The sequence below is a fragment of the Streptomyces sp. NPDC046335 genome, from assembly GCF_055587985.1.
In genome coordinates this window covers 111949-227291 of sequence record NZ_JBVJFF010000006.1, presented here as the reverse complement: position 1 = coordinate 227291, position 115343 = coordinate 111949, and the positions used below count along the sequence as shown (strand labels likewise).

Genomic DNA, 115343 nt, shown 5'->3' with positions numbered 1-115343 from the left:
ACGGCGATGGCCATCTCCGTCAGGGCCCGCACCGCGGGGCGGTGCATCTCCGCTGCCTCCACCTGGGCACCGGTGGCCAACTCCAGCATGGCGAAAGTCGGTTCACCGCCGGAGGACAGCAGTCTCATGGCGAGGTATTCGTCCAACTGCGGCATGTGCCCATGGGCGTAATTCCCGACCTGCCAGCACACGCCCGACAGCCATGCCCGGTGTGCCGCGGCGAAACGCTGGAACTGCGTCGCGGTGCCCAGGGAACGGAAGCGGGTGGCGATGTCCTGCAACGGCGGTATGAAGCGCTCGCCGTCGTCGCGGGCCGTCGGCGCCTCCAGCGCTCGTTGCACACGTCCGGCCACCGCGTTGAACGCGGACGGCCGCCTGCTCAGTGGTCCGTTGTCACATCGGGCGTCGTCGAAGGCGAAGCCCCAGTACACCCACAGCGACGTGGCCAGGAGGCGGTCGTCGTCCGCTCCGGGAGCGAACCGGCCGTAGAAATCGACACTCCGTGAAGCGGCGATCCGCCGATACTCGTCTTCGGTCGCGCACATACCGCATGCGCGGACCCATTCCAGGGCCCGCCGCTCGATCGACGGGGCGTGGGGGTGGGCGCGGGATTCCAGCGGGCAGAAGTAGGGGGGTAATTCGGCAGCGACCAGAGAATCGACCACGGATGACCCTTCCCGTAGAGCGCAGGTACTGCCACTCCAGGCTGGCACCCGGCACGCTCCATGGACAGGTCTCTGAATGAAAACCTACCTAACAGGTGAAAAGGCTCTCCGGCTCATCCGACAATAAGTTATCCGATGGTGTGTAAATCTAAGTCCTCTTGTCCAAGTCACCTTATCGGAGTGGGCTGGCAGCGGGAAGCTGGCCGACCTTTCAAGAGGTCACCTGAGCGGCTGAATTGAACGCATTGAGGCATTCGCGCTCGACAGCGCACTACCGCTCGCAGTCTGTACCCCCTTGGCGCGCCGTCCGGCCAAATGTCGAAATGGTTGGTGCCTTGTGAGTTCTGTCCCAGGGCGTGGCGGTGAGCGGGCCAGAACCCGGCTGCCTCCCAGCTTCCTCGTGATGAAGGACGGACCGCCCATGCATGCGCATCCCGGCATCGAACAGTCCGGCGTCGAACAGTCCGGCATCGAACAGCCCGGCGCCGGCCAGGACGAGCCGATCGCGATCGTCGGGGCCGCGTGCCGGTTCCCGGGCGGGGTCAGTTCCCTCACCTCGCTGTGGCGTCTGCTGATGGCGCGCAGAGAAACGGTGCGGGAGGTGCCGGGAGAGCGGTGGGGTCAGGCGGAACTGGCCGGTCTCCCCGCTCAGGTCGCGGACCGGCTTCGCTACGGCTGCTTCCTGGACGACGACGTCTACGCCTACGAGCCGGAGTTCTTCGGAATCAACCCACAGGAAGCACCATGGGTGGATCCGGAGCACCGGTTGCTGTCCGAAGTGACCTGGGAGGCCATCGAGCACGCCGGAATCCCGGCCCAACGGCTCTCCGGCACGCCCACGGGCATGTTCTTCGGCATTTATCAGAAGGACTACATGCTGCGCGTGCAGCGGCCTCTGGAAGAGGTCAACGCCTATGCGATGTACACCGGTTTCGACAGCATCGGACCCGGACGCGTGGGGTTCATGCTGGACCTGAAGGGGCCCCAGGTCGTCGTGGAGAGCGCCTGCGCGTCCGGCCTGGTCGCGGTGCACACCGCCTGCCAGAGCCTGCGGACCGGCGAGACGGACGTCGCCCTGGCCGGGGCGGCCATGCTGTCCCTCGGGCCCGAGGGGGTCATCGCCCCCGCGCTGTGGGGCGTGTTCTCCCCGACCGGGCGTTGCCACGCCTTCGACGCCGACGCCGACGGGTACGTCCGCGGAGAGGGCTGCGGCGTGGTCGTGCTCAAGCGCCTGTCGGACGCGGTACGGGACGAGGACCGGGTGCTCGCGGTGGTGCGCGGCACGGCGGTCAACCAGAACGGCCGGGGTACGCGGCTGAGCGCGCCCTCGGAGCCGGCGCAAATCGATCTGTACCGCATGGCGCTGGAGCGCGCGGGCGTCGAGGCCGGTGACATCGGGATGGTGGAGGCGCACGGCCCGGGCACGGCGGTGGGTGACCCCATCGAGTTCGGCGCGGTGGCCGCGGTCTACGGCAAGGGCCGCGACCGGTGCGCGCTGGGCTCGGTGAAGACGAACATCGGCCACACCGAACCGGTGTCGGGCGTGGCGGGTCTGCTGAAGGCCGTCGCGTCCCTGCGGCACGGCATGGTGCCGGCCAGCCTGCACTTCAACAGCTGGAATCCGCAGATCGACCCCAGCGGTACCCGGCTGTTCGTGCCCACCGACTCGACCGAGTGGCCGGTGCGGAACGGCGCCCGACTGGCCGCGGTGTCCTCCTTCGGCATCAGCGGCACCAATGCGCATGTCGTACTGGAGCAGCCTCCTGCCCGCTCCCCGGCCCGGCGCGTGCCCCGCCCGTCTCCGTCCGGCGATTCAGGCCCGGCCCAGGACGGCGCAGCGGAGCGCGGCCCGGCCCAGGACGGCGAAGCCCTGCGGGTGTTCCCGCTCTCCGCGGGCACGCCCGCGGCCCTTCGGAGTACGGCCGGTCGGCTGGCCGAGTGGCTGCGGGGTGAGGGGGCGCAGGTCCCGCTGGGCGATGTGGCGCACACGCTGGCCGTGCGGCGCTCACCCGCCCGGGAACGAGCCGCCGTGGTCGCCGCCGGCCGGCCGGAACTGGTGGCGCGACTGGAGGAACTGGCGGCCGGGGGCGCGCTCTCCGCAGGCACGGCGACCGGCAGGGCGGTGCCGGGCGCCGGAGAGGGCGTGGTGTGGGTCTTCTCGGGACACGGATCGCAGTGGGCGGGCATGTGCCGCCAACTCCTGGACCGTGACGCGGAGTTCACCCGGGTCATCGACGAAATCGAACCGCTCGTGGCCGAGGAGTCAGGCCTCTCTCTGCGGCAGATCCTGAACCACCCCGAAGTGGTGCGGGGCTTCGACCGGGTGCAACCAGTGATCTTCGCCATCCAGTTGGCTCTGGCGGCCATGTGGCGCTCCCACGGTGTCCGACCTGCCGCCGTGATCGGCCACTCCATGGGTGAGGTCGCCGCCGCGGTCACCTCGGGAGCGCTGAGCGTCCGGGACGGGACACGGGTCATCTGCCGCCGCTCCCGCCTGATCCTGCGGACCGCGGGGCAGGGCCTGATGGCGTCGGTCGCCCTGGGACACGCCGAGGTCGAACGTCTCCTGGCGGAACAGGACGTACGGGGGGTGACCGTCGCCGTCGTCGCGTCGCCGGAGAACACCGTCGTCGGCGGCGACGCCGACCGCATCCGCAGCCTCGCCGAGGAGTGGGACGCTCGCGGCGTGGGCGTCCGCGTGATCGAGGTGGACGTCGCCTCCCACACCGCCCACATGGACCCCATCCTGCCCGACCTCGCCGACGCGCTCGCCGACGTCGTCGGCCGGTCGCCGGAAACGGCCTTCTACAGCACGGTGACCGACGACCCGCGCGAGCATGGAGCCTTCGACGCCCGCTACTGGTCGGACAACCTCCGCCGGGTGGTGCGCTTCACGGACGCGGTGCGGGCCGCGGCCGAGGACGGGCACCGGCTGTTCGTCGAGATCGGCCCTCACCCGGTGCTGATCCACCCGGTGCAGGCCACGCTCACCGCGCACGGCCACACCGGCACCGCGGTCGTGCCCTCGCTGGTGCGCGACACCGACGACGCGCTGGCGTTCCATACCCATGTGGGGGCGCTGCACTGCGCGGGCCATCCGCTGGACTGGGCGGAACGCTACGGTGACGGCGCCCTCGTCGACGTACCGACGACCACCTGGGAACGCACGCGGTACGTCGTCGACCCCTCCCCACTGCGGCAGTCGGCCGGGGCCCGCTCCGGCCCCTCCGCGCACCCGCTCACCGGGCCGCACACCACGGATCCCGACGGCGAGGGCCGCCACTTGTGGCAGACCCGTGTCACCCCCACGACCCTGCCCTGGCTCGACGCGCACCGCGTCAACGACGTGGCCGTGGTGCCCGGTGCCGCGCTGTGCGAGATGGCCGTCGCCGCCGCCACTGACCTGTACACCGCCGGTCCGCAGCGCCTGCGCGTCACGGACATCGACCTCCAGCGGCTGCTGCTGCCGTCGACCGACGGCACGTCCGTCACCGCCACCGCCGAGACGTCCCGTCCGGACGCCGCCCGCTGGCGGGTGGTCAGCACGGCTGCCGACGGCACTTCCGTCCAGCACGCCCAGGCAGTCCTGCACCTCACGCCCGGAGGCGAACCCGTCCCCGAGGGCTGCGACTTGCAGCAACTGCTCGCGGAGTTCCCGTACGCCGTGGACACCGCGGACGTCTACCGGCAGATGCGCGAGGAACGCGGCGTGCACCACGGCCCGCCGTTCCTCGGCCTGCAAGCCCTGTACACCGACGGGGCACCGGCCGACCGTGCGGGCGCCCGCCTCCTGGCGCGCCTTCAGGTGCCCGACGAGGGCCGGGCCGGCGCACAGGCACTCCACTGCCACCCCGTCGCGCTCGACACGTGCCTTCAGACGGTCGCGGGCGCCGTACTGCGCACCGGCAGTGTGCCTGCGGGTGGCATCCTGCCCCGGGGGGTGGAGGAGCTGCGGCTGTACGGGACGGTTCCGCTCAGCGGATACTGCCTGGTCACCCTCCGGTCGGTGGACGGCGACCGGTACACGGCCGACTTCCGGTTGTGGGCCGACGACGGGGCCGTGGCCGCGGACGCCACCGGAGTGGAGTTCCGCCATGTGCCCGCCGAGAGCACGGAGGAACGCTTCGCCAACCGGCTGCTCCGGACGTCATGGGAGCCCGCTGAACGCCCGTCGCGGGACACGGAGCCCGGGAGCTGGACCCTCCTGGCGGAAGACGGACGCGAGGCGTACGCGGCCGAACTGGGGGAGGCCCTGAAGGAGCGCGGCGCCACCGTGGACATCCGGACGCTCGCTGCGGACGGCACCCCGGGGGACGACTTCGCGGGCGGCATCCCGGGGGACGACTTCGCGGGCGGCATCCCGGGGAACGACACCGCGGACAGCACCCCGGAGCACGACACCGCGGCCGTGCAGCCGTCCGTGCCCGACGTAGCGGCGCCGCGGGCCGTGGTGTACCTGCCCGCGTCCGGCACCCGACCCGGCGGCGTGTCACCCGACCGCCGGGCGCGGGAACAGGTGGCCCGCCTGGCGGAAACGGCCCGCGCACTCACGCGGAGCGCGAACAGCGGGGCGCCTGCGCGCCTGTGGACCCTCACCCACGCCGCGCAACAGGTCACCCCCGAGGACCGGCCGGACCTGGCGCAGGCCGGTCTGCGCGGGCTCGTGCGGGTCCTGAGCTACGAGCACCCCGAACTGCGCCCCAGCGTCCTGGACCTCGATTCGCAGACGCCCGTCACGGAAGTGGCCGCGGAGCTGCTGTCCTGCCCCGACGAACAGGACGAGGTCGCCTACCGGCACGGGACCCGGCACCTGGCACGGCTGCGCAACGCCCCGCTGGACGAACGGGAGCGCCGCCACATCACGGCCGCCCATGGGCGCGACCGGGTGGCGCTGCGGCTCGCCCGGCCCGGCGACCTGGATTCCTTCGAGTTCGTGGCCCAGCCGCGCCGCCTGCCCGGACCGGGCGAGGTCGAGATCCGGGCCGACGCCACCAGCGTCAACTTCATCAACGTCCTCCAGGCCATGGGCGTCTACCAGCGCTTCAGCGCGGGCGAGGAGCGCCCCGACGTCTGTGCCTTCGACGGTGCGGGCGTCGTCACCGCCGTCGGGGACGGCGTCCGCGACGTACGGGAGGGCGACCGTGTGGCCGCCATGTTCGTGGAGGGGGCCCAGTCCGCGGTCATGTCCTCCTTCGCCACCGTCCGCGCCGACTGCCTCCTGCCGGTGCCGGACGCGATGACCACACCGGACGCCGCCGCCCTGCCGTGCGCGTACCTGACCGCCTGGTATGCCCTGCGGCACCTGGCCCGGGTCCGGCCGGGGGAGAGGGTGCTCATCCACTCGGCGAGCGGCGGCACCGGTCTGGCCGCGCTGAACCTCGCGCGGGCCTGTGGCGCGGAGGTCCTGGCCACCGCGGGCAGCGAGGCCAAGCGGGCGTACCTGCGGGGCCTCGGCGTCCCGCACGTCATGGACTCCCGCTCCCTGGACTTCGCCGACCGGGTGCGCGACGTCACCGAGGGACGAGGCGTCGACGTCGTACTCAACTCCCTCACAGGCCCGGCGCAGTCCGCGAGCCTCGATCTGCTCGCGCACCGGGGCCGGTTCATCGAACTCGGCAAGCGGGACATCTACGCCAACACCCGGCTGGGGCTGCTGGCCTTCCGCCACAACGTCACCTTCACCGGCGTCGACGTGCTGATGATGATGCAACAGGACCCGGACCTGCTCGCCGAGGGCTACCGCGAACTCACCGGCATGCTCGTGGAAGGCACCCTGCCGCCGCTGCCCGTCACCGCACATCCCGTCGCCGAGGCGGCGTCGGTGTTCCACACCATGGCCTCCGCCCGGCACACGGGCAAACTCGTCCTCACCTGGCCCGCCTCGGGCACCGACACCTTGCCCGTACGTCCCGAGGACGTCCCCGTCGTCCGGTCCGACGGCAGCTACCTGGTCACGGGCGGGCTCGGCGGACTGGGACTCCTGGTCGCCCGGTGGCTGGGCGAACGCGGGGCCGCCGCCGTGGTGCTCACCTCTCGCAGCACCCCTACGGCGGCCACCCGCACCACCCTCGACACCATCACCGAGGACTTCGGCACCCGAGTCGAGGTCGTGAGCGGGGACCTCGCCGAACCGGGCGTCGCCGACTCACTCGTGACGGCCGCCCTGGCCACGGGTCACCCCCTGCGCGGCGTCGTCCACGCCGCGGCCGTCGTCGAGGACGCCACCGTCGCCAATCTCTCCTCCGCACTCCTGAAGAAGGTCTGGCGCCCCAAGGCGACGGGAGCCTGGCTGCTCCACCACGCCGTGGACGGCCAGGATGTGGACTGGTGGGTCACCTTCTCGTCCGCCGCCTCCCTGCTGGGCAACCCCGGGCAGGGCGCCTACGCGGCCGCCAACGCCTGGCTGGACGAGTTCACCTCCTGGCGCCGGGCCCATGGGCTGCCGGCCGTCTGCGTCAACTGGGGGCCGTGGGCGGAGGTCGGCCGCGGCGCCGGGATGGAGGAGCGCGGCTACGCCATGATCACGCCTGCGGAGGGCATCGCCGCGCTGGAACGGATCCTCTCCCACGACCGCGACCGCACCGCCTACACACCTGTCGACCTGCCCCGGTGGCTGGATTCCTACCCCGCCACCGCCCGCACCGCCTTCTTCGCCGAGCTGGCCGCCCCGGTGGCGGGTCCGAATCACGCCGGTGCCCGCAGCGCCCTGCTGGAGGCCCTGCGGGAGGCGGACGATCCCCAGCAGCGACAGCGGACGCTGCTGCCCGAGGTCGTCGGCCACATCGCCGCGGTCCTGCGCCTGGGCACGGACCGGTTCGACGCCAACACGTCCCTGGTCACGCTCGGCCTCGACTCCCTCATGGCCATCGCCCTGCGCAACCGCCTACAGCGCGAACTGTCCCTGGACATCCCCACCACGGTGATGTGGACCCACCCAACGGCATCCGCCCTCACCCGCTACCTCTTGGGGCGCCTCCATCCCGAGCGGGGGGCGGATGATGCTGCCGGGCGGGGATCGGGCGATGCCGCCGAGCAGGGGCCGGATGATGTTGCCGGGCGGGAGCTGGATGATGCTGTCGAGCCTGGACCGGGCGACGGCGCCGGGCGGGGGCCGGATGATGCCGCCGGGCGGGGATCGGGTCACGGCGCCGGGCAGGGGCCGAACGATGCTGCCGGGCAGGGGCCGGGCGATGGCGCCGAGCCGGGACCCGACGACGCCCCCGAGCAAGGACCGGACGACACCCCGCCCGGGACAGAACCCACCGCCACCTAGACCGGCTTCCCTCGGGGCCCGCCCGTCCCGGAGCGCTGTCCGACGCGTGCTTCTCGGTGCCCCGGGCACCGCGACGGCCCGGGCACCGCGACGGCCCGGGCACCGCGCCAGGCCAGCACCGCGCCAGGCCGGACCCGGGCCAGGCCGGACCCGGGCCAGGCCGGACCCGGGCCAGGCCGGACCCGGGCCAGGCCAGACCCGCGCCAGGCCAGACCCGCGCCAGGCCAGACCCTGCGACGGCCCGGACCCTGACCCGAACCCGACACGGCACCGCCCAGCCGCCCCCGGCTGGCAGCAATCATCCGTCCGCCTTCCCAACCCCTAGGTGAGCACCGCATGCTTCCTCCTTCCACCCCCGCCCCCGCCCCTGCCCGCGCACCTGCCATCTGGGACGTGATCGTCGTAGGAGCCGGTCCGGCCGGCGCCACCGCCGCGCGCGTCGCCGCCGAGAACGGCCGCGAGACACTGCTGCTGGAGCGCGCCGCCATCCCCCGCTACAAGACCTGCGGCGGCGGCCTCATCGGAGCGTCCCTCGCCGCCCTTCCTCCCGGCCTGCCCCTGAACATCCACGACACGGCCGGCCAGTTCACCTTCACCCTCAACGGCCGCAGAGAACGCACCCTCGACTCCACGTCCCCGACGTGCGCCATGGTCTACCGCAGCGAACTCGACGCGGCACTGACCGAGGCTGCCGCCGCCGCAGGAGCGGAGGTCCGCGACAGCACCACGCTGACCAGCCTGGAACAACAGGGCGCGACCGTGACGGTGAGAACCAACCGCGGCGACACCCTCCGCGCCCGAGCCGTCGTCGGCGCCGACGGCAGCGCCGGCAGAGTCTCCCGGTACGTAGGCGTGGAGTGCGCACAGGTCGACCTCGCCCTGGAGGCAGAGGTACCGGTCGACGACAGGACGGCCGAACGCTGGCGAGGCCGTGCCCTCATGGAGTGGGGGCCGCTGCCGGGTTCCTTCGGCTGGGTCTTCCCCAAGGGCGACGTCTGCACCGCCGGAGTGGTGGCCGCCCGTGGCAACCCCGCCGCCCTGCGCGCCTACAAGGAGGACTTCCTCGAACGCCAGGGACTTCTCGGCCCCCGCCCCCTGCACGACACCGGCCACCTCACCCGCTGCCGCCGCCCCGACTCCCCACTCGCCCGCGGCCGCGTACTGGTCGCCGGTGACGCCGCGGCCCTCGTCGACCACTGGTCACGAGAAGGCATCTCCTACGCCCTGCGCTCAGGAGACCTCGCGGGTCACGCCGCCGCCCGCCTCGTCACCGCCGCCGAAGAGGAAACGAGCGCGGTCACGGACCACTACGGACAGCAGGTCGACGTCATCCTCGGTGCCGAGATGCGCGCCAGCAGCTCCCTGATGAACCTCTTCGTCCGCAACCCCGGTCTCGTCCACACAGCACTGACCCGCCTGCCTCCGGCGTGGCGCCACCTCGACGCCTACCTCGCCGGTCACACCAGCGTCGCCGGGATCATGTCCACCCCCTTCGCACGGGCAGCCGCCGCACTGGCCACCCGGCTGCCGCTGGGGTCCCCGAGACCGCGCTGATCACGCCGCCGCCGTACAGAGCGTGACCGACGAGCCCTTCCAACGCGGCGCGACGCGTGGACAATGACGGTCTTGCCGGGCAACCGGCCCTCGGCGGCCGCGGCGTGGACCGCGGACAGGTCGGCCGGCGGGCGCCGGTCGGAGACGTGAATGTGCAGGTCAACCGCCCGCGGCCGACGCGCCGCTCCGAAACACTCCCGGGACACGGTCCCGTCCGAGTAACCCGCCCTCCGGGTCGAGCGACCCGACCGACTCGACCGGCCCGGCCGCCCGAGCAGAGCGCTCACGCCGAGCGGTTACCGCTCCGGTCTTCGGTGAGGCGAGCGCCGCTGTCGCCGGCCGCCCCAGCCGCGCCCCCCTGTCGGGAACCCCGCTACGCGACGCTGCTCGGCGTCAGCCGCCGCGTGACCCGGTCGAGCAGATCCGTCAGCGGCTCGCCGATTTCCTGGCCGAACTCAGTCAGCCCGTACGTGACTTGAGGCGGTGTCGTCGGCTCGACCTCCCGCCAGATCAGGCCGTCCTCGACCAGCGCGCGCAGGGTCTGGGAAAGCATCTTCTCGCTGACCCCCTGAATGCTCTCGCGCAGCTCGTAGAACCGAAGGCTGTTGCCCCGCAAGGAGATCAGCACCCAGACGCCCCACTTGCTGGTCACATGGTCGACCATATTGCGCGCGGGACAGTCGGTGTGAAACACGTCATACCGCTGCCCCTCCTCGGCCCCTGTGCGCTGCACGCCTTCCACCATGTCATGAGCTTACCTCGGGGTATGTCCTTACGGCGGATGGCCCGCGTCCCTAAGTTGAAGCCCGCAAAGGACAATTGACAAGGAGCTGACCATGATCGTGGTGACCGGGGCTACCGGAAATATCGGACGACCGTTGACGCAGGCGCTGGCCGAGGCCGGCCAAGAGGTGACGGCCGTGTCGCGGCACACGGCGGAGGTGCCGAACGGCGTCCGCCACGTGGTGGCCGACCTGGCCGATCCGGCCGGCCTCAAGCCCGCGCTCGCCGGGGCGAAGGCGCTGTTCCTGCTGCTCTCCGGCGACCTGCACGCCGCTGGGGCCAGCCCCGCCGACATCATCCGCGAAGCCGCGGACAGCGGGGTCCGCCGGGTCGTCCTGCTCTCCACGCTGGGCGTGGTGACCAGGCCCTTCGGTTCCACGCGGATCGCGATGCGCGCGCTGGAGGACACGCTGCGGGAATCGGGCCTGGAGTGGACCATCCTGCGGCCGGGCGGCTTCGCCTCCAACGCCCTGTGGTGGGCCGAGTCCGTCCGTACGCAGCAGGTCGTCGCCGCGCCCTTCGGCGACGTCGGCGTGCCGATCATCGACCCGGCGGACATCGGCGCGGTCGCGGCGGCCTCCCTGCTGGACGACCGGCACATCGGCGGAGTGTACGAACTGACCGGTCCTGAGGTGATCACTCCGCGCCAGCAGGCGGAGGCCATCGCCACCGCGCTGGGCTCGCCGGTGAGGTTCCACGAACTCACCCGCGACGAGGCCAAGGCCGCCATGTCCCAGAGCATGCCGGCGGAACTCGCCGACGACACCCTGGAAATCCTCGGTTCCCCGAACCCGGCCGAGCTGCGCGTCAGCCCGGACGTCCAGCAGGTCATCGGCCGCGCTCCGCGCTCCTTCGCCGACTGGGCCGCCCGCAATGTCGCCGCGTTCCGCTGACATCGACAAGTCGGCGCCGTCCCGCTCCTTCCGTCCGGAGGGGACGTCCAAGGACCGCCCCGCGTAGCTGACTTCGCGGGTCGCGGGGCAGTGCTCCTCCGGTTGCAGGCGGCCAGGTCGGATGCATGGGTGGAAGGGCGGACACCCGGCACGAAGGTCTGGCCGCAGACGGAGTGGGGGAGGTCCGCCGCCTCGGCGGGGCCGCCGCCGGCAAGCGCGGAACCGCAGGACATCGGCCGATGCGGAGCAGGTCATACTCGGCGGGGTACGGGTTCCAGCACGGCGGATGTCAGGAGACAGTATGCGGATCGGGGAGCTGGCGGCACGCACCGGAGTCAGTGTGCGGTCCCTGCGCTACTACGAGGAGCAAGGACTGCTCAGCAGCACGCGCAGTCCGAGCGGGCAGCGGCACTACACAGAGAACGACGCGGAGCGGGTCCGCTACGTCCAGGACCTCTACGCGGCGAACCTGTCGAGCCGCACCATCGCCGAACTCATGCCCTGCGCCTACTCCCCGAGCGAGCGGAACTCGGACGCCGCCCTGGAGCGGTTGGCGCAGGAGCGAGAGCGGCTCACGGCCCAGATCGACGACCTGCTCAGGGCCCGGGACACCCTCGACACCATGACGGCCGTGGCGCGCGCACACCGCGAAACCCTGGCGAGCTGAGCCAGGGATTCTCATCCGCACGCCACGGACCGCCGGACGGCGCCCGTCGGCCCAGGGCTTCGGGGTGCCGTCCACGTCCGCGCGACGTCTCCCGCCTTCGCTCAGCCGCGGTGCACGACCGCCTCAGCTCAGCCGCGGTGCACGACCGTGCCCCCGGTCATCGTCAGCGTGACGGGTGCTTCGCCCAGTTCGTCGGCGGGCGCGGTGACGGGGTCGACGGCGAACGCCGTGAGGTCGGCCCGGTACCCGGGGGCGATCCGTCCCGCCACGTCCTGCTCGCCCACCGAGCGCGCGGAGTGCGACGTATAGCCCTCAAGGGCCATCAGACCGGTCAGGGCCTGACCGGCGGTGACCGGCGCCGTCTCCGGCTGCCCCGGCAGCCGGCGCAGCCGGGCGGCGGCGAGCACCTCACGCGGGTCGTAGTGGGCGATGGGCCAGTCCGAACCGAGGACCAGGACCGCGCCCGCGTCCCGCAGGTCACGGCAGCGCCAGGCACGGCCGGCGCGCTCCTCGCCGACCCGCCTGGACCACTCGTCGCAGTGGTCCGCACGGGTGTACGCGAGGTGGGTCGGCTGCATGGACGCGGCCACCCCGAGCCGGGCGAAGCGCGGAATCTGGCTGTCCGGCACCGTCTCGATGTGCTCGATCCGGTGCAGCGCCCGCTGCGCGGGGGCGTCGAGCAGTTCCACGGTGTCCAGGACGTGCCGTACGGCCGCGTCACCGATGGCGTGGGTGACCGTGCGCACCCCGGCGCGGGCGAGACGGTGGACGGCCCGGGTGTACGCGGCCGGGTCGGGCCAGAACGCCTCCGTGCCCTGGCCGTGGCAGTCGGGGTGTTCCAGCCAGGCCGTACCGCCCTCGACGGTGCCGTCCATGAAGAACTTCACGCCGCCGACCCGCCAGCGCCGCCCGCGCACGCGTTGCAGCTCGACGAGGTGGTCCAGGCCCTCCTCGTCCGTGCCGGGCATGCACCAGGGGGCGATGCGCAGCCGCACCGGCAGTTCGCCGTTCTCCTCCAGGCCGGCCAGGAGGCCGAGGACGCCGGGGTCCTGGAGGTCCATGACGTGGGCGCCGGTGAGCCCGGTCGCGGCCATGTCGCGCAGCAGCCCGAGAAGCCGTTCACCGCGCACGGCCGCGCTCTCACGCGGGAGTACGGGATCCATCAGGCTCATGGCGGCGAACTCGACGAGATGCCCGGTGGGCAGCCCCTCCGGGTCGCAGACGACGTGGGCCCGCTGCGTGAAGACCCGCGGCCCGTCGATGCCCGCGGCGGCCAGGGCGGGGCCGCTGGCCAGGGCGGAGTGTCCGTCGTAGAGCCGGATGAGGGCGGGCACTCCGGCGAGGGCCGGGTCGATCAGGTCGTGGTGGACGGGCCGGCCGCCGAAGGCGTTGTGGTCCAGGCCGTACGCCAGGACCCAGTCACCGGGGCGCGTCGTCCGGGCCGCCGCGGCCAGCGCTGCCCGCAGTCCTTCCAGGTCGCGGCAGTCGGAGAGGTCGAGCCCTGCGGCCATCTCCATGCCCATGTATGGGTGGCTGTGGCCGTCGACCAGGCCGGGCGTGAGGGTGGCGCCGGCCAGGTCCACGATCTCGGTGTCCGTACCGCGCCAGTCCCGTACGTCGCTCTCGTCACCGACGGCGATGATGTGCCCGTCCTTGACCGCGACGGCACCCGCCGACGGCCGTCCGGGATCGAGGGTGCGGACGCGCGCGCCGGTCAGGATCGTGTCGGCGACGGCGGACAGGGGCTGAGCGGGGTGTGACACGGGAGGAGTCTTCCTTGCTGTGGGTGGGAGTGGGATCGGGAGTGGTAGTGGGTGTGGGTGCTCGTCGTCCGGCTCCTGTGCGAAGTTCGCGTACACCTCGGGTCGGCTGCGGCGCATGCGCAGTGAGACCAGGAGACCGACGACGAAGGCGACGGGCACCATCAGCACAAGAACGGTGTTGGTGGTGAACGACGCTCCGGTCATCAGCCCGATCTTGCTGATGATCAGCCACATCGCGCCGGCCATCAGGACGGTGGAGGCCAGCGGTGCGACCAGGGTGCGCCAACGGCCCTCCTCGTGCTGGATGTGCCGGAAGTAGCGGAGCACGGCGACGGCCGTGAGCGCCTGGAGGGCCATCAGGCCGATGCTGCCCGGGGTGTTCATCCACAGCAGGAGTTGCCGGTACGGATCGGCGCCGGCGAGGGCGAAGCCCGTGACGCAGATCGCCGCGAGGACGCTCTGCGCGACGCCCGCCACGTACGGCGAACGGTGTTTGGGGTGGACCGTGCCGAGCGCCCTGGGCAGGACGCCCTCCCGGGCGAGCGAGAAGCCGTAGCGGTTGATCGCGTTGTGGAAGGCCAGTTGCGAGGCGATGATGCTGGTGACGATGAAGACGTGCATGAGGTCGGCGGCCCAGCCGCCGACGTACTGCGTTGTCGCGGTGAAGAAGAGCCCCATCGGGTCGGTGGTGACGGCCCGCATGATGTGCGAGCTGCCGTAGGCCTGGATGACGATCCAGACGCTGAACGCGTAGAAGAGGCCGAGGAATCCGACGGCGATGTAGGTGGCCCGCGGGATGGTGCGGTTCGGGTCGCGTGCCTCGCGGCGGTAGATGGCGGTGGACTCGAAGCCGGTGAAGGCGGCGAAGGCGAAGGCGAGCACCGCGCCGGTGCCGGGCACCAGGACGTTGCCGGGCGTGAAGGAGTCCAGGGCGAGCCCCTCGGCCCCGCCGTCGAGGAGCACTCCGCCCGCGAGCAGTACGAGGATGCCGGTCTCCGCGACCAGCAGGACGCCGAGGACCTTCGCGCCGAACTCGATGCTGCGGTAGCCGAGGAACCAGATCACGAAGACGCCCGCGAACGCGATGGCCGGCCAGGGCACATGGATGCCCCACAGCGCGTCGAGCGCGTCCTGGGTGCCGGTGGCGAGCAGCCCGTACACACCGATCTGCATGCCGTTGTACGCGAGAAGGGCGACCGTCGCGGCGCCGAATCCGGCGGGGCGGCCCAGCCCGAGGGTGATGAAGGCGTAGAAGCCGCCGCTGCTGCGGACGTGCCGGGTCATCGCGGTGAAGCCGACCGCGAAAAGGGCGAGTGTGATCCCGGCCAGGAGGTAGCCGACGGGGGCGCCGATGCCGCCGGTGCCGAGGGCCAGGGGTGCCACACCGGCCATGACGGTCAGGGGCGCGGCGGCGGAGATGACGAAGAACACGATGTCGGCGACGCCGAGACTGCCCCGGCGCAGTCCGGGGGAGTCGTCACCCCCGGCTGAACCCGGAGGTCGCGGCTCGGCGCCCTTTGGTGCTCCCTCACGGGATGCGGACTCAACGGCCATGAAGCTCGGGCCCTTCTTCGACGGAGGAGAGGGAGGGAGGACGACGGCCAGGAGCCTCCGGCATACGGGGATGCGGCGGGCCGCCGATTAACCTAAACCGTTTCGGTTTAGGTAATGTGTCAGGCAATGTAGAGGGCAGCCGTACGATTCGGGAAGACCCCGGATGAGGAGAGTGGACATGGGCCGCCCGCGGAAGGCGCTGCTCGACCGGACGCGCATCGGCCGTACGGCACTCGAACTCGTCGACGAGACAGGTGACTTCACGCTTCCCGAGGTCGCGAGGCGGCTCGGCGTGCAGACGGCATCGGTGTACCACCATGTGGACGGCCGGGCGGGGGTGATCGAGCTGCTGCGCGATCGGGTGGCCGACGGGTTCGACGACGGCGTCCTCGACCAGCGCCCCTGGGACGTGGCCCTGGAGGCGTGGGCCGGCTCCTACCGCGCCGCTTTCGCGGCCCACCCCCGGGCGATCCCCATGCTGATGACCTCGCCGGTACGGGCGACACGGGTCCTGGAGCAGTACGAGCGGGTGGCCGGCCTGCTGCTGGACACGGGATTCGCGCCGGAGGCCGTGCTGCCGATCATCACCGGCCTGGACAACATCGTCCTCGGCTCGGCCCTGGACATGTCGGCGCCCGAGGACATGTGGGTGATCGGGGAGCAGGACGAGGCTCCGCGACTGGCCCTCGCCCAGGCGGCCGCGGGGCCCACCTGCGCGGACCAAGCCTTCGGCCTGACGCTCACGGGCTTCCTGACCCGCTGCCGAGCGCTGCTCGAAGAGTCCCCGGCACGCCCCATGCGCCCCTGACCGAGACCCATGGCCGAGCCCCCTGACCGAGGCCCCCGACCGAGGCCTCTGGCCGGGGTCGGCCGACTGCGTCGTCCATTCGGGTGGGGGTGTGCCGAGCCGGCCGGTTCACCCGGGGGAGCCCGCGTCGCCCGGCCTCCTGGCGGGGAGGGCGCATTACGGTGAACGCCACTTGACGTCGTTGAAGGGGAGTTGACGCCTGATGCGGGACACCGGGCTGCGAGCCAAGTACATCCACCGATTCCACGTGGAGGATGCCGACGCGAACGGCGTCGTCGACCGGTCCGACATCCTCCTGCGCGCCGAACGGCTGATCGACGGGATGGACGAGCCACTCGGCTCCCCGCGGGCCGCCGCAGTCCTGGCGGGAGCCGAGGCGTACTGGCAGCGGCTGGCCGAGCTCGCCGGTGTCGACGAGGACGGCGAGCTGACGGAGGACGTCTACGTCCAGACGCTGGAGGAAGCGGTACAGGTCGGCGCGATCGCGGGCCTCGTCGCCCCGTCCGTGGAGGCACATGTCCAACTCGCCGACAGCGAAGGCACCGGCACGGTGGCTCTCGACGACTTCATCCGCGCGCAGGTCGCGTCCGGCATGTCCACGGCCATGGCCAGCGAGGCATTCGAAGCCTTGGACCGCGACGGGGACGGCCGGATCACGGTGGAGGAGTGGCAGCGGGCGGTACTGGACTACTACACGAACGCGGACGCGGATGTCCGGGCCCCGGGGAGCCTGGTGATGGGCCTCCGCGCGGAGGGCTGACGCCCCACGCCATGCCGCACCACGCGAGCGGGCCGTACTCGCACCGTCCCTGCCTCGCCGCACCGCGGAGTGCCCGGGGCGAGCCCGTACGGGTCACTCCAACGCGCCGACGCCCGCGGCCCGGCCTTGAATGGTCGGGTGACCGGGCCACCCGACGACTGCCTCGCGCGCAACGAATGGATCTGCGGTGAGTACCTGAGCACCCGCCGCCAGATCCTCGTCGACGCGGTCGTGCAGCATCTTCAGCTGACGTCCGTCTCCGTGCTGATCGCCCTCGTCGTCGCCGTGCCCCTCGCCGTGCTCGCCCGCCGCTGGGGCTGGGCCGCGGGCCCGGCCCTCGCGCTCACCACCGTCCTCTACACGATCCCCTCGCTCGCGATGTTCTCGCTGCTGCTCCCGGTGTACGGGCTCTCCGCGCCGCTCGTCGTCGCGGGCCTCGTCCTGTACTCCCTCACCCTGCTCGTGCGGAACATCCTCGCCGGGCTGCGCTCCGTCCCCGGGGAGACCCGGCAGGCCGCGCGCGGCATGGGGTACGGGCCGATCCGGCTCCTGCTCACCGTCGAACTGCCGCTTGCGCTGCCCGCCGCGATGGCCGGGCTCCGCATCGCCATGGTCTCCGCCGTCTCCCTCGTCACCGTCGGCGCGATCGTCGGCTTCGGCGGACTCGGCAACCTCATCTACTCCGGCATGAACACCTACTTCAAGGCACAGGTGCTCACCGCCTCCGTGCTCTGCGTCGTCATCGCCGTCGCCGCCGACCTGCTGCTTCTCGGCGTACAGCGGGCCCTGACGCCATGGACCAGGGCGGTGCGTACGTGAAGGCGCTCGGCGACGCCTGGGACTGGCTCGGCGACCCGGCGCACTGGGCCGGCGAAGACGGCATCTGGCACCGGCTCACCGAGCATCTCGTCCTGACCGTCGTCTGCCTGCTGGTCAGCTGTCTGATCGCCCTGCCCGTCGCACTCGTCCTCGGCCACCTCGGCAGAGGCGGCGCGCTCGCCGTGAACATCTCCAACGTCGGGCGCGCGGTGCCCACCTTCGCCGTACTCGTCCTGCTCCTCCTGACCCCGCTCGGCACCTGGGGCGACGGCCCGACCGTCGTCGCCCTCGTGCTGTTCGCCGTGCCGCCGCTGCTCACCAACGCCTACGTCGGCATGCGCGGCGTCGACCGCGGCGTGGTCCAGGCGGCGCGGGGCATGGGCATGACCGGGCGGCAGATGCTGTGGCGGGTCGAACTCCCGCTCGCGCTGCCGCTGGTGCTCAGCGGGGTCCGGATCGCCGCCGTCCAGCTCGTCGCCACCGCCACCATCGCCGCGCTCGCGGGCGGCGGAGGGCTGGGCCGGATCATCACGGCGGGGTTCAACCTGGCGAGCACTCCGCAGGTCGTGGCGGGTGCCGTGCTCGTGGCCGGGTTCGCGCTGATCGTCGAGGGGATCTTCGAGGCCGCCGAGCGGCTCGCGCCCGGGTGGACGCGGAGGAGGGCCGGATGAGGGGCCGCGCCGCGGCGGCAGCGGCGGCCTCGCTCGCCCTTCTCGCGGGCTGCGCGTCCGGGCCCTCCCTGGAGAACCGGGGCGAGGTCACCGGGCCGCCCGGCGACAGCAAGAACCTCACGGTCGGCTCCGCGGGCTTCACGGAGTCCGACCTGCTGGCCCAGATGTACGCGCTGCTCCTGAACAAGGCCGGCTACGGCACCAAGATCCTCTCCGTGGCCAACCGCGAGCTGTACGAGCCCGCGCTGGAATCCGGGCAGATCGACGTCGTCCCCGAGTACGCGGCGACCTTCGCGGACTGGCTGAACGCCAAGGAGAACGGCGCCGACGCGGAGCCCGTGGGCTCGCCCGACGTGCATACGACGATCAAGGCTCTGCGCCGCCTCGCGGCACCGCGCGGCCTCACCGTGCTCGACCCCGGCAAGGCGGTCGACCAGAACGCCTTCGCCGTCGCCGCCCCCTACGCCCGCGAGCACCGCCTGAAGACCCTGTCCGACCTGGGCAGATCCGGCCTGAAGGTACGGCTCGCCGCGGGCGACGAGTGCGTGCGGCGGCCCTACTGCGCGCCGGGTCTGCGCAAGGTCTACGGCATCGATCTCACCGGGGTGGACCCCAAGGGCGTCGGCACGACCCAGGCCAAGAAGGCGGTCCAGAGCGGGCAGGACCAGATGGTCCTCACCACCTCGACGGACGCGACCCTCGACGACTTCGGCCTGGTGCTCCTGGAGGACGACAAGCACCTCCAGAACGCCGACTACCTGGTCCCCGTCGTCAACCGCTCCCGAGCGGGCAGCAAGGGCGTCGCCAAGGCGCTCGACCGCCTGGCCCCGGTCCTGACGACACAGGACCTGGCCTCCATGAACGAACAGGTCGACAGCTGGCGCCGCCTACCGCAGGACGTAGCGAGAACGTACCTGCGGAACAAGAACCTCCTATAGCACCAGCAACGGTGCCGGCGAAGCGCCCCGTCAGGGGCGCGGGGAACGGCGCGAGCAACCACGACGAACCCGCGGCGACAAGAACCGCCCACCCAGCGGAGCGTTCACGCGTCGGCGACCGAGTCGAACCGCACCTGGGCCCGCGCCAACCCCCGCGCATCCGCGTCGACCGACCGCCGCAGCGCCTCATGCAGCTTCGCCGGGGTCAGGACGCCCAGGAAACGCGCCCCGTCGAGCACCGCGACCCAGCCCGCGTCGTGCTGAAGCATGACGCCGAAGGCCTGCTTGAGCGGGGCACCCACCGGCACCCAGGAGTTCATGCGGTGGGCGAGGTCGCCGACCGTGCCGTCGGAGCCGGCGAGCGCGACCTCGTCGACGCCGACCCAGCCGTGCAGATCGCCGCCCGCGTCCAGGACGACGGCCCAGCGCGCCTCCTCCTCGCGCAGCCGGGCCGCGGCCTGCGCCGCGGGCTCGTCGAGGCGGGCGATCGGCGGCTGCTCCAGGTCGTCCGACTGAATCTCCGTCACCGAGAGCCGCTTCAGGCCCCGGTCGGCGCCGACGAACTCGGCGACATACGGCGTAGCGGGCGCCCCGAGCACCGCCCCCGGCGTGTCGAACTGCTCGATGCGCCCCTGCCCGTACACGGCGATGCGGTCACCGAGGCGGACCGCCTCCTCGATGTCGTGCGTGACCAGCAGAACCGTCTTGCGCACCGCCGACTGCATCCGCAGGAACTCGTCCTGCAACTGCTCGCGCACCACCGGGTCCACCGCCCCGAACGGCTCGTCCATCAGGAGTACCGGCGGGTCGGCGGCCAGCGCGCGGGCGACCCCGACCCGCTGGCGCTGGCCCCCGGAGAGCTGCTCGGGATAGCGGGACCCGAACGTCGCCGGGTCCAGACCCACCAGCTCGAGCAACTCCGCCGCCCTGGCCCTCGCCCTGGCCTTCTTCCAGCCGATGAGCGCGGGCACGGTCGCCGTGTTGTCCAGGACCGTGCGGTGCGGGAAGAGACCGACCTGCTGGATGACGTAACCGATCCGGCGGCGCAGGCGCACCGGGTCCACATCGGCGATGTTCTCGCCGTCCAGGAAGATGCTGCCCGACGTGGGTTCGATGAGCCGGTTGACCATCATCATGGTGGTGGTCTTGCCGCAGCCGGACGGGCCGACGAGCGTGACCAGTTCGCCCCGGCCCACCTCGAAGGAGAGATCGTCCACGGCCGTCGTACCGTCCGGGTAGCGCTTGGTCACCTGCTCGAACCGGATCATGCCCACACGCTAGCCGCGCCGGTCATCCACCGCTCATCAACACCACCTCCAGGGTGCGCGGCCCGTGCACTCCCTCGACCCGGTCCAACTCGATGTCGCTGGTCGCGGAGGGCCCCGAGATCCAGGTCAGCGGTCGCACCGGATCGAGCCGCCCGAGTGCCAGCGGTACGGACGACACCACCTGGTCCGGCACCCGTACGACACAGATGTGGTGGTCCGGCACGAGCGTGACGCGGCGGCGGCCCTGGTCCGCCGAACCGTCGAGAACCAGCGTGCCGGTCTCGGCGACAGCGACCGCGCAGCCGGTGACGACGCTGTCGACCCGGTCCAGTTCATACGGGGTGCCGGCCGCGCGGTCCCGCACGTGTGTCGCGTCGACGGACTCCAGCCAGCGCGGGGGCAGCCCCGGCGGCACCAGGACGGTCCCCGCGCCGCGCGCCGCGAGCAGACGCGTCAGGAGCTCCGGAAGCTCCTCGTCCGTGCACCGGTGCACGATCGCCCGATAGTCCGCGAGGTTCTCCGCGAGCAGGTCGACGGTCTCATCGACGGTACGCTCGCCGTGCTCGCGCGCGTACCCACGGTCCACCGCCGCCTCGTACGCGGTGCCGTCGCCGTCCGGCCCGTCCGCCGCGTCCGGCACGCTCGGCACGTCCGCGAGCGCCCGACGCACCCGGCCCAGGATCACGTCCCTGCTGCTCACTTCCCGCTCCCTTCCGTCGTGCCGCCCCGCGTACGCTCCCACCAGTCACGGAACGGTTCCGCCGGGACCTTCGGCAGATCCCGGGTCGCGCTCCACGCCCGGCCGGGTCCGGGAAGCGTGCGTGGATGGAACCGCCGGGTGCGCGAGGCCATGCGCTGGCCCATGCGCAGTACTCCGGGGCGGGCGAAGGCGAACCCTGCCGCGCGCATCGCCGCCCGCTCCGCCGCGTGCCCCTTGGCCGGCTTCAGCGTCACCCTCGTGCCCCGCCGCGTGGCCTCGCCGCCCTGCACCACCCGCTCGCGCAGGTGCACGAGGACCTCGGGGATGTCGATGGCCACCGGACACACCTCATAGCACGCGCCGCAGAGCGAGGAGGCGTACGGCAGGGAGGCGTCGATCTCGCTCTGCGTGCCCCGGAGCTGCGGGCTGAGGATCGCGCCGATCGGCCCCGGGTACACCGAGCCGTACGCGTGCCCGCCCGCCCGCTCGTACACCGGGCAGACGTTGAGACACGCCGAGCAGCGGATGCAGCGCAGGGCCTGGCGGCCCACCTCGTCGGCGAGGGTGTCGGTGCGGCCGTTGTCGAGCAGGACCAGGTGGAAGGCGCTGGGCCCGTCATCCGGGGACGTGCCCGTCCACATGGACGTGTACGGGTTCATCCGCTCGGCCGTGGAGGAGCGGGGCAGGGTCTGGAGGAACACCTCCAGGTCACGCCAGGTCGGAACCACCTTCTCGATGCCCACCACGGAGATCAGCGTCTCGGGCAGGGTGAGGCACATCCGGCCGTTGCCCTCCGACTCCACGACGACCATGGTGCCGGTCTCCGCGACCATGAAGTTCGCCCCGGAGACGCCCACCTTGGCCCGGAGGAACTTCTCGCGCAGGTGCAGCCGCGCCGCCTCGGCGAGCTCGGCGGGGGTGTCGGTGAGCCCGTCGGGGGCCGGCCGTCCCCACGCGCCCATCTCCGCGCGGAAGATGTCGCGGATCTCGCCGCGGTTGCGGTGGATGGCGGGGACGAGGATGTGCGAGGGCCGGTCCTTGCCGAGCTGCACGATCAGCTCGGCGAGGTCGGTCTCGTAGGCGTGGATGCCCTCGGCCTCCAGCGCTTCGTTGAGCCCGATCTCCTGCGTGGCCATCGACTTGACCTTGACGACCTCCGTCTCGCCGGTCGCCCTGACGAGACCTGCGACGATGCGGTTCGCCTCCTCGGCGTCGGTCGCCCAGTGCACGGTGCCGCCCGCCCGCACGACGGACTCCTCCAACTGGACGAGATACCGGTCGAGGTGGCGCAGCGTCTCGTCCTTGATGCGCTTGCCCGCCTCGCGCAGCTCCGCCCAGTCGTCCAGCTCGGCGACGGCCTTGGCCCGTTTGTCGCGGATGGTGTGGGTGGCGTGCCGGAGGTTGGCCCGCAGCGTCGTGTTCCGCACCGCCTCGTGCGCGGCCCGCGGAAACGGCGGGAACGCGGGCATGCCGACGAATGTGCCGCCGCTCATGACAGGGGCTCCTCTTCCGTGCTCGCCAGGATCTCCGCGAGGTGGACCGGGCGTACGGCCGTGCGCAGCCGGGTCATCGTGCCGCCGATGTGCATCAGGCAGGAGTTGTCCGCCGCGCAGAGGACGTCGGCTCCGGTCGACTCGGCGTGCCGGACCTTGTCCGCGCCCATGGCCGCCGAGACGTCGGCGTTCTTCACGGCGAAGGTGCCGCCGAAGCCGCAGCACTCCTCGGCGCCGGGCATCTCCACGAGTTCGAGCCCCTTGACCGCACGCAGCAATCGCGTGGGCCGCTCGCCGAGGCCGAGGGCGCGCAGGCCGTGACAGGTGGGGTGGTAGGTGACCTTGTGCGGGTAGTACGCGCCGACGTCCGTGACCCCGAGGACGTCCACCAGGAACTCGGTCAGCTCATACGTCTTGGGGACCACCGGCGCCAGCGTCCGCGCGAGGCCGTCACCGCGGCCCTCGGCCCGCGCCCGCTCGCCCATGCGCGGATACAGTTCACGCACCATCGCCCCGCAGGACCCGGACGGCGTCACGATCGCGTCGTAGGTGTCGCCCCCGAATACATCGGAGAAGTGTCGGGCGAGCGGCTCCGCCTGGTGGCGGTAACCGGTGTTGTAGTGCGCCTGCCCGCAGCAGGTCTGCGCCGTCGGGAAGTCGACGTCGACGCCCAGTCTGGTCAGCAGTTTCACCACCGCTCGGCCCGTATCCGGATAGAGCGTGTCGTTGACACACGTCAGGAACAGGGCGACACGCATCGCTGGTTCCTCCTCGTCGATCATCGGATGGGTGCAGCGTACGCGGGCACGATGCGTTGCGGGAGGCATGGACGGCCACCGGTGCGGGCGCCGCTCATCGCGTGCCGAGCCGCTGCTGTGCCGCCGCCCACGCGGCGGTGTCACCCCGCGGCCCATAGTGCGTGGGCGGCTGGGCCCTCGCCACCAGGGCCCGCGCCTCGGCACGGTCGGCGAGCACGCCGTGCGCACGCGCCTGTACGAGGACGTTGCCCAGCGCGGCCGCTTCCGCCGGGCCCGCGAGGACGGGCAGCCCGCAGGCGTCCGCCGTCAGCTGGCACAGCAGGGCGTTGCGGGCACCGCCGCCGACCAGGTGGACGACCTCTGTGCGGCGCCCGGTCAGGCGTTGGGCGTCCACCAGGGCCTTGCGGTGGGCGAGCGCGAGGGAGTCGAGGACGCAGCGGGTCGTCTCCGCGGGCCCGGCGGGCACCGGCTGCCCCGACGCCCGGCACGCCTGCGCTATACGGTCCGGCATCCGGCCGGGCGAGAGGAACCCGGGCGCGCCGGCGTCCACGACCGAACGCAGCGGCTCGGCCTCGGCTGCCGCGGCGAGCAGGGCCGTGAGGTCGGGGTTCCGCCAGGCGCGCAGGCACTCCTGGAGGAGCCAGAGCCCCATGATGTTGCGCAGATAGCGGACCGTCCCGTCGGTCCCCAGCTCATTGGTGAAGTTGGCCTCGCGGCTCGCCTCCGTGAGGACGGGGGCGTCCAGTTCGAGCCCGGCGAGGGACCAGGTGCCGGTGCAGAGGTACGCGAAGGCCGTGCCGTCCGCCGCGGGCACCGCCGCCACGGCGGAGGCGGTGTCGTGCGAGGCCACCGTTGTCACGGGGACGGGGCCCGTGAGGCCGGTCTCCTCCAGGACATGGGGGAGCAGTTCACCCGCGGGCTCCCCGGGCCGCCGCAGCGGCGGGAACAGGGCGAGGTCGATGCCGAGCCGGTCGGCCACCTCCCGCGACCAGAGTCTGGTGCGGGGGTCGATGAGCTGGGTGGTCGAAGCGTTCGTCAACTCGGTGCCGAGGTCACCGGTCAGCCAGTACGTGAGCAGATCCGGAATGAGCAACAACCGGTCGGCCGAGTCGAGCTGCTGTGCCCGCCGGGCGGCGATGAGCTGGTACAGGGTGTTGAAGGGTGCGTACTGAAGCCCCGTCGCCGCGTACAGCTCGGCGGCCGGCATGCGCTCCCACACCTGTTCGGCGATGCCTTCGGTGCGGCGGTCGCGGTAGTGCACCGGGTTGCCGACGAGCGCGCCGTCGGCGTCGAGCAGTCCATAGTCCACGGCCCAGCTGTCCACGCCCACGGAGGCCACAGGACCGGCCGCCCGCAGCCCGTCGAGCACGCCCGCGTACAGCGCGAGGATGTCCCAGTGCAGGGTGCCGCCGATACGCACGGGCCTGTTGGGAAACCGGTGGAACTCCTCCAGCTCAAGGCTGCCGTGACCGACCCGGCCCACCATGACGCGCCCACTGGACGCGCCCAGATCGACCGCGGCGAAACGGGGGGTGGAGGAGCGGCGGGTGAGGGACATGGGGCGGCTCTCTTGGGGTGCGGAGTGAACACGGCGGAGGAGCTGGCAGGGTGCGGGGCGGGCTGTCGGCGTGAACGACGTGAAGGGGTACGGGTCGCTGTCGGGAGAGGCCGCCGGGTCCGCGGGCAGTACCCGCGCTCCAGGCGCCCCCGCCCGTCACCGCAGAAACGCCCCCGCCACCCCCGCGTCCACCGGTATGTGCAACCCCGTCGTGTGCGACAGGTCCCCGCCCGTCAGGGCGAACACCGCGTTGGCCACATGCTCCGGCAGGACCTCCCGCTTGAGCAGGGTCCGCTGGGCGTAGAACTCGCCCAGTTTCTCCTCGGGGACGCCGTAGACCGCCGCGCGCTTCGCTCCCCAGCCGCCGGCGAAGATGCCGGAGCCGCGGACCACGCCGTCCGGGTTGACGCCGTTGACGCGGATGGCGTCCTCGCCCAGTTCCGCCGCGAGCAATCGCACCTGGTGGGCCTGGTCCGCCTTGGTCGCGGAGTAGGCGATGTTGTTCGGGCCGGCGAAGACCGCGTTCTTCGAAGCGATGTAGACGATGTCGCCGCCCATGCCCTGCGCCCGCATCACCCGGGCCGCCTCGCGGGAGACCAGGAACGAGCCGCGCGCCATGACGGCGTGCTGCACGTCCCAGTCGCGGGCCGTGGTCTCCAGGAGGGGCTTGGAGAGGGAGATGCCCGCGTTGTTGACGACCAGGTCCACTCCGCCGAAGGCCAGGACCGCGGCCTCGAACGCCTCGGAGATCTGCTCCTCGCTCGTCACGTCCACGGTCACGGCGACCGCCTTGTCGGGACCGCCCAACTCCTCGGCGACGGCCGCCGCCCCCGCCGCGTTCAGGTCCGCGACGACCACGCAGGCGCCCTCGGCGGCCAGCCGGTGCGCGATGGCCCTGCCGATACCGCTGCCCGCGCCCGTCACGAGAGCCACCCGTGTCGCCAGCGGCTTCGGCGCGGGCATGCGCCGCAGCTTCGCCTCCTCCAGCTCCCAGTACTCGATGCGGAACTTCTCGGACTCCTCGATCGGCGCGTACGACGACACGGCCTCCGCGCCTCGCATGACATTGATCGCGTTGACGTAGAACTCGCCGGCCACGCGCGCCGTCTGTTTGTTCTTGCCGAAGGTGAACATGCCCACCCCGGGGACCAGCACGACCGCCGGGTCCGCGCCGCGCATCGCGGGGGAGCCGGGCTCGGCGTGCCGGGCGTAGTACGCCGCGTACTCCTCGCGGTACGCGGCATGCAGCTCACCGAGGCGGGCGATCGTCTCGTCCAGCGGAGCCGTCGGCGGCAGGTCGAGGAGCAGCGGCCGGACCTTCGTGCGCAGGAAGTGGTCCGGGCAGGAGGTGCCGAGGGCGGCCAGGCGCGGATGCTCGGCCCTGTCGAGGAAGTCGAGGACCGCCTCCGTGTCGGTGAAGTGGCCGACCTGCGGGTGGTCCCGCGAGGCGAGGCCCCGGATGACGGGAGCCAGCGCCGCCGCCCGCGCGCGGCGTTCCGGAGCGGGGAGCGGCCCGAACCCGTCGAGCTCCCCGCCGAACGGCTCCGCCCTGCCGCGCTCCGCGAGGAACCGCTCCGCCGTGCGGATCATGTGCAGGGAGTTCCTGGCGCACTCCTCGGAGGTCTCCCCCCAGGCGGTGATGCCGTGCCCGCCCAGTACACAGCCGATCGCCCGCGGGTGCTCCGCGCGCACGGCCGCGATGTCCAAACCGAGCTGGAAGCCGGGGCGGCGCCACGGCACCCACGCCACCGTGTCGCCGAAGCACTCGGCGGTCAGCTTCTCGCCGTCGGCCGCGCACGCCAGCGCGATCCCGGAGTCGGGGTGGAGGTGGTCGACGTGCGCCGCGTCGACCAGGCCGTGCATCGCCGTGTCGATGGACGGCGCGGCACCGCCCCTGCCGTGCAGGCAGTAGTCGAAGGCCGCGACCATCTCGTCCTCGCGCTCCACGCCCGCATACACCTTCTTCAGCGCGTGCAGTCGGTCTAGGCGCAGCACCGCGAGGCCCGACTCCTTGAGCGTGCCGAGGTCGCCGCCGGAGCCCTTGACCCACATGAGGCCGATGTCGTCGCCGGTCACGGGGTCGGGCGCGGTGCCCTTCGCGGAGGCGTTCCCGCCCGCGTAATTGGTGTTGCGCGGGTCGGCGCCCAGAGCGTGGGCGCGCTCCAGCAGTTCGGCCACCGGGTCGTGCCCCTGCCGCCGCCCCGCCATGCGGTCCCCACCCACGTCGTCCCCACCCACGTCGTCCCCGCCCATGTCTTCCCCGCTTACGTCGTGCCCGTTCATGTCGCTCATGCCCCCCAACCCGCCTGCTCGCCGCCGACCCGCTCCTCGGCGATCAACTCCTGCCATCCTGACCGCTCATAGGCCCTGAGCGGATCGGGGTCGATCCCCAACTCCTCCCTGACTTCCGCCAGTAGGGGACGCACATCCGTGCTGAACGCATCCATCAGCGCGCCGTTCGCCGCGAGCACGTCGCCCGTGCGCTGCGCCTCGGCCAGCACCTCGGCGTCCACCAGCAGCGCCTTTGCCGTGGCCTCCTGCACGTTCATCACCGAGCGGATGATCGCTGGGATCTTCGCCTCGATGTTGTGGCACTGGTCGAGCATGAACGCGACCCCCGGCGCGCCCGGTGTGCCCGCCGCGAGGCTGCCGCCGCGCACCACCTCGTACATGATCCGGAAGAGCTGGAAGGGGTCGGCCGCGCCGACCATCAGGTCGTCGTCGGCGTAGAAGCGGGAGTTGAAGTCGAAGCCGCCGAGCCTGCCCTCGCGCAGCAGCGTCGCCACGATGAACTCGATGTTCGTGCCCGGCGCGTGGTGCCCGGTGTCGACGACCACCTGCGCCTTGGGGCCGAGCTTGAGGCAGTGCGCGTACGCCGTCCCCCAGTCGGGGACGTCGGTGGCGTAGAAGGCCGGCTCGAAGAGCTTGTACTCCAGGAGCATCCGCTGGTCGTCGCCGAGCCGGTCGTAGACCGTGCGCAGCGCCTCCTCCAGTCGGTCCTGCCGGCTGCGCAGGTCGTCCTGGCCGGGATAGTTGGTGCCGTCCGAGAACCAGAGCTTGAGGTCCTTCGACCCGGTCGCGTCCATGATGTCGACGCACTCCAGGAGGTGTCCGACGGCCTTGCGGCGGATGGCGGGATCGGGGTTGGTGACCGAACCGAGCCGGTAGTCGTCGTCCTGGAAGACGTTGGAGTTGATGGCGCCGAGGCGCAGGCCGCGCTCCTCCGCGTAGGCGGTGAGCGCGCCGTAGTCGTCGACGCGGTCCCAGGGGATGTGCAGGGCGACGGTCGGCGCGATGCCCGTGTGCGCGTGGACGCGGGCGGCGTCGTCCAGCTTCTCGCGTGTCGTCCTGGGGACGCCGGGCTGCGCGAAGACCTTGAAACGCGTGCCGGAGTTGCCGTACGCCCAGGACGGTGTCTCCAGTGCCTGGGTGCTGAGTGCCGCTTTCACGGCGTCCTTGCTGGTTCCGGCGGTCATCACGCAGCCCTTCAGAATGTTCGTACGTAGTCGGTCAGTTGGAGAAGTGGTGGGTGCCCGAGGCCGCGGCGAACACGGCGCAGCCGTCGGCCATCCGCAGGAACTCGGCCGAGCCGTGCCGCACCTGGGAGGCCTTCTCGGCCGGTATCCACACCTCGGCCGTGGTGTGGGCGGGCAGGGTGAGCGTGAGGCTGAATCCGTCGGAGTCTGCCTGCCAGCGCGTGGTGATCGGCCCGCGCACCGAGTCGAAACGCCCCTGCGCCCTGGTGACGCCGCCGCCGGGCCGCGGCCGCACGCGCACCTTCTTGAAGCCCGGTTCCGCGGGGGCGATGCCCGCGATGTTCGCGTACATCCACTCGCCCACGGAGCCGTACGCGTAGTGGTTGAAGGAGTTCATGCCGGCGTCCTGGAAGCTGCCGTCCGGCTTGATGGAGTCCCAGCGCTCCCACATGGTGGTCGCGCCCCGGTCGATCTGGTAGCCCCAGCTCGGGAAGGAGCGCTGGACGAGGAGCCGGTAGGCGACGTCGTTGTGGCCGGTCTCGGTGAGCACCGGCAGCAGGCGGGGAGTGCCGAGGAAGCCGGTGGACAGATGCCACTCCTTGGACCTGATGAGTTCGACCAGGCGGTCGGCGGCCGGCTTCCTGTCACCCTCGGCGAGCAGGTCCATGGACAGGGCGAGGACGTACGCGGTCTGCGTGTCGCCCTTCACCCGGCCGCCGTCCGTGACGTAGGCCGCGCGGAACGCGTCGCGCACGCTGCGGAACAGCGCGGTGTACGGTGCCGCGTCCTTGCCCAGCGCCTCGGCGGATTTCGCCACCAGGGCGGCGCTGTGCGCGAAGTAGGCGGTGCCGATGACGTCCTTGGGGGTCTCGTCCTGGATGTTGAGCCAGTCGCCGTAACCCTCCGCCGGGCGGAGGTAGCCGCTGCTGTGCTTCTCCAGGTAGTCGAGCCACTTCAGCATCGACGACCAGGCCTGCTCCAGTACGCGGGTGTCCCCGTAGGCCTCGTACAGCGCCCAGGGAACGGTGACTCCCGCGTCGCCCCAGCCGGCGACGCCCTTGCCGACGGGACCGATGTACGGCGCGACGTCGGTGAACGCGCCGTCGTCCGACTGGCCGTCGCGCAGGTCGTCGAGCCACTTCGTGAGGAAGCGGGCGGATTCCATGGTGTAGGCGGCGGTCGGGGCGAAGACGTTGATGTCGCCGGTCCAGCCGAGCCGCTCGTCACGCGCGGGGGTGTCGGTGGGGATGGACACGAAGTTGCCGCGCAGCCCCCACGTGATGTTGCTGTGCAGCTGGTCGAGCATCGGGACGTCGGTCTTGAAGTCCATGGTGAACGGGGCCGACGTGTGGATCACCCGCCCGAGGACCGCGTCCAGCGGCGGCTTGCCGGGGTGGCCGGTGACCTCTACGTAGCGGAAGCCGTGGAAGGTGAAGCGCGGTTCGTACGTCTCCTCGCCGCCGCCCTTGAGGGTGTAGGTGTCGGTGGCGCGGGCCGTACGGAGGTTGGCGGTGTAGATCGTGCCGTCCGGGTTGAGCACCTCCGCGTGCCGCAACGTGATCGTCGTGCCGGCCTTGCCGGAGACCGTCAGGCGCACCACGCCGACCATGTTCTGGCCGAGGTCGTAGACGAAGACGCCGGGCTTCGGCTCGGTCATCCTCTCGGCGCGTATGTCGTGCTCCACGCGCGTGGGCCCGTCCACCGCGGCGACGAGCGCGGCGGACACCTTCTCCACGGCGTCGGCGGCGAGCCACGTGGAGTCGTCGAAACCGGCGCGCGTCCAGCCCTTGGTCTCGCGCCGGGCGTCGTACTCCTCGCCCGACATGAGGTCCGCCTGGATGACCGGGCCGAGGGCGGCGCGCCACGTGGTCCCGGAGAGGACGCGCTCGGTCGAGCCGTCGGTGTACGTGATCTCCAGTTGGCCGAGGAAGGCGGGGCGCTCGCCGTACTGGTGGGGGCCGAACCAGCCGATGTTGCCCGCGTACCAGCCGGTCGCGAGCGTCACGCCCAGCGCGTTGACCCCGGAAGAGACCAGCTCCGTCACGTCGTACGTCTGGTACTGGACGCGCTTGTCGTAGTCCGTCCAGCCGGGCGCGAGGCGGTCATCGCCGACCCGCTCGCCGTTGAGGAACGCCTCGTAGAGGCCGAGGGCGGACGAGTACAGCCTGGCCCGGGCCACCTTGCGGTTCCGCAGCCGGAACTCGTGGCGGAGCTGCGCGGCGGGGGAGTGGCTGGGCACGACCTTGCCCCAGGGGCCCGCGCCCCACGCGGCGAGGAGCTTGGCGGCGGGCCAGGAACCGTCGTCGTAACCGGTGGCCCGCCAGTCGCCGGAGGGCTCCTTGTCGGCGGCCTTCCACTTGGCGTCGGTGACCAGGACGCGTTCGCCGTCCCCGGTGGTCAGTTCGAGGATACCGAGGAGGCCCGCGGGCCCTTCCACGGCGTTGGTCGCGGAGACGGCGATGGCCGCGGCGCCGGGGCGGAGCTGGTCGCTCACGTCGACGACGACGGGGCGCCGCCAGTTGTCGGCCGCGTTGTCGGCCTCGGCGTGGGCCACGCGCGTGCCGTTCACGTACGCCGTGAAGCCGTTGTCGGCGGTGAGGACCAGGCGCGCCCGCGTCACGCCGTCGGGAACGTCGAAGCGGTGGCGGAACCAGCGGGTGGCGGCCGGTGCGCTGGTGGCGGGGTCACCCTCCGGGAACCAGATCCAGGAGGCCTTGTCGAGGGCGGGGGCGTCCACGAGCGCGGCCGGGGCGCCGATCCACCGCGCCGACCAGTCGGAGTCCGAGGTGAGGCCGGTCTCCCACCAGGACGGCTCGCTCCACGCGGAGGGCCGGCCGGAGGCGTCCCAGACGCGGACCGACCAGAAGTACCGGGTGCGTGACTTCAGTTCGGGGCCGCCGTAGGGGACCAGGACGGAGGCGGTGGAGGTGACCTTGCCGCTGTCCCACACATCGGGGCGGTCGAGGCGGCCAGGGGCGGTGGCGACCCGGATGCGGTAGGCGCTCTGGGCCTTGCCCTGCGCGTCGGAGGCCAGGGGCCAACTCAGCCTCGGGCGCGGGGTGTCGAGGCCGAGCGGATGCCGGACGTACTCGACGGTGGGGGCGGTCACGCGCAGCGGCGGGGCGGGGGCCTTGCCCGGCGGGGTCGCGGAGGCGGCGGGGGCGGTTCCTGCGACGGCCGTGCCGATGGCGGCCGTGGCGGTGGTGCCGAGCAGTCGTCTTCTGCTGATCACAAGGAACTCCGTAACGACTCGGGGATGAATCGTTTCACAGAGGCCGAAGTTAGGGAGCGCTGCTCGTGACTGTCAAGGGATCTCGCGTGCCTGTCGCCGTTTCTCGGCGGCTGCAACGCTGTTTCGTGCGGAAGTCAGGATTCTCGGGTCCGACCCATTGACGGTGAAGTCGGCGCGGGTCTAGCTTCCGTGGAACTTCGTTGAATCCTTTCACCCCATCTCACCTCACCCCATCTCACCCCGTCTCACCTCACCTCATCTCACCTCCCGCCTCCTTCGCGCAGTCAGGGGCGGACGTCACCGATCGGTGCTATCCATGAGAGAGCCCCCCGTCCTGGCCGCGCACGGCCTGAGCAAGTCCTTCGGCGCCGTACGCGCCCTCCAGGACGTCTCCCTGCAACTGCACGCCGGAGAGGCGCACGCCCTCGCGGGCGAGAACGGTGCCGGGAAGTCCACCCTCATCAAGACGCTCGCCGGCGTGCACCGGCCCGACGCCGGAGGGCTGCTCATCGACGGTGAGCCGGTCGTCCTGCACGGACCCGCCGACGCCCGTGACGCGGGGATCGCCGTCATCTACCAGGAGCCGACGCTCTTCCCCGACCTGTCCGTCGCCGAGAACATCTTCATGGGGCGCCAGCCGCGCCGCTCACTCGGCCGTGTCGACCACAAGGCGGTCGACGCGGCGGCCGGGGCGCTCTTCGCGCGCCTCGCCGTGGACCTCGCCCCCGAGCAGCCGGCGCGCGGCCTGTCCATCGCCGACCAGCAGATCGTGGAGATCGCCAAGGCGCTCTCCTTCGACGCCCGCGTGCTCATCATGGACGAGCCGACCGCCGCGCTCACCGGCAGCGAGGTGGCACGCCTCTTCGGCGTGGTGCGCACCCTGCGGGAACAGGGTGCCGCGGTGCTCTTCATCTCCCACCGCATCGAGGAGATCTTCGAGCTCTGCCAGCGCGTCACGACCCTGCGGGACGGCGCCCTCATCGCGAGCGAGCCCCTGGCGGGCCTCACCGAGGACGACCTGGTGCGCCGCATGGTCGGCCGCGACCTCGGCGAGCTCTACCCCAAGCAGGACACCGAGACCGGTGACGTCGCGCTCAGCGTGCGGCGGCTGACCCGCGAAGGGGTCTTCACCGACGTGTCGTTCGACGTCAGGTGCGGGGAGATCGTCGGGCTCGCCGGCCTCGTCGGGGCGGGGCGCAGCGAGGTCGCCCGCGCGGTGTTCGGCGTCGACCGGTGGGACGCGGGAACCGTCGAGGTCCAGGGCAAGGCCCTGACCAACGGCGCCCCGAGCACCGCCATGGCGGCCGGACTGGCCCTCGTACCCGAGGACCGGCGCGCCCAGGGCCTGGTGATGGACATGTCCATCGAGCGCAACATCGGTCTCACGGGGCTGCGTACGACGGTCCGCGCGGGGCTGATGGACCGTGGGGCCGAGCGCAGCCGTTCCCTGGACTGGGCGCTCAGGCTCCAGGTCAAGTACGCGCGCATCGCCGACGCCGTGGGGACGCTCTCCGGCGGCAACCAGCAGAAGGTCGTCCTGGCCAAGTGGCTGGCCACCGGCCCACGCGTACTGATCGTCGACGAGCCGACCCGCGGCATCGACGTCGGCACCAAGGCCGAGGTGCACCGGCTGCTCTCCGCGCTCGCCGCGGACGGCGTCGCGGTGCTGATGATCTCCTCCGACCTGCCGGAGATCCTCGGCATGGCCGACCGGGTGCTCGTCATGCACGAGGGGCGGCTCACCGCGGAGATCGCGCGGGACGACGCCACGGAGGAATCGGTGATGGCGGCGGCCACGGGGAGGGCGGCATGACAGGGCGCACCATGGACGCGGGCGGGGACGGCGACTCGGCCCGGCTTCCTGAGCCGGGGGCGGGAACGTGGCGCGGGCTTGCCCACGCCTCGGTCATGCACCAGAAACCCCGCCCCAAGGCGGGCCGGCGGGGGCCGGTCGCCGGTGAGGTCGGCGGGAGGCTCGGGTGAGTGTGGATACGCGGAGTTCCGCGACCGCCGTCGACCCGGGGAAGGCCGGCGCCGGGCGGCTCGTCGACCGGGTGTTCAAGGTGCGCGAGCTCGCCATACTCCTGGTCTTCCTGGTGATGATCGTCCTCACCCAGGCGGGCAACAGCGAGTTCCTCTCCGAGCAGGGCATCAAGGACCTGCTCCTGAACGCGACCATCCTCGTCCTCGTCGCCACCGGACAGGCCCTGGTCGTCATCACCCGCAACGTCGACCTGTCCGTCGGTTCCACACTCGGCATCAGCGCCTTCGCCGCGGGCAACCACCTCCAGGGCGGCGGCGGCGCCGTCACCGCCATCGTCCTCGCCGTGGCGCTCGGCATCGGCTGCGGGCTCCTCAACGGCGCCCTCGTCAGCCTGGGCCAGGTACCGGCGCTCGTCGTGACCCTCGGCACGCTGTACGTCATCCGCGGCATCGACTCCATCTGGGTCGGCTCGCGGCAGATCACCGCGTCCGACCTGTCCGGCGGCTTCGTCGATTTCGGCTCCGGGGGCATCTCGGCGGTCCCCTGGCTCGCCCTGATCGCCCTCGCCGTCCTGGTCACCGTCGCGTACTACCTGCGGCACTTCCGCGGCGGCCGCGAGCTGTACGCGCTCGGGTCGAGCCCGGAGGCCGCACGGCTCGCGGGCATCTCCGTACGCAAGCGGATCCTCATCGCGTACACCGTGTGCGGGGCGCTCGCCGGACTCGCCGGCGCCCTGTACCTCGCCCGCTTCGGCAACGTCGACTCCGCGACCGGCAACGGCTACGAACTCACCGTCGTCAGCGCCGTCGTGGTCGGCGGCGTGGCCTTCACCGGCGGCTCGGGCAGCGTCTACGGAGCGGCGCTCGGCGCGCTCCTGCTGACGTCCATCAACAGTGTGCTGCCCGCGCTCGGCGTCAGCTCCGTGTGGGTGCTCGCCATCAACGGCGTACTGCTCGTCCTCGCCATCGCCGTCGACCGGATCGTCGCCCTGCGCGTCGCCGACGCGCTGAAGAAGAGGGGCGCATCCAACAGGAAGAGGGCCGCATCGAACAGAAGGAACGCCCGCCATGGCTGACTCCCCGCTCACGCGCGCCGTCCGCTGGGACACGGTCGTCGGCGCCCTCCTAGTCGTGCTTCTGCTGATGTCGTTCTCCTTTGTCGACGGTTTCGGGAACGCGCTCAACCTCTCCTTCCTCATCGGCAACACACTGCCCATCGCGCTGATCGCGCTGCCGATGACACTCCTCGTGGTCTCCGGCGAGATCGACCTGTCGGTGGCGTCCACTGCGGGGCTCTCCGGAGCGGTGATGGGCGCCCTGTGGAACGCGGGGCTCGCCATCGAGACGATCATTCCGCTCTGCCTGCTGCTCGGCGTGGTCTGCGGGCTCGTCAACGGCCTCCTGGTGACCCGGCTCGGGCTGCCCTCGCTCGCCGTCACCATCGGCACGATGGCCGCCTACAGAGGCATCGCCCAGATCGTCCTGGGGTCGGACGCCGTCACCGACTTCCCCTCCCAGTACCTCGACTTCGCGGCCGGACGGATCGGCGACACCTTCGTCCCGTACGCCTTCCTGCCCTTCCTCGTGCTGCTCGCCATCGCCGTCGTCGTGCTGCACGCCATGCCCTTCGGGCGCGCCCTGTTCGCGATCGGCGCGAACGAGGAGGCCGCGCGGTTCACCGGGGTGCGCGTCAAGCGGCACAAGCTGTGGCTGTTCGTCCTCACGGGCCTCATGGCCTCGCTCACGGGCGTCTTCTGGGCACTGCACTACGCGAGCGCCCGCTACGACAACGCCACCGGCCTGGAGCTCTCCGTCGTCGCCGCGGTGCTGCTCGGCGGCATCGACTTCGACGGAGGCAAGGGCACCCTCGGCGGAGCCGTCGCCGGGGTCTTCCTGCTCGGCGCGCTCCAGAACGCCATGAGCCTTCTCAACGTCTCCGCGCAGTCCCAGATCGTCGTCACGGGTGTGCTCCTCGTGGTGTCGGTCCTCGGGCCGCGCGTGGCACGGCAAGTGGCCACCGCGCGCGCGGGCCGCAGAGCGGCGGCGCCCCCGCCCGACGTCACGAAGCAGCTGACGTCGCCCTCCCGCTGACGTCGCCCTCCCCCTGACGTCGCATGCCCCCTGACATCACGAAGCACCGTACGACTCTCCGAAGAAGCACCGTACGACTTTCCGAAAGGGACCGACGATGTTCTCTCGCCTGCCCAGCTCCCGCACGCCCGCCGGGGTGGCCCTGCGCCGCGCCTGCGCCGCTCTCGCCGCGGTCACCTCCCTCGCCCTCACCGCCACGGCCTGCGGGGGCACCACCAAGGACTCCGCCAAGGACGACGACTCGGCCAAGGCCTCGAACGCCAAGGCCGATCCGGACGCGGAGACGAAGAAGGGCCTCACCGTCGGCTTCCTGCCCAAGCAGGTCAACAACCCCTACTTCACGGTCGCCGACAAGGGCGGCGAGAAGGCCCTGAAGGAACTCGGATCGAACTACAAGGAGACGGGTCCCAACAGCGCCACCGACACCAGCGGCCAGGTGAGCTACGTCAACACGCTCACCCAGCAGCAGGTCGACGCCATGGCCGTCTCCGCGCAGGACCCCGGAGCGCTGTGCACCGCGCTCAAGCAGGCCATGAAGAACGGCGTCAAGGTGGTCACCTACGACTCCGACACCAAGCCCGCCTGCCGGCACGTCTTCGTCTCCCAGGCGAGCGCCGAGGCGCTCGGCCGCACCCAGGTCGAGCTCATGGGCGAGCAGCTCGGCTACAAGGGCGAGATCGCGATCCTCTCCGCCGCCCAGACCGCGACGAACCAGAACACCTGGATCGGCTACATGAAGGACGAGCTGAAGAAGCCCAAGTACAAGAACATGAAGCTGGTGAAGACCGCCTACGGCAACGACGACGCCCAGCAGTCCTTCCAGCAGACCCAGGGCCTCCTCCAAGAGCATCCGAAGCTCGCGGGGATCATCTCGCCGACCACCGTCGGCATCAAGGCGGCCGCCCAGTACCTCTCGGGCTCCAAGTACAAGGGCAAGGTCCTGCTCACCGGCCTCGGCACCCCCAACGACATGCGCCAGTACGTGAAGAACGGCACCGTCAAGGGCTTCGAGCTCTGGGACCCCGCCGAGCTCGGCGCGCTCGCGGCGCACACCGCCGTCGCGCTCTCCTCCGGGCAGATCACCGGCAAGAAGGGCGAGACGTTCAAGGCGGGCGACCTGGGGACCTTCACGATCGGCGACGACGGCGTGGTCGACCTGGGCGAGCCGACCGTCTTCGACAAGAAGAACATCGACGAGTACAGGTTCTGAGGCCGGTACAGGACTGAGTCCGGTACAGGTTCTGAGTCCTCAGTAGGCTGGTCCGTACGGCCGGGGACGGCCGCACAGCAGGATGGAGCACCTGGAACGCATGGTCGGCATCAAAGACGTGGCGAAGCACGCCGGAGTGTCCGTGGGCACGGTGTCGAACGTGATCAACCGCCCCGACATGGTCTCCGAGGAGACCCGCCTCCGGGTGCGCGCGGTCATCGACCGGCTCGGCTACGTACGCAGCGAGTCGGCCCGGCAGCTCCGCGCGGGGCGCAGCCGCATCATGGCGCTGCTCGTCCTCGACATGGGCAACCCGTTCTTCGTGGACGTCGCGCGCGGCGCGGAGCGGGCCGCGCACGACGCCGGGCTGCGCGTCATGGTGTGCAACAGCGGACAGAGCCCCTCCGAAGAGGCCGAGTACCTCGCGCTCTTCGCCGAGCAGCGCGTGCGCGGCGTCCTGCTCACCCCCGCCGACGCCACCGGACGGAACATCGCGGCCTTCCGCAGGCACGGCATCCCGTTCGTCCTCGTCGACCGGGTCGCGCAGGGCGCCACGGAGTGCTCGGTCTCCGTCGACGACGTGATGGGCGGCGCGCTCGCCGCCCGCCACCTGGTGGACGCCGGGCACCGCAGCATCGCCTACGTGAGCGGCCCGCCCGGGCTCAACCAGGTCAAGGACCGCCGCGTGGGGGCGCTCCAGGCGCTCGCCGAGGCGGGCCTGGACGCCTCCGCGCTGCGCGAGCTGCCCACCGAGCGGCTCGACGTGGCCGCGGGCCGCGACGCCGGGGCCCGCATCCTGGGCCTCGCGGACCGGCCCACGGCCGTCTTCTGCGCCAACGACCTGCTCGCGCTCGGGGTGCTCCAGGCGATGTACGCGGCCGGGGTGCGCGTCCCCGAGGACGTGGCGATCGTCGGCTACGACGACATCGAGTTCGCGGCGGCCGCCGTCGTACCGCTCACCTCCGTGCGCCAGCCCGCCGTGACCATGGGGGCGATGGCGGCGGAACTGCTCATGGAGGAGACGGAGTCCGAGCCCCGGCCGCACGGTGAGAACGGACACGAGCACCGGCGCGTGGTGCTCATGCCGGAGCTGGTCGTACGACGGTCCAGCCTGGCGCCTCGCTGACGACCGCCGCAAAGGGCTGCCGCAAAGGGGTGCCGCCCGGCGGTCCGGCGCCGCGGTGGGTGTGCTGGACTGGGGCGGCAGTTCCGTACACCGTGACGTCGCCGCGCCGCCGGCCGCCGTCACCCCGGCCCACCCCGTTCAGGAGCAGTTGTGACCGTCAGCTACCGACAGCCAGGAGTCGTCCTCACCGACCGCCGCTTCGGCGTGCCGCTGGACCACGACGATCCGGCGGGGGAGCGGATCGAACTCTTCGCCAGGGAGGTCGTCCCGGCGACCCGCGGCGGCGACGACCTGCCCTGGCTCGTCTACCTCCAGGGCGGCCCGGGCTTCGGGGCCACCCGCTTCCACGGCAGGGAGTCCTGGCTCGACCGGGCCCTGGAGGACTTCCGCGTCCTCCTCCTCGACCAGCGGGGCACCGGCAGCTCCACGCCCGCCAACCGCCAGACGCTCCCGCTGCGCGGCGGCCCCCGGGAACAGGCCGACTACCTCGCGCACTTCCGGGCCGACTCCATCGTCCGCGACTGCGAGGCGATCCGCCCCGAGGTGACGGGCGGCGCCCCCTGGACCGTACTCGGGCAGAGCTTCGGCGGCTTCTGCGCCACGCACTACCTCTCGGCGGCTCCCGAGGGCCTCTCGGCCGCGCTGATCACCGGCGGCCTGCCCACGCTCGACGGCCACGCCGACGACGTCTACCGCGCGGCCTACCCGCGCATGGCCCGCAAGACCGCCGCGCACTACGCCCGCTACCCGCAGGACGTGGAGCGCGCCCGGCGCATCGCCGCGTACCTCGCCGAGCACGAGCCTGTCCTGAACGGCGGATACCGGCTCACCGTCAAGGCCTTCCAGTCCCTCGGCATGCTGCTCGGCATGGGCGACGGCAGCCACCGTCTGCACTACCTCATCGAGGACGCCTTCGTGCGCACGCCGTCGGGCCCGGCGCTCTCCGACGCGTTCCAGGAGAACGTGCAGGCCGCCCTCAGTTACGCGGGCAACCCGCTCTTCGCCGTCCTGCACGAGGCGATCTACGGGCAGGGTGAGCGGCCCATCGCCTGGGCGGCCGAGCGGGTGCGCGCCGAGTTCCCGGAGTTCGACGCGGAGAAGGCCCTGGCGGGCGACGAACCGCTGCTGTTCACCGGCGAGGCCGTGCAGCGCTGGATGTTCGACACCGACCCCGCGCTCCGTCCGCTGCGCGAGACGGCCGACCTGCTCGCCGCGCGCACCGACTGGCCGCGGCTGTACGACCTCTCGCGGCTCGCGGCGAACGAGGTGCCGGCCGCCGCGTCGGTCTACCACGACGACATGTACGTCGACACGGACCACTCGCTGCGCACCGCCGGGGCGATCCGGGGGCTGCGCACCTGGGTCACCAACGAGTTCGAGCACGACGGGCTGCGGGTCGGCGGCCCGAAGGTCCTCGACCGGCTGCTCGCGATGGTCCGCGGGGAGGCGTGACCGGCGGGCCGGACCGGTGAGTGCCGGGCCGATGATTGCCGGACCGGTGAGTGCCGGTCGATTGTCGTACCCGCCGATTAGGCTGCCGACATGACGGAGTCACAGACCGCGGCCGAGGCCGCAGCGCCCGCGCAGCTCGACCCCATGCCCGAGGACTGGCGGCGGGCGCTGGCCGTCGTCGCCCACCCCGACGACCTGGAGTACGGCTGCGCCGCCGCGATCGCCGGCTGGACGGACGGCGGGCGCGAGGTCGCGTACGTCCTGGCGACCCGGGGGGAAGCGGGCATCGACACGCTCGACCCGGCGGCCTGCGCGCCGCTGCGCGAGCGGGAGCAGCGGGCGAGCGCGGCCGTCGTCGGCGTCGAGACGGTGGAGTTCCTCGACCACAGGGACGGCGTCATCGAGTACGGCACGGCGCTGCGCAAGGACATCGCCGCCGCCATCCGCAGACACCGGCCCGAGCTGGTCATCACGCTCAACTACCGGGACACCTGGGGCGGCGTCGCCTGGAACACGCCCGACCACGTGGCGGTGGGCCGGGCCACGCTGGACGCCGCGGCGGACGCGGGCAACCGCTGGATCTTCCCCGAGCTGAGGGAGGAGCAGGGCCTCGAACCGTGGGACGGCGTGCGCTGGGTCGCCGTCGCGGGTTCGTCGACGCCCACGCACGCGGCGGACGCCACGGCCGGGCTCGACCGGTCCGTGGCCTCCCTCCTCGAACACCGCACGTACATCGAGGCGTTGACGGAGGAAGACCCCGAGAAGTACTGCCGTACGTTCCTCACGGGCAGCGCCCGGGCGCTCGCGCCGCGCTTCGGCGGGCGGCCCGCGGTGGGCTTCGAGGTCTTCAGCCGCTGACCCGGGCACCGCTCGTTGACCCGAGGCCTCGTTCGGAGCCGCCGCCGTCGACGCGGACGGGGGGCCTCTCCGGCCTAGCCGGCAAGCCCGTGCACCTCGTCCCCCGCCACGGCCCGAGCCGCCGCCGCCTCGCCCTCCGGGGAGAAGACCCCCGCCCGGCGGCGGGCGGCCTCCGCTTCGACGTCGGTCATGACGAGTTCGGCGTTGATCATGAGGCCGGCCCGGTAGCCCGCGCTCGCCGCGTTGATCACCTGTTCCGCGGCCGTCGCCGCGTTGCCCACCGCCCAGACGCCGGGGACGCTGGTCCTGCCCACCTCGTCGAGCGCCGGGTAGGGGCCGAACGGGGTGTCCTTCGTCCGCGCGCCGAGCGCGTCCAGGAGACCGGATCGGGGCACCGGCTTCGCGGCGACGAAGAGCACCGAGCGGGGAATGACCCGCCCGTCGGCGAGCCGCACCCCGGTGAGGCGGTCGTCCTCGACCACCGGACCCGCGACCTCGCCCTCGACCACCGAGACCCCGGCGGCCGCGAGGCGCTCCCACTCCGCGTCCGGCAGCTCCCGCACCTTGTCCAGGAAAAGGGTCACGTCCTTGGACCACTGGGTGACGAGGAGCGCCTGGTGGCTGTTGAACGGCTCCGAGGCGAGTACGCCGAAGGCCTCGTCCCGCACCTCCCAGCCGTGGCAGTACGGGCAGTGCAGCACGTCCCGCCCCCAGCGCTCGGCGAGGCCCGGCACGTCCGGCAGCTCGTCCACGAGCCCGGTGGCAAGGACCACCTGCCGGGCGTGCACGGCCCCGCCCTCGGCGAGGGTGAGCCCGAACTCCCCGCTGCCGTCCGGGGTCACCGCGCTCACGCGGTCCCGCAGGACCTCCACCCCGTACCGCTGAAGCTCCTTGCGCCCCTCGGCGAGGAACTCGGCGGGCGGCATCCCGTCCCGTGACAGGTAGCCCTGCATGTGGGTGGCGGGCGCGTTGCGCGGTTCGCCCGCGTCGACGACGAGCACCCGGCGCCGGGAGCGGCCGAGCACGAGCGCCGCGCTCAGGCCCGCCGCGCCGCCGCCTACGACCACCACGTCATAGCCCGGCCGGTCCAGTTCTCCGTGGTGCGAAATATTGCGGGTCATGGTGACCACCTCCACGGAGACCATCGCCCCGATGCTGCGAAATTGACAAGTGCCTTTGCTGATACCGCAAGAAGTGCCATGATGGCCGCATGAGTGAAAAGGACGACGGCATGAGTGAGAAGACGGAACGGGCCGCGGGAAAGCCGGCGGGCGAGCCCGAGGAGATGGACGAGGTCCTCACCGAGGTCGGCCCCCGCCTGCGCCGCATCCGCAAGGAGCGCGGCGCCACCCTCGCCGGGCTCTCCGAGGCCACCGGCATCTCGGTCAGCACCCTGTCCCGCCTGGAGTCGGGCCACCGCAAGCCCAGCCTTGAACTGCTGCTGCCCATCGCCCGCGCCCACCAGGTCCCCCTCGACGAGCTCGTGGGCGCCCCGCCCGTGGGCGACCCGCGCGTGCGGGCCAAGCCGATCATCCGGCACGGCCGCACGATGCTGCCGCTCACCCGCCAGCCGGGCGGGCTCCAGGCGTACAAGGTGATCGAGCCCGCCCGCACGGCACCCGCGCCGGAGCCGCAGACCCACGAGGGCTACGAATGGCTCTATGTCCTCTCCGGAAAGCTGCGGCTCGTCCTCGGCGATCACGACGTGCTGCTCGGCCCCGGTGAGGCCGCGGAGTTCGACACCCGGGTCCCGCACTGGTTCGGGGCGACGAGCGAAGGGGGAGCCGAGTTCCTCAGCCTCTTCGGGCCGCAGGGTGAGCGCATGCACGTACGGGCGCGGCCCACGCGCAAGGAGAAGGGTCACTGACGGTTCCCCTAGCGGCAAGCGACCGCTTAGTATGCGCAGGAGCCCGGTCTACGACAGCCCCGTGGAGGCCCCGCATGCAGGCATGGCAAGTGCACGAGAACGGTGAGCCGGGCGAGGTGATGCGCCTCGTGGAGGCGGACCGCCCGCGGCCCGGCGAGGGGCAGGTGCTCCTGAAGGTCCGCGCGGCCAACATCAACTTCCCGGACGCGCTGCTCTGCCGGGGCCAGTACCAGGTCAGGCCCGAGCTGCCCTTCACGCCCGGCGTCGAGATCTGCGGCGAGACCGAGGACGGGCGGCGCGTGATCGCCAACCCGGCGCTGCCGCACGGCGGCTTCGCCGAGTACGCCGTCGCGGACTCCCGGGCGCTGCTGCCCGCGCCCGACGCGCTGGACGACGCCGAGGCCGCCGCGCTGCACATCGGCTACCAGACGGGCTGGTTCGGCCTGCACCGCCGCGCACGCCTCCAGGCGGGCGAGACGCTCCTGGTGCACGCGGCTGCGGGCGGCGTCGGCAGCGCCGCCGTGCAGCTCGGCAAGGCGGCGGGCGCCAAGGTCATCGGCGTCGTCGGCGGCGCCGAGAAGGCACGGGTCGCGCACGGCCTCGGCTGTGACCTGGTCATCGACCGGCGTGCGGAAGACGTCGTCGGCGCCGTGAAGGAGGCCACCGGCGGCCGGGGCGCGGACGTGATCTACGACCCCGTGGGCGGCGACGCCTACGCCAAGTCGACGAAGTGCGTGGCCTTTGAGGGCCGCATCGTCGTGGTGGGCTTCGCGAGCGGGGCGATCCCCTCGCCCTCGCTTAACCACGCCCTGGTGAAGAACTACGCGATCATGGGCCTGCACTGGGGCCTGTACAACACCAAGGACCCGGGGTCGATCGCGCGCTGCCACGAGGCGCTGACCGAGCTGGCCGCCAAGGGCGTCATCAAGCCGCTGGTCAGTGAACGCGTACCGATGGACGGCGCTGCCGCCGCCGTGCAGCGCGTCGCCGACGGCGTCACCACCGGGCGCGTGACCGTCACTCCGCACGGGGGTGCCGCATGACCGACGCGACCCAACTGCGCGGGATCACACGGGAGTTCCTCGCCGCGCACCCGCCCGCGAGCACCGACCGCGCCGACTTCCTGCGGGCCCGCTTCGACGCCGGGCTCGCCTGGGTGCACTACCCCGAGGGCCTCGGCGGGCTCGGCGCCCCGCGCTCGCTCCAGGCCGTGGTCGACACCGAGCTGGAGGCCGCGGGCGCGCCCGACAACGACCCCCGGCGCATCGGCATCGGCCTCGGCATGGCCGCCCCGACCGTCCTCGGCTTCGGCACCGACGACCAGAAGCGCCGCTTCCTCAGGCCGCTGTGGACCGGCGAGGAGGTGTGGTGCCAGCTCTTCAGCGAGCCGGGCGCAGGATCCGACCTCGCCGCGCTCGGCACCCGCGCGGTCCGTGACGAGGCGAGCGGCGACTGGATCGTCAACGGGCAGAAGGTGTGGACCTCCAGCGCCCACAGTGCCCGCTGGGCCATCCTCATCGCCCGTACCGACCCGGAGCGGCCCAAGCACCGCGGCATCACGTACTTCGTGTGCGACATGACCGACCCGGGCGTCGACGTGCGCCCGCTGCGGCAGATCACCGGCGAGGCCGAGTTCAACGAGGTGTTCCTGACCGACGTGCGCATCCCCGACGCGCACCGCCTCGGCGAGGTCGGCGAGGGCTGGAAGGTCGCCCAGACCACCCTCATGAACGAGCGCGTCTCCATCGGAGGCATGCGCATTCCCCGTGAGGGCGGCATGATCGGCCCGGTCACCAAGACCTGGCGCGAGCGCCCCGAGCTGCGCACCCACGACCTCCACCAGCGGCTCCTGAAGCTCTGGGTCGACGCGGAGGTGGCCAGGCTCACCGGCGAACGCCTCCGCCAGCAGCTCGTCGCGGGCCAGCCCGGTCCCGAGGGCTCCGGCATGAAGCTCGCCTTCGCCCGCCTCAACCAGGAGATCAGCGGCCTGGAAGTGGAACTCCTCGGTGAGGAGGGGCTCCTGTACGACGACTGGACGATGCGGCGGCCCGAGCTGGTGGACTTCACGGGCCGCGACGCGGGCTACCGCTATCTGCGGTCCAAGGGCAACAGCATCGAGGGCGGGACCAGCGAGGTCCTGCTGAACATCGTCGCCGAGCGCGTCCTGGGCCTGCCCTCCGAGCCGCGCACCGACAAGGACGTCGCCTGGAAGGACCTCGCGCGATGAGCGACCTGCTGTACTCCGAGGAGGAAGAGGCGCTGCGCTCCGCGGTGCGCGACCTGCTCTCCGACCACTGCGACGCCACGGCCGTGCTCGCCCGCGTCGAGACCGCCGAGCCGCACGACCGCGAGCTGTGGAAGGCCCTCACCGACGGGATGGGCCTCGCGGGCCTCCTGGTCCCCGAGGAGCTCGGCGGCCAGGGCGCGACCCACCGCGAGGCCGCCGTGGTCCTGGAGGAGCTGGGCCGGGCCGTGGCGCCCGTCCCGTACCTGACCAGCGCGGTCGTGGCCACCGAGACGCTGCTCGCGTGCGAGGGCGAGGCGGCGCGCGAACTGCTCGGCGCGCTCGCGTCGGGCCGCACGGTCGGCGTGCTCGCGGTGCCGCTGTCCGGCGCGCCCGGTGACACGAGCTTCGCCGTCCAGGCGCGGGACGGCGTCCTCAGCGGCCGGGTCACCGGCGTGGCGGACGCCGCGGCCGCGGACGTGTTCCTCGTGCCCACGGCCACCGGGCTCTACGCGGTCGACGCCGCGCGGGACGGGGTCACCGTCGCCCCATCGACCTCGCTGGACCTGACGCGTCCGCTCGCGGCCGTCACCTTCGACGGGGCACGCGCGCGTGAGGTAGCCCCGGACGCGGGTCCCGCGGTCGCCCTCGGGCTGCGGGCCGGGGCGGGGCTCCTCGCCTCGGAGCAACTGGGCATCGCCGAGTGGTGCCTGACCGAGACGGTCAAGTACGTCAAGGAGCGGCACCAGTTCAACCGGCCCGTCGGCTCCTTCCAGGCCCTCAAGCACCGGCTCGCGCAGCTCTGGCTGGAGGTGGTCAACACCCGGGCCGCCGCCCGCAACGCCGCGGACGCGCTGGCGAGCGGCAGTGACGAGTCGGGCCTCGCGGCAGCCGTCGCCCAGGCCTACGCGTCGCCGGTCGCCGTGCGGGCCGCCGAGGAGGCGCTCCAGCTCCATGGCGGCATCGGCATGACGTGGGAGCACCCCGTCCACCTCTGCCTCAAGCGCGCCAAGGCCGACTCGATCGCGTACGGCACGGCGGGCCGGCACCGCGAAGCCCTCGCGGAACTGGTGGACATCCAGGCGCCCTGACCGCCCCACAGGATTCATGCAGCCCGCACGTACCACGTGCGGGCTGCGCGTTTTACCCACTCCTTACATGAGGCATAATTGCGAACTGTTCGCAATAACCGTTGATCTTCAGTAGGGGTGTGGAGCATGAGGGCCCGATCGATACGAGCCGCGGGCGGCGCGGCGGCTGCCGTCGCGATGGCGGTCGCGGCCTCCGCCTGCTCGGCACCGGGCGACGGCGGCGGCTCGGGCGGAGCCAAGGACTCGGCGGTGGTCGGCATCGCGTACGAGCCGGACACCCTCAGTCCGCTCCTCGGCTACGGCAAGGACGGCAACTCCAAGATCTTCGACGGCCTCCTCACGCACGACGCCGACATGAAGCTCAAGCCCGCCCTCGCCGCCGAACTGCCCGAGGTCACCGACGACGGCAAGACCTACACGTACAAGCTGCGCCAGGGCGTCAAGTTCAGCGACGGGAAGCCCTTCTCCGCCAAGGACGTCGTCTTCACGTACGAGACGATCCTCGACAAGAAGACCAACAACGCCTCCAAGACCGAGCTCGACGCCGTCAAGAGCGTCGAGGCGAAGGGCGACGACACCGTCGTCTTCGAGCTCAAGTACCCCTACGCGCCCTTCGCGGAGCGCACCGTCCTGCCCATCGCCCCCGAGCACATCGCGGGCAAGCAGGACGTCAACAACGGCTCCTTCACCACCAAGCCGGTCGGAACCGGACCGTACGAGCTGGTCAAGTGGTCCAAGGGCGAGAAGCTGGCCTTCAAGGCCAACCCCGACTACTGGGGCGGCGCGCCCAAGGTGAAGAACTTCACCATGGCGATCATCAAGGACGACGACATCCGCGCGACCCGGCTCGACGCCGGTGAGCTCGACGGCGCGATCCTGCCGCCCAACCTCGCCGAGAAGTATGAGAACGACGGCGACAAGAAGACGTACACCGCCAAGACCTTCGACTACCGCGTGGTGACCCTGCCCACCGGCAACAAGGTCACGGGCGACAACGGCATCCGCCGCGCCCTCGACGTCGGCGTGGACCGCAAGGCCATGGTCGACTCGATCCTGGACGGCGCGGGCAAGGAGGCCTACGGACCCGTCCCGACCGACAGCCCCTGGTTCACCAAGGGCACCGAGCGCGAGTTCGACGCCGGCAAGGCCAAGAAGATCCTCGACGACGCCGGCTGGAAGCCCGGCAAGGACGGCATCCGCGAGAAGGACGGCGTCCAGGCGAAGTTCCCGCTCTGGTACCTCTCCGGCGACAAGCTCCGCCAGGACCACGCCCTCGCCTACGCCTCCGACGCCAAGAAGATCGGCATCAAGGTGGAGGTCCAGTCCGGCACCTGGGAGGTCATCCAGCCGCGCATGCCCAAGGACGCGGTCCTCGCGGGCGGCGGCTCCCCCGCCGACCCCGACTTCGACCAGTACACCCTGCTGAAGTCCTCGCTCGCCGGTGACGGCTTCAACAACATGGCGCACTACGACAACAAGAAGGTCGACGAGGCCCTGGAGGACGCGCGCAGGAGCGGCGACCACGCCGAGCGCAAGGCCGCCTACGACACCGTCCAGCGTGAGCTGGCCAAGGACCCCGGCTACACCTTCCTCACGCACATCGACCACCTCTACGTCGTCGACAAGCGCTTCGGTGACCTCACCACCCAGACCGAGCCGCACGACCACGGCCTCGCGTCGGGCCCGTGGTGGAACGTCGAGGACTGGCAGCCGAAGAAGTGACACCGGTGATATCCGCGGCACCGGGGAAGGCGGCGCGGCGCCGCCTCCCCTGGGGGCCCATGGCGCGCCTCGTGGCACGGCGCGCGCTGTTCGCCGTGCCCGTGCTGCTCGTCGTCACCTTCGGCGTCTTCGCCATCGCCGCCGCCTCACCCTTCGACCCCGTCAAGGCGTACGCGGGCACGGCCGGGCTCACCGCCTCGCAGGAGAACCTCGACCAGCTCCGCGCCAACCTCGGCGTCGACCAGCCGCTCGCCGCCCGCTGGTGGGAGTGGCTCACCTCGGCCCTCACCGGTGACCTCGGGGACTCCAGCGTGCTGCGCCAGCCCGTCGCCGACGTCATCGGCGAACGCGTCGGCTGGTCCGTGCTCCTCGCCGCGACCGCCTTCCTCACCGCGATCATCCTCGGCACCGCCCTCGGCGTCCTCGCCGCCCGCCGCCCCGGCGGCTGGCTCGACCGCGCGGTGACCTCGCTGGCGTACACGCTCGAAGCGGCGCCGCCGTTCTGGCTCGGGCTGCTCGCCGTCTGGCTGTTCGCGCTGAAGCTGGGCGTGCTGCCGTCGGGCGGCCTGACCGACACGGCCAGCTCCACCGTGACCGCCGGGCAGGTCGCGAGCCACCTCGTCCTGCCCGCCGGCGTCCTCGCGGTCTCGCAGCTCCCCTGGTTCGTCCTCTACGTACGCCAAGGCGTCGGCGACGCCCTCGGTGACGACCCCGTGCGCGGCGCACGCGCGCGTGGCCTCGCCGAACGCACCGTCCTCCTGGGCCACGCCCTGCGTTCCGGCATGCTGCCCGTGCTCACGCTCATCGGCTCCCGCGTGCCCGAACTGATCACCGGGGCGCTGCTCGTGGAGACCGTCTTCAGCTGGCCCGGCATCGCGGCGGCCACCGTTCAGGCCGCGACCGCCGTGGACTTCTCGCTGCTCGCCGCGCTGACCGCGCTCGCCACGGCCGCGGTCCTGCTCGGCAACCTCGTGGCCGACCTCCTGTACGGCCTCGCCGACCCCAGGGTGGGTTTCGATGGCTGAGACCAAAGACGTCGTCTGGCGCGCCAAGGGCGGCGTACGACGCTCCACGCGCGCGTGGCGGGTGCGGACCTCCGCCGTGCTCGTCGCCGCGGTCGTCCTCGCCGTGCTCGTCGTACCGCCGCTCGTCAACCTCGACGAGCAGGCCGTCGACCTCGGCATGAAGCTCAGACCGCCGTCCCTCGCGCACCCCTTCGGCACCGACGACGTCGGCCGCGACCTGCTGCTGCGCTGCGTCTACGGACTGCGGGTCTCCCTCCTGGTGGGCGTGGTGGCGGCAGTCGTCGCCACCGTCATCGGCACCGCCGTGGGCGCGCTCGCCGCCGCCTCCGGAGGCTGGGTGGACCGGGTCGTCATGCGGCTCGTGGACGTCTTCTCCTCGGTGCCGCACCTGCTGCTCGGCATCTTCATCGTCGCCATGTTCCGGCCCGGCGTGTGGCCGGTCGTCGTCTCCGTGGCGCTCACCCACTGGCTCTCCACCGCCCGCATCGTGCGCGCCGAAGTCCTGTCCCTGCGCTCGCGGCCCTACGTGGACGCCGCCATCTCCGGCGGCGCCTCACGGCTGCGCGTCGCGGTACGGCACCTGCTGCCCGGCGTCCTGCCGCAGGCCGGACTCGCCGCCGTCCTGATGGTGCCGCACGCCATCTGGCACGAGTCCGCGCTGTCCTTCCTCGGCCTCGGCCTGCCCACCCACCAGGCGAGCCTCGGCACGCTCGTGCAGAGCGCGCGCGGCTCGCTCCTCGCGGGCGACTGGTGGCCGACCCTCTTCCCCGGCGTGTTCATCATCGTCCCCACCCTGGCGATCGCGGGCCTCGCGGGCGCCTGGCGGGAGCGGATCAACCCCCGGCGCCGATCGGAGCTGATGCTGTGAAGCCCGTCCTGTCCGTCCAGGGCCTCTCCGTACGATTCCGCATGCGCGGCGGCAGCCATGTCTCCGCCGTCACCGACGCCACCTTCGACCTCGCGGCGGGGGAGTGCCTCGCCCTGGTCGGCGAGAGCGGCTGCGGCAAGTCGGTCCTCGCCTCCGCGCTGCTCGGCCTGCTCCCGGAGAACGCGGAGACCGCCGGGTCCGCGCTCCTCGGCGGCCTGGATCTCCTGACCGCCGACGAGCGCACCCTCGCCCGCTCCGTGCGGGGGCGGCGCGTCGGCCTCGTGCCGCAGAGCCCGGCCGCGCATCTGACCCCGGTGCGGACCGTGCGCTCCCAGCTGGAGGAGAGCCTCCGGGAGCTCGTGGGCGTACGGAAGCCGGGGCTGCGGGCCGCCGCGGAGGACGCCGCCGAACGGGCCGCGTTCCCCGCAGGCCACCTCGACCGCTACCCCCACGAACTCTCCGGCGGCCTCGCCCAGCGCGCCGCCACCGCGCTCGCCCTCATCGGCGACGCGCCGCTGCTGCTCGCCGACGAACCCACCACCGGGCTCGACCGCGACCTCGTGGACCGCACGGTCGACGAGCTGCGCCGGCACGTCGGCGACGACCGCGCGCTGCTCCTGATCACCCACGACCTGGCGGCGGCGGAGCGGATCGCCGACCGCGTGGCCGTGATGTACGCGAGCCGCGTCGTGGAACTGGCGCCCGCGGAGACCTTCTTCGGCGAGCCGGGACCCCGGCACCCGTACGCCCGAGGGCTCCTGAACGCCCTGCCGGAGCGGGAGTTCACGCCGGTCCCCGGCATGCCGCCCGAGCTGGCCGCGCTCCCCGCGGGCTGCGCGTTCGCGGCGCGCTGCGAACGCGCCGACGAGGCGTGCTCCGCCCTGCCCGGCATCGTGGCGGGCACCGCCTGCCACCACCCCCACGTGGACGTGCTGGAGGCACACCGTGCTTGAACTGCGCTCCATCACCGCCGGTTACGACCGCCGGGCCCCCGTCATGCGGGCCGTGGACCTCACGATCGCTCCCGGGGCGTCCGTCGGGCTCCTGGGCCCCAGCGGCTGCGGCAAGTCCACGCTGGCCCGCGTGGCGGCGCTGCTGCACCGTCCCGACGCCGGGCAGGTCGTCATCGACGGCGAGGCCGCGCGCGGCTGGCGCCACCGGGCACCGCGCGAGCAGCGCACCGCCTTCGGCGTCGTCTTCCAGCAGCCGAGGCTCTCGGCCGACCCCCGGCTGACCCTCACCGACCTCATCGCGGAACCGCTGCGCGCGGTGGGCCGCGGCTCCGAGGCCGCGGCCGAGGTCCCGGAACTCGCCGCCCGCGTCGGCCTGGGCAAGGACCTCCTCGGCCGCCGCCCCCACGAGGTCAGCGACGGCCAGCTCCAACGCGCCTGCCTGGCCCGCGCCCTGGTCCTTGGGCCCCGCTGGCTCATCTGCGACGAGATGACGGCCATGCTCGACGCCTCGACCACGGCGGCCTTGGTCCATGTGGTGGAGGAGTACCGCAGGGAGCACGGCGCGGGCCTCCTCGCGGTGGGCCACGACCGGGTGCTCCTGGAACGCTGGTGCGACAGGACCACGCACTGGGACGACCTCACGGCCTGAGGCAGGCAGCGGGCAGCGGGCGTCGGACGCGGCAGACGGTCCCGACGCGTGTCACGACGGGCCGGTGCCGGGGTCGTCGTCCAGGCGCAGACGGCGGGCGAGGACGTCGCGGGCCGCGGTGAGCAGGGGCATGCTGTGGCCGAACGCGTGGGCGCGCAGGAGGAGCAGGGCGTCGCCGGGCGGAACCCCGAGCTGGTGGGCGAGCATGCCGGCGGCCTGGTGGACCTCGGCGAACAGCAGGCCGTCGGCGAGGAGTGCGGGGGAGGTCTCCGCGATCAGACGGGCGAGGGCCCCGGTGAGATGGCGGGCGTCGGTCAACTGGGCGGGGGTGAGCGGGCCGGGCGTGGTGCGGTGGCCGGCCAGGGCACCGAGGGTGAACGGCCGGGCGATGCGCAGGGGCAGTGTGAACAGAGCGGTGATACCGGTGCTGAGCAGGGCGGAGGCCAGCCCCGGCCAGCGGTCGCCCCCCTCGTCGTCCAGGTCCGGGACCAGGACCGCGCGGCCGGTGCGGGCGGTGTCCCAGGTCGGACCGTGTCCCTGGACCAGTTGCAGATCCTCGATGGCCTGGGCGTGCGGGCCGAAGCTCTGCCACAGCTCGGGGCTGCGGCCGCCCGGTACCAGCACCAGGGCCAGGCCGTCCAGATCCAGGGCGTGCGCGCAGGCCCGCAGGGGCAGCGGCTCCCCGTGGTCGGCCGCGCCGCGGGCGGTGATGGTGCGCAGGCAGGCGGCCATCTCACCGGTCACTTCGGAAGGCACTGGCGCCACCCCTGTTCTGGTGGTCGTAGGGGGCGGCCTCGGCGCCCCGGTCAGCGGGACCTGGTGGCGGCGGGCGTGAACACTGTGGCCCGTTCCCGCCGGGGTCAGGGCGGGGCGTCCGCGCCCCCGGAGCGCACGGCCCCGTCCACGGGCGGCGGGATCGCGTCCACCGACGACGGGGCCTCGCCCCGGTGACGTACGGCCCGGCCGTCGCTCACCCGCCCGAGCGGATGCCGTTGACCGGGCATCACGGGCAGCAGGTTCTCGTCGATGACTGTCTGGGCCACGGCGGTCAGGCGCAGGCGGTGGTGGCGTGCGTAGCAACGCATGGTCTCGAACGCGCGGTCGGCGCTGGTTTCGAGCCGGTGCATCAGGACGCCCTTGGCCTGTTCGATGATCACGCGGCTGTGCAGGGCGGTGCGCAGTTGTGCGTTGACGGTGCGGTGCTCGGAGATGATCTGGGCGTGGGCCAGGCCGATGGCGGCCGCGTCGGCCAGTGCCTGGGCCAGGCGCACATCGGCCGCGGAGACGGGGGCGGAGACCGAGCGCAGCAAGAGCAGCGATCCCAGGGGCTGTTGGCGCAGCCGCAGGGGCAGGGCACTGGCGAAGCGGTATCCGGCGCGGCGCGCGCCGGCGGTGAAGTCCGGCCACCGGTCGATGCCGTCCCGCAGATCGACCCGTTCGATCGCGGTACCGCTGCGGTGGCAGTCCAGGGCCGGTCCCTCGCGCTGCGCGATCGCGAGCAGCCGGGACAGGTCCGGACCCAGGTCGCAGGGGGCGACCGGGTGCAGCGCCTCGTTCGGCAGGGCAAGGAGCACGGCGGCCGAGCGGACCTCAAGCAGTTCGGCGCAGCGCGCGCACAGTTGCTGGAGGAAGGCGATGACGTCGAAGTCGTCGACGAGCGTGTCGGCCAGCTCGATGAAGGTCTCGGTGACCAGGCGTTCACGGTCCATGGTTGCGGTTCCTTTACGAGGCCGAAGAAGGCGTACGGCGAGGAGCGGGAAGGGCGGCGGCAGCGGGCCGTGCGGTCAGCTGTCGTCGGGCAGACGCAGCCGTCTGTCCAGTACGTCGCGGGCGACGTCGTTGATCGACCGGCCGCTGGCGTAGGCGTAGCCGCGCAGCCGGACCAGCGCGGCGGGCAGGGGGATACGGAGCTGCACGCTGAGCATGCCGGTGGCCTGGTGGACCTCCGCACGGTGCAGGTCCATCGACGCGATCGCAGGCCCGGGCGTCTCCGCCTCCTTCGGGACCCCCGCGATCAGGAAGACCGCCAGGGCGTCGCTCGCCGCGAGGGCGTCATCGAGCGCCCGCTGCGACAAGGGCCCGGCGGCACAGCGGTGGCAGACCAGGGCTCCGACCCGCGCCGCTCCCAGACGCAGGGGAAGGGCGAAGACCGCCCGCACCCCCAGTGCCATGGCCTCGACGGCGAAGAGCGGCCAGCGTGTCGTGGTGGCGCGCTCCAGGTCGGGCACCAGATACGGGCCGCCTTCGCGCGCGGCGTCCAGGGCCGGCCCCTGGCCCAGCGTGTACTGCACGTCATCCAGACGGGTGTCGGTCTCGGTGCCCGACCACAGCAGTTCCGTACCGTCCAGGCGGAAGGTGACGGCGACACCGTCCACCGCCAGCAGCGCGGCCAGGCTCTCGCACCACCGGCGGGACGGTCCCGCTCCACCGGGCTGCAACTCGCCGATCAATCCCGTCAGCGTGTCCTCCGCCATCACGGGCTTCCCCTCGACTGACGCACCGGCGCCGACCGTGCATCAGCACTCCCCAGCATTGTGCCCCGCCTCGGGTCCCGTGTCTTCACGACGTCGGCGGTGATCACCCGCTGGGGGAACTGAGCGGCGTCCGGCCGGCCCGGCAGACCGACTCGCGTGCCCGCGCGAGGAGTTGAGGTGCGTGGTTGGGGCGTTCGTAACCTGCCGTAAAGCTGGTGAGCCCCATACTCTCTGAGGCCCCCACCGCCGCACCTCGCGGTGCCACGCACCGGCGTGGCGCACTCCGGCGCCCGCGCTCACCCCTCGTCCCGGGAGGCAGACAGACATGGCCCTCACCACCCGTCGCAGAGCCCTCACCACCCTCGGCGCCGCCCTTGCCGGCGGCATCGCGCTGCCCGCCCACGCGTGGGCGGACGGACGCGGACAGGACCACCCGCGAGCGGACGGACGCGGACGGCGCCACCCGCGGCCCCGCCCGCTCCTCCACGCCCACGCCCACAACGACTACGAGCACCCCCGGCCCCTGCTCGACGCCCTCGGCCACCGGTTCAACAGCGTCGAGGCCGACATCTACCTCGTCGACGGACAGCTCCTGGTCGCCCACGACCCCGTGGACCTCGACCCCGCCCGCACCCTCGAATCCCTCTACCTCAAGCCGCTCGCGGCCCGCGTCCGCGCGAACCACGGGTCGGTGTACCGGGGGCACCACCACACCCCCTTCCAGCTCCTCATCGACATCAAGACCGAGGGCGCGTCGACCTACGCCGAGCTCCACCGCCACCTGCTGCCCTACCGGCGCCTGTTCACCTCGTACACGCACGGCAAGGTGCGCCGCTCGGCGGTCACGGCCGTGGTCTCCGGCGACCGCGCGGCACGTGGCCCGATGACGGCCCAGAAGGTGCGGCACGCCTTCTACGACGGGCGGCTCGCCGACCTCGGGACGTCGGCGCCCGCCTCCCTCATCCCGTTGATCAGCGACAACTGGTCGCTCAACTTCACCTGGCAGGGCGCGGGGCCGATCCCTCCGGCCGAGCGCGACAAGCTGCGCGGCATCGTCTCCGGCGCCCATGCGCGCGGGCAGCGCGTCCGCTTCTGGGCCACGCCCGATGTGCCCGGCCCTCAGCGTGACGCGGTCTGGGGCGAGCTGCTGGCCGCCGGTGTCGATCACCTCAACACCGATGACCTCGCCGGGCTCGAAGTCTTCCTCGACGCACACGGCCGATGACCGGGGCCGGACGACGCCCGATTCAGTAACACCCGTTCGGAGCACAGGTCAGAGGCCCGGACAAACCCTCCGCTACGCGACACTGACGGCCGGGAGCCGCGGTGTCGCGTGGCGGAGGAGGTTCTTGGGATGGCTGTCTCGATCTCTGTGGTGCTGTTGCTGCTCATCCTGGCGGTGGTCTTCCTGCGCAACGGCGCCCTGAAGATCTCGCACGCCCTGGTCTGCGCACTGCTGGGCTTCTACCTGGCCGGTTCCAGCATGGCGCCGACGATCCACGACGGCCTCACGGCCACGGCCGACATGGTCAGCGCGCTCCAGCCCTGACCGTCCTCTCCGGCGGCGACGGCTCTTTTGCGTCTTCGTGAACAACTGACGTTGTTTCATGGACACTTCAAGGCGCCCGGCCTAGCTTCGGCGCATGCCACCCATGCCACCCATGCCACGCATGCCGCGCAGGCGTCGGAGGATCACGCGCAGCGCCCTCGCCCTGACCCTCGCCGCCGCGACCGCCGCCCTCGTCGCACCTGGCCCCGCCCACGCCGACGACATCCCCAAGGCGCCCGGTCACCGGCTCGTCGAGGAGTACGAGGGCGCGCCCGCCGACGCCCGCCCGCTGCCCGGCACCCCGCCGCCCCAGCACCCGTACCTCGCCGCCAACGGCCGCAGCGGCATGCACGCGGACGCGGCGGGCAGCGGGACCTATCCCTGGAGCGGGCCGCTCGGCAAGAAGCCGACGGCCGACAGCGAGAGGATGGCCGCCCTCGGCGGGGAGTGCGCCACCGTCACCTTCGACCGGGAGGGCCGCATCGTCACCGTATGCGGCACCTTCACGGGCTTCCTGGTCAAGCTGCTCGATCCGAGGACGCTCGCCACGCTCGCCGAGTACAAGCTGCCCCAGCGGCCCTCCACCGTCGAGGCCATCACCCGTCTCGACTTCTCCCGGATCTTCAAGGACACCTCGGGCGGCGCCTACTCCTATCTCGACGACCGCGACCGGCTCGTCCTCGCCGACTCCCGGCAGCACATCGTCCGGCTCGCCCACGAGCGGACGGCCGACGGCCACTGGCGCTTCGTCGTCGACAAGGAGTGGGACCTGACGGCCCACGTTCCGCACGACTGCGTCACCTGGACCAATCTCCGTCCGAGCGGTGAGTGCGATCCGGTCACCTCGGTCATGCCCGACTGGGACGGGCGCATCTGGTGGGTGACACGGCAGGGGCGTGTCGGCACCGTCGACCCGGAGTCCGGCTCCATCCGGTCCATGCGGCTGGCGGGGGAGGAGATCCAGAACTCCTTCAGCGTCGCAGAGGACGGTGTCTCCATCGTCTCCGACCACGCGCTCTACAGCTTCCGCGCGGCCGGCGACGGCACACCGGAGGTGCGGTGGCGGCAGACGTACGACCGCGGCAGCGGCACCAAGCCCGGCTCGGTGAACCAGGGATCGGGCACGACACCCGACCTCTTCGGAGAGCACGGCGACTATGTGGCGATCACCGACAACGCGGACGACCGCATGAACGTCCTCGTCTACCGGCGCGGCGCCGACGTGCCCGACGACGAGCGGCTCGTCTGCGAGGTCCCCGTGTTCACGGCGGGCGCGTCCACCACCGACAACTCGCTCATCACCTGGGGCGACAGCCTCGTCGTCGAGAACAACTACGGGTACGAGAACATCACCTCGCTCACGCTCGGCCGCAGCGTCGTCGGGGGCGTCAGCAGGATCGACGTACGCGAGGACGGCAGCGGCTGCGACACCGCCTGGGAGAGCGACGTGCGCGCCCCCTCCGCCGTGCCCAAGCTCTCCACCGCCAACGGGCTGCTGTACTTCTACACGAAGGAACCCAACCGTCTCGGCATCGACGCCTGGTACCTCACCGCGGTCGACTTCCGCACCGGCGGGACCAGGTGGAAGCGGCTCGCCGGTACGGGCATCGCGTACGACAACAACTGGGCTCCCGTGACGCTGGGCCCGGACGGGACCGCCTACGTGGGCGTCTTCAACGGCCTGGTGGCGGTGCGGGACACGGAGTAGGCCACGGGCGCCCCGGCTACCCCAGCGAGAACGCCCCGGCTACCCCCGCGAGAACACGCCGATGCCGTTCGGCACCGGGCGCTCGGCGCCGCCGCTCGGGTTGTTGCGTACGGTCACCGCCTCGGCGCCCGGCGCCCGCGCGACCAGCGTGGCCGTGGCCGACACCAGGGTGGACGAACCGCCGCCGTCCAGACTGAAGCCCTCGGTGGCGCCAAGACCGCGCAAGGTGTCGGCCACCTCGGCGATCGTGAGGCCCGTACGGAACTCCGGGGAGCCGTCGAGCGCGAACAGGAGCAGGTGCCGGCCGTTGTCGGAGATCCCGGCGGCCGTGCGCACCGCCGAGGTCGTCCCGTCGAGGCCGGGCAGCGGCGTGCCGTCGCGCAGCACGGGGTAGCCGCCGAGCGCGAAGCGGAACGGGACGTGCGACGTGGCGGCCACCAGGCGGTGCCGGACGCTCACCGGGTCGCCCGGCGAGAGTTTCCGCAGCTCCTGGGCGCCCGCCTCGCGGCCGACGAGGACCGTGGTGCCGCGGGCGACGGGACCGCTGCCCGGCGTGCCGGCGGTGGCGACGACCCGCCCGCGGCGGACCGTCACCTCATGGGTGTCCGCGCTGCACGGCGCGCCGCGGCTCGTGTCCGTGCCGCAGGTCGACCGCACCCGTGAGACGGAGCCCCAGTCGCTCGTGAACGCCCCGACGGAGCCCACCGGCAGCGCGTACTGGTTGAGCCCGCCCAGCGGAAGACGGGCTTCCGGGGTGCGCACCTGCCCGGTCAGGGTGAGGTCGTCCATGCGCGCCCTGCGGTCGTGGCCGACCCCGATGACGGCCTCGGTGCTCACGCCCGGCGGCATGGCGGGCCCGAAGCGCTGACCGTCGGGGACCGCGCCCTTCAACGCGCGTCCCGCGGCGATCGCGGGACCGACGGGCGCGCCGGTGGCCTCCACGCCCGGATGCTGGGTCTCGCTGATGTTGAAGAAGTCGCCGTTGATGCCGCCGACCGCGCCGGAGCCGTCCGCGAGCGCGGAGACGGGCGAGCGCGCGGCGACCTTGCCGGGATACAGCAGCCCGACGCTGGTGCGCGGATCGCGCAGGTCGACGTCGAGCACATGCGCGCGGGCCGTGCCGCGCGAGCCCGGTACGTCGAAGTACCGGTACGTCACGCCGGGCGCGATCCTGGTGGCCGCCTTGGCGGTGTCCCCGGGAGCGCCGCTGGCCGGTGCCGCTCCCGTGAGAGCCGCACCGGCCAGCGTGCCGAGCGTGGTGATGAGGGCGAAGGTCGTTCTGAACCGCCCACCGCGTTGTGTCTGCCGTCTCACGGATCCCCCCTGGTGTCGGCCGGGCCCCAACTGTCCCAGCAGGCGTGGTGGTTCACCAGACGGGAGCGGTGGCTATGTTCCGACGAGTCGGGAACGGATCAGGAAACGCACGCCCTCGGGGGCCTCCAGCGAGAAGCCGCTGCCTCGTCCTGGCACCACGTCCACGATCAGCCGGGTGTGGCTCCACACCGCGTACTGGCTCTTCGACATCCAGAACGTTACGGGCTCCGCGACGCCCTCGACGGTAAGCGACGCGAGCCTTATGTCTGATTCGCCGGTACGGAACTCGCCCTCCGGGTAGCACATGGGCGCGCTGCCGTCGCAGCAGCCGCCGGACTGATGGAACATCAGCGGCCCATGCATGTCCCGCAACCGGCGCACGAGCCGGGCGGCTTCGGGGGTGAGCTCGACCCGGGGCACCTCGTCCTTGCTCTCCTGACGGTCCATGGGAGGACTCTTCCCCACGGCACGTTGCAAGGGGGTTGCGGCGCCGGACGGCGTGGACCGAACGGGGGACGGCCGGGGCGCGTCGCGGGCCGTCCGCGGGGCAGCCCTTGTTGCCGTCCTTGTGGCGGGGCGGCGCGCGCTGCGCGAGTATGGCCCCTTTCCTGTGGGGCATCCGTGGAGCGGAGGCAGCGCGATGGGATCACACGCGGCGGTGACGGGGCGGCGCAGGCGCAGGCCCCTCGTGTTCGGCGGACTCGGCGCGGCGCTGCTCGCGGCACTGCTGTCCGTCCCGAGCGCCGGCGGCGCGCCCGTCTCCGCCGACGCCTGCCGCACCGGGGGCACCTCGATGCCGGTCGGCGACTGCGGTCCTTTCTGGCAGGTCCTCGCCGAGGACTTCGACGGTGACCGGGTGCCGCTGGGCGCGTTCAGCGACTGCGACCACCACGCCGACACCTCCGCCGCGTACTGCGCCGGGCTGGACGGCTCCTACCGCGACAACTGGTGGGCGTACCCGGCCGGCTGGCCCGACACCGCGAACGACCGCGACCGCGACGTCGTCGGTGTCTACCACCCCGAGGACACCGTGAGCGTGGGCCCTGCGGAAGACGGCGACGGCCGGATGCGCATCCGGATGTGGCGGCCCGCCGACGGAGGCCCCGTCCACGCCTCGGCGGTCGTACCACGTGCCGTCATGCAGATGAAGTACGGCAAGTACAGCGCCCGCATCAAAGTGACCAAGCAGGCCCCCGGGTACAAGTCGGCCTGGCTGCACTACGGCGGTGGCTGCGAGATGGACCACCCGGAGGGCGAGTGGACCGGCCCCCTCAGCGCCTTCCACCACCCCTGCGGAGGCGGCGAACAGGGCTCCTTCAAGGGCGCTGACGACTGGACCGAGTGGCACACCGTGTCGACCGAGTGGACGCCGGGAAACGTCCGGTTCTTCGTGGACGGACGGCAGACGGGACACGACACGAGGGGCGTGCCGGACAAGCCGCTCTCCTGGGTCCTCCAGAACGAGAGCGCGCTCGAAGGCCCGGGAGCGGCGCCCGGCAGCAGCGCGCAACTGGAGATCACCTGGGTGACGGCGTACGCGTACGGGTGGAAGTGACGCCGGGCCCAATCCGGTATGTCGCCCTCCGGACACAAACATGAAATCCCGTACAACCCTTGTGCACCATCTCGTGTCGAACAGGGCGCCGGACAAGGAACGGGCCCTTTCCGGACACACCCCCGCGCCTGCCCGGCCACCTTCCTTCACAGGAGCCGCTCGTGCGCAAGAACCGTTCGGCCGCCCTCGCCGCGGCATCGTTCCTTCTGCTGACCGGGGCCGGGATCGCCGCCGCCCCCACCGCTTTCGCCGGCACCCCAGGCGGAACGCGCGCCGACGACCGCAACAGTGACTTCAACGGCGACGGATACGAGGACGTACTGGTCGGCGCCCCGGGCGCCACGGTGAGCGGGGCCAAGGGGGCAGGCCTCGTCACGGTCCAGTACGGCTCCACCAGGGGCATCGGCACCACCAACGTGGCCCGCTTCAGCCAGTCGACGGCCGACGTGGCGGGTGCCGCCGAGGCGGGTGACGGCTTCGGCAAGGCCGTCGCCACGGGTGACCTCGACGGCGACGGCTACGACGACGCGATCATCGGCATCCCGGGCGAGGACCTCGGCGGCACGGCGGACGCCGGTGGCGTGGCGATCCTCTGGGGCTCGCAGGCGGGCCTCAAGGGCTCGGCGAGCGACTGGCTGGAGACCCAGGAGCCCACCGCGGGCGAGCAGTTCGGCGTGGGTCTCGCCGCGGCGCACCTCACCGGTGAGACGCCGGGTGACGTGCTCGCCGTACTGGACCGCGACGACCTGGAGCTCTTCGCCTACGACCCGGCACCGCAGGCCCGTGGTGAGGCCCCGCTGCGCCGGCAGGCCACCGAGCGGCTCGCGAAGGCCGCCGAGGAGCGCCACATCCTGCCCAAGTCCCTGACCACCGGCGACTACGACGACAACGGCTACGCGGACCTCGTCGTCTCCGGGGTCACCGTGGGCGATGAGCCGGGGCACGGCTGGTCCATGCACTTCGCGGGAGGCGCCGACGGCCTCGCGTACAAGGGCGACCTGCGCGGCGGGCCCGCCGCGGCCTCGGGTGACATCAACAACGACGGCTACGACGACCTCGTGACCGGCGAGCCCGCGTCCCCGGACGACGGCGGCGAGACGATGACCGGCGGCCTGGTCGGCGTGCGCTACGGCACCGCGGACGGACTGGTCGACGAGGCCAAGTGGTGGACGCAGGACGCCGACGGCGTGCCCGGTGTCGCCGAGCGCGGTGACGGCTGGGGCGCCGACCTGTCCGTCGCGGACACGAACGGCGACGGCTACGCGGACGTGGCCATCGGCGCGCCCGGCGAGGACATCGGCACCGTCGTCGACGCGGGCGCGGTGTGGGTGCTGCGTGGTTCGGACAACGGGATGACGGCGAGCGGCGCCAAGTCCTTCGACCAGGACACCACGGACATCCCGGGAGTGCCCGAGAAGGGTGACAAGTGGGGCGCGCAGGTGCGGCTCACGGACCCGAACCGCGACGGCCGCTTCGGCCTCCTCGCGGCCGCGCCCGGCGAGAACGCCGGTGACGGCTTCGTCTGGACGCTGTCGGCCAACTCCGGTGGTGTCACCGCCTCGGGCGCCTGGTCCTTCGGCGCGGCGACGCTGGGGGCACCGGCCACGGGTGCGGCGTTCGGCGCGGCGATCGACGAGTGAGCCGGGGCTGACGGGCCGTCCGGCCGGGCCACCGGCCGGACGGCCCGGCCTCAGCCCAGGCGCTCGATCCGGATCTGGGCCGGCGGGTAGGGCGAGAAGGACGTCGTGCCGACCGACCAGTGGCCGCCGCCCGTCCCCGGGATCGTGGTGATCGCCTCGGGCAGGTACGCGGACGGGGCCTCGGGGCCCCGCTCGCTGACCCACCCGGTGCCGTCCCACCGCAGGTAGTGGGCGCGCTTCTGGTCCCAGAAGTCCCAGCCGGAGATCCGGTCGGGCCGGCCCGCGGCGTCAGCCGTGATGCCGCTCAGCAGGCCGACGGCGAACGGGGCCGTGACAAAGGCCCACTCCGTGCCGTCGTAGTGCTGGAGCACGATCGAGGGCGGTTTGCCGGGCGGTCCGCCCACCCCGTACGAGAAGCCGGTCAGCCAGATGTCGTCGTGTGCGACGGGCAGCAGCCCCGACACCGAGGTGCGGATGCCGATGTTGCGGGGCACCACCGTCCAGGCGCCGTCCCAGCGGGCGATGACGTCGCCGAAGACCCACACCTCACCGCCGGGCGTGACACGTACCCCGTACGGCGTGGGCGCGGACGCGTCCGGCAGCGGCCTGCACCAGCGCCACTTCCCGCCGGTGCCGCGCAGCAGTCCCGCCCGGTCGCTGTGCCGGCCCGCCACCCAGAAGCCGCCGTCGGGCCCGGTGGCGACGGCCGTCAGCTTCGTCCCCGCCTCGCCGCGGCCGGGGAACGCCCTCTCCCGCCAGGTCGTGCCGTCCCACGCGAGGAGCTGGTCGTGCCCCGCGGTGTTGGTGCCGAGGGCCCAGGCGGCGGTGCCCGACGGGCTGACGGCGACCGACCGCAGGCCGCCGGTGTACGTCAGGTGGGAGAGGTCGGTGGCCGACCAGGCGGTGCCGTTCCAGCTCAGGGCCATGGGGGTGCCGAGGGTGCCGCCGTAGCGGCCCTGTTCGCCCACGGCCCAGGCGCGGTCGGGCCCGGCGGCGGCCACCGCGGCGAGGTGCGCGAAGGGCTGCCCGGCAGGGGCGGGCACCTCCTGCCAGGAGGCGGCCTGCCGGGCGGCGGCGGCCGGTGCGGGCCGGGCGGTGGCGGCGCCGGCCAGGGGCACCGGCAGGGCGAGCCCCGCACCGGCGGCGGTCATTCCACGGACAAAGGCGCGTCTTCGCATCACAGGAGCCTCTCCTCGCGAGCGTGGATTTACCAAAGGTGCGCAACACCCTGAACCGGGCGCCGTGAGGCGTCAATGCACGCGGATGCCAGGTTCACGCTTCGGCCGGGACCGAAGCGACCCGTTCCTAGGGTTCGATCATGGACATCGCGCAGCACCCCACGAATCCCGCGGCCACCGGCCACCGGACCATCAGCCCCAGCATCCTGTACTTCGGCACCCCCGTCGCCCTCCTGACCACCGAGAACGAGGACGGCACGGACAACCTCGCGCCCGTCTCCTCCGTCTGGGCCCTGGGGCAGGTCGTCGTCATCGGTCTCGGCGGCGAGGGGCAGACCGCGCGCAACCTCCGCGAGCGGAGCGACCTGGTGCTCAGCCTGCCGTCGCCTGACATGTGGGAACAGGTCGAACGGCTCGCGCTCCTGACGGGCCGTTTCCCCGTGCCCGGGAGCAAGCCGGCCGGGTGCCGCCACGAGGCCGACAAGTTCGGTGCCGCGGGGCTCACCGCGCAGCGCTCGGACCTGGTGCGCCCGTCCCGCGTCGCGGGCTGCCCCCTCCAGTTCGAGGCGCGCGCCGCGAGGGTGCGCGAAGGCGTGGAGGACTGGTACGTCACCGTCGAGGCCACGGTGCTCAGGGTCCACGCCGATCCGGCCGTGGTCGTCCCCGGCACCCAGCACATCGACCCCGGGGCCTGGAGCCCGCTGATCTACAACTTCCGCCACTACTTCGGCCTCGGTCCCGAACTCGGCCACTCCCACCGGACCGACACGCCGCGCACCGCCTGACGGGCGCGGCGCCCACCGGAAGTGGGTCTTCCGCTGGAATAGACCTCTGAGGGGCCAGGCCGGAGCCAACTACCGCTGGTCACAAGGGGTTTGAGCGCCGAACGTCCGCCGGTTCCGCATGTGACGGCTGCGTGAACGAGGGGCGAATATCGTCGTTTTGTTCCACAAGGCGCCCAAGTCAATTGTTGACAGCGGTAGTTGGTCTAGTCCATTTTGGTGGTACGCAAGTTCGACGAGGGGCGGCTGGGACACGCGCTGCCCCGGCGGGCCCGAAGAGGTCCGGCGAGAACCGAACCTTGGAGCACCACATGCCAGCGCCCGACCGCTACCTCCACCGAGCCGCCTCCGACGTCCCGTACTTCAGCGCCGACGCGGACACCTACCTTGCCCAGACCCAGCTACGGGATCTGACCAAGACACGGCCGCTGAAGGTGCTGTCCGAGGAGGACTTCGCCTTCTGGCAGACGTACGGCTACATCGTCGTCAAGCAGGCGATCCCCGCCGAGTCGGCCAAGAACCTCCTCGACTTCGCCTGGGAGTTCCAGGGGCTCGACCGAGGCCGTCCGGAGACCTGGTACGAGGAGCGCGAGTTCCGCTCCGACCTCGACCGTGAGCTGCACATCTACGGATTCGTCGAGGCGTACCACCACCAGCTCATATGGGACAGCCGGCAGACACAGCGGGTGTACGACGCCTTCACCGACGTCTGGGACTGCGAAGAGCTCTGGGTCACCCTGGACCGGCTCAACCTCAACCCGCCCAACATCAAGAACCGCTCCCGCTCGCAGATCGCCCCGACCGAGCGCGGGTTCGACATCAACCTGCACTGGGACGTGGACACCACCCTCGGCGTGCTGCCCCAGCGGGTGCAGGGAATCATCGCCCTGGACGACACCCGGCCCGAGCACGGCGGTTTCCAGTGCTGCCCCGAGCTGTTCCGCCGGTTCGACCGGTGGAAGGCGCTCCAGCCGGACGGCCGCGACCCCATCCGCCCCGCGATCGACCAGAGCGACATGCCCGTCGTCCGCCCGGAGCTCGAAGCCGGCGACCTGCTGATCTGGAACGGTCTGCTCGCGCACGGCGTCGCCCCCAACACCTCGGAGAACGGCGTACGGGCCGTGCAGTACCTCTCGATGATGCCCGCGCTCGAAGAGCACGAGGAGCTGCGCCGCTCGCGGGTCGACTCCTGGAGCGACCTCAGCACGCCGCAGTGGAACGCCACCCTCCTCGGCGACGCCGACAAGCCCGAGGCCCTGCGGTACGGCACCGCCGCCCTGAACGACCTCGGCGCCAAGCTGCTCGGCCTCAAGTCGTGGCACGGCAAGGACCTCGGCCAGCCGATCGGGGAAGCCGCATGCGCAGAGTCTGCCTGACCCTCCCCACCAACCGGGCCTGCCCCCGGACGATCGCGGCGATCGGCGAGGAGGCGGCGTACGCCACCGCCCACTTCGACGTCGAGGTGCACCTGCTGATCCTCGACTCCTCGGACCCGGCCACGTTCGCCGCCCACGCGGCGGCCGTCCGCGCGCTGCCGGAGGACCCGCGGATCAGCGTCCACCACCTCGGTGAGCCGGAGCAGCGCGCCTTCCTCAGCCGGGTGATCGCCCGCGCGGACGTCGCCAAGCCCGAACTGATGCTGGAGCTGATGCTCCCGGCGACGGTCTCCTACGGCGCCTGCACCAACCGCGCGTTCCTCATCGCGGCGGCGCTCGGCTGCGAGTCCGTGCACCGCAGGGACTCCGACAGCCGCTACCAGATCCTCGACGGCGAGCCCGTCTTCCCCGTCCACCACGAACTCGCGTCCCTCGGCAGGAGCGCGGCCGACGCGGCGCGCGGCGACATCGAGACCGCCCTCGAACCGCGCCACGCGCACAAGCGGGTGGCGATGGTGGGCAGTTCCTTCGTGGGCGAGCTCTCCGTCGACATCGGCGAGATCCGCGCCCTCGACCCCGGGGTCTACCACGACGTGGTCAGCCTCTGGGCGCCGGACGACTGGACCGACGAGCAGAAGCGGGAGCTGGTCGACGACTCGTTCAAGGGCGCGGGCTCCGAGACCTTCACCGGCGACCGGGCGACGCTGACCCTGGTCGACCCGATGCGCGTGGACATGTGCAACATCGCCTTCCACGGCGTGCACGAACGCGTGCCGCTGCCGCCCGCGACCGACACCATCGGCAGCGACTACTTCCTCATCCACCTGGTCCACGACGCGGCACTGCCCGGCGTCCTGCACAACCGCGACATCGTCAACTACTACACCGCGGAACGCAGGACCGACGCCGGCTTCATCGCGTACCAGACGCGCTTCGTGAAGTTCTTCCTCTCGATGCTCTACTTCAACTTCATCTACGAGCGGATGGCCGCGGCCGGCGAAACCCTGCTCGACCGTGACGGCCAGGTCCGCGCCTCGGCCATCAGCGAGTTCGCCCGGGAGAGCGCCACGCTCGACAGGGCGGGCAACGTGCGGCGCCTCGACCGCATCGACGCCGCCTACCGCAGCCTCGGCGGCCGGTACGCGCACTTCGCCGACCTCCTCGCAGGCCGCCGCGAGCGCTTCCTCGAAGAGGCACGCGACGACATCGAGGACTTCGCCCTGCTCACCGAGGCCTGGGAGCCCCTGATGCGGGCTGCCGGGGAAACCGGCGCGCACCTGACGGCCGGACGGCAGGCATGAGCGCCACGATGATGTGCGAGACCGCGTCGCTCCCCGCGACGGGTCGGGGGGCCGCCCCGCGGCTCCTCGAAGCCCTGGCGGCCGCCGACGACGACCGGATCGTCTTCGACCTGGCCGGCATCGAGGAGGCCTACGAGGCGCTGCGCCGCGAACTGCCCGGCGTGGCCGTCCGCTTCGCCATGAAGGCCTGCCCGGTGGACGAGGTGCTCGGCCGTCTCGCCGCGCGGGGCTGCGGCGTCGACGCGGCGAGCCCCCACGAGGTCGAGCAGGCCCTGAGCGCCGGGGTGCCGATCGGCAGGATGCACTACGGCAACACCGTGAAGTCCGACAGCAACATCGCCGACGCGCACCGCCTCGGCATCACGGACTTCGCCACCGACAGCCTGGAGGACGTGGCCGCCATCGCGCGGCACGCGCCCGGCGCCCGGGTGTTCTGCCGGCTCGCGACCACGGGGGAGGGGGCGCTCTGGGGGCTCAGCAACAAGTACGGCTGTTCGCCCGCCGACGCCGTCGCCATCCTGGAGAAGGCACGTGAGCTGGGGCTCACGCCCGCCGGGCTCTCCGTGCACGTCGGCTCGCAGCAGATGACGGCGGACGCCTGGAGCGGCGCCTGCGACCTCATCGCCGACGTGCTGACCGCGCTCACCTCGCGCGGCATCTCCCTGGACCACGTCAACCTCGGCGGCGGGCTGCCCGCGCTCGGCTACCGCGACAAGCACGGCCGGTCGCTCCACCCCCCGATGGACAAGATCTTCACGGTGATCCGCGAGGGCATGGCACGGCTCGGTGCGATCCCGGGGCACCGGCTCGGCTTCGTCATCGAGCCCGGACGCCACCTCATCGCCGACCACGGGGCCATCCGCGCCCATGTCTCCCGGCTCGCCGCCCGGCGCCGCCCCGACGGCGAGCGGCAGCACTGGCTCTATCTGAGCTGCGGCAAGTTCAACGGCCTTTACGAGATGGACCAGTTGCAGTACCGCCTGGTCTTCCCCACGCACCGCGACGCCGAGTCCGTGCCCGCCGTGGTGGCGGGCCCCACCTGCGACAGCGACGACGCCTTCTCGCACGAGCACGGCCTCGTGCCGGTGCCCGAGGCGCTGGAATCGGGCGATCCGGTGTGGGTCCTGGCCAGCGGCGCGTACGCGACCAGCTATATGACGCAGGGCTTCAACGGCTTCGGACCGCTGACGTACACCTGGGCGGAGGGCGGGGACGCATGAGCCGCACCCACCTGCTCGATGTGCCCGCCGACCGGGCGGTACGGGTACGCCGCATCGCCGAGGGCGACTGGGACGGCATCGTGGAGCTCGAAGCCCGCGCCTACACCCGGCTCGGTCTCACCGAGGGCAGGGACGCGCTGCGGTCCCGCATGCTCGCGTCGCCGGACACCTGCTTCGCGCTCGACTCCGGGCCCCGGCTCGCGGGCTATCTGCTGGCCCTGCCGTACCCGGAGAAGCGGTACCCGGACCTGGGCAGTCCGGGGGACGAGCCCGCCGACGCGTCGCTCCCGTCGCGCAATCTGCACCTGCACGACATCGTCGTGGCCGAGGACCTGCGGCAGCGAGGGCTCGCCCACCACCTGCTCGACGGACTCACGGCCGCGGCCCGCGCCCACGGGTACGAGCGGATCTCCCTGGTGGCCGTGGGCGGCAGCCACCAGTACTGGGCGCGGCGGGGATACGCCGCCGACGAGGGAGCCGGTCTCCCCGCGGGGTACGGCCCGACGGCCGTGTACATGTCCAGGGCGGTGCCGGCCGGTCCGGCACCGCGCGACAGAGAAGTGGGCTGATGCGGGTGCTCCGCGTACGTGATCCTTTCCACCGCGGACAGCTGGCGATCGCGGCCCTGTTCTGCGCGCTCGGCTTCCAGTACGCCACGTGGGCGGCCCGGATTCCCGCCATCAAGGCGGACCTCGGCCTGACGGCGGCGGAGGTCGGCGTCCTGCTCATGGCCGCCGGTGTCGGCGCGGCCGTGTCGTTCCCCCTGGTCGCGGCCCTCATGCGGCGGCTGGGCTCGCAGCGCCTCGCGCTCCTTTCCGCGCTCGCCCTCGCCCTGGTCCTCCTCGCCCTCGCCGCGGCGCCGAACTACCCCGTCGCGCTGCTCGTCATGTGCGTCGACGGCGTGCTCGTGGGCTGCCTGAACGTGGCGATGAACGCGCAGGGCGCCGCGCTGGAGAGCCGCCACGAGCGCAACGCCATGGCCCGGCTGCACGCGACGTTCAGTGGCGGCTCGCTGCTCGCCGCGCTGCTCGCGTCCGGCATGAACGCGGCCGACTCCACGGTCGCCGTGCACTTCGGCGCGGCCGCGGCGCTCCTGTTCCTCCTCGTGGCCGTGGCGCGCACCGGCCTTCTCCAGGACGAGCCGGCCGTCGCGAAGCCCGCGGCCGAGGAGGAGAAGGGGAAGAAGCGGGCGCGGAAGTGGACCGTGCCGTCCGCCCTGACGCTGTGGATGTGCGTCGCCATGGCGTTCGGCACCGTGACCGAGGGCGCCATGAACGACTGGTCGGCGCTGTATCTGGAGGAAGTCGCCGACGCGTCGGCGGGCCTCGCGCCCCTCGGCATCGCCGTCGTCTCCGGAATGATGCTCGTGGCCCGCCTCTTCGCCGACGGCTGGCGCAGCCGCTTCGGCGACGGCCGCGTCGTCCTGTTCGGCAGCGCCCTGGCCGGCGCCGGGCTGCTCCTCGCCCTGGTGAGCGGCGGCCTGGTCCCGGCCCTGATCGGCTTCGCCTGCGTCGGCCTCGGCATCGCGGCCGTCACTCCTTGCGTGTACGTGGCGGCGGCGGGGCAGGGCTCGGACTCCCTGACGCTGGTCGCGGCCATGGGGACGACGGGGCTGCTCGCCGGGCCGCCGCTCATCGGCTTCATCGCCCACGCGAGCAGTCTGGTCTGGGGCTTCGCCGCGGTCGCCGCCTCGGCGCTGGTGGTCGCCGCGTGCAGCACCAGAATCCGGTGGACGCCCGCGGGACAGCCGAGCGGCACCGAGGAGCAGTTGAGCCATACCTGACCCCTCCCGGCACGCGCACATCTCGTAGCCACTCGTGCTTACTGGAGGGTAGGCACGCAGACCCCGTTGTTATACCTTCTGTCTAACAACGGGGTCGTGGCGTGCCGTCCGGCGGCGCCGCGGCCCCCCTCCGCCCTGACGTCTGAGTCAAGGAGCCGCAGCAATGGCAAGCAGCACTGTTCGGCCGAGCACACAGGACACCCGACCGGAGGGCGACATCGCCCGGCGGCTGCTGCACTCGGCCGCCGTGCTGGCGTACGACCCGGCCACCGAGGTCGACTGGGAGACCCCGCTGGACCGCGGCTTCCACGGCGCGAGCCCCGAGTGGAGCACGCTCTACGGGACCGACTACTGGCGCGAGATGACCGAGGAACAGCGCAAGGAGCTGACCCGGCAGGAGGCCGCCTCGGTGGCCAGCACCGGCATCTGGTTCGAGATGATCCTCCAGCAGATGGTGCTGCGCGACGTGTACGCCAAGGACCCGACCAGCGCCGAGGTCCAGTGGGCGCTCACGGAGATCGCCGAGGAGTGCCGCCACTCGATCATGTTCGCCCGCGGCGCCGAGAAGCTCGGCGCGCCGCCGTACCGCCCGCACCGGTTCGCCACCGAAATGGGCCGGATGTTCAAGTCGATCGCCTTCGGAGAGGCCGCGTACGCCGCGATCCTCGTCGCCGAAGAGGTGCTCGACGTCATGCAGCGCGACTGGATGCGCGACGAGCGGGTCGTACCGTTCGTGCGCACCATCAACAACATCCACGTGGTCGAGGAGTCGCGGCACATGAAGTTCGCCCGCGACCAGACACGCAAGCACCTCGCGGGCGCGGGCCGCGTGCGCCGCCGGTTCAACGCCCTGGTGATCGCCATCGCCTCGTACGTCATCGTCACCAGCATGGTGAACCGCAAGGTCTACGCGAACGCCGGGCTCGACGAGAAGCGCGCTCTCGCCGAGGCGAAGGCCAACGAGCACCACAAGTCGATGATGCGGTCGAGCTGTGCCGGGCTGATGGAGTTCCTGGCCTCGTGCGGTCTGCTCACCAAGCCGGCCCTGGTCTTCTACAAGCGCGCCCACCTCATCTGAGCCGAACCGACCGATCCGACCGATCCGAGCCGACGGATCCGAGCCGAACCGAGTCCACGAACATGACCTACGTCATCACCCAGACCTGCTGCAACGACGCCACCTGCGTGGCCGTGTGCCCGGTCAACTGCATCCACCCCACGCCGCAGGAGCGGGAGTTCGGCAGCACGGAGATGCTGCACATCGACCCGGAGACATGCATCGCCTGCGGTGCCTGTGCCGACGCCTGCCCGGTCGACGCGATCTTCCCGGTGGACAAGCTGCCGGCCGCCCAGCGGGAGTACGCCGCGATCAACGCGGGCTACTTCGACGGGGGCGGCGCGGGCGGACCCGCGCCGGAGCCCGAGGGGCCGAACTTCCACCCCTGGGGCGAGCCGTCCTTCCCGCGCGTCCTGCCCGCCGACTTCGCGCCGCTGCGGATCGCCGTCGTCGGCACGGGCCCCGCCGGGATGTACGCGGCGCAGGACCTGCTCCTGCACACCAGCGCCGAGATCACCCTGATCGACCGGCTGCCGGTCGCGGGCGGCCTCGTGCGCTACGGCGTGGCACCGGACCACCCCGCGACCAAGCGGGTCGGCGACACCTTCGCGCGCTTCCACACGCACCCGAGGGTGCGGATGCACCTGGGACTCGACGTGGGTACCGACGTCACCACCGGGGAGATCGCCGACCACCACGACGCGGTGATCTACGCGGTGGGCGCCTCCGCCGACCGGCGCCTGGACGTACCCGGCGAGGACCTGCCGGGCTCCCTCTCCGCGAGCGCGTTCGTCGCCTGGTACAACGCCCACCCCGACGTGGCACCCGACGCCGTCGACCTGTCGGCGGAACGCGTCGTCGTGGTCGGCAACGGCAACGTCGCGCTCGACGTGGCGCGCGTCCTGCTCGCCGACCCCGACGCGCTGGCCCGCACCGACATAGCGGACCACGCCCTGACGGCGCTGCGTTCGAGCAAGGTGCGCGAGGTGGTTCTCATCGCGCGGCGCGGCCCCGAGCACGCGGCCTGTACCCGGTCCGAACTCCTCGCCCTGAAGCACCTTCCCGGCGTCGAGCTGATCGTCGACGACCACGACCCGAGGATCGCCGCCGCCGTCGACGCGGCGGGCCCGAACGACAAGGCGGCCGTCCTGCGCGACGTCACCCGCGCCCGCGTGGACTGGGAGCGGCAGCCGGAGCCGGGCAGGCGCATCGTCCTGCGCTTCCACAGTGAACCCGTGGAGGTCCAGGGGGAGGACAGGGTCGACGCCGTGCGCGTCGCGTCACGGACGGGGGAGCGCGTCATACGGGCGGGCCTGATGCTGCGCGCGATCGGCTACCGCGGTGTGCCGGTGGCCGGCCTGCCCTTCGACGAGGCGACGGGCACCGTGCCGCACGAGGGCGGCCGGGTCACCGGGCGTCCCGGCAGCTACGTCGTGGGCTGGATCAAGCGCGGCCCCACCGGCGGCATCGGCGCCAACCGGACCTGCGCCGCCGAGACGGTCTCGACCCTCCTGGCCGACGCGGTCGCCGGTGCCCTGCCCGCCCCGCGGCAGCCGGCACGCGCCTTCCACCGCCTGGTCCGCCGCCGCAACCGCCAGGTGATCGACGCCCGCGGCCTGGCCGCGATCGAACGTGCCGAGGTGGCCCGCGGCGAGGCCGCGGGCCGGCCCCGGGTCAAACTGGCGACGGTGGCCGAACTCGTCTCCACCGCACGGCCGGCCGCCGGACGCGTCAGTCGTCGATGGCGTTCATGACCTTGCCGAGGTCCACGAACTTGAAGTTCGTGGAGGGCCGTTCGGCGTCCCCGGGCGCGTCATGGCCGTCCTGCACCACGAGCAGACCGTTGGGGAACTTGGCGCCCAGCGGCGCGTTCAGCACGGCGGCCCCGTCGCACTCCTCCGAGCCGTCGAGGGTGGCGGACGCCGCGGTGACGCGGAAGCCGCCCTCGTACTCGTTGGCGTCGGAGACCTCGCGGTCGTACGCGGCGAAGGTGTTGTCACCCTGGCTGGACGCCAGGACGTAGCCGTCGCCGTCCTGCTCGGTGAGAAGGGTGAGGCCCTCGACGTCGGCCGTGATGCGCTTGCCGCCGTAGCCCGGGTCCGTGCCCGCGGTGCACTCCTCGGTCTCCTCGTCATAGGTGCCGGGGACGCCGTACTCGCGGACCTTGTCGATCAGCTTCGGCTTGCCCGTCAGGTCGGCGCTGAGCCGCCAGATGCCGACGTCCTCCTGGCCCGCGTACAGCGTGCCGTCGGCCGGGTCGACCACCATGCCCTCGACCTGCGGGAGTTCGCCGGGCTCGCCGCAGGGCGTCCAGGAAGTGCCGTTGGGCAGGCGGAAGTCGGCGGGCAGGTCGAGGGTGCGGACCTTGCGGTAGCCGACCTTGCCGTCGGCCGCGGGGGTGAGTTCGAGCAGCGCGATGCTCGTCCGCTCACGCTGGCTGACCAGCGCGTAGGAGCGGCCCGTGGCCTTGTCGGTCCAGGTGGCGAGCCCGTACGCGGTGCGCTGGTCGTCGATCTCCTGCTGGTCGGCGGAGAAGACGGGCGGGGCCGACGGGTCCGTGACGTCGGTGAGCGGGCCGCCGGGGCGGCTGTTGTCGATGCGGTAGAAGCGGAGCCGGTCGGTGCCGCGGTCGCTGGTCACCGCGAGGTCGGCCTTGCCGGACGACAGGCGCAGCCCGTGCACGAGGTCGACGTTGTTGTAGCGGCCGGGGGCGTGGTCGGGGCCCGGCGCGGCGGGCGCGGGCAGGGACTGCACCTCACGGGCGCTCAGGTCGTAGACGCGCAGTCCGCCCTGCTTGCCGGTGGCGATGACCAGGCTGCGGTCCGGGTGCGCGGCGTCGCGCCAGATCGCCGGGTCGTCGGCGTCGGCGTCGCCGCCCGCCTCGTCGTCGTGCAGGGCCGGGGTCTCGGCGCGCGGCGTGACGGCGGGCAGCGCGTTCTTCTGGCCTGCCGGGGCGGCCAGGGCCTGGAACGGCACGGCGAGCGCGGCGAGCGACACGACGGTGGTGGCGAGGGCGAGCGCCGCCGACCGGGGACTGCGGGGGGTGACCACGTGAAGATCCCTTCGGGAAGGAAGTCCGGGGAACTGAACGGACAGAGTCTGTGATCTCCGTATGAAGACTTACCGCTGGGTAATGTGTGGCGAGGTGAAGCGCCGGTGAACAACGAGGCGGCCCCATGCTGGGCTGACGGGATGTCACTGTCCAGGCGTCGGCGCACAAAAAGACCCCGGTCTCCGTAACCGGAGACCGGGGTCCGTCGAGCGCTGGGCAGGCCTTGCACCTACATCTCCCCGCAGGAAGCGGGGCGCCTTTCCTTGGACCACCAACGCCTGGCCTGCCACCGTAGTTCCGGCGGCGAGCTCAAGATCAATCATAGACCATCCCCGGCAGTGCCCGGACCGGCCCCCGAACCGGCCCCGCGCCCCCGCACGGCCACCGCCGGGATCACCGCGAGCGCGAGGACGCCCGCCGCCACGGCGAGGAGCGGATAGCCGCCGCCCGCCACCACCAGACCGGAGGCCATGCCGCCCGTCGCGCCCGCCAGGGACATGCCCACGTCGACCAGGCCCTGCACGGACGCGCGGCTCTCCGCCGGGGCGGCGTCGGTGACCAGCGCGGTGCCGCCGACCAGGGCGAGGTTCCAGCCGACGCCGAGCACGACGAGCGCGCAGGCCGGCCACAGCACGCCGCCCGGCGGCGCGAGACCGGCGAGCAGGCCCGCGCAGACCAGCACGGCACCGGACGCCGCCACCACGGGCAGCCGGCCGAAGCGGTCGGCGAGCAGGCCGCTCAGCGGTGACGGCAGGAACATCGCGCCCACGTGCAGCGCGATGACGAGCCCCACGGCCTGCGTGCTGTGGCCGTGCCCGGCCATGTGGACCGGTGTCATCGTCATCACGGCGATCATCACCAACTGGGCGGTGATCATCACGGTGGCGCCCGTGACGACGCCGGGGGTGAAGCGGCCGGACTTCGGTGCGGCGGCCACCGGCTCCCGCGGCGGTGGTTGCGCGGCGCGGGCGAGGAGCAGCGGGTCGGGCCGCAGCCACAGCAGGAGGACCAGACCGGCGGCCGCGTAGGCGACCGCGGCGAGCAGGAAGGGGCCCGCGAGCCGCGGGATGCCCCAGGCATGGGCGAGGGTGCCCGTGGGGCCGACGAGGTTCGGGCCCGCGACCGCGCCCAGCGTCGTGGCGAGCAGCACGGTGCCGGTGGCCCGCCCGCGCCGCTCGGGCGGGGCCAGGTCGGCGCCCGCGTACCGCGCGAGCAGGCCCGTGGCCGTGCCGGCCCCGTACACGAAGAGCGAGGTCAGCAGCAGCCACGCCCACTGCCAGGTGGCCCCGGCGACCACTCCGGCGCTGCCGAGCGCGGCGGCGCCGTGGCCGAGGGCGAGGCCGGGGCGCCGTCCCCGGCGCTGCGAGATCCGCCCGATCACCGCCGCGCCGAGCGCCGCCCCCGCGGTGAACAGCGCGGTCGGAAGCCCGGCGAGACCCGTGGAGCCGAGCAGGTCCTCGGCGAGCAGCGCGCCGACCGTGATGCCCGCGGCCATGCCGGCACCGCCGAGTGCCTGCGAGACGACGAGCACGGTCAGGGCGCGCCGCAGGATGTGGGGCGCCGCCGCTTCCCGGGCCCGCGGGGCGGTGGCGGTCACGCGGCTCCGCGTGACGGCGTCTCCGCCTCGCCCGCCATGGCCGCGATCTCCGCCAGGGAGAGGCCGAGTTCGTCGTGGAGGAACCGCACGACCGTCCAGTGCGGCAGCGCCGCCTCGTCGAAGGGGCCGAATGCGGCGGTGTAGAGGGGTATCCAGCGCAGCGCCTCCTCGGCGGCCGTCTCGCGCCCCGGGGCCGCCTGGTAGGTGTCGTAGGAGATGCTGCGGTGGTGGATGAAGTGGCCGCCGGGCAGCCGCTGTTCGCACAGGTCGCGGTACTCGCGGGTCTGGAGGATCAGGTGGTGCCAGATCTCGTCGATGTCCTGCTCCACGGGCAGGAAGAGGCCGCCGAGGCGGTCGGGGTGCCGCGAGACCAGGTAGAGATAGCGGAGACACTCGCGGACCTGGTCCGTGACGAAGGCGGTGTCCGGCGCGCCGGGCCGCGCGGCGAAGTGCCGGACCACTTCCGCGTGCAGGTCGCCGCCGAGCAGTTCCTCGGCGGTGGGTGCCGTCTTGACGGGCATGGGGGCTGGCTCCTGACGGGGGCTCGGGGGCTACGGGATCAGCCAGGCGTACTTGCCGGAGTGTCCGATGGGTATGCGGGCGCGGTGCTCGACCCGGCAGTCGCGTCCGGTCAACTCGCCGACGGCCGCCGCGAGTTCGCGGCTCTCCTCGGGCGTCAGGGGGGAGCCGTCGAAGGTCGTGCACCACAGCAGGCACTCGGCCTCGCCGGTCAGCCGCAGTTGCTGGAGGAAGACCCGGGGGGTGACGTCGGCGACGCGGGCGTCCAGGTCGGCCTGGGCGACGGGGCCCGCGGGTGTGGCGAGCAGCTCCTTCTCACGGCCGCAGAAGGAGACGATCCGCTGCGGGTCGGCGCTGCCGTCGCGGGTGCGGACGCAGTCGCCCGAGCGGTAGCGGACCAGTGGCATGTACGGGTTGCGGACGCTGGTGACGATGAGGCTGTGGATGCCGCTGCCGGGCTCCACCGGGATCAGCTCGACGCTCATGCCGTGCAGGTAGGGACGGTACGAGCCGTCGGCCTCGCTGTAGAAGAGGTAGCCGAGTTCCGTGCTGCCGAAGAGGTCCACCACGGGGCAGCCGAAGCGGGCCCGCAGTTCGGCGCGGACGTTCAGGGGCGTGTACTCGTACGCGTGGACGATGCCCGCCGGTGGCGGAAAGGCGTCCCACAGGTCCCACTCGGTGACCCTGGCGACGAGGTGGGCCAGGTGGTAGCCGGAGCAGTCAAGAAGATACGAGCCCCGGGGGTGCGCGGCGGCGACCTCCTGGATCTCGGCGAGCATCCGCTCGACCTCGGCGCGGTCCCAGTCGGCCGGGTCAAGGGTGCGGTTGAGGTACAGGGTCCGGTCGTCCAGCCAGCGTTCGCCCGGTGTGGCGCCCGGCTTGCGGGAGTTGACGCGGGCGACGTGCTCGGTGGCGAGGACGGTGGTCAGCGAGATCCGCTTGGCCCCGTCGTGCCAGGACGCGCCCAGCTCGGGGTGTTCGCTCCAGAGCCGGTAGTAGGAGCGGAGCAGGAAGTACGGCGGGCGGATGAGCTGCATCCGGGCGTGGTTGGTGCCGGTGGAGAGCACGAACTCCGCCTCGCCGGTCTCCAGGGCGCGGGCCAGCTCGGGGGTCATCCAGTTCTCGGGGAAGCCCTCGGCCATCGCGGGCTTCTCCAGGATCGGGAAGTCGCCGCGCTCGACGGAGGCTCGGTAGAGGGGGATGTCCCGGACCCGGTCCAGGACGTCGGCGCTCGGCAGGCGGTTCAAGGAAACTCCGGGGGAGGCGGGGGCCGGGGGACGAGAGCGGGGCCGCCGTGCCAACGGCCGCGGCGGCCCCGCTCGACGTTCAGTGACTCAACAGGTCAGGAAATACAGCCGGTCTTGCCGGTAGCGCTGATGCAGCCGCTCTTGGGCGTTGAGCTGATGCAGCCGTCCTTCGCGGAACCGGCCCCGCCCTGCGCCGAGTTGGCGGCGACCCACTTCTGCCACACGGATTCTTCGGTCATGCGCTTGATGAGCTGCTCCATGGTGAAACCTCCATAGATATGAGCCGTAAGCGACGGGTTTCAGATGATCTGTTCCGTCGCCACTTGAAGGTAAAGAGTCGGTCAAGTAAGTGTCAAGAGGGGGTGAAGCGTGCCTTTGCCTTCCGGGCGCGGGCACGCCGGACCTCCGCGCGGCGGCGGCGAGGCTCAGTTGCGGGCGGTCGCCCGCGCGGGTATCTCGGCGGGCTCCCCGGGCTCCCCGGACTCGGGGTCGGCCGGCGGACGTGTCCGCATCCGGACGGCCTCCGTGCCGCTGTCGTTGTGCCGCAGGGCCCAGTTCTCCAGCGTCGTACGGCAGGCGTGGTCCAGGTGGCGCACCACGGTCAGGTCCAGCTCGATGGGCCGGTCCTTGGGCAGGGCCTCCAGCGTCTCCAGGATGCGCGGCAGCCGCAGGAACGTGGCGTTGCCCGCGAGCGTCACGACCATGCGGCCGTCGGTGAGCTCCCGCACGTCCACCTGCACATGGGAGGTGTCCCAGGCGGACTTGACCACGGCCAGGACGAGGCCGAGCACGACGCCCTCGAACATGTTGGTCACCAGGATGGCGATCGCGGTGACGGCGAGGACGACGGCCTCCCCGCGGTGGGCGCGGGCGAGCGGGACGATCTCCTTGACGGGTATCAGTTTGCAGCCGGCGTGCACGAGGACACCGGCGAGCGCGGCCAGCGGGATGATGCCGAGCGCGGACGGCAGGAGTACGGCGAAGAGCAGCAGCCAGGCGCCGTGCATGATGCGGGAGAGCGGCGTACGCGCACCGGCCTGCACATTGGCGGAGCTTCGGACGATGACCGCGGTCATGGGGAGCGCGCCGAGCACGCCGCACACCGTGTTGCCGACGCCCTGGGCGACGAGTTCCTTGTCGTAGTGCGTGCGTGGTCCGTCGTGCATGCGGTCCACGGCGGCCGCGCTGAACAGGGACTCGGCGGACGCGATCAGCGTGAACGCGAGGACCGTGCCGAGCACCGCCACGCTGCCGAGGTCGGCCAGATCGCCGAGGCCGGGCGGCTGGATGGCGTCGACAAGGCCGCGCACCTCGACGTTCGCCACGTCCAGGTGCAGCGCGGCCGACACGGCGGTGGCCAGCGCGACCGCCGCCAGCGGGGCGGGCACCAGACGTGCGGCGGCGGGCAGCTTCGGCCAGAGCACGAGCACGGCGATGGTGCCGATGCCGACGGCGGCGGCGGTCAGTGCGGCGGTGTCGCCCAGCGTGTCGACGAGGAGGCCGGGCAGCCCGGATATCTTGTCGAGCCCGGAACGCGGCTGTTCGGCCCCGGCCATGGTGTAGAGCTGACCCAGGATCAGCACGAGACCGATGCCGGCCAGCATGCCCTGGACGACGGAGACGGAGATCGCGCGGAACCACCGGCCGCAGCGCAGCAGGCCGAGGGTGACCTGAAGCGCGCCGGTGAGCAGCACGATGGCGCCGAGCATGCCGAGGCCGAACTCGTGCACCGCCTCGAAGACGAGGACGGTAAGCCCGGCGGCGGGGCCGCTCACCTGGAGGGCGCTGCCCGGCAGGAAGCCGACGACCAGGCCGCCGACGATGCCGGTGACCAGGCCGAGTTCGGCGGGGACGCCGGAGGCGACGGCCACGCCCACGCAGAGCGGCAGGGCGACCAGGAAGACGACGAGCGAGGCGAGGAGGTCCTGGCGGAGAACGCCGGGCTCACGCAGCTTGCGGAAGGGTGAGAGGAAGGAGGACATGAGAGTGGAGGGTCCTGTCGTGGGAGCGGGCCGGGCCTAGGGGCACGGCGGGCTTCACAGCGGACCGAACGCCGGGCGGTCGCCGGACGAAGGACGGTTGCCGGACGAAGGACGGTGGGCGGAGACGGTCCCGGTGTGGACCTCGTAGTACCAGGCGTGCAGGGTCAGCGAGCCGTCCTCGACGCGCTCGCTGACGCACGGGTAGGCGCGCAGCCTCGCCACTTGGGCGAGCACGTGCTCCTGCACGGCTTCCGCGACGTCCGCCGAGGTCCGGGTGAGGGAACGCAGGGCGTCGTCCGGGGCCACGGAGTGCTCCAGCCAGTCGCGGACGGCCGGCACGGCCGACAGGTCCTCGCCCCGCACCAGGGCGCCCACCGCGCCGCAGTGCGAGTGCCCGCAGACGACGATGGAGCTGACCCCGAGGACGCACACGGCGTACTCGATGGTGGCCGCTTCGCTCATCGGGTGGCCGTCGCGCTCCGCGGGGCCGGCCGAGGGGTAGGGGGGTACGACGTTGCCCGCCGTGCGGAGTTCGAAGAGTTCGCCGGGGCGCGCTCCGGTGATCAGGGAGGGGACGACGCGCGAGTCGGAGCACGTGATGAAGAGGGCTTCGGGGGACTGCCCCGCTCCCAGGGCCCGGAAGGCCTCGGTGTTCCGTGGGTCCGCGACATGGGTCGCGGCGAAGGATCGGGCGTTGTCGATCAGTGACTTCATGGTGGCCTGCCTCCTGCGTCCGCACGGCCGGGGCCGGGACGCGGTGTGGTCGGGTCGATGGTGACGGAAGGGCGGTACGGAGAGGCCGGGTGACGGGCTGCTCCGGGTGGCCCAGAAGGCAGCCTGCTGGGCCGCCGTGTCCTCCACTTTGCCATCGCATTAACGTCTGATGACAGAGCAAATTCTTGCCAAAGAATGAGTAATAAACGCTCCCGGGCTGGGAACCCGTCCAATCCTCAACCGTTGGCCATAGGGTCACGCGGAGATCGCGTGGCGCCCGGAAGCCGATTCCGGTTCGCGGAAGCTTCCGTTTCACCCCCGTGCGCCGGGGCACCCGAGGCGCCTCCCCGCGTGCGGCCGCCGCCCGTGGCACGGAGGCTGGAAGGAACGAGCAGGAAGGCCACGACTGATGAACGACAGTTCCGGCGCACCGGGCCGGCAGGATCCGACGACGCGCCATCCGCAGCCGGACTTCGCCCAGCAGGACCAGGAACCGCCCGGCTGGACGGGGCCCATGGACCCGCCGCCGGACCACGGCGAGGACTCGTACCGGGGCAGCGGGCTCCTCAAGGAGCACAAGGTGCTGCTGACCGGCGGCGACTCCGGCATCGGCAGGGCGGTCGCGATCGCCTTCGCGCGGGAGGGCGCGGACGTCCTCTTCACCCATCTGCCCGAAGAGGCGGAGGACGCCCGGGAGACGGCGCGCCTCGTCGAGGACGCCGGACGCAAGGCGATCGCCGTGCCCTGCGACATCCGCGAGGAGGAGCAGTGCCGCAGGCTCGTGACGCGCGCGGTGGAGGAGTTCGGGCGGATCGACGTCCTCGTCAACAACGCCGCGTACCAGATGTCGCAGCCCGGCGGGATCGGTGACATCTCCACCGAACAGTTCGACCGGGTGATGCACACGAACCTGTACGGCATGTTCTGGATCAGCAAGATGGCGGTGCCGCACATCCCCGCGGGCGGCTCCATCATCAACACCACGTCGGTGCAGGCCTACAAGCCGAGCCCGCACCTGCTGGACTACGCGATGACCAAGAGCGCCATCGTCGCGTTCACCCAGGGGCTCGCGCAGATGCTGGTCGAGGACGGCATCCGTGTCAACGCCGTGGCCCCGGGGCCGGTGTGGACCCCGCTGATCCCCGCGACGCTGCCGGACACCGCGGAGTTCGGCAAGCAGGCGCCGATGGGCCGGCCCGCGCAGCCCGCCGAGATGGCTCCTGCCTACGTGTTCCTCGCGTCCGGGCACGCGAGCTTCATCACCGCGGAGATCGTGAACGCCACCGGTGGCACCCCGCTGCCCTGACGGACAGTCCTGAGGCGCAGGCCCGGACGGGCTCGCGCGAGACGAGGAGGCATGACGTGGCCGTACGCCACCACTTGATCAAGAGGCCGCCCTCCGCGGTGTGGGAGGTGCTCGACGACGGGCACCGGTACGCCGACTGGGTGGTCGGCACGCACGACTCCCGGCCGGTCGACGGCGACTGGCCCGAGGTCGGGTCCCGCATCGAGTACACCGTCCGGCTCGGCCCCCGGGAGTTCTCGGGGCACACCGTCGTACGCCGCCTGGAGCGGCCGGACCGGCTCGAACTGGAGGCCTACAGCGGGGCGCTCGGCACGGCCCGCATCGCCATCGAGGTACAGCCCTGGGGCGAGCACACACTGGTGCGCGTCGACGAACACCCGCTCCAGGGGCCGGGCGGCGCCCTGCACAACACCGCGGTCGACGCCCTGATCCAGCTCCGGCACCGCAGCATGCTGAGCCGCCTGGCGTCGGTGGTCGAGCGGGGCCGTCCCCATGACCGCGCGGCCCAGCACACGGTCACCTGAGACGGGGGAGTACTCATGCCGGACGCAGTGGTGATCGGCGCGGGACCCAACGGTCTGGTGGCCGCGAACCTGCTGGCCGACGCCGGATGGAGCGTCGAGGTACTGGAGGCCCAGGACGAGCCGGGCGGCGCCGTCCGCAGCGACCGCGGGGTGCACCCCGACTACATCAGCGACATGTTCAGCGCCTTCTATCCGCTGGCGGCGGCGTCGCCGATCATCGACGGGCTCGGCCTGGAGCACGACGGGCTGCGCTGGGCCCACGCCGAACACGTGCTCGCCCACCCGCTGACGGACGGCCGCTGCGCTGTCCTCAGCCGCGACCGCGACGTCACCTGCGCGTCCGTCGACTCCTTCGCCGAGGGCGACGCACGCGGCTGGGAGAACCTGCACGCCATCTGGGACCGGCTGCGGGAGCCGCTGATCGACGCCCTGTTCACGCCGTTCCCGCCCGTGCGATCCGGACTGACCCTGGCGGCGCGGCTCAGGGCGGGCGGCGGTCTGCGGGTGGCGCGCTCCCTGGTGCTGCCCGTGCGCAGGCTGGGCGAGGAGGAGTTCGCGGGCGAGGGCGGCAGGCTGCTGCTCGCGGGCAACGCCCTGCACGCCGACCTCGCACCCGAGGCGGCCGGCAGCGGCGGCTTCGGCTGGCTGATGTCCATGCTCGGCCAGACGTACGGGTTCCCCGTACCAGTCGGCGGGGCGGGCGCGCTGACGGCCGCCCTGGTCGGCCGCCTGGAACGCAGGGGCGGCAGCGTGCGCTGCGGCGAGCCCGTCACCGAGGTGGTCGTGCGCGGCGGCCGTGCGGTCGGCGTGCGCACCGCGGCGGGCGAAGGGGTGGTGGCGCGCAAGGCGGTCCTCGCCGACGTGGCCGCCCCCGACCTGTACGGAAAGCTGATCGACGCCGCGCATCTGCCGCACCGCCTGCTCCAAGACCTGCGCCGCTTCCAGTGGGACTTCGCCACCTTCAAGGTGGACTGGGCCCTGTCGGGGCCGATCCCGTGGACGGCGGAGGGCGCGAGGGGCGCGGGAACGGTGCATGTGGCCGACGGCGTGGACGAGTTGACGCGGTTCGCCGCGCAGATCGCCATGGGTCTCGTGCCGGACAGGCCCTTCTCGCTGGTCGGCCAGATGACCACGGCGGACGCCACACGCTCCCCTGCGGGCACAGAATCGGCGTGGGCGTACACGCACGTGCCGCAGGGTGTCCGGGGCGACGCGGGCGACGACGGCCTCACGGGTACGTGGGACAAGCGCGAGAGCGAAGCCATGGCCGACCGGGTGGAGGAGCAGATCGAGCGCATGGCGCCCGGCTTCCGGGGGAAGATCGTCGGCCGGCGCGTCCTGGCACCGCCCACGCTGGAGGCGCTGGACGCCAATCTGCGTGGCGGGGCGATCAACTCCGGTACGACCAACATGCACCAGCAGCTCGTCTTCCGGCCGGTACCCGGAGCGGGCCGCCCGGAGACCCCGGTGCCGCACCTCTACCTCGCCTCCGCGTCGGCGCACCCCGGCGGCGGTGTGCACGGGGCCCCGGGCGCCAACGCCGCGCGGGCAGCCCTGCGGCGCCGCTACGGCTCGGGAGTCTTCTTCACCGCCCAGCGGGCGCTCGGCAGCCGCGGCAGGACGGGCCGGAAGCCGGGCGGTTCGTAGCCCGGCTCCCTCGGGCCCGCCGTCTCCGACCCGTCGCCTCGGACCCGTCGCCTCGGACCCATCGTCTCAGGCCCGCCGCTGGCCCGGCTCTCGGCCGATGACCCTGAACTGCGCGCCGTCCGTGTCGCGCAGCGTCGCCGTCGGGGGCCGCCCGGAGAGGTCCTGGTCGATCACGTGCCCGCCGTTCTCGGCCGCCGCGCGCACGCACGCCTCGACGTCCGCCACGGTGAAGTAGACCTGCCAGTGCGGCCGGACCGCCGGGTCGGGGGAGGCCTCGACGGCACCGGAGCTGAGCCGGGCCGCGGGGCGGCCGCCGCTGAAGAGGACCACCTCTTCCTCCTGGTAGCGCACCTCGCAGCACTCCGGCCGCCCGCACGCCCAGTCGAGCACCTCGCCGTAGAAGATGGCTGCGTCGAAGGCGTCACGGGTGCGCAGCCGGAGCCAGGCCGGCGCGGCGTGCGACTCGCTGCGCCACCTCGTGAGGATCTCGCCCTCCCAGATCCCGAAGACGGCCCCGTCCCGGTCGGACAGCAGGGCCGCGCGCCCGTTGGGGAAGGGGATCGGCCCCACCGCGGTCGTCCCGCCGCGCTCCCGGACGCGGGCCACCGTCTCGTCCGCGCTCAGCACGGCGAAGTACGGGGTCCAGGCCACCGCGACCTGAAGCGAGGTGGCGACGGCGCCGACCCCGGCCACCGGGTCGCCCTCGGCGGTGGCGACGGAGAACTGTTCACCGAGTTTGGCCGGGCGGAACTGCCAGTTCATCACCGCCCCATAGAACCTTTGTGCGGTGGTGAGGTCTCGTGCCGTCAGGCTGACCCAGCAGGGAGCCCCGACCGCTGACTCACTCAGTACGGACCCGGTCCTCCTGGCGGGGCGGGCTCCCTCGCCCGCGACCGCCGTGCTCTCCCGGCCCGGTGGCTTCCTGTCGTCGTGGTGCATGTGCAACCCGTCCTGGAATTCGAGGCACCCTCGAGAATTACTCCGGCACCTGTGTTTTCGGGCCCGCCGGGCCCGGGATCTGCCGCGGATGGCGTACCGAGAGCCTCATGGGGCGTCGCCGTCCGGGCATCGTTGTCGCGCGGTGCCGCTCGCGGTCATGGAGGGCCGGGAGAGCAGGAGCAGACTGTGTGCCTCGACGGCGACCTCGCTGCCCGCCTTGTGTTCGGTCTCGTCCGAAAGGCCCTGGGGGTCCGAGGTGTCGATCCGTGTCATCCACCGCTCACCGTACGCGGGGTCCGGCAGCCGGAAGGCGACCGGCTCCCGGAAGCTGTTCAACAGCAGCAGAAAGGAGTCGTCCACCACGGGCCTGCCGTGCGCGTCCGGCTCCGCGATCGCGTCACCGTTGAGGAAGACCCCGACGGAGTGCGCGTCCGCCCGCTGCCAGTCGTCCTCCGTCATCTCCCGCGCGTCGGGCCGCAGCCACACCAGGTCCGCCAGCGGCTGGCCCTCGTGGGTCACCGTGTCGCCGCGGAAGAAGCGGCGTCTGCGCAGCACGGGGTGGGCGGTGCGCAGGGAGATGCAGCGCCGGGTGAACGCGACAAGGCCGCGCTGTTCGTGGTCGAGGTCCCAGTCCACCCAGGAGAGCTCGCTGTCCTGGCAGTAGGCGTTGTTGTTGCCCCGCTGCGTGCGGCCCAGCTCGTCGCCGTGGGCGATCATCGGGATGCCCTGCGAGAGCAGCAGGGTGGCCAGGAAGTTGCGCTGCTGCCGGCCCCGCAGCTCAAGCACCGCCTCGTCGTCGGTGGGCCCCTCGACGCCGCAGTTCCAGGAGCGGTTGTGGCTCTCGCCGTCCCGGCCGTCCTCGCCGTTGGCCTCGTTGTGCTTGTCGTTGTACGAGACCAGGTCCCGCAGCGTGAAGCCGTCGTGCGCGGTCACGAAGTTGACGCTGGCGCGCGGCCGCCGGCGGTCGTGCTGGTAGAGGTCGGCGGAGCCGGTCAGCCGGGAGGCGAACTCGGCGAGCGTGTGCTCCTCGCTGCGCCAGAAGTCGCGCACCGAGTCCCGGTACTTGCCGTTCCACTCCGACCACAGCGGCGGGAAGTTGCCGACCTGGTAGCCGCCCTCGCCGACGTCCCACGGCTCGGCGATGAGTTTGACGCGGCCGACCACCGGGTCCTGCTGGACCATGTCGAAGAAGGCCGAGAGCCGGTCCACGTCGTGGAACTGGCGGGCCAGGGTGGCGGCCAGGTCGAAGCGGAAGCCGTCGACGTGCATCTCGGTGACCCAGTACCGCAGCGAGTCCATGACGAGCTGGAGGACGTTGGGGTGGCGCATCAGCAGGCTGTTGCCCGTGCCGGTGGTGTCGAAGTAGTGGGCGGGGTCGTCCTCCGCGAGCCGGTAGTACGAGGCGTTGTCGATGCCGCGGAAGGCCAGCGTCGGGCCGTGCTCGTTGCCCTCCGCGGTGTGGTTGTAGACCACGTCGAGGATCACTTCGAGCCCGGCCGCGTGCAGCTTCTTGACCATCGTCTTGAACTCGGTGACCTGTTCGCCGCGCGAGCCGTGGGCCGCGTAGGCGTTGTGCGGGGCGAAGAAGCCGATGGAGGTGTACCCCCAGTAGTTGGACAGGCCCCGGTCGAGCAGGAAGCCGTCCTGCGCGAACTGGTGCACGGGCATCAGCTCGACGGCGGTCACCCCGAGGGAGAGGAGGTGGTCGATGACCGGCTCGGTCGCGAGCCCCGCGTAGGTGCCCCGCAGCTTCGCCGGGACCCCCGGGTGCTTGCGCGTCAGGCCGCGCACATGCGCTTCGTAGATCACGCTGTCGGCGTACCGCCGTCTGGGCGGCACGTCACCCTCCCAGTCGAAGGCGGGGTCGGTCACCACCGAGAGCAGGGTGTGCGCGGCGCTGTCGGCGGGGTCGGGTCCGTCCTCGGCGAGTTCGTAGAGGGAGGGGTGGTTGTCCACCTGCCCCTCGAACGCCCTTGCGTAGGGATCGAGGAGCAGCTTGGCGGGGTTGCAGCGGTGGCCCGCGGCCGGGTCCCAGGGGCCGTGCACGCGGTAGCCGTAGCGTTGGCCGGGCCCGACACCGGGCAGGTAGCCGTGCCAGATGAAGCCGTCGACCTCGGTGAGGGGGACGCGGCGGTGTGTGCCCTCCTCGTCGATGAGGATGAGGTCGACACGGTCGGCGACCTCGCTGAAGAGGGCGAAGTTGGTGCCTTCACCGTCGTAGGTGGCGCCCAGCGGGAATGGGCGTCCGGTCCAGGTGCGCACGCGCTGCCTCCGTACGGATGGGCGTGGTCGAGTCCGGTCGCGCGCCCGGCGTCAGGACGCCGAAGGGCCGCGGCTTCCCCAGCGGGGCGCCGCGGCCCTGGTGCCCCGCCGCGTGAACGTGACGCTCACACGGCGGGGGCGACGCGTGGCCCCGGATCCGGCGCTGAGGATCGTTCCACCATCCTGGGGCACGATCCGTCGGACCGCCGGATGTGGACGCTCGGCGGGGCGGCGGCGACCAGCGGTTCCACCGGTTCCGAAGCCGCGAGCGCGGCGACGGGGACCTCGCGCGGGACACGCAGGGCCGTGCGCAGGCCGGGCGTGGGCATGAACGGCGCCAGCGGGGCCCGTTCGGCGGAACGGGCGCGGTGCGAGAACCAGATGATCTTTCCGTCGCCTGCCGGGTAGTTCCCCCAGCCGTCGCTCAGCGCGGCGATCTCCGCCAGACACCCCCGCGGCCCGTAGTGCGGGTCCGGGAGGCCGCGTTCGTTGTCCGACACCGCGGTGATGAGGTGGTGCCTGTTCCACCACAGCTCCACGGCGGTGTTCTTGTCCGTCCCGTGTTCCACCACCGCCCGCAGCAGTACGCCGGCGCAGTGGCTCACGGGTTCGACGAGCGTCCCCAACCCCCAGTGCCGGAGATGGGCGGCCAGAATGCGCTTGACCTGCTCGATCCTCTCCGGGGTGATCTCCACCTCAAGGTGGTAGTAGCAGGGGATTGACCTTTTCATCGCTCTTGGCTCCCTTCAGCGAAGGTTCCGGTACCGAACGGCTCTGCGAGCCGATGCCCCGAGCACGAAGCGTGAGCGTCGTTCGCTTCTGAGTCACTATCAGAGTGAGCACACTGCTCCATTCGTGCAACACGAGCCGCTCCCGAAGTCGTTGAAGACCCAACAGGACGCTTCGTGTCCATCCATGCACTATGGGTCCACAAGCTTTGGCCGGCGCCGACCCCGCCGGCCGCGGCGCGCGGACGCGCTTCGACGAGTGACCGGCGGCCGGCGGCCGTCCACCCAGAGGAGAGATCGATGACCCAGGCTCCGCAGACGAGCGCCGCCCGGCCGACGACCTCTGCCCCGGAGTGGAGTACCGCCCGGCCGAAGCCGCGCGCCCCGAAGCGCAGGGCCGCCCGCGCCGAGCCGCCCGCCCCGGAGCGGGCCGCCGCCCGGTCGAAGGCGCCCCGCGAGCGCGCCCCCGCGCGGGCGGTGCCGCCCGTCCCGACGGAGCGCCCGGTCACCTTCGACGTCCCCGTCCGGGACGTGCGGCCGGTGGTCGAAGGCGGGCGCCGCCCCGCCAAGGCCGTGCCGGGGGAGACCTTCCAGGTCACGGCCACGATCTTCGGGGAGGGTCACGAGGCGGTCGGCGCCGACGTGGTGCTGATCGGCCCCGAAGGACGCCGGGGCCCGTGGACCCCGATGCGCGAACTGGCCCCCGGCACCGACCGCTGGGGCGCCGACGTGACCCCCGACGCCGAGGGGCGCTGGACGTACGCCGTGGAGGCGTGGGCGGACCCGGTGACCGGATGGCGCCGCGCCGCCGAGGTGAAGGTCCCGGCGGGGACCGACACCGGAGTCACCCTCGAAGAGGGCGCGCGGCTGTACGAGCGCGCCGCGCGGGGGGTGCCCGAGGGCGCCGGCCGCCGGGCCCTGCTCGACGCCGCTCGGGCGTTGCGGGACGAACGGCGCTCACCCGTGGCCCGTTTGGCGGCGGCACTCACCCCCAGGGTGGAAGCGGTGCTCGCACGCCACCCGCTGCGGGAGCGGGTCACCCGCACGGACGCCCTGCCTCTGCTCGTGGAGCGGCGGCGGGCTCTCTTCGGCTCCTGGTACGAGTTCTTCCCGCGCTCGGAGGGCGCCGTGCTCCGTGAGGGTGCGCCGCCGGTTCCGGGCACGTTCCGCACGGCGGCCGAGCGGTTGCCTGCCATCGCCGGGATGGGCTTCGACGTGGTGTACCTGCCGCCGATCCACCCGATCGGCGGCACGCACCGCAAGGGCCCGAACAACTCACTGACCGCCGGGCCGCGTGACGTCGGCGTGCCGTGGGCGATCGGTTCCTCCGAGGGCGGCCACGACGCCGTCCACCCGGACCTGGGCACGATCGACGACTTCGACGCCTTCGTGCGCCGGGCGGGCGACGTGGGTCTCGAAGTCGCCCTGGACTTCGCCCTCCAGTGCTCGCCGGACCACCCGTGGGTGGAGCAGCACCCGGAGTGGTTCCACCACCGGGCGGACGGCAGCATCGCGTACGCGGAGAACCCGCCGAAGAAGTACCAGGACATCTACCCGATCGCCTTCGGGGCGGACCTGGTGGGGCTCATCGCGGAGACCGAGCGGCTGCTGCGGTTCTGGATGGGGCACGGCGTGCGGATCTTCCGCGTCGACAACCCGCACACCAAGCCCGTGGTGTTCTGGGAGCAGGTGATCGCCCGGATCAACGCCACCGACCCCGACGTCATCTTCCTCGCCGAGGCCTTCACCCGCCCCGCGGTCATGCGGGCCCTGGCCGCGGCCGGGTTCCAGCAGTCGTACACGTACTTCACCTGGCGCAACACCAAGCGGGAACTCACCGAGTGCCTGACCGACCTCAGCGTGGAGAGCGCCGCCTATCTGCGCCCCAACCTCTTCGCCAACACCCCGGACATCCTGCCCGGCTACCTCCAGGAGGGCGGCCGTGCCGCCTTCGAGGCGCGGGCGGTCCTCGCCGCGACGCTCTCGCCGACCTGGGGCATCTACGCCGGGTTCGAGCTGTGCGAGAACACCCCGGTGCGGGCGGGCAGCGAGGAGTACCTGAACTCGGAGAAGTACGAACTGCGCCCGCGCGACTGGGCGGCGGCCGAGCGCGAGGGTTACTCCATCGCGCCCCTCATCACCACGCTCAACGGGATAAGGCGTCGCCACCGCGCCCTGCACCTGCTCAGGAACCTCCGGTTCCACCGCGCGGACAACGACCGGCTGATCATCTACAGCAAGCGTGCGGGCGAGGACGTCGTCGTGGTGGCCGTCAACCTCGACCCCCACCACACCCAGGAGACGACGGTCTCGCTCGACATGCCGGAACTCGGCCTCGACTGGCACGAGACCGTACCCGTCCGCGACGAACTCACCGGCGACATCTACCACTGGGGCAGGGAGAACTACGTGCGCCTCGGCCCGGGCGGCGCGCACGTGCTGACCGTGCGGCGGTGCGAGGCACTGGACGGACCGGGCGAGCCGGCCGACCGCCCGACGACCGGAGGGTCACGCACACCATGATGGTCAATGAGCCAGTCCAGGACACCTTCGAGGACACGCCGAGCAAGGACCGCGACCCCGACTGGTTCAAACGCGCGGTCTTCTACGAGGTCCTGGTCCGTTCCTTCCAGGACAGCAACGGCGACGGCATCGGGGACCTGAAGGGCATCACCGCCAAGCTGGACTATCTCCAGTGGCTGGGCGTCGACTGCCTCTGGCTGCCGCCGTTCTTCGAATCGCCGCTCAAGGACGGCGGTTACGACGTGTCCAACTACACGGCGGTGCTCCCCGACTTCGGGGACCTGGCCGACTTCGTGGAGTTCGTCGACAGCGCCCACCAGCGCGGCATGCGCGTGATCATCGACTTCGTCATGAACCACACCAGCGACCAGCACCCGTGGTTCCAGGCCTCACGCACCGACCCCGAAGGACCCTACGGCGACTACTACGTCTGGGCCGACGACGACAAGCAGTACGGCGACGCCCGCATCATCTTCGTCGACACCGAAGCCTCCAACTGGACCTTCGACCCGGTCCGCAAGCAGTACTTCTGGCACCGCTTCTTCTCCCACCAGCCCGACCTGAACTACGAGAACCCGGCCGTCCAGGAAGAGATCATCTCCGCCCTGCGCTTCTGGCTCGACCTGGGCATCGACGGCTTCCGCCTCGACGCCGTGCCCTACCTCTACGCCGAGGAGGGCACCAACTGCGAGAACCTTCCGCAGTCCCACGCACTGCTCAAGCGCGTCCGTTCCATCATCGACGCGCACTACCCGGACACCGTGCTCCTCGCCGAGGCCAATCAGTGGCCGGAGGACGTGGTGGACTACTTCGGGGATTTCCAGAACGGCGGCGACGAGTGCCACATGGCGTTCCACTTCCCCGTCATGCCGCGCATCTTCATGGCCGTGCGCCGCGAGTCGCGCTACCCCGTGTCGGAAGTCCTGGCGAAGACCCCGGCGATCCCGGCGGGCTGCCAGTGGGGCATCTTCCTGCGCAACCACGACGAGCTGACCCTGGAGATGGTCACCGACGAAGAGCGCGACTACATGTACGCGGAGTACGCCAAGGACCCGCGCATGCGCGCCAACATCGGCATCCGCCGCCGCCTGGCCACCCTCCTGGACAACGACCGCAACCAGATCGAACTCTTCACCGCCCTGCTGCTGTCCCTGCCCGGCTCCCCGATCCTCTACTACGGCGACGAGATCGGCATGGGCGACAACATCTGGCTCGGCGACCGCGACGCCGTGCGCACCCCCATGCAGTGGACCCCCGACCGCAACGCCGGCTTCTCCTCCTGCGACCCCGGACGCCTCTACCTCCCCACGATCATGGACCCCGTCTACGGCTACCAGGTCACCAACGTCGAGGCCTCCATGTCCTCGCCCTCCTCACTCCTGCACTGGACCCGCAGGATGATCGAGATCCGCAAACAGAACCCCGCCTTCGGCCTGGGCAGCTACACCGAACTCCCCTCCTCCAACCCCGCCGTCCTCGCCTACCTCCGCGAGTACGGGGACGACCTGGCGCTCTGCGTGTCGAATTTCTCCCGCTTCGCCCAGCCGACGGAACTGGACCTGCGGGCCTACGCCGGACGCCACCCCGTGGAGCTGGTCGGCGGAGTGCGCTTCCCGGCCATCGGTGAACTGCCGTACCTCCTGACCCTCGCCGGTCACGGCTTCTACTGGTTCCGCCTGTCCGACCAGCCACGACGTCCGGCCGCGCCCGCGGTGCACTTCTGAAGGGACCTGTCGCGCATGCTGCAGACCGCATCGCAGTCACCCAGCAGCCTCAGCCCCCCACAGCTGCTGACCTCGCTGGCCGGGCTCCTCCGGGAGTGGCTGCCGAGGCAACGCTGGTTCGCGGGCAAGGGCAGGCCCGTGACGGACCTGTCCGTGCTGTCGACGACCGAACTGCACCCGGGGTGCCTGCACCTGCTCATCCGCACCGGGCACGCGGGGCGGCCCGACGACTGCTACCAGCTCATCCTGGGCGTCCGCGAACACCTGCCGGCCCGGCTCCACCACGCCGTCATCGGCAGGCCCGACGCGGGCCCGCTCGCGGGACTCACCGTCTACGACGCCCTCCTCGACCCCTGGTCGGCCGGGCTGCTCCTGGAACGCCTGCGCGTCCCCGGCGCCACGGGCCCGCTGCGCTTCGAACGGGACGCGCGGAGCGTGGTGCCCGAGGGGCTCCCGCCCCGGCTCCTGGACGGGGAGCAGTCCAACACCTCCCTGGTGTACGGCGACGCGTACATCCTGAAGCTGTTCCGCCGCATCCAGTACGGCATCAACCCCGACCTGGAGGTGCCGCGGGCGCTCGCGGGCGGGGACTGCACCCGGGTGCCCGCGCCCGTGGCGTGGTTCTGGACCACCGAACCGCGGAAGATGACCCTCGGCGTGCTCCAGCCGTTCCTGCGCGAGGCGACCGACGGCTGGACCCTCGCGCTCCAGTCGCTGGCATCCGGCGCCGACTTCGCCGACGAGTCGTACGAACTCGGCCGCGCCACCGCCGAGGTGCACCTCGCGCTGGCCAGGGCCTTCCCGACCGAACCACCGGACCCGCACGGCGGCGCCCGGCTCGCCGCCGCCATGACCGGGCGCCTGGAGAGCGCGGCCCGGCAGATGCCGGGGCTCGTCCCCTACGTCTCACGGCTGCGGGCCGCGTACGCGGCGGTGGCGGCGCGCGGCCTCGGCCGCCCGGCCCAGCGCATCCACGGCGACCTCCACCTCGGCCAGGTCCTCAGGGCGGGCGACCGGTGGTTCGTCATCGACTTCGAGGGCGAACCGGCCCGGCCGCTCGCCGAGCGGCGCAACGCCCAGACCCCCGTACGGGACATGGCCGGCATGCTCCGCTCCTTCGACTACGCGGCCCACACCCACCACCCGCGCCGCTCCTCATGGGTGCGGCGCTGCCGGGAGGCCTACTGCGCGGGCTACGCCGCCGAAGCGACGTGGGACCCGCGCACCGAGACCGAACTGCTCCGGGCCTACGAGACGGACCGGGCGGTCTACGAAGCGCTGTACGAGGCCAGACACCGTCCCGACTGGCTGCCGGTCCCCATGGCGGCGATCGCCCGCCTCGCAGAGGAGAGCTGATCCATGACCTACACCGAAACCCCCGCCACCGACCCCGCGGCCGTCCTGCGCGCCCCCGTCGTCACCAGGCCCGCCCCCGGGCACGTGACCCGCGTGCCTCCGGCTCCGCTCGACGACGAGGACCGGCGACGGCTCCTGTCGGGCACCCACCACGACCCGCACGCCGTGCTCGGCGCGCACCCGGCCGCCGACGGCGTGGCCTTCATGGTCCTGCGGCCCTACGCCCGGGGGGTCACGCTCATCACCGGCGAGCGGCGGATCCCGCTGAACGTCATGGGCGACGGCTTCTTCTCCGCGGTCCTGCCGCCCGAAGGACCCGAGGGGAACGCGATCCCCGCGTACCGGCTGAGCGTCACGTACGACGGCCCGGCGACCGAATACCACGACCCCTACCGATTCCTGCCCGCCCTCGGCGAATACGACCTGCACCTCATCGGCGAGGGCCGGCATGAGCAGCTCTGGAAGGCGCTGGGCGCCCACCCGATGACCCACCAGGGTGTGACAGGCACCCGCTTCACCGTTTGGGCGCCGAACGCCAGAGGTGTCCGCGTCTGCGGCGACTTCAGCTGCTGGGACGGGACCGCTTACCCCATGCGTTCGCTCGGTTCGAGCGGCGTGTGGGAGCTGTTCGTGCCCGGCCTCGGCGCGGGGACGGTCTACAAGTTCGACATCGCCCGCCCCGACGGCACCCACACCCTGCGCGCGGACCCGATGGCCCGCAGGGCGGAGGTGCCGCCGGCGACCGCGTCGGTCGTCACCGAGTCCTCCTACACATGGGCGGACGACGCGTGGATGACCCACCGCGCGGACCGCCCGGTGTGCGAGACGCCCTTTTCGGTGTACGAGGTCCATCTGCCGTCCTGGCGCCCTGGTTTGACCTACCGTCAGCTCGCGGACGAACTCACCGCCTACGTCACCGACGCGGGCTTCACCCACGTCGAGCTGATGCCCGTCGCGGAGTTCCCCTTCAGCGGATCCTGGGGCTACCAGGTCACCGGCTTCTACGCGCCCACCTCCCGCATGGGCACGCCGGACGACTTCAGGTACCTGGTCGACACACTGCACCAGGCCGGTGTCGGCGTGCTCCTCGACTGGGTCCCCGCCCACTTCCCGAAGGACGACTGGGCGCTCGCGGCCTTCGACGGCGAGCACCTCTACGAACCGGGGGATTCCCGGCGCGCCGAACACCCCGACTGGGGCACCCTCACCTTCGACTACGGCCGCCGTGAGGTGCGCAACTTCCTCGTGGCGAACGCCACGTACTGGTGCGAGGAGTTCCACATCGACGGCCTGCGCGTCGACGCCGTGGCCTCGATGCTCTACCTCGACTACTCGCGCGAGGAGGGGCGGTGGGCCGCCAACGAACACGGCGGCCGGGAGAACCTCGACGCCGTCGCGTTCCTCCAGGAGATGAACGCGACCGTCTACCGCCGCTGCCCGGGTGTCGTCACGATCGCCGAGGAGTCGACGGCGTGGAACGGCGTGACCCGGGCCACCCACGACGTCGGGCCCGACGGCCTGGGCGGACTCGGCTTCGGCCTGAAGTGGAACATGGGCTGGTCGCACGACTCCCTGGAGTACATCAAGCGCGACCCCGTGCACCGCGAGTACCACCACAACGAGATGACGTTCGCGATGGTGTACGCCTACAGCGAGAACTACGTCCTGCCCCTCTCGCACGACGAGGTCGTCCACGGCAAGCAGGCCCTCGTCTCCAAGATGCCCGGCGACTGGTGGCAGCGGCGAGCCAACCACCGCGCCTACCTCGGCTACATGTGGGCCCACCCCGGCAAGCAACTCATCTTCATGGGCCAGGAGTTCGCCCAGGGCGGCGAGTGGTCGCAGGAGCATGGACTCGACTGGTGGCTGCTCGACCCGGCCTACCCGGCCCAGCAGGACCACAACGGTGTGCGGCGCCTGGTGCGCGACCTCAACCACCGGTACCGGGAGGCGCCCGCCCTCTGGGAGCGGGACACCGACCCGTCCGGGTTCTCCTGGATCGTGACGGACGCGGCCCAGGACAACGTCCTGGCGTTCCTGCGGTACGCGGCGGACGGCACACCGCTGCTCGCCGTGTCCAACTTCGCCCCGGTCGTCCGCCACGGCTACGAGCTCGGCGTGGACCGCGCGGACACGGTATGGCGCGAGGTGCTCAACACCGACGCGGCCTCGTACGGCGGCGGCGACGTCCGCAACCCCGGCCCGCTGAAGGCCGCACCGGAGCCCGCGCACGGCCGCCCTGCCCGGCTGAGCCTGACCCTGCCGCCCCTGGCCACGGTCTGGCTGCGCCCGGAGTGAACCCCCGGCTCAGCCGCCGACGCCGGGGCCCGCCGGCCGCTTCCCCGCGCGGCGGCGGCCGACCCGGCCGTTCACCTCGGCGGTGAGGGCGAGCCGCAGGAACCCCTCGTCGTCGCGGTGCCGTTCGAGGGCGTCCGCGGTCACGAGGACCGGGCCGAGGCTGGTGGCGGTGTCCTTGCCCTTTCGTAGGCGGCGAAACGCATGGGGCTGCTCCTGGCCGGGTCGGGTGAGCGGGGGTCAGACCGGCGGGGCGACGAACACACCGCGGTCGGGGTCGTTGAACGACTCCTTCGCGACGAGTTCGTTCATGGGGTTGGCGGTGCCCCACTGGTCGGTGACCTCGGGCCGGGAGAAGTCGTAGACGTGCGGGTGCCAGGTGTCCTCGTCAAGGCACTCCAGCTCGGTGGTGTACTCGACGGTGTTGCCGTGCGGGTCGAGGAAGTACGTGAAGGTGTTGTCCCCGGCCATGTGCCGGCCGGGGCCCCAGATCTTCCGGTGCCCGGCGCGCAGCACACGGCCCGAACCACGCATGTACTCGTCGATGCCGCGCATCTCGAAGGAGACGTGGTGCAGCGCGGTGTGCGGGCCCTGCGCTATCGCCATCGAGTGGTGTTGGCTGCTGATCCGCATGAAGTGCATGACCTCGCCCATGTGCGGCGAGCTGAGGGTGTCGGACAGGGCGAAGCCGAGGTGGCGCTCGTACCAGGCGCGGGTGCGGTTGAGGTCGGGGGAGTTGAGGACGACGTGGGAGAGCCGGACCGGGATGGCCTCGCGCTCCTCGACCTTGCGGTGCTGACGTGCCTCGACGTCGGCGCAGACCTCGATGGTGCGCCCGTCGACGTCGAAGAAGCGGAAGCCGTAGCCGCCGCCCGGCGTGTCGAGCGAACCCGGCCGTGTGATCAGCCGGACCCCTCCGGCGAGGAGCCGCTCGGCGAGTGTGTCGACGTCGGCGGCGCTCGCGGCACCGTACGAGACGAGGTCGAGGCGCTTCTCCTCGGCCTGGCGCAGCCGTACGACGTACTGCTCCGGGGAGCCCTCGGCGGCCAGGAACGAGAGGCCGGAGTCGTCGGCGACCTTGGTCAGGCCCCAGGTGTCCGTGTAGAACGCGAGCTGCTTGGCGTGGTCGGGGACGGCCAGGTCGACGTGGCGCAGATGGGTGAGCAGGCGTGCGGGCATGGTGGGTTCCTCTCAGGACGGGCCGAGCAGGGCGGCGGCGTTTCCGCCGCGTACGGCCTCGGTGTCGGACGGGGAGAGCGCGGCGGCGCGCAGCGCGCCGAGCGGATCGTCGCTGCCCATGTCGAAGGGGAAGTCGGAGCCGAGCAGCACGCGGTCGGCGCCCGCGGCCCGGATCAGCTCCCGCAGGACGTGCGGGTCGTGCACGAGCGAGTCGAAGTGGAGCCGCCGCAGATAGCTGCTCGGCCGGTGACGGCAGCCGGCGCCGGCGTCGGACCGTGCGGCCCAGGCGTGGTCGGCGCGGCCGATGTGGGTCGGCAGATATCCGCCGCCGTGCGCCGCGACGAGCTTCAGACGCGGGTGCCGGTCGAGGACGCCGGAGAAGATGAGATGGGAGAGCGCGACGGCGTTCTCGGCCGGCTGGCCGACGGAGTTCGACAGGTACCACCGGTCGAGACGCTCGTCGAGGGTGCAGCCGAAGGGGTGCAGGAAGAGCAGCGCCCCGGCCTCCTCCGCCGCCGACCACAGTGGTTCGTAGGCGGGGTCCGACAGTTCACGGCCCGGCGCACCGCTCGACAGCTCCACCCCCGCCAGGCCCTGGGCCAGGGCGTGCGCGAGCGCGCGTACCGCCTGAGCGGGATGTTGCAGCGGTACGAGGCCGAGTCCGCGCAGCCGGTCCGGCGCGGCCGAGCAGTGCGCGGCCGTCGCCTCATGGGCGAGGCGGTAGACCTTCTCCGCCGTCCGCTCGTCGGCCCAGTAGTGGTAGTGCGACGGGGACGGGCTGACGAGCTGCACGTCCACGCGCCGGTCGTCCATCGCGGCGAGGCGCGCCGCGGGGTCGGTCAGGCGCGCGAACCGCTCGCCGATCATCGCCGTGCTGACGGCGAGCGCGGCGGAGCCGTTGCGGCGGGCGTCCAGCTCCCTGGCCGCGGCGCGTCCGGGCAGGTCCGCCACCAGGGCGTCGACCTCGGGCAGCAGGACGTGCGCGTGCACGTCGACGGTGGGCACCCTCACGGCAGTTCCCGGAGCATCGTCATGGTGCGGGCCATCAGGCCGGGCACGTCGGCGTCCCGCTCCCCGTCGAGCTGCCACTGCCCGATCCGCACCGACGCCTCGACGACGGGCCGCACACGCCGCACGCGGCGCTCGTAGTACGCCTGGAACAGCGCGTCGTCCCACGGCTCGGAGCCGGTCAGGAGTTCGGCGAGGACCAGCGCGTCCTCCAGGGACAGGGCGGCGCCCTGGGCGAGGGTGGGCGGGCAGCAGTGGGCGGCGTCCCCGGCGAGCACGACCCGGCCGCGGTGCCAGGCACCCTCGACCAGCATGCGGTCGAACCACGTGTAGTTGACCTGCGCCGGGTCGGTGATGTGCGCGGTGATCTCCGGCCAGTGCCCGCCGTACCCGGCGGTCAGCCGGCGCATCTCGGCCGCGTACGTCTCCGGCGGGATGGCGGCGCGGTCACGGCTGTCCTCGACGACGAACGCGTAGAGCGTGGTGTCGCCCGTGGGGCAGTACCCGGCGATGTAGGCGGGGCCGCCGTAGGCCAGATCGGCGCGGGTGACCCGGGCCGGGCGGGGTGCGGTGACGCGCCAGATGGCCATGCCGGTCGGTTCGGGCCCGGCGTCGATGCCGATCGCCGCTCGGGTGGCGGAACCGAGGCCGTCGGCGGCGACGACCAGGTCGTAGCGGCCCTCGGTGCCGTCGGTGAACCGCACCGAGACCCCGGTGGCGTCCTGCGTCAGAGCCGTCGCACGCGTGCCGAGGCGGACCGAGGCGCCGCTCGCCCCGACCGCCTCGACGAGGATCTGCTGGAGCCGGGGCCGCCGCATGCCGACGGTCGCGGGCAGGTCGTCGCCGCCGGTACGGAGGTCGTCGGCGACGTGCAGGACCGTCCCGTCGGGCGCGGTGATGCCGGCGGAGCCGAAGGCGTACCCCGCGGCCCGCACCTCCTCCCACACCCCGAGCTCGCGCAGCACGCGCAGTGCGTTGCCCTGCAGCGTGATGCCCGAGCCCGCGGTGGCGTTCCAGTCGTCCTTGGCCTCGATCAGGTCGACGGCCAGCCCGGCGCGGCGCAGCAGGATGGTGACGGCGTTGCCGGCCGCGCCGCCGCCGATGACGAGGACCTTGCGCGAGTGGGACACGGTGAACTCCATGGATCATGCGCCTACTTGACGGCGACGGGGTTGAGGGGGGAGCCGACGGCGCCCGTGATGGGCAGTGGCGCGGCGGTGAGCCAGAACGCGTGGACGCCGTCGGCCGCGCAGTCCTCGGCGAGCGCGTCCAGGTCCCGCATCTCGAAGCCCCAGGTGTCGGTGGCGATCGCGGCGATCTCCGTGCGGTGCAGCCACCCGGCCGTGGTGAGGGACAGGCCGGGGGGCCGGACCGCCCGCGTACTCGCCCCAGTGAGGTGGGCGGGCATGTGCTCGATGCCGGTGACGAGATCACCGTCGGAGGTGGGCCGTGCGGGAAGCCCTGGAGGCCGAGGGCGGCGTCCGTGCCGGTGTCGAGCATGGTGCGCACGGGGTTGGTCCGGCGCCGCCGGCCCTTCTGCGGCCCCTCCATGTCGAACCGCTGCGACAGCGAGAAGCTGACGCCCCGCCGCACCAGCGCCGCGCCCTCGCGGCGCTCGGCGTCGTCGTCGGCCTCCGGGTCGTGCCAGGGTCACCGGGCCACCTCGGCGACACAGCGGGTGCGCTGGGTGCCGAGCCCGGTGATGGCACCCTCCATGACGTCGCCGTCGCGCAGCAGGCGCCCCCAGTGCATGCCGTTCCCGGCCGGGGAGCCCGTCAGCACGAGGTCGCCGGGGAGCAGACGCGCGCTCCGCGAGGCGTACGACACCATCCGCGCCACGCCGAAGAGCATGTCGGCGGTGGACTCGTCCTGCATGGTCTCGCCGTTGAGCCGCAGGGTCAGCCGCAGGTCGCCCGGGTCGGCGATCGTCCCGGACGGCACGATCCACGGCCCGAGCGGCGTGAACCCGGGCGCGTTCTTCGAACGGAGCCAGTCGGTGCCGATCTGCGGCATGTCCCGCCGGAAGACCGTGGCCCGGTCGGTCAGGTCATTGGCGATCGTGTACCCGGCGACGTGCCCGAGCGCCTCTTCGACGGACACCCGGTGGGCGGGCCTGCCGATCACGGCGGCCAACTCCAGCTCCCAGTCGGGCTGTTCGGCCCAGGAGGGCAGCACCACGTCGTCGTACGGTCCCGTGACCGCGCTCGGCAGTCCGATGAACACGTACGGCAGATCCTCCGCGGCCCGCCGGTCCATGATCTGAGCGGCCTCCGCTCGCCGCTCGGCCTCGGGGCGGTCGTCACCGGGGGCGCGGTGGGCGACATGCAGGTCGATGACGTGCTGCCGGTAGTTGGCGCCGGACTGGAACACCTGGCGCGGCTCGACCGGGGCGTGCACATGGAGGCCCTTGAGCGGCCTGCGGGGCGCGGCGGTGTCGGCGGCCAGCTCGTGGAGACGCGGCGGCGCCTCGTCCCAGCGCTCCAGCAGGTCCCGGACCGTCAGCCGGCCCTCGTCGAAGGCGTGTCGCAGGTCGAGCACCTGACCATCGGGGCTCACGAGGGCGGGGAAGGGTGGCCCCCCGGGGGCCGAGAGGGTGCCGAGGGCGAAAGGCCCGGCGAAGAGCGCGACTGCGGGCTCGGGTATCACGGACGTGTCCTCCTGATTGCGGTGTGACCAATCTGGACCCGCGACCCACAATCAGGGAAATAGATTGTGTGGATGACTGTCATCCACGCTGTTTATGGTGCTGCCCCGGCGCTGCGCTGTCCGCGCTGTGCCGTCCGGCGCTGTGCTGTCCGGCACGGTGCTGTCCGCCACGGTGCCGACAGGATCGGCAGGGGAGCCGCATGAACCTGGCCCGTCTCGATCTCAACCTCGTCGTCGCCCTGCGTGCGCTCCTGGAGGAACGCAACGTCACCCGGGCCGGCGAACGCGTGGGCCTGAGCCAGCCCGCGATGAGCGCCGCCCTGGCCCGGCTCCGCAGACACTTCGGCGACGAACTGCTCGCCCGGGTCGGCGGCCACTACGAACTGACCGCCCTGGGCCAGGTGCTCCTGGACCGGACCTCCACCGCTTACGACATCCTGGAGCGCCTCTTCACCAGCCAGGCCGACTTCGACCCCGCGAGGGAGAGCCGGGAGTTCAGGCTCGTGGCGTCGGACTACGCCGTGGCGGTCTTCGGCACCGAACTCGCCCGCGTGGTCCACGACGAGGCCCCCGGCATCCGGCTGCGGTTCACCCAGGCCCCGCCCACCGCGGTCGACGACACCGGCGCGCTGCTGAGCACCATCGACGGGCTGCTCATGCCGCACGGCGTCATCAGCGACTTCCCCGCCACCGACCTCTACACCGACCGCTGGGTGTTCCTGGTCGCCGACGACCACCCCGGCGTCGGCGAACGGCTCACCCACGACGACCTCGCCCGGCTGCCCTGGGTCACCTACCAGCGGACCTACGACGCCCCGGCCATGCGTCAGCTCGCCATGCTGGGCATCGAACCGCGGGCCGAGGTGTCCGTCGACAGCTTCCAGTCGCTGCCGCTGCTCGTGGCGGGCACCCGGCGGGTGGCGCTCGTCCAGGCACGCCTCGCCCGGCTGCTCGCGCCGGTGGCCGCCGTCCGCGTGGTCGAGCCGCCGTACGAAGCGGTGCCGCTGCGGGAGGCCCTGTGGTGGCACCCGGTGCACACGCACGACGCCGCCCACATCTGGCTGCGCGAAACGGCGGCACGGGTGGGCGGACGGATCGCGGGGGAGGGGGAGGGTGTTGTGGGCGCGGGGTAGCGGCAGGAGTGTGTGCGGCGGGGCAGTGCGGCAGGGCTGTAGGGCTGCCGGGTGCGGCGGCTTCGCGGGGTGAGCGGTACCGCGCATGTACGGGGTGGGCGGTTACCGCGCATGTACGGGGTGGTGGGGGCGGTACCGCGCATGTACGGGGTGGGTGGCCCTGGGCTTACGGGACGAGTGGGCCGGTGGGCTCCCGGGGTGCTGCGGCCGGCTCGGCCACTCCTTCGTCGTCCTCGACGCCCATGTCCTCGCCGATCATGTCGTGCTCGGCGGCGTCCTCCGGGTCCTCGACCGCTCCCTCGTCCGGAGGGAGCAGCGGCTCGTCGTCGAGGGCGACCGGGAGTGCCTCGTCGAGCGGTTCGTCGGCCTGTGCCGTGCCGTCGACGGCCTCGTCGCCCTCGGCCGGCTCCGGCACGCCGAGCGCGGGATCGGGCCGTTCCTCGGAGAGCCGTTCCGCGAGGCTCTCGCCCTCGTGCTGCTCCTCCGCGGTGATGCCGGTGCGGGTCGCGCCGAGCGGGCGCTCCGGCGGTGTCCAGCCCTCGTCGTAGGGGTCGGACTCCTGGTCCCCGAGCGTGTCCTCCGGGTCGAGGATTCCGTCGTCCTCGCGTATCTCGTCCGCTTCGGGCTGGTAGACCTCGTCGCCCGTGACGTCCTCGTTCCCCATGGTTCCCGTACTCCTCACTGCGTGGCGCGTGCGGGTGTCCTGCCGTTGCTCTGCCGTGTATCCGCCATGGTCGGGAACATACGTGCCGACGTGCGGGACGGTCCGGCCGTTGGTCCGGCCGCGCCGCTCAGGGCCGCCATTCCAGGAGCAGCAGGGTCGCGTCGTCGCGGAGCTGGTTGTCCTGCCGGTCGAGGATGGAGTGGATGAGCTGGCGCAGGGCCTCCGGCGCCGATTCGCCCGCGGCGGTGGCCCGGATGATGCTGTCCACGAACCGTTCGAGGCCGAACTCGCCGCCGCCCCTGGTCCGCAGTTCGGTGACGCCGTCGGTGTACATCAGGACCCGGTCGCCCGGCAGCAGCGCCTCCTCGTGCACGACCCACTCCACGTCGGCGAGCGAGGCGGGCGTCCCCATGGGCGGCTGGGGAGCCCGTTCGAGGGCATGGTCGAGCACCCGGTGGTCCCGGATCAGCAGCGGCGGCGGATGGCCGCAGTTGCACCACCGCAGGACGCCCGAGGCCAGGTCGAGCTGGGCGAGGACGCCCGTACAGAACTGCTTGGGCAGCCACTGCGCGATCGCCTCCTGGATCTTCTCCACGAGCGAGGGCAGCTCGACCCCCGCCCGGCGGGCGTTGCGGCACCCCGCCATGGCCACGGCGGTGGTGAGGCCCGAGGCGAGGTTGTGGCCCATGGCGTCCAGGATCGCCACGTGCAGGGTGGACCGGGTCAGGGAGTGGTCGAAGACGTCACCGCCGATCTCGTACGCCGGTTCGAGGACGGCGGTCGAGACGACGTGGGAGTTGCCGATCGTCCGAGGGGGCAGGAAGGTCCGGAGCATCTCGGCGGGCAGCCGCATCTTGTCGGACCGTGTGAGCCGCGCGAAGCTGTCGCTGGACTGCCGCTTCGAGGTGATCGCCATGGCCAGGATGGACGCCAGGATCCGGCAGCGGCGCAGGGCCGTGCCGTCGAGGGACGGTGCCGTGGCGCCGATGACGCCGAGCCGCTCGGCCCCGTCGACCAGCGGCAGCCAGGCGGTGAGCCGGCCGTGGGCGCCCTCCTCGACGCGCAGCTCATGGGCGCGGTAGGCCGAACCGGCGATGGAGCTGTCCACGCCGAGGGTGGTCGGCCCGTCGGCCAGCGGCACCAGGTACCGCTGCTGGAGGTCGACCAGATACACGTCGATCCGGTCAAGGGCCACGGCGTCGGCGAACTGCTGGACCACCGCGGGAAGCTCCAGCGCGGCGGCCGCGTGGGCGGCGGTGAGCAGCTGTTCCAGGAGCTGCTCGCCGTGTCCTGGCACGCCGGGTCGACTCGACATCTGTGATCACCGCCTCAGGGGCAGTCTCACATCGCGCTCGCGATCCCGCCCGGCGCGGGCCGCCCGGGGCCCGGGTCTTCGGGGCCGGACAGGAGGGGTCCTTGGTCCCTCGTTCAGGTGAGGAAAGTCCCGGTAAGCGACCTTCTGTCCGCGGAATCACACCCGGGACCGCAGGAACCGCAGAAACCGCAGGACCAGGTGAGAGGAGAGCGCTGTGCCGCCGAGGGACGTGGGTGTCAGCAGCGTCAGCAGCCGACAGGATCGAGGGGTCCTGCGGGACCGGCGGCGCCCCCGGGAGGCCGGGCTCCGCCTCGTGGCGCCCGGCGAGCGGCGGCCCAAGGAGAGCGGAACCCCGGCCCCCGGCACCTCGCGGCAGGGGACGGGCGTGCCGTGCCGGCTGAGCCTGACGTCCCGCGACGTACGGGCCGCGGAGCGGTTCTACGGCCGGGTGCTCGGCTGGTGCCACGTACCGCTGCTCGGCTCGCCGGGCCGGCCGCGCTCGCTGCTCCTGAAGGCGGGCGAGCCGGTGGGGACGCTCAGCGGCACCACGTGTGACCTGGGCGTGCACGCGGGCTGGCTGCCGTACTTCGCCGTCGGGGACGTGGACGACACGGTGGGCAGGCTCCGTGAGCGCGGCGCCACGGTGGCGGTCGGGCCGCTGTCCGGCGACGCGGGCCGGGTCGCCGTGGTGGCGGGCCCCGATGACGCGGTCTTCGGCATACGGCAGCAGGCCCCCGACGGCCACCGGACGGTGGGGGATGGCGCTGGGGATGGCGCTGTCGCCCGCGTCGAACTGTTCACGCGCGACATCTTCGCCGCCGCCCTGTTCTACGGGGGCGTGCTCGGCTGGGCGTCGGGCGCCGGTGGCTGCTGCGGGGTGGAGTACATCGACGAGCGGATCGTGGTGCGGGACGGACCGCGCACGGTCGCCGTGCTGAGGGGCGGGACCGCGCCCGGAACCGGGGGCAGGCACCGCTGGCACGCGTGCTTCCGCGTGGCCGACGTGGACGCGGCCGTCGCCGCTGCCGTGGCCGGGGGCGGGCGCGTCATCACGCCGCCGGTCGGGCCGCGCCACCGGCGGGAGGCCGTACTGGCGGACCGCGAGGGCATGCCCTTCACGGTCGTGGCGGGCTGAGCCATGCCGCCCGTCGGGAGCGCGCGGATCGGAAATGCGCGCATGCGAATGCGAACGCGAACGCGTATCGAGAGTGCGCGAGTCGAGAGTGTGGAAGGTGAGCGCAGCATGTTTCTTCGGACGGCCGACGTGAACGAGGCCATCGACGAGGCCGGTCAGGCCGCCCCGAACGAGGCCGCCCCGAACGAGGTCACGCCGAACCACGTCACCCCGAACCACGTCACCCCGAACCACGTCACCCCGAACCACGTCACCCCGGACCAAGTCACCCCGAGCCAGGTCGCCCCGAAGGACGCGCGGGAACTGACGAAGCTCTTCTTCGAGCGGCTCCGGGAACTGACCGAGGGCTCGCCCGAGTACCGGTACACGCGCGACACGCTGATCGAGATGAACCTCTCCCTGGTGCACTACGTCGCAGGCCGGTTCCGCAACCGCGGCAACGGACATCTGGAGGACATCGTGCAGGTCGGCACGGTCGGGCTGATCAAGGCCATCGACCGGTTCGACATGGACCGCGGCTGCGAGTTCGTCTCGTTCGCCGTCCCCTGCGTCCTCGGGGAGATCAAGCGCTACTTCCGTGACACCAGTTGGGCCGTGCACGTCCCGCGCAGGCTCCAGGAGCTCCGCACCGAGCTGGTCACGTCCCAGGAGCGGCTCTCCTTCACCCTCGGCCGTGAGCCGACGGTCAAGGAGCTCGCTGCCGACCTCGGGGTGACCGAGGAGCAGGCGCTGGAGGGCGTCATGGCCGCCAACGGGTACGCCGCCGGGTCCCTGGACGCCCCGCAGGGCCTGGGCGACGAGAGCGAGACGTACGGGAGCGGCCGTTCGCTCGCCGACATCATGGGCGCCCACGACCCCGCCATCGAGGCCTTCGAGCACCTGCACGCCCTGGCACCGCTCCTGGCGGACCTGCCGGAACGCGAACGCCGCATCATCGAGATGCGCTTCGGCCAGGAGATGACCCAGGCGGAGATCGGCGCCGCCCTCGGCATCTCGCAGATGCACGTCTCACGGCTGCTCTCGCGCACGCTGGCCCGGTTGCGCGAGGGCCTGCTGACCCGGGACTGAGGTCGGACCGACGCCCCGGGGCGGCCAGTTCAGGTCTGGCTCAATGCGGGGTATTCGCGCCATCCGGAGGTATTCGTATGGGCCCGCCGTGAGCTCCCCGAGCCGCCGCAACGGAAACGGGACCTTCGTTCCGTCACTTCTCGCCACTCCTTGAACACGCAAGGTTACCGAAAGTCGCGGGTGCGGGATGAGATCCGTGCGCGTTCTCGGCAGAATCGGCACCGCGGCCGCCGCTCGCTCCCGGCGACGGCTGCTGGGGGAAGGGGCGCACAACGGGGAGTCCGCGCGTGTGGGGCGCGCGGGCTCCCCGCCCGGACCGGCCCGCGCGATGACCGGACCGGCCTGCGCGATGAGGGGCCCGCCCGTGGTTACGGTTCCGCCATGGCCGACTACCGCATCGAAACCGTACGCAACGGCGAACGCGACTGGACCGTCCGCAACGACCGCGGCGCCGAGGTCCGCGTCGCCGGCGCCAACGACCCCGCCGCTCAGCCCTCCTTCACCCCCGTCGAGCTGCTGCTCGCCGCGCTCGGCGGCTGTGGCGGGCTCGTCGTCGACAGCACCGCCCGCGCCGTCGACCACGACGGTCTGCGCATCGTCGTCGAGTCGGCGTCCCGGCCCGAGGACGACGGCCGCGTGGGCGCGGTCCGCGTCTCCTATGAACTCGCCCTGCCCGACGGGGACCCGGACACCGCCGAGGCGCTCGAACGTGCCATCCGGCTGACCCACGAGAAGTACTGCACGGTGAGCCGCACCGTCGAACACGGCGCCCGCGTCGAGGTGGCCGGGCCCGACGGGACGGTGCTGTTCATGGGCGGATGACCAGCGGATGACCATGTTGCGTGCGCTCCGCGTGGTTAGTTAGGTTAGCCTTGCCTAGCCAAGCGGGGGGAGGGATGGGCCCGCCCCGTCGGGCGACGCCGACCGCGCGGACCTCCGCGTACGCCGGTTCGCATCCGCATCCCCCCGTGAACGCCACGACCAGGCGTGCGAGTTCGTCGCACGGAGCTGTGGCGTCGTGACCACCACCGCCGCCGGGACCACCCCGGCGGCGGTGCCGATCCCCGCAGGAGCCCCGATGAACCAGACCCTGTCGCCCGAGCGGATACGCGCCGACGTCGCGGAGTTGCTGGACTGCGACCCCGCCGAGCTCGCGCCCGACGACAACCTGCTCGACCACGGTCTGGACTCGGTGCGCATCATGATGCTGATCGAGCGCTGGCGCGCGGCGGGCGCGGCCGCCGTGGAGTTCCCCGACCTCGCCGAACAGCCCGAGTTGGGGCACTGGACGGCACTTCTGACGGGCCGCGGCGCATGACGCGCGAGGACCACAGGCACCGCCACCTGGAGCGGATCGCCGAGGTCCGCGCGGGCCGGCACGCCGAGAAGGTGGGCTACCCGATCCATCTGCGCGAGACCGAGGTCGTGCGCACCGCCATGGTCGGCTCTGGCCTGCTGCGCGTGACCCTCGGCGGGCCCGGCGCGGAGGGCTTCGAGGCCCACGCCCCGGACGAGCACGTGAAACTGCTCTTCCCCGAACCCGACGGCTCGCTGCGCCTCCCGGAGCGGAACGGGGCGATGCTGCGCTGGCCGCGGCCCTCGCCCACCTCGCGGGAGTACACCGTCCGTCGCTACGACCCGGCCACCGCCGAGATCGACATCGACATCGCCCCGCACGACGGGGGCCTCGCCTCCGACTGGGCGGCCGCGGTCGAGCCCGGCGCCGTCATCCACCTCGCCGGACCTCCCGGCGGCCTGATCGTCCCGCACACATACGACCGCTATCTCCTCGCGGGCGACATCACGGCGCTGCCCGCCATCGCGCGATGGCTCGAAGAGCTGCCCCCGACCGCCAGGGGCTGGGCGTTCATCGAGGTCGCCGACGCCACGCAGGAGATCGAACTCTCCGCGCCCGAAGGCTTCGAGGTGCGCTGGCTGCACCGCGGCGACCGTGCCCCGGGTACCGGCGACGCACTGGCGCGGGCCGTGACCGCGGTGACCGTGCCCGAGGGCGAACGGATCTACGTGTGGGCCGCGGGCGAGGCGGGACAGATCAAGCCGCTGCGCCGCTGGGTCCGCGACGAACTGCGCCTGGACAAGGCCGACGCCGACATCACCGGCTACTGGAAGCGCGGCGTCGCCGACTTCGACGACGACCACTGACCCGCTTCACCCGTCTGCTCGACGACTGACGTCTCCGTCTCCGTCCCTGTTCGACGACTGACGTCCACTCACCTGCTTCACCCCACAGCGACCAAGGAGTTACCCATGTCCATACGCAGAACCTCGGGTCTGGCCGGTGCCGTGGCGCTGGCCCTGGCCGTCACCGGCTGCGGTTCGTCGTCCGACGGCGGCTCGGACAAGGCAGGGGACGGCAAGACCCGGGTGTTCGCCGCGGACAACGGCAAGATCACCATCCCGGCGAAGCCGAAGCGCGTGGTCGCCACCGGCTACGCCGTGCCCGTCATGATCGAGGCACAGGCGCCGCTGGTCGGCATCTCCTCGTGGAAGCGCGGCGAGCCGATGATGAGCAAGAAGGACCTGGCCGCCTACAAGAAGCTCGACAAGGTGGCGGGCGAGCAGGCGGCCGAGACCAACTACGAGGCCATCGCCGAGGCCGAGCCCGACCTGATCGTCATCGGTGTGCCGGCCCCGGTCCTCGGTGACATCGACATGAAGCGGCTGAAGTCCATCGCGCCCGTCGTCGCCATCGGCCCGACCGTGCCGTCCGCGTGGCGCGAGCAGTCCCGCAAGCAGGCCGACGCCGCGGGCGCGCTGAAGAAGTTCGACGCCACGCAGAAGGCGTACGAGAAGAAGGCCGCGGGCCTCGCGAAGAAGTACGAGAACGCGCTGCCCGACCTGAAGCTTGGCCACGTCGGCGCGTACGGCGAGGCCGCCAAGGGCACCTTCCAGCGCGAGTTCGGCGGCTCGTGGGGCACCAACATCGCTGAGGACGTCGGCGCGAAGTACTACGGCAAGGTCAAGAAGCCCGGTCCCGGTTCGCGCGCCGTCAGCGAGTACCCCTCCCTGGAGGAGCTGCCCGACGGGCTCGCCGAGGCCGACGCCATCACGTACTCGGTCAACGCCGACGGCAGCGTCCCCGAGTCGGTGAAGTACGTCATGGACTCCAAGCTGTGGAAGAACCTCCCGGCCGTCAAGGCCAAGAAGACCTTCCCGATCCGCTACACCGAGGCCGCGACCTACGGGCAGGCCATGCAGACCCTGGACGCGATCGACGAGTCGTTCGCGCCGCTCCTCACGTCGTGACCGCCGCGTGCCGCACGACCGAGGCGGCGAAGACGAAGCGGGGCGTGCCCCAGGCAGGGCTGCTCATCGGCGGCCTCGTGCTGCTCGCGGCGGTCGCCGTGGTCAGCATCGGTGTCGGCGCCCGCCCGGTTTCGCCCGCCGAGGTGGTGCGCGCGCTGCTCGACTACCAGGGCACCGACGACCACGTCATCGTGCGTGACGTCCGGGCGCCCCGCGCGCTGCTCGCCATCGCCGTGGGCGCCGCCCTCGCGGTGGCGGGCGCGCTGATCCAGACGCTGGCCCGCAACCCGCTGGCCGAGCCGGGCATCCTCGGCGTCACCGCCGGCGCCGGGTTCGCCATCACCCTCGGCTCCGGGCTCGGCTTCGCCGCCGGGCAGGCGGGCCAGCTGGGCTGCGCGGTCATCGGCTCGGCGCTGGCGGCCCTGCTCGTCGCCGCCGTCGGGCGCCGCTCGCCGCTGCGCCTCGTACTGACCGGCGTGGCCCTGACCGCCGTGCTCACCGGCGTCGCCCTGGGCATGCGGCTGATGCTCCCCGACGTCTTCGACGTCTACCGGTTCTGGTCGGTCGGCTCGCTGGCCGCCCGCGAACAGGCGCCGCTCGCCTGGCCGTTGACCGCCATCGTGGTGTGCCTGGCAGGCGCCCTCGTGCTGAGCAGGGCGCTCAACGCGCTGACCATGGGCGAGAGCGTGGCGCACACCCTGGGCGCCAACGTGAACCGGGTGCGCGGCATCACGCTCGTCCTCATCACCGTGCTCAGCGGGGCGGCGACGGCGGTGGCCGGGCCGATCCTGTTCGTCGGCCTCATCGTGCCGCACCTGGTCCGCAGGGTCGCGGCGGGCTCGGTGCCGTGGCTGATCCTCCACACGATGGTCCTCGGCCCGATCCTGCTGCTCGTCGCCGACATCGGGTCCAGGGTGCTGCTGCCCACCGGCGAGGTGCCGGTGGCCATCGTGACCGCGTTTCTCGGCGGCCCCATGCTGATCTGGGCCGTCCGCCGCTTCGGGGAGGGATCGCTGTGACCGCGCTCGTACCGCTGGCGCGCGGCCGGGTCAGGGTCGAACGCCGCACGGTCGTCCTCATCGCCGTGCTCGTCGCCCTGATGCTGGGCCTCGGCCTGCTCGGGCTCTGCTACGGCGCCTCCTGGTCGAGCCCCGGCGAGGTGTTCGCCGCGCTCAGCGGCTCCGACCCCTCCGTGGTCATCCAGGACTGGCGGCTGCCGCGGGTCCTCGCCGCCCTGGTCTTCGGCGCCGCGCTCGGCGTCGCGGGGGCCGTCTTCCAGAACCTGACCCGCAACCCGATGGGCAGCCCGGACGTCATCGGACTGGACGCGGGCGCCTACTCCGGCGCCCTGGTCGCCATCACCGTACTGTCCGGCACATCCGCCCAACTGGCCGTCGGCTCGGTCCTCGGCGGACTCGTCGTGGCCGCCACGATCTACCTGCTCTCGTTCGACAAGGGCTTCTCCGGGCTTCGCCTGGTGGTGATCGGCATCGCGGTCAACGCGATGGTGACCGCCGTCAACTCCTGGATCGTGCTCCGCGCCGAACTGGAGGTGGCGATCGCCGCCGTCGGCTGGAGCGCGGGCTCGCTCAACGGCGTCGGCTGGGACGACCTCGGCATCCCCTTCTCGGTCATCGGCGTGCTCCTCGTCGTCATGGCCACCCAGGCGCACGCCACGCACCAGGCGGCGCTCGGTGACGCGGTCGCCTCCGCCACCGGGGTCCGCCTGGACCGGCTGCGGCTGCTCATGGTCCTGATCGGCGTCGGCTGCACGGCCACGGTGACCGCCGTGACCGGACCGATCGTGTTCGTCGCCCTCGCCGCCCCGCAGATCGGCCGCAGGCTCGCGGGCGCCGCCGGCGTACCGCTGCTGCCCGCCGCGCTGACCGGCGCGGTACTGCTCCAAGGAGCCGACCTGATCGCCCAGATGCTGCTCGCCCCCGTCGCGCTCCCCGTCGGCGTGGTGAGCACCGCGATCGGCGGCTGCTACCTGATCTGGCTGCTGACCAAGGAGGTGAGGCGCGCGTGAGCGCACGCCTGACCGCGCGGGACATCACCCTGCGCTACGGAGACCGGGTGGTGTCCACACGGCTGAGCCTGGATGTGCCGGACGGCGCGTTCACCGCCATCGTGGGGCCCAACGCCTGCGGGAAATCCACCCTGTTGCGCGCGCTGGTACGCCTGCTGCGCCCCGCCTCGGGGCAGGTGGAGCTGGACGGCCGCGAGGTCGGCGGCTACCCGGCCAAGGCGCTGGCCAAGCAGCTCGGCTTCCTGCCGCAGGACCCGCTGGCGCCCGACGACATCAAGGTCCGCCAACTGGTGGGCCGCGGACGCTTCCCCCACCAGTCGATGCTGGCCCTGTGGTCGGCGGCCGACGAGGAGGCCGTCACCGGGGCGATGGCCGCCGCGGGCGTCGCCGACCTCGGCGACCGGCCCGTGCAGGAGCTGTCCGGCGGCCAGCGGCAGCGGGTGTGGATGGCCATGGTCCTCGCACAGCAGACGCCCTACCTGCTGCTCGACGAGCCGACGTCGTTCCTCGACATCACCCACCAGTACCAACTGCTCGGCCTGCTGGCGAAGTTGCGCGACGAAGGCCGCACCGTCATCGCCGTCCTGCACGACATCAACCAGGCGTGCCGCTTCGCCGACCACCTGGTGGCCATGAAGGGCGGCCGGATCGTCGCCGAGGGCGACCCCACGGACGTGGTGGACGCCGCGCTGATCAAGGACGTGTTCGACCTGCCGAGCATCATCGTCCCCGACCCGGTGACGGACACGCCGATGGTCGTCCCCACCCTGCAAGGAGAGTGACTTGAGCACCACAGGCGTGTCCTCGGACGGACTGCTCGCCCTGACCAGCGCCCAGCAGGGCATCTGGAACGCCCAACGCCTCGAACCGGACTCGCCGTACTACGTGGTCGGCGACGTGATCGAGATATCCGGCGGCGAGAGCGGCGAAGGCGGCGTGCCGGTCGACGTCGGCGCGCTGGTGGAGGCCGTACGGGCCACCACCGAGGAGGCCGAGACCCTGCGCCTGCGGGTGTACGAGACCCCGGACGGGCCGCGCCAGCGGGTCGGCGACGAGCCGGTCGAACCGCCCCGGGTCGTCGACCTCAGCGGCGAGGCCGACCCACACGCCGCGGCCCACGCCTTCGTCGACGCCGAGCGGGCACGGGCGGGCGAGGCGTGCCGGGACATGGTGGACCGGCCGCTGTACGCGCGTACCGTCATCAAGCTCTCCGACCGCGAGGTCTGGTACACCCAGCTCGGCCACCACCTGGTCTTCGACGGCTACACCGCCGCGATGCTCGCCCGCCGCACCGCCGCCCGCTACACGGCCCTCGTACGCGGCACCGAGCCCCGGCCGTCCACCTTCGGCGGCTTCGCCGCCCTCGTCGCCGCGGACCAGGCGTACCGCGAGAGCGACCGCTTCGCCGAGGACCGCGCCTACTGGGTCGAGCGGTTCACCCCGCTCCCCGAACTCGGCGACACCGGCACCGACACGGCCGCGGGCCCGCCCGACCGCACCCTGACCGCCCGCGCCGTCCTGCCGCCCGAGGAGATGGCGCGGCTACGCGAGTTCGCCGACCGCGAGGGTGTCACCTGGGGCGAGGCACTGATCGCCGGATACGCCGCGTTCCTGCACCGCGTGCTCGGCGGCACCGACGTGGTCTTCGCGCTGCCGCTGATGTGCCGCACGGGCTCCACCGAGCTGCGCACCCCCGCCATGGCGGTCAACGTGCTGCCCCTGCGGGTCACCGTGCGCCCCGGGGACGGCCTCGCGGTGCTGAGCAGGCGCGTCGCCGACGCCATGCGCGAGATGCGCGACCACCAGCGCTACCGCGGCGAGGACCTGCCGCGCGACCTCGGCGTGCCCGGCGCGGGCGCGCTGCTGCACGGCCGCGGCATCAACCTCAAGGCGTTCGACCTCACCCTCGACTTCGCGGGCGCCACCGGCGTGATGCGCAACGTCGCGGGCGGCCCGCCGGAGGACATGGGCCTGAGCGTCCTGCCCACCCGCGACGGCGGCCTCCTGTTCGGCTTCGAGGTCGACGCGAGGACCAGCGACCAGGCCGCGGTCGACGCCAAGCTGGCCGGTCTGCGGGCCCTGCTCACCGGGCTCACCGACGGGCTGCCCGTGGGCCGGATCGCCCTGACCGAGGACGCGGCAGGCACCCTCGCCGACTGGGCGCCGCCCGCCCTGCCGGGCACCCCGGCCGACGTGCCGACCGCGTTCGACGCGATGGCCGCCGCGGGACCCGGGCGCACCGCCCTGGTCTTCGGCGACGAGCGGCTCACCGCCGGGGAACTGGCGGACCGCGTACACCGGCTCGCCCGTGCGCTGCGGGCCCGCGGGATCGGGCCCGACGACGTGGTGGCCCTCGCGCTGCCCCGCTCGGCCGACGCCGTCGTCGCCCTCCTCGCGGTGATGGACGCGGGCGCCGCGTTCCTGCCGCTGGACGCCGCGCACCCGAGGGAGCGGCTGCGCGAGCTGATCGCCGACACCCGCCCCGCGCTTGTCCTGACCGACGGCACGGTCGACGGGCTCCCGTGGGCCACCCTGCTCGACGAGGCCGCCACGCTCTCCGGGGCGCCCCTCGAAGCCGCCGAACTCGCCGCGCCCCGGCACCCCGAACACCTCGCCTACGTGATCCACACCTCCGGTTCGACCGGGCGCCCCAAGGGCGTGCTCGGCCGGGTCGGCGGCCTCGCCGCGCTCCTGCACCACCAGCGCTCCACGGTCGTCGCCGAGGCCGAGCGGACCGCCGGCCGGCGCCTGCGCGCCTCGCACACCTACTCCTTCGCCTTCGACTCCGCCTTCGAGCACCTCATCTGGCTGCTCTGCGGCCACGAACTCCACGTGTACGACGCCGAGACCACCCGCGACGCCGACGACCTGCTCGCCGCGTACGTCCGCGACGGCATCGACGTCGTCGACACCACGCCGTCGATGGCCGCGCCCCTCATCGACAACGGCCTCGCCGACCGGCGGCCCCAGCTCCTCGTCCTGGGCGGCGAGGCCACCCCGCCCGCGCTCTGGCGGCGGATCACCGGGGCGGGCCTCAACGCGCGCAACATGTACGGGCCCACCGAGGCCACCGTGACCAGCACCGTCGCACGCGTCGAAGGCGAAGGGCCGACCATCGGCCGCCCCCTCGCGGGCACCGGCGTCCGCCTCCTGGACAGCGCCCTCCAGCCGGTCCCGCACGGCACCGCGGGCGAGCTGTACCTCGCCGGGCCGCACCTGGCCCGCGGCTACCTCGGCCGGCCTGGGGCGAGCGCCGAGCGCTTCGTCGCCGACCCGTTCGGCGCGCCGGGCGCCCGCATGTACCGCACCGGCGACCTCGGCCGCTGGGTGCCGGGGCGCGGCCTGGAGTACCTGGGCCGCGGCGACGGCCAGGTCAAGATCCGCGGTCACCGCGTGGAGACCGGCGAGGTCGAGGCCGCGCTCGGCGCGGTGCCCGGAGTCACCTCCGCGGCGGCGGCCGTGCGCGCGAACCGCCTCGTCGGCTACGTCGTCTCCGCCTCGGTCACCGCGGACGCGGTGCGCGCAAGGCTCGCCGAGCGGCTGCCGGACCACATGGTCCCCGCGGCCGTGGTGGTCCTCGACGAACTCCCCGTCACGACCAACGGCAAGCTCGACCGTGCCGCCCTGCCCGCGCCCGCCTCGGCCGGCGGCGGCCGCGAGCCGAGCACCGCCAACGAACGGCTGCTCTGCGCGGTCCTCGCCGAGGTCTTCGAGGCCGACCGGGTCGGTGTGGACGACGACTTCTTCGCCCTGGGCGGCGACAGCATCACCGCCATCACCATCAGCAGCCGCCTGCGCGCCAAGGGCATCGAGCTGCGCCCCCGGGACCTCCTCGCCCGCCGCAGCTTCGCCGCCCTGGCGGCCGCAGCGAAGCCGGTGGAGAACACCCCGCGGCAGGTGGACGACGCCACCGGGCCCGTGCCCGCGCCGCCGATCGTGCGCGGCCTCCTCGACCCGCACCCGGACGTCGACACCGTCGCCGACTACGCGCAGTGGACCGCCCTGCGCGTGACCGAACTCCCCCTGGCCGACCTGACATCGGGCGTACAGACCGTACTCGGCCACCACGACGCCCTGCGGCTCCGCGTGGCCGACGGCCTGGAGGTACTGCCTCGCGGGACCGTACGAGCGAACGTACGCGAGGTCCCCGCAACAGACGTGGCGTCGCTCGCCCGGAGTCTCGCCGGGGAGCTCGATCCGCGTACGGGAGACCTGCTGCGGGTGGCGCTGGTCCGCACCGGCGAGGGTGAGCCCGACCGGCTCGTCGTCGTCGTGCACCACCTCGCCATGGACGGCGTGTCCTGGCGCGTCCTCCTGCCCGACCTGCACACGGCCTGCACGGGCGGCACCCTCGACCCGGCCGGCGCCTCCTGGCGGCGCCACGCCAAGCTCCTCGACGAGCAGGGCCGTACCGGCGCACGGCAGGCCGAACTCGGCCACTGGCGCACCGCGCTCGCCTCCGCCACCCGCATCGGCGCCCGGCACCTCGACCCGGCGCGGGACACGGTCGCCACCGCCCACCGCTCGGTCACCGTCGCCTCGCCCGAGGTCACCGAAGCGCTGCTGACCACCCTGCCCGCGGCCTACCGCGCCGGCGTCGACGAGGTGCTCCTCGCCGCACTCGTACTCGCCCTGCGCGAGCACGGCGTGGACGGCGACGCCATGACCGTCACCATGGAGGGCCACGGCCGCGAACACCTCGACCTGGCCCGCACGGTCGGCTGGTTCACCAGCGAGTACCCGGTGCGCGTGGAGGCCGCGGGTGACGTCGGCCGCATCCTGCGCGCGGCCAAGGAGGCCAGGCGCGCCGTCCCCGACGGCGGCATCGGCTACGGCGTCCTGCGCTGCCTCGACCCGGCGGTCGACGACGAGTTCAGGGACGTACCGGCACCGGACGTGCTCCTGAACTACCTGGGCCGCTTCGCCCCGCTCTCCGCCGCCGGGTGGCGCCTGCCGGAGCGGGACGCCTTCGCGGTGACCGAGCCGGACGCCAAGGCCCTGGAGCAAGTCCTCGCCCTCAACTGCTTCGTCCACGAGGAGGGCGCTCCCCGGCTCGCCGTCGAGTGGACGGCCGCGACCGAGATCTTCGGCGCCGAGGCCGTCGAGGCGTTGCAGGCGGCCTGGGCCAGGGCGCTGGACGCGCTGGCCCAGCACGCGCTGCACACCTCGGGCGGACTCACCCCGTCGGACCTGCCGCTCGTCGACCTCGACCAGGCCGCCATCGACGTACTCGAACGCACCGAAGGTGCCGGCCGCATCGCCGACGTCCTGCCCGCCACGCCGCTCCAGGTGGGCCTCTCCTTCCACACCCTGGTCCGCGACGACCTCGACACCGACGTCTACGTCGTCCAGGCCGTGACGACCCTGGCCGGCGAGCTGGTACCGGACCGCATGGCCGAGGCCGCGCGTGAACTGCTGCGCCGCCACCCCGCCCTGCGCGTGTACCTGGCCACGGCCGGGGACGACGTGGTGCAGGTGATCCCCGCCGACGTCGCCCTGGACTTCACGCGGGACGACCGGTTCGAGGACGCCGTCCGCGCCGAGCTGGAGCGCCCCTTCGACCCGGCACGGCCCCCGCTGATCCGCTTCCTGCTCTCCCGCGTCGGCCCGGCCGAGCACAAGCTCGTCATCACCAACCACCACGCCCTGCTCGACGGCTGGTCGATGCCGCTGGTCGGCCGCACCCTGCTCGCGATCTACGCCGAGCTGAGCGGCGGCCCCGCCGCTCCCACCGCCCCGCCGCTCTCCGAGTACTTCCGCTGGCTCGCGGACCGGGACCACAAGGTGTCACTGGA

The 115343-nt window shown here is 72.4% G+C and carries 91 protein-coding genes and 3 pseudogenes (2 of these 94 only partly in view); 57 read left to right on the top strand and 37 right to left on the bottom strand.

The window, feature by feature from the left end:
* Positions 1 to 665: the 5' portion of a terpene synthase family protein gene (locus ACZ6JY_RS16455; protein ID WP_469196527.1), read on the bottom strand. It extends 403 nt beyond the left edge of the window; 665 of the gene's 1068 nt are visible here — the first part of the coding sequence; its start codon is at positions 663 to 665; its stop codon lies off the left edge, out of view.
* A gap of 421 nt (positions 666 to 1086) precedes the next feature.
* On the opposite strand from ACZ6JY_RS16455, the gene ACZ6JY_RS16450 reads away from it, so the two are divergent.
* Entirely contained in the window at positions 1087 to 7938 is a 6852-nt protein-coding gene (locus ACZ6JY_RS16450; RefSeq protein WP_469196525.1) for an SDR family NAD(P)-dependent oxidoreductase, read from the top strand.
* 336 nt (positions 7939 to 8274) lie between these two features.
* Positions 8275 to 9492, top strand: a complete 1218-nt coding sequence (locus ACZ6JY_RS16445; RefSeq protein ID WP_469196523.1) for a geranylgeranyl reductase family protein — start codon at positions 8275 to 8277, stop codon at positions 9490 to 9492.
* 373 nt (positions 9493 to 9865) lie between these two features.
* Here the strand turns inward: ACZ6JY_RS16445 and ACZ6JY_RS16440 are convergent, their stop codons facing one another.
* Positions 9866 to 10237: a winged helix-turn-helix transcriptional regulator gene (locus tag ACZ6JY_RS16440; protein WP_469196521.1), complete on the bottom strand. Its 372-nt coding sequence runs from the start codon at positions 10235 to 10237 to the stop codon at positions 9866 to 9868.
* Between the two features lie 91 nt (positions 10238 to 10328).
* Here ACZ6JY_RS16440 and ACZ6JY_RS16435 point away from each other — a divergent pair, with 91 nt between their 5' ends.
* Both ACZ6JY_RS16435 and ACZ6JY_RS16430 read left to right on the top strand, forming a co-directional pair.
* A complete protein-coding gene (locus tag ACZ6JY_RS16435; protein WP_469196519.1) occupies positions 10329 to 11168 on the top strand; it encodes an SDR family oxidoreductase in 840 nt (279 codons plus the stop codon).
* 301 nt (positions 11169 to 11469) lie between these two features.
* The gene (locus ACZ6JY_RS16430; protein ID WP_469196517.1) at positions 11470 to 11835 is read left to right on the top strand and encodes a MerR family transcriptional regulator; all 366 of its coding nucleotides are present in this window, start codon (positions 11470 to 11472) and stop codon (positions 11833 to 11835) included.
* A 128-nt stretch (positions 11836 to 11963) separates the two neighbouring features.
* Here the strand turns inward: ACZ6JY_RS16430 and ACZ6JY_RS16425 are convergent, their stop codons facing one another.
* A complete protein-coding gene (locus ACZ6JY_RS16425) occupies positions 11964 to 13577 on the bottom strand; it encodes an amidohydrolase (RefSeq protein ID WP_469196958.1) in 1614 nt (537 codons plus the stop codon).
* A 75-nt stretch (positions 13578 to 13652) separates the two neighbouring features.
* Positions 13653 to 15152 (bottom strand): annotated as a pseudogene (locus tag ACZ6JY_RS16420) (APC family permease); the annotation flags it as partial.
* A 178-nt stretch (positions 15153 to 15330) separates the two neighbouring features.
* Here ACZ6JY_RS16420 and ACZ6JY_RS16415 point away from each other — a divergent pair.
* The 5 genes from ACZ6JY_RS16415 to ACZ6JY_RS16395 all read left to right on the top strand — a co-directional run bounded on the left by ACZ6JY_RS16415 (position 15331) and on the right by ACZ6JY_RS16395 (position 19148).
* Complete coding sequence (locus ACZ6JY_RS16415; RefSeq protein WP_469196515.1) at positions 15331 to 15960, top strand: TetR/AcrR family transcriptional regulator; 630 nt, start codon at positions 15331 to 15333, stop codon at positions 15958 to 15960.
* Positions 15961 to 16162: 202 nt separating this feature from the next.
* A complete protein-coding gene (locus ACZ6JY_RS16410; RefSeq protein WP_469196513.1) occupies positions 16163 to 16720 on the top strand; it encodes an EF-hand domain-containing protein in 558 nt (185 codons plus the stop codon).
* 138 nt (positions 16721 to 16858) lie between these two features.
* Positions 16859 to 17539, top strand: a complete 681-nt coding sequence (locus ACZ6JY_RS16405) for an ABC transporter permease (protein WP_469196511.1) — start codon at positions 16859 to 16861, stop codon at positions 17537 to 17539.
* Entirely contained in the window at positions 17515 to 18210 is a 696-nt protein-coding gene (locus ACZ6JY_RS16400; RefSeq protein WP_469196509.1) for an ABC transporter permease, read from the top strand. The genes ACZ6JY_RS16405 and ACZ6JY_RS16400 overlap by 25 nt, the downstream gene beginning before the upstream one ends.
* Entirely contained in the window at positions 18207 to 19148 is a 942-nt protein-coding gene (locus ACZ6JY_RS16395; protein ID WP_469196507.1) for an ABC transporter substrate-binding protein, read from the top strand. Before ACZ6JY_RS16400 ends, ACZ6JY_RS16395 begins: the two co-directional genes overlap by 4 nt.
* Positions 19149 to 19252: 104 nt before the next feature.
* Here the strand turns inward: ACZ6JY_RS16395 and ACZ6JY_RS16390 are convergent, their stop codons facing one another.
* The 8 genes from ACZ6JY_RS16390 to ACZ6JY_RS16355 form a co-directional block, all read right to left on the bottom strand.
* Positions 19253 to 20416 carry an ABC transporter ATP-binding protein gene (locus tag ACZ6JY_RS16390; RefSeq protein ID WP_469196505.1) on the bottom strand — a complete coding sequence of 388 codons (1164 nt, stop codon included), beginning with the start codon at positions 20414 to 20416 and terminating at the stop codon, positions 19253 to 19255.
* Positions 20417 to 20438: 22 nt separating this feature from the next.
* Positions 20439 to 21116 (bottom strand): LutC/YkgG family protein, encoded by a 678-nt coding sequence (locus ACZ6JY_RS16385; protein WP_469196503.1) that lies wholly within the window; start codon positions 21114 to 21116, stop codon positions 20439 to 20441.
* On the bottom strand, positions 21113 to 22609 hold the full coding sequence (locus ACZ6JY_RS16380) for a LutB/LldF family L-lactate oxidation iron-sulfur protein (protein ID WP_469196501.1): 1497 nt from the start codon (positions 22607 to 22609) through the stop codon (positions 21113 to 21115). The genes ACZ6JY_RS16385 and ACZ6JY_RS16380 overlap by 4 nt, the downstream gene beginning before the upstream one ends.
* Positions 22606 to 23367 carry a (Fe-S)-binding protein gene (locus ACZ6JY_RS16375; RefSeq protein ID WP_469196499.1) on the bottom strand — a complete coding sequence of 254 codons (762 nt, stop codon included), beginning with the start codon at positions 23365 to 23367 and terminating at the stop codon, positions 22606 to 22608. The genes ACZ6JY_RS16380 and ACZ6JY_RS16375 overlap by 4 nt, the downstream gene beginning before the upstream one ends.
* A gap of 94 nt (positions 23368 to 23461) precedes the next feature.
* Positions 23462 to 24925, bottom strand: coding sequence for a rhamnulokinase (locus ACZ6JY_RS16370; protein WP_469196497.1), 1464 nt, complete (start codon positions 24923 to 24925; stop codon positions 23462 to 23464).
* 156 nt (positions 24926 to 25081) lie between these two features.
* The gene (locus ACZ6JY_RS16365; protein WP_469196957.1) at positions 25082 to 27133 is read right to left on the bottom strand and encodes a bifunctional aldolase/short-chain dehydrogenase; all 2052 of its coding nucleotides are present in this window, start codon (positions 27131 to 27133) and stop codon (positions 25082 to 25084) included.
* Positions 27134 to 27213: 80 nt separating this feature from the next.
* On the bottom strand, positions 27214 to 28401 hold the full coding sequence (gene rhaI / locus ACZ6JY_RS16360; RefSeq protein ID WP_469196495.1) for an L-rhamnose isomerase: 1188 nt from the start codon (positions 28399 to 28401) through the stop codon (positions 27214 to 27216).
* A gap of 34 nt (positions 28402 to 28435) precedes the next feature.
* On the bottom strand, positions 28436 to 31633 hold the full coding sequence (locus ACZ6JY_RS16355) for an alpha-L-rhamnosidase (protein ID WP_469196493.1): 3198 nt from the start codon (positions 31631 to 31633) through the stop codon (positions 28436 to 28438).
* A gap of 316 nt (positions 31634 to 31949) precedes the next feature.
* Here ACZ6JY_RS16355 and ACZ6JY_RS16350 point away from each other — a divergent pair, with 316 nt between their 5' ends.
* The 8 genes from ACZ6JY_RS16350 (at position 31950) to ACZ6JY_RS16315 (ending at position 40353) form a co-directional block, all read left to right on the top strand.
* The gene (locus ACZ6JY_RS16350; RefSeq protein ID WP_469196491.1) at positions 31950 to 33446 is read left to right on the top strand and encodes a sugar ABC transporter ATP-binding protein; all 1497 of its coding nucleotides are present in this window, start codon (positions 31950 to 31952) and stop codon (positions 33444 to 33446) included.
* Entirely contained in the window at positions 33443 to 33616 is a 174-nt protein-coding gene (locus ACZ6JY_RS16345; protein ID WP_469196489.1) for a hypothetical protein, read from the top strand. Before ACZ6JY_RS16350 ends, ACZ6JY_RS16345 begins: the two co-directional genes overlap by 4 nt.
* On the top strand, positions 33613 to 34692 hold the full coding sequence (locus ACZ6JY_RS16340; protein ID WP_469196486.1) for an ABC transporter permease: 1080 nt from the start codon (positions 33613 to 33615) through the stop codon (positions 34690 to 34692). Before ACZ6JY_RS16345 ends, ACZ6JY_RS16340 begins: the two co-directional genes overlap by 4 nt.
* Entirely contained in the window at positions 34685 to 35707 is a 1023-nt protein-coding gene (locus ACZ6JY_RS16335) for an ABC transporter permease (protein ID WP_469196484.1), read from the top strand. Before ACZ6JY_RS16340 ends, ACZ6JY_RS16335 begins: the two co-directional genes overlap by 8 nt.
* 97 nt (positions 35708 to 35804) lie before the next feature.
* Positions 35805 to 36917: a rhamnose ABC transporter substrate-binding protein gene (gene rhaS / locus ACZ6JY_RS16330; protein ID WP_469196482.1), complete on the top strand. Its 1113-nt coding sequence runs from the start codon at positions 35805 to 35807 to the stop codon at positions 36915 to 36917.
* A 91-nt stretch (positions 36918 to 37008) separates the two neighbouring features.
* Positions 37009 to 38043 carry a LacI family DNA-binding transcriptional regulator gene (locus ACZ6JY_RS16325; RefSeq protein WP_469196956.1) on the top strand — a complete coding sequence of 345 codons (1035 nt, stop codon included), beginning with the start codon at positions 37009 to 37011 and terminating at the stop codon, positions 38041 to 38043.
* A gap of 150 nt (positions 38044 to 38193) precedes the next feature.
* Complete coding sequence (locus ACZ6JY_RS16320; RefSeq protein WP_469196480.1) at positions 38194 to 39495, top strand: alpha/beta fold hydrolase; 1302 nt, start codon at positions 38194 to 38196, stop codon at positions 39493 to 39495.
* Positions 39496 to 39585: 90 nt separating this feature from the next.
* Entirely contained in the window at positions 39586 to 40353 is a 768-nt protein-coding gene (locus ACZ6JY_RS16315; RefSeq protein WP_469196478.1) for a PIG-L deacetylase family protein, read from the top strand.
* A gap of 74 nt (positions 40354 to 40427) precedes the next feature.
* Here ACZ6JY_RS16315 and ACZ6JY_RS16310 read toward each other — a convergent pair whose 3' ends face one another.
* Positions 40428 to 41474 carry an NAD(P)/FAD-dependent oxidoreductase gene (locus ACZ6JY_RS16310; protein ID WP_469196476.1) on the bottom strand — a complete coding sequence of 349 codons (1047 nt, stop codon included), beginning with the start codon at positions 41472 to 41474 and terminating at the stop codon, positions 40428 to 40430.
* A gap of 110 nt (positions 41475 to 41584) precedes the next feature.
* Between ACZ6JY_RS16310 and ACZ6JY_RS16305 the strand changes: the two genes are divergently transcribed.
* From ACZ6JY_RS16305 to ACZ6JY_RS16265, 9 genes are all read left to right on the top strand, one after another.
* Entirely contained in the window at positions 41585 to 42220 is a 636-nt protein-coding gene (locus ACZ6JY_RS16305) for a helix-turn-helix domain-containing protein (RefSeq protein ID WP_469196955.1), read from the top strand.
* A 74-nt stretch (positions 42221 to 42294) separates the two neighbouring features.
* Entirely contained in the window at positions 42295 to 43263 is a 969-nt protein-coding gene (locus tag ACZ6JY_RS16300) for an NADPH:quinone oxidoreductase family protein (RefSeq protein WP_469196473.1), read from the top strand.
* Positions 43260 to 44447, top strand: a complete 1188-nt coding sequence (locus ACZ6JY_RS16295; protein ID WP_469196471.1) for an acyl-CoA dehydrogenase family protein — start codon at positions 43260 to 43262, stop codon at positions 44445 to 44447. Before ACZ6JY_RS16300 ends, ACZ6JY_RS16295 begins: the two co-directional genes overlap by 4 nt.
* Positions 44444 to 45535 (top strand): acyl-CoA dehydrogenase family protein, encoded by a 1092-nt coding sequence (locus ACZ6JY_RS16290; protein WP_469196469.1) that lies wholly within the window; start codon positions 44444 to 44446, stop codon positions 45533 to 45535. The genes ACZ6JY_RS16295 and ACZ6JY_RS16290 overlap by 4 nt, the downstream gene beginning before the upstream one ends.
* A 126-nt stretch (positions 45536 to 45661) precedes the next feature.
* On the top strand, positions 45662 to 47257 hold the full coding sequence (locus ACZ6JY_RS16285; RefSeq protein ID WP_469196467.1) for an ABC transporter substrate-binding protein: 1596 nt from the start codon (positions 45662 to 45664) through the stop codon (positions 47255 to 47257).
* Positions 47258 to 47316: 59 nt separating this feature from the next.
* On the top strand, positions 47317 to 48282 hold the full coding sequence (locus ACZ6JY_RS16280) for an ABC transporter permease (protein WP_469196954.1): 966 nt from the start codon (positions 47317 to 47319) through the stop codon (positions 48280 to 48282).
* Entirely contained in the window at positions 48275 to 49150 is an 876-nt protein-coding gene (locus ACZ6JY_RS16275) for an ABC transporter permease (RefSeq protein WP_469196465.1), read from the top strand. The genes ACZ6JY_RS16280 and ACZ6JY_RS16275 overlap by 8 nt, the downstream gene beginning before the upstream one ends.
* A gap of 41 nt (positions 49151 to 49191) precedes the next feature.
* Positions 49192 to 50103, top strand: coding sequence for an ABC transporter ATP-binding protein (locus tag ACZ6JY_RS16270; protein ID WP_469196953.1), 912 nt, complete (start codon positions 49192 to 49194; stop codon positions 50101 to 50103).
* Positions 50096 to 50752: an ABC transporter ATP-binding protein gene (locus tag ACZ6JY_RS16265; protein ID WP_469196463.1), complete on the top strand. Its 657-nt coding sequence runs from the start codon at positions 50096 to 50098 to the stop codon at positions 50750 to 50752. Before ACZ6JY_RS16270 ends, ACZ6JY_RS16265 begins: the two co-directional genes overlap by 8 nt.
* 51 nt (positions 50753 to 50803) lie before the next feature.
* Here the strand turns inward: ACZ6JY_RS16265 and ACZ6JY_RS16260 are convergent, their stop codons facing one another.
* From ACZ6JY_RS16260 to ACZ6JY_RS16250, 3 genes are all read right to left on the bottom strand, one after another.
* On the bottom strand, positions 50804 to 51508 hold the full coding sequence (locus ACZ6JY_RS16260) for a GAF and ANTAR domain-containing protein (protein WP_469196461.1): 705 nt from the start codon (positions 51506 to 51508) through the stop codon (positions 50804 to 50806).
* Positions 51509 to 51612: 104 nt separating this feature from the next.
* Positions 51613 to 52461 (bottom strand): ANTAR domain-containing protein, encoded by an 849-nt coding sequence (locus ACZ6JY_RS16255; protein WP_469196459.1) that lies wholly within the window; start codon positions 52459 to 52461, stop codon positions 51613 to 51615.
* Between the two features lie 75 nt (positions 52462 to 52536).
* On the bottom strand, positions 52537 to 53226 hold the full coding sequence (locus ACZ6JY_RS16250) for a GAF and ANTAR domain-containing protein (RefSeq protein ID WP_469196457.1): 690 nt from the start codon (positions 53224 to 53226) through the stop codon (positions 52537 to 52539).
* Positions 53227 to 53551: 325 nt separating this feature from the next.
* On the opposite strand from ACZ6JY_RS16250, the gene ACZ6JY_RS16245 reads away from it, so the two are divergent.
* The 3 genes from ACZ6JY_RS16245 to ACZ6JY_RS16235 all read left to right on the top strand — a co-directional run bounded on the left by ACZ6JY_RS16245 (position 53552) and on the right by ACZ6JY_RS16235 (position 56483).
* Positions 53552 to 54451 carry a phosphatidylinositol-specific phospholipase C/glycerophosphodiester phosphodiesterase family protein gene (locus tag ACZ6JY_RS16245; protein ID WP_469196455.1) on the top strand — a complete coding sequence of 300 codons (900 nt, stop codon included), beginning with the start codon at positions 53552 to 53554 and terminating at the stop codon, positions 54449 to 54451.
* A gap of 129 nt (positions 54452 to 54580) precedes the next feature.
* Entirely contained in the window at positions 54581 to 54775 is a 195-nt protein-coding gene (locus ACZ6JY_RS16240) for a hypothetical protein (protein ID WP_062778509.1), read from the top strand.
* Between the two features lie 121 nt (positions 54776 to 54896).
* Complete coding sequence (locus ACZ6JY_RS16235) at positions 54897 to 56483, top strand: hypothetical protein (protein WP_469196952.1); 1587 nt, start codon at positions 54897 to 54899, stop codon at positions 56481 to 56483.
* 39 nt (positions 56484 to 56522) lie between these two features.
* Here the strand turns inward: ACZ6JY_RS16235 and ACZ6JY_RS16230 are convergent, their stop codons facing one another.
* The gene (locus tag ACZ6JY_RS16230; protein WP_469196453.1) at positions 56523 to 57797 is read right to left on the bottom strand and encodes a phosphodiester glycosidase family protein; all 1275 of its coding nucleotides are present in this window, start codon (positions 57795 to 57797) and stop codon (positions 56523 to 56525) included.
* A 72-nt stretch (positions 57798 to 57869) separates the two neighbouring features.
* Positions 57870 to 58244 (bottom strand): DUF779 domain-containing protein, encoded by a 375-nt coding sequence (locus tag ACZ6JY_RS16225; protein WP_469196451.1) that lies wholly within the window; start codon positions 58242 to 58244, stop codon positions 57870 to 57872.
* 193 nt (positions 58245 to 58437) lie between these two features.
* On the opposite strand from ACZ6JY_RS16225, the gene ACZ6JY_RS16220 reads away from it, so the two are divergent.
* Both ACZ6JY_RS16220 and ACZ6JY_RS16215 read left to right on the top strand, forming a co-directional pair.
* Positions 58438 to 59352 carry a glycoside hydrolase family 16 protein gene (locus ACZ6JY_RS16220; RefSeq protein WP_469196449.1) on the top strand — a complete coding sequence of 305 codons (915 nt, stop codon included), beginning with the start codon at positions 58438 to 58440 and terminating at the stop codon, positions 59350 to 59352.
* Positions 59353 to 59513: 161 nt separating this feature from the next.
* The gene (locus ACZ6JY_RS16215) at positions 59514 to 60992 is read left to right on the top strand and encodes an esterase (RefSeq protein ID WP_469196447.1); all 1479 of its coding nucleotides are present in this window, start codon (positions 59514 to 59516) and stop codon (positions 60990 to 60992) included.
* Positions 60993 to 61042: 50 nt separating this feature from the next.
* On the opposite strand, the gene ACZ6JY_RS16210 is transcribed toward ACZ6JY_RS16215, so the two are convergent.
* A complete protein-coding gene (locus tag ACZ6JY_RS16210; protein WP_469196445.1) occupies positions 61043 to 62143 on the bottom strand; it encodes an NHL repeat-containing protein in 1101 nt (366 codons plus the stop codon).
* 167 nt (positions 62144 to 62310) lie between these two features.
* Here ACZ6JY_RS16210 and ACZ6JY_RS16205 point away from each other — a divergent pair, with 167 nt between their 5' ends.
* The 8 genes from ACZ6JY_RS16205 to ACZ6JY_RS16170 all read left to right on the top strand — a co-directional run bounded on the left by ACZ6JY_RS16205 (position 62311) and on the right by ACZ6JY_RS16170 (position 71443).
* Positions 62311 to 62955, top strand: coding sequence for a flavin reductase family protein (locus tag ACZ6JY_RS16205; RefSeq protein ID WP_469196443.1), 645 nt, complete (start codon positions 62311 to 62313; stop codon positions 62953 to 62955).
* 308 nt (positions 62956 to 63263) lie between these two features.
* Positions 63264 to 64328, top strand: a complete 1065-nt coding sequence (locus tag ACZ6JY_RS16200) for a phytanoyl-CoA dioxygenase family protein (protein WP_469196441.1) — start codon at positions 63264 to 63266, stop codon at positions 64326 to 64328.
* Positions 64310 to 65629: a DUF6271 family protein gene (locus tag ACZ6JY_RS16195; RefSeq protein WP_469196439.1), complete on the top strand. Its 1320-nt coding sequence runs from the start codon at positions 64310 to 64312 to the stop codon at positions 65627 to 65629. The genes ACZ6JY_RS16200 and ACZ6JY_RS16195 overlap by 19 nt, the downstream gene beginning before the upstream one ends.
* Before the next feature lie 11 nt (positions 65630 to 65640).
* Entirely contained in the window at positions 65641 to 66849 is a 1209-nt protein-coding gene (locus ACZ6JY_RS16190; RefSeq protein WP_469196951.1) for a type III PLP-dependent enzyme, read from the top strand.
* Positions 66846 to 67418 carry a GNAT family N-acetyltransferase gene (locus ACZ6JY_RS16185; RefSeq protein ID WP_469196437.1) on the top strand — a complete coding sequence of 191 codons (573 nt, stop codon included), beginning with the start codon at positions 66846 to 66848 and terminating at the stop codon, positions 67416 to 67418. Before ACZ6JY_RS16190 ends, ACZ6JY_RS16185 begins: the two co-directional genes overlap by 4 nt.
* Positions 67418 to 68632 carry an MFS transporter gene (locus ACZ6JY_RS16180; protein WP_469196435.1) on the top strand — a complete coding sequence of 405 codons (1215 nt, stop codon included), beginning with the start codon at positions 67418 to 67420 and terminating at the stop codon, positions 68630 to 68632. Before ACZ6JY_RS16185 ends, ACZ6JY_RS16180 begins: the two co-directional genes overlap by 1 nt.
* Before the next feature lie 163 nt (positions 68633 to 68795).
* The gene (locus ACZ6JY_RS16175; RefSeq protein ID WP_469196433.1) at positions 68796 to 69710 is read left to right on the top strand and encodes an AurF N-oxygenase family protein; all 915 of its coding nucleotides are present in this window, start codon (positions 68796 to 68798) and stop codon (positions 69708 to 69710) included.
* A gap of 62 nt (positions 69711 to 69772) precedes the next feature.
* Entirely contained in the window at positions 69773 to 71443 is a 1671-nt protein-coding gene (locus ACZ6JY_RS16170; protein ID WP_469196431.1) for an FAD-dependent oxidoreductase, read from the top strand.
* Here ACZ6JY_RS16170 and ACZ6JY_RS16165 read toward each other — a convergent pair.
* From ACZ6JY_RS16165 to ACZ6JY_RS16135, 7 genes are all read right to left on the bottom strand, one after another.
* Complete coding sequence (locus ACZ6JY_RS16165) at positions 71421 to 72740, bottom strand: phytase (protein ID WP_469196429.1); 1320 nt, start codon at positions 72738 to 72740, stop codon at positions 71421 to 71423. The two genes, ACZ6JY_RS16170 and ACZ6JY_RS16165, sit on opposite strands and share 23 nt — an antisense overlap.
* A 320-nt stretch (positions 72741 to 73060) precedes the next feature.
* A complete protein-coding gene (locus tag ACZ6JY_RS16160) occupies positions 73061 to 74338 on the bottom strand; it encodes an MFS transporter (protein WP_469196428.1) in 1278 nt (425 codons plus the stop codon).
* On the bottom strand, positions 74335 to 74859 hold the full coding sequence (locus ACZ6JY_RS16155) for a glycine-rich domain-containing protein (protein ID WP_469196426.1): 525 nt from the start codon (positions 74857 to 74859) through the stop codon (positions 74335 to 74337). Before ACZ6JY_RS16155 ends, ACZ6JY_RS16160 begins: the two co-directional genes overlap by 4 nt.
* A 30-nt stretch (positions 74860 to 74889) precedes the next feature.
* Positions 74890 to 76104, bottom strand: a complete 1215-nt coding sequence (locus ACZ6JY_RS16150; RefSeq protein WP_469196424.1) for a hypothetical protein — start codon at positions 76102 to 76104, stop codon at positions 74890 to 74892.
* A 95-nt stretch (positions 76105 to 76199) separates the two neighbouring features.
* On the bottom strand, positions 76200 to 76364 hold the full coding sequence (locus ACZ6JY_RS16145) for a hypothetical protein (RefSeq protein WP_469196422.1): 165 nt from the start codon (positions 76362 to 76364) through the stop codon (positions 76200 to 76202).
* Positions 76365 to 76529: 165 nt separating this feature from the next.
* Positions 76530 to 78086, bottom strand: coding sequence for a SulP family inorganic anion transporter (locus tag ACZ6JY_RS16140; RefSeq protein WP_469196420.1), 1557 nt, complete (start codon positions 78084 to 78086; stop codon positions 76530 to 76532).
* A gap of 54 nt (positions 78087 to 78140) precedes the next feature.
* Positions 78141 to 78800 (bottom strand): carbonic anhydrase, encoded by a 660-nt coding sequence (locus ACZ6JY_RS16135; protein ID WP_469196419.1) that lies wholly within the window; start codon positions 78798 to 78800, stop codon positions 78141 to 78143.
* Positions 78801 to 79209: 409 nt separating this feature from the next.
* Between ACZ6JY_RS16135 and ACZ6JY_RS16130 the strand changes: the two genes are divergently transcribed.
* Genes ACZ6JY_RS16130 through ACZ6JY_RS16120 form a run of 3 tightly spaced genes read left to right on the top strand, consistent with a single transcriptional unit; the run spans position 79210 to position 82277 of the window.
* Entirely contained in the window at positions 79210 to 80106 is an 897-nt protein-coding gene (locus ACZ6JY_RS16130) for an SDR family oxidoreductase (protein ID WP_469196416.1), read from the top strand.
* Positions 80107 to 80162: 56 nt separating this feature from the next.
* Positions 80163 to 80630 (top strand): SRPBCC family protein, encoded by a 468-nt coding sequence (locus tag ACZ6JY_RS16125; protein WP_469196415.1) that lies wholly within the window; start codon positions 80163 to 80165, stop codon positions 80628 to 80630.
* Positions 80631 to 80645: 15 nt separating this feature from the next.
* Positions 80646 to 82277, top strand: coding sequence for a phytoene desaturase family protein (locus ACZ6JY_RS16120; protein WP_469196413.1), 1632 nt, complete (start codon positions 80646 to 80648; stop codon positions 82275 to 82277).
* 66 nt (positions 82278 to 82343) lie between these two features.
* On the opposite strand, the gene ACZ6JY_RS16115 is transcribed toward ACZ6JY_RS16120, so the two are convergent.
* From ACZ6JY_RS16115 to ACZ6JY_RS16105, 3 genes are all read right to left on the bottom strand, one after another.
* Positions 82344 to 83216 (bottom strand): VOC family protein, encoded by an 873-nt coding sequence (locus tag ACZ6JY_RS16115; protein WP_469196411.1) that lies wholly within the window; start codon positions 83214 to 83216, stop codon positions 82344 to 82346.
* A 105-nt stretch (positions 83217 to 83321) separates the two neighbouring features.
* The gene (gene glgX / locus ACZ6JY_RS16110) at positions 83322 to 85478 is read right to left on the bottom strand and encodes a glycogen debranching protein GlgX (protein ID WP_469196409.1); all 2157 of its coding nucleotides are present in this window, start codon (positions 85476 to 85478) and stop codon (positions 83322 to 83324) included.
* A gap of 125 nt (positions 85479 to 85603) precedes the next feature.
* The gene (locus ACZ6JY_RS16105) at positions 85604 to 86209 is read right to left on the bottom strand and encodes a pep a2 (protein ID WP_469196407.1); all 606 of its coding nucleotides are present in this window, start codon (positions 86207 to 86209) and stop codon (positions 85604 to 85606) included.
* A gap of 297 nt (positions 86210 to 86506) precedes the next feature.
* Between ACZ6JY_RS16105 and ACZ6JY_RS16100 the strand changes: the two genes are divergently transcribed.
* Genes ACZ6JY_RS16100 through glgB form a run of 4 tightly spaced genes read left to right on the top strand, consistent with a single transcriptional unit; the run spans position 86507 to position 94107 of the window.
* Positions 86507 to 88729 carry an alpha-1,4-glucan--maltose-1-phosphate maltosyltransferase gene (locus ACZ6JY_RS16100; RefSeq protein WP_469196405.1) on the top strand — a complete coding sequence of 741 codons (2223 nt, stop codon included), beginning with the start codon at positions 86507 to 86509 and terminating at the stop codon, positions 88727 to 88729.
* A complete protein-coding gene (gene treS / locus ACZ6JY_RS16095) occupies positions 88726 to 90453 on the top strand; it encodes a maltose alpha-D-glucosyltransferase (protein WP_469196403.1) in 1728 nt (575 codons plus the stop codon). Before ACZ6JY_RS16100 ends, treS begins: the two co-directional genes overlap by 4 nt.
* A 15-nt stretch (positions 90454 to 90468) precedes the next feature.
* Positions 90469 to 91809, top strand: a complete 1341-nt coding sequence (locus tag ACZ6JY_RS16090; protein WP_469196401.1) for a maltokinase N-terminal cap-like domain-containing protein — start codon at positions 90469 to 90471, stop codon at positions 91807 to 91809.
* Between the two features lie 3 nt (positions 91810 to 91812).
* The gene (gene glgB, locus ACZ6JY_RS16085; protein WP_469196399.1) at positions 91813 to 94107 is read left to right on the top strand and encodes a 1,4-alpha-glucan branching enzyme; all 2295 of its coding nucleotides are present in this window, start codon (positions 91813 to 91815) and stop codon (positions 94105 to 94107) included.
* A 60-nt stretch (positions 94108 to 94167) separates the two neighbouring features.
* Here glgB and ACZ6JY_RS16080 read toward each other — a convergent pair.
* The 6 genes and pseudogenes from ACZ6JY_RS16080 to ACZ6JY_RS16055 all read right to left on the bottom strand — a co-directional run.
* A pseudogene (locus ACZ6JY_RS16080) lies at positions 94168 to 94290 on the bottom strand (fumarylacetoacetate hydrolase family protein); the annotation flags it as partial.
* A 54-nt stretch (positions 94291 to 94344) separates the two neighbouring features.
* Positions 94345 to 95283, bottom strand: a complete 939-nt coding sequence (locus ACZ6JY_RS16075) for a VOC family protein (protein ID WP_469196397.1) — start codon at positions 95281 to 95283, stop codon at positions 94345 to 94347.
* A 12-nt stretch (positions 95284 to 95295) separates the two neighbouring features.
* Positions 95296 to 96294: an amidohydrolase family protein gene (locus ACZ6JY_RS16070; RefSeq protein ID WP_469196395.1), complete on the bottom strand. Its 999-nt coding sequence runs from the start codon at positions 96292 to 96294 to the stop codon at positions 95296 to 95298.
* Positions 96291 to 97421: an FAD-dependent oxidoreductase gene (locus ACZ6JY_RS16065; protein WP_469196393.1), complete on the bottom strand. Its 1131-nt coding sequence runs from the start codon at positions 97419 to 97421 to the stop codon at positions 96291 to 96293. Before ACZ6JY_RS16065 ends, ACZ6JY_RS16070 begins: the two co-directional genes overlap by 4 nt.
* 23 nt (positions 97422 to 97444) lie before the next feature.
* Positions 97445 to 97917 (bottom strand): annotated as a pseudogene (locus ACZ6JY_RS16060) (cyclase family protein); the annotation flags it as partial.
* 24 nt (positions 97918 to 97941) lie between these two features.
* Complete coding sequence (locus tag ACZ6JY_RS16055) at positions 97942 to 98937, bottom strand: fumarylacetoacetate hydrolase family protein (RefSeq protein WP_469196391.1); 996 nt, start codon at positions 98935 to 98937, stop codon at positions 97942 to 97944.
* Between the two features lie 200 nt (positions 98938 to 99137).
* On the opposite strand from ACZ6JY_RS16055, the gene ACZ6JY_RS16050 reads away from it, so the two are divergent.
* The gene (locus ACZ6JY_RS16050) at positions 99138 to 100070 is read left to right on the top strand and encodes a LysR family transcriptional regulator (RefSeq protein ID WP_469196389.1); all 933 of its coding nucleotides are present in this window, start codon (positions 99138 to 99140) and stop codon (positions 100068 to 100070) included.
* A gap of 166 nt (positions 100071 to 100236) precedes the next feature.
* Here the strand turns inward: ACZ6JY_RS16050 and ACZ6JY_RS16045 are convergent, their stop codons facing one another.
* Both ACZ6JY_RS16045 and ACZ6JY_RS16040 read right to left on the bottom strand, forming a co-directional pair.
* Positions 100237 to 100734, bottom strand: coding sequence for a DUF5709 domain-containing protein (locus tag ACZ6JY_RS16045; RefSeq protein WP_469196387.1), 498 nt, complete (start codon positions 100732 to 100734; stop codon positions 100237 to 100239).
* A 127-nt stretch (positions 100735 to 100861) separates the two neighbouring features.
* Positions 100862 to 102049 carry a PP2C family protein-serine/threonine phosphatase gene (locus ACZ6JY_RS16040; protein WP_469196385.1) on the bottom strand — a complete coding sequence of 396 codons (1188 nt, stop codon included), beginning with the start codon at positions 102047 to 102049 and terminating at the stop codon, positions 100862 to 100864.
* A 214-nt stretch (positions 102050 to 102263) separates the two neighbouring features.
* Between ACZ6JY_RS16040 and ACZ6JY_RS16035 the strand changes: the two genes are divergently transcribed.
* From ACZ6JY_RS16035 to ACZ6JY_RS15990, 10 genes are all read left to right on the top strand, one after another.
* Positions 102264 to 103184 (top strand): VOC family protein, encoded by a 921-nt coding sequence (locus tag ACZ6JY_RS16035; protein ID WP_469196383.1) that lies wholly within the window; start codon positions 102264 to 102266, stop codon positions 103182 to 103184.
* Between the two features lie 108 nt (positions 103185 to 103292).
* On the top strand, positions 103293 to 104252 hold the full coding sequence (locus ACZ6JY_RS16030; RefSeq protein WP_469196381.1) for an RNA polymerase sigma factor SigF: 960 nt from the start codon (positions 103293 to 103295) through the stop codon (positions 104250 to 104252).
* Positions 104253 to 104633: 381 nt separating this feature from the next.
* Positions 104634 to 105074 carry an OsmC family protein gene (locus tag ACZ6JY_RS16025; RefSeq protein WP_469196379.1) on the top strand — a complete coding sequence of 147 codons (441 nt, stop codon included), beginning with the start codon at positions 104634 to 104636 and terminating at the stop codon, positions 105072 to 105074.
* 256 nt (positions 105075 to 105330) lie between these two features.
* The gene (locus ACZ6JY_RS16020) at positions 105331 to 105570 is read left to right on the top strand and encodes a phosphopantetheine-binding protein (protein WP_469196950.1); all 240 of its coding nucleotides are present in this window, start codon (positions 105331 to 105333) and stop codon (positions 105568 to 105570) included.
* Positions 105567 to 106415, top strand: a complete 849-nt coding sequence (locus tag ACZ6JY_RS16015; protein WP_469196377.1) for a siderophore-interacting protein — start codon at positions 105567 to 105569, stop codon at positions 106413 to 106415. The genes ACZ6JY_RS16020 and ACZ6JY_RS16015 overlap by 4 nt, the downstream gene beginning before the upstream one ends.
* Before the next feature lie 105 nt (positions 106416 to 106520).
* Positions 106521 to 107519 carry an ABC transporter substrate-binding protein gene (locus ACZ6JY_RS16010; RefSeq protein WP_469196375.1) on the top strand — a complete coding sequence of 333 codons (999 nt, stop codon included), beginning with the start codon at positions 106521 to 106523 and terminating at the stop codon, positions 107517 to 107519.
* Positions 107516 to 108538, top strand: coding sequence for a FecCD family ABC transporter permease (locus ACZ6JY_RS16005; RefSeq protein WP_469196373.1), 1023 nt, complete (start codon positions 107516 to 107518; stop codon positions 108536 to 108538). Before ACZ6JY_RS16010 ends, ACZ6JY_RS16005 begins: the two co-directional genes overlap by 4 nt.
* A gap of 80 nt (positions 108539 to 108618) precedes the next feature.
* On the top strand, positions 108619 to 109548 hold the full coding sequence (locus ACZ6JY_RS16000) for a FecCD family ABC transporter permease (protein ID WP_469196949.1): 930 nt from the start codon (positions 108619 to 108621) through the stop codon (positions 109546 to 109548).
* Entirely contained in the window at positions 109545 to 110330 is a 786-nt protein-coding gene (locus ACZ6JY_RS15995) for an ABC transporter ATP-binding protein (protein WP_469196371.1), read from the top strand. The genes ACZ6JY_RS16000 and ACZ6JY_RS15995 overlap by 4 nt, the downstream gene beginning before the upstream one ends.
* 1 nt (position 110331) lies before the next feature.
* Positions 110332 to 115343, top strand: partial view of an amino acid adenylation domain-containing protein gene (locus ACZ6JY_RS15990; protein WP_469196369.1) — the 5' portion only. Its footprint extends 4999 nt past the window's final position; the window shows 5012 of its 10011 coding nt (coding positions 1–5012); it begins with the start codon at positions 110332 to 110334; its stop codon lies beyond the right edge, outside the window.

What these genes read in the sequence shown, in the direction of transcription:
- ACZ6JY_RS16430 (WP_469196517.1), top strand. Translation starts at nt 11,470, where the DNA reads ATGCGGATCGGGGAGCTGGCGGCACGCACCGGAGTCAGTGTGCGGTCC.
- ACZ6JY_RS16180 (WP_469196435.1), top strand. Translation starts at nt 67,418, where the DNA reads ATGCGGGTGCTCCGCGTACGTGATCCTTTCCACCGCGGACAGCTGGCG.
- ACZ6JY_RS16240 (WP_062778509.1), top strand. Translation starts at nt 54,581, where the DNA reads ATGGCTGTCTCGATCTCTGTGGTGCTGTTGCTGCTCATCCTGGCGGTG.
- ACZ6JY_RS16280 (WP_469196954.1), top strand. Translation starts at nt 47,317, where the DNA reads ATGGCGCGCCTCGTGGCACGGCGCGCGCTGTTCGCCGTGCCCGTGCTG.
- ACZ6JY_RS16100 (WP_469196405.1), top strand. Translation starts at nt 86,507, where the DNA reads ATGACCCAGGCTCCGCAGACGAGCGCCGCCCGGCCGACGACCTCTGCC.
- ACZ6JY_RS16170 (WP_469196431.1), top strand. Translation starts at nt 69,773, where the DNA reads ATGACCTACGTCATCACCCAGACCTGCTGCAACGACGCCACCTGCGTG.
- ACZ6JY_RS16145 (WP_469196422.1), bottom strand. Translation starts at nt 76,364, where the DNA reads ATGGAGCAGCTCATCAAGCGCATGACCGAAGAATCCGTGTGGCAGAAG.
- ACZ6JY_RS16155 (WP_469196426.1), bottom strand. Translation starts at nt 74,859, where the DNA reads ATGCCCGTCAAGACGGCACCCACCGCCGAGGAACTGCTCGGCGGCGAC.
- ACZ6JY_RS16130 (WP_469196416.1), top strand. Translation starts at nt 79,210, where the DNA reads ATGAACGACAGTTCCGGCGCACCGGGCCGGCAGGATCCGACGACGCGC.
- rhaS (WP_469196482.1), top strand. Translation starts at nt 35,805, where the DNA reads ATGTTCTCTCGCCTGCCCAGCTCCCGCACGCCCGCCGGGGTGGCCCTG.
- ACZ6JY_RS16220 (WP_469196449.1), top strand. Translation starts at nt 58,438, where the DNA reads ATGGGATCACACGCGGCGGTGACGGGGCGGCGCAGGCGCAGGCCCCTC.
- ACZ6JY_RS16185 (WP_469196437.1), top strand. Translation starts at nt 66,846, where the DNA reads ATGAGCCGCACCCACCTGCTCGATGTGCCCGCCGACCGGGCGGTACGG.
- ACZ6JY_RS16345 (WP_469196489.1), top strand. Translation starts at nt 33,443, where the DNA reads ATGACAGGGCGCACCATGGACGCGGGCGGGGACGGCGACTCGGCCCGG.
- ACZ6JY_RS16205 (WP_469196443.1), top strand. Translation starts at nt 62,311, where the DNA reads ATGGACATCGCGCAGCACCCCACGAATCCCGCGGCCACCGGCCACCGG.
- ACZ6JY_RS16400 (WP_469196509.1), top strand. Translation starts at nt 17,515, where the DNA reads ATGGACCAGGGCGGTGCGTACGTGAAGGCGCTCGGCGACGCCTGGGAC.
- ACZ6JY_RS16030 (WP_469196381.1), top strand. Translation starts at nt 103,293, where the DNA reads ATGTTTCTTCGGACGGCCGACGTGAACGAGGCCATCGACGAGGCCGGT.
- ACZ6JY_RS16115 (WP_469196411.1), bottom strand. Translation starts at nt 83,216, where the DNA reads ATGCACCACGACGACAGGAAGCCACCGGGCCGGGAGAGCACGGCGGTC.
- glgB (WP_469196399.1), top strand. Translation starts at nt 91,813, where the DNA reads ATGACCTACACCGAAACCCCCGCCACCGACCCCGCGGCCGTCCTGCGC.
- ACZ6JY_RS16410 (WP_469196513.1), top strand. Translation starts at nt 16,163, where the DNA reads ATGCGGGACACCGGGCTGCGAGCCAAGTACATCCACCGATTCCACGTG.
- ACZ6JY_RS16200 (WP_469196441.1), top strand. Translation starts at nt 63,264, where the DNA reads ATGCCAGCGCCCGACCGCTACCTCCACCGAGCCGCCTCCGACGTCCCG.
- ACZ6JY_RS16390 (WP_469196505.1), bottom strand. Translation starts at nt 20,416, where the DNA reads ATGATCCGGTTCGAGCAGGTGACCAAGCGCTACCCGGACGGTACGACG.
- ACZ6JY_RS16395 (WP_469196507.1), top strand. Translation starts at nt 18,207, where the DNA reads ATGAGGGGCCGCGCCGCGGCGGCAGCGGCGGCCTCGCTCGCCCTTCTC.
- ACZ6JY_RS16380 (WP_469196501.1), bottom strand. Translation starts at nt 22,609, where the DNA reads ATGAGCGGCGGCACATTCGTCGGCATGCCCGCGTTCCCGCCGTTTCCG.
- ACZ6JY_RS16375 (WP_469196499.1), bottom strand. Translation starts at nt 23,367, where the DNA reads ATGCGTGTCGCCCTGTTCCTGACGTGTGTCAACGACACGCTCTATCCG.
- ACZ6JY_RS16290 (WP_469196469.1), top strand. Translation starts at nt 44,444, where the DNA reads ATGAGCGACCTGCTGTACTCCGAGGAGGAAGAGGCGCTGCGCTCCGCG.
- ACZ6JY_RS16440 (WP_469196521.1), bottom strand. Translation starts at nt 10,237, where the DNA reads ATGGTGGAAGGCGTGCAGCGCACAGGGGCCGAGGAGGGGCAGCGGTAT.
- ACZ6JY_RS16415 (WP_469196515.1), top strand. Translation starts at nt 15,331, where the DNA reads ATGGGCCGCCCGCGGAAGGCGCTGCTCGACCGGACGCGCATCGGCCGT.
- ACZ6JY_RS16010 (WP_469196375.1), top strand. Translation starts at nt 106,521, where the DNA reads ATGTCCATACGCAGAACCTCGGGTCTGGCCGGTGCCGTGGCGCTGGCC.
- ACZ6JY_RS16445 (WP_469196523.1), top strand. Translation starts at nt 8,275, where the DNA reads ATGCTTCCTCCTTCCACCCCCGCCCCCGCCCCTGCCCGCGCACCTGCC.
- ACZ6JY_RS16075 (WP_469196397.1), bottom strand. Translation starts at nt 95,283, where the DNA reads ATGCCCGCACGCCTGCTCACCCATCTGCGCCACGTCGACCTGGCCGTC.
- ACZ6JY_RS16235 (WP_469196952.1), top strand. Translation starts at nt 54,897, where the DNA reads ATGCCGCGCAGGCGTCGGAGGATCACGCGCAGCGCCCTCGCCCTGACC.
- ACZ6JY_RS16370 (WP_469196497.1), bottom strand. Translation starts at nt 24,925, where the DNA reads ATGTCCCTCACCCGCCGCTCCTCCACCCCCCGTTTCGCCGCGGTCGAT.
- ACZ6JY_RS16020 (WP_469196950.1), top strand. Translation starts at nt 105,331, where the DNA reads ATGAACCAGACCCTGTCGCCCGAGCGGATACGCGCCGACGTCGCGGAG.
- ACZ6JY_RS16090 (WP_469196401.1), top strand. Translation starts at nt 90,469, where the DNA reads ATGCTGCAGACCGCATCGCAGTCACCCAGCAGCCTCAGCCCCCCACAG.
- ACZ6JY_RS16190 (WP_469196951.1), top strand. Translation starts at nt 65,641, where the DNA reads ATGTGCGAGACCGCGTCGCTCCCCGCGACGGGTCGGGGGGCCGCCCCG.
- ACZ6JY_RS16365 (WP_469196957.1), bottom strand. Translation starts at nt 27,133, where the DNA reads ATGGCGGGGCGGCGGCAGGGGCACGACCCGGTGGCCGAACTGCTGGAG.
- ACZ6JY_RS16025 (WP_469196379.1), top strand. Translation starts at nt 104,634, where the DNA reads ATGGCCGACTACCGCATCGAAACCGTACGCAACGGCGAACGCGACTGG.
- treS (WP_469196403.1), top strand. Translation starts at nt 88,726, where the DNA reads ATGATGGTCAATGAGCCAGTCCAGGACACCTTCGAGGACACGCCGAGC.
- ACZ6JY_RS16275 (WP_469196465.1), top strand. Translation starts at nt 48,275, where the DNA reads ATGGCTGAGACCAAAGACGTCGTCTGGCGCGCCAAGGGCGGCGTACGA.
- ACZ6JY_RS16300 (WP_469196473.1), top strand. Translation starts at nt 42,295, where the DNA reads ATGCAGGCATGGCAAGTGCACGAGAACGGTGAGCCGGGCGAGGTGATG.
- ACZ6JY_RS16225 (WP_469196451.1), bottom strand. Translation starts at nt 58,244, where the DNA reads ATGGACCGTCAGGAGAGCAAGGACGAGGTGCCCCGGGTCGAGCTCACC.
- ACZ6JY_RS16045 (WP_469196387.1), bottom strand. Translation starts at nt 100,734, where the DNA reads ATGGGGAACGAGGACGTCACGGGCGACGAGGTCTACCAGCCCGAAGCG.
- ACZ6JY_RS16335 (WP_469196484.1), top strand. Translation starts at nt 34,685, where the DNA reads ATGGCTGACTCCCCGCTCACGCGCGCCGTCCGCTGGGACACGGTCGTC.
- ACZ6JY_RS16050 (WP_469196389.1), top strand. Translation starts at nt 99,138, where the DNA reads ATGAACCTGGCCCGTCTCGATCTCAACCTCGTCGTCGCCCTGCGTGCG.
- ACZ6JY_RS16040 (WP_469196385.1), bottom strand. Translation starts at nt 102,049, where the DNA reads ATGTCGAGTCGACCCGGCGTGCCAGGACACGGCGAGCAGCTCCTGGAA.
- ACZ6JY_RS16285 (WP_469196467.1), top strand. Translation starts at nt 45,662, where the DNA reads ATGAGGGCCCGATCGATACGAGCCGCGGGCGGCGCGGCGGCTGCCGTC.
- ACZ6JY_RS16210 (WP_469196445.1), bottom strand. Translation starts at nt 62,143, where the DNA reads ATGACCGCCGCCGGTGCGGGGCTCGCCCTGCCGGTGCCCCTGGCCGGC.
- ACZ6JY_RS16270 (WP_469196953.1), top strand. Translation starts at nt 49,192, where the DNA reads ATGCGCGGCGGCAGCCATGTCTCCGCCGTCACCGACGCCACCTTCGAC.
- ACZ6JY_RS16295 (WP_469196471.1), top strand. Translation starts at nt 43,260, where the DNA reads ATGACCGACGCGACCCAACTGCGCGGGATCACACGGGAGTTCCTCGCC.
- ACZ6JY_RS16120 (WP_469196413.1), top strand. Translation starts at nt 80,646, where the DNA reads ATGCCGGACGCAGTGGTGATCGGCGCGGGACCCAACGGTCTGGTGGCC.
- ACZ6JY_RS16105 (WP_469196407.1), bottom strand. Translation starts at nt 86,209, where the DNA reads ATGAAAAGGTCAATCCCCTGCTACTACCACCTTGAGGTGGAGATCACC.
- ACZ6JY_RS16245 (WP_469196455.1), top strand. Translation starts at nt 53,552, where the DNA reads ATGGCCCTCACCACCCGTCGCAGAGCCCTCACCACCCTCGGCGCCGCC.
- ACZ6JY_RS16250 (WP_469196457.1), bottom strand. Translation starts at nt 53,226, where the DNA reads ATGGCGGAGGACACGCTGACGGGATTGATCGGCGAGTTGCAGCCCGGT.
- ACZ6JY_RS16310 (WP_469196476.1), bottom strand. Translation starts at nt 41,474, where the DNA reads ATGACCCGCAATATTTCGCACCACGGAGAACTGGACCGGCCGGGCTAT.
- ACZ6JY_RS16255 (WP_469196459.1), bottom strand. Translation starts at nt 52,461, where the DNA reads ATGGACCGTGAACGCCTGGTCACCGAGACCTTCATCGAGCTGGCCGAC.
- ACZ6JY_RS16015 (WP_469196377.1), top strand. Translation starts at nt 105,567, where the DNA reads ATGACGCGCGAGGACCACAGGCACCGCCACCTGGAGCGGATCGCCGAG.
- ACZ6JY_RS16195 (WP_469196439.1), top strand. Translation starts at nt 64,310, where the DNA reads ATGCGCAGAGTCTGCCTGACCCTCCCCACCAACCGGGCCTGCCCCCGG.
- ACZ6JY_RS16350 (WP_469196491.1), top strand. Translation starts at nt 31,950, where the DNA reads ATGAGAGAGCCCCCCGTCCTGGCCGCGCACGGCCTGAGCAAGTCCTTC.
- ACZ6JY_RS16140 (WP_469196420.1), bottom strand. Translation starts at nt 78,086, where the DNA reads ATGTCCTCCTTCCTCTCACCCTTCCGCAAGCTGCGTGAGCCCGGCGTT.
- ACZ6JY_RS16175 (WP_469196433.1), top strand. Translation starts at nt 68,796, where the DNA reads ATGGCAAGCAGCACTGTTCGGCCGAGCACACAGGACACCCGACCGGAG.
- rhaI (WP_469196495.1), bottom strand. Translation starts at nt 28,401, where the DNA reads ATGACCGCCGGAACCAGCAAGGACGCCGTGAAAGCGGCACTCAGCACC.
- ACZ6JY_RS16000 (WP_469196949.1), top strand. Translation starts at nt 108,619, where the DNA reads ATGCTGGGCCTCGGCCTGCTCGGGCTCTGCTACGGCGCCTCCTGGTCG.
- ACZ6JY_RS16135 (WP_469196419.1), bottom strand. Translation starts at nt 78,800, where the DNA reads ATGAAGTCACTGATCGACAACGCCCGATCCTTCGCCGCGACCCATGTC.
- ACZ6JY_RS16315 (WP_469196478.1), top strand. Translation starts at nt 39,586, where the DNA reads ATGACGGAGTCACAGACCGCGGCCGAGGCCGCAGCGCCCGCGCAGCTC.
- ACZ6JY_RS16305 (WP_469196955.1), top strand. Translation starts at nt 41,585, where the DNA reads ATGAGTGAGAAGACGGAACGGGCCGCGGGAAAGCCGGCGGGCGAGCCC.
- ACZ6JY_RS16435 (WP_469196519.1), top strand. Translation starts at nt 10,329, where the DNA reads ATGATCGTGGTGACCGGGGCTACCGGAAATATCGGACGACCGTTGACG.
- ACZ6JY_RS16450 (WP_469196525.1), top strand. Translation starts at nt 1,087, where the DNA reads ATGCATGCGCATCCCGGCATCGAACAGTCCGGCGTCGAACAGTCCGGC.